Genomic DNA, 82,685 nt, shown 5'->3' on the forward strand with positions numbered 1-82,685 from the left:
AGAGTGAACATATTTTGTCTCCTTTCACCTGAGCCAACACGTCATTCCAGCCTTGTACATACGAAGTCAGAGCTTCTGGTTACCGTTCGGATTTTGAGTGACGTGAAAGGTGAAACGGAGGGCTTAAGCTACGAAGAAAGATCGGCGTCTTCAGGGCGGATACAAGCTTCCTCCGTTTCGTGTAACCGGTAGCTAACCAGCTACCGGTTCAAGATACAAGGGCGGATAAGCCTGCGTCATCCGCCTTCTGCTTCAAAACAACGGTGGATGGCGCTGCCGCTTATCCACCCTACCTGGCTCCGGCATCAAAGATTTTATGCTCGAAGTTATCGGTGATATCCCTGACCCGATAAATCTTCCATTCGTTTTTTTCCTCGCGCAGATAAGCTTTCAGATGAATATTATTTCCATCCTCAACGCCTAGCCAGACATCCACCGCTTCACCTCCCATAACAGGCTGAGCTTCACCGACTTTTAACGCTGATCTCCATTGCGGATCGTAGTCTTGCGTATAGGTGAAGTAATCAGAATTAACTATTTCCTGTTCAGGAATTTTCGAGATATCAGCTAGTCGTTTGAGCGTGTTCGCCGCTACGTAATGTTGCATCTCTGCTGAGTCTAAATTTTTATGAGGCCCTGAAAGATACCAGCGATAAAAATTCTCTGTTTGTTCAGATGCCTGATTGTGGGGATTGGCGTTGCAGGCTGTAAGAATAAAAGCAGCAATAAGAATGAGTACGCGCATCAATGCATCCTGTAAATTTTGTAGGGTGGATTGGTTCTTCTGTAACCAGGGCCTGGGTACATGGTGCGTTGTCTGAAGTCAGATATCCAGGTTGTTCCATCGAACATCGCCATATGCCCGCTCGGGTTGCCACCCGGATAAGGTTGAATAACTACTACATCCCCAGCCCATAATGTCGAACCCGGTGGTACTTCTCTAAAACCAGCGCTAATTAATGAAGAACCATAATCTTTTGCATGTGTCGTTCGTGCAAGCGTGACTCCTCCGGCTTCAATCGCTTCTCGCGTGTATTGTGCACAATGGCTACTTGAGGTGCCTCCGGCCCTGGTCCTTAAATGTTGAATGGCGACATCTTTATTCCAGCTCATCTAACCTCCTTGATTAACTTAACTTTTCCTTTTATTGAGTTAACCATACTTCCTTTTTATTTTTTGAAACGCAAATCACTATTATTGAAAATATAAGCAATGTGGATAGTTAGAAAAAAATCATTTATCTAAAGAATGAAAAATAAAAAACACGTTACGTTTAATCATTATTCGTTGTGATACCAAAGCCAATTAATCATTTAATTAATATCAATGCACGGACTTTATAGGTATTCATATAAAGGGATTGAGCCTTATAAATCCTATAGCGGAAAAATCTCTGCCCGCCTGTCACCGGAAGACCATGCAGCGCTGGAACGTATTGCGCAGGCAAGCGGGGAGAGTATCAACCAGCTGCTGAATCAGGGCGTGAAGATGCTCATTAACCGCGTGAGTCCTGATCTCAACTCGGCCCAGTGGGAGCGAAGCTGCAAAATGCGACATTTTACAAAATGAGCGAGTTCGGAGACCGAAAGTGTAAAAAGGACGTCAAGAAGATCCTTTTTTACTCGGTACATATTCCACCTATTTCATTGACAGCAACTTGTCGTAATTCGGGTAGATATTAGTTATATCTTCACTAATACCATTTGGATAAGTCGCCGTTAAATTTCCCGGTCGTATAGCAGGTGGAGTTAACACAACTACTTTATTGAGGTGTATTTGCGGCTCAATTTTAATGCTTTCCACATCTACTGTTTTATATCTCCTCCGCCACTGCTCATATCCTGTATTACCACCGAAAAGAGACAGATCTACTGCATTATCAATATGGTGAACTACCATAGGGAAAAAGTCTGTCTTAAGTTCCAGTCTCTCCCCGCTGAATGCTTTAGCCTGCCCAGTCCCGTAACCATCACTGAGTCCGTAGTCCCCGAAATCGAAGATATAACTGGTATCGATAACCTCTTTTCCCTTCACCAGAGGAATATCGTCCGCAATCCTGAAGCTCACCATCAGTGAGTTCAGCCTCCACTGGCACGGGCCGCCGCCATCTACTGCAACCCGTAAACGCCGGATATTGTCACCATCTGGCGCGCCAAATGGCCGCTCAGTATCGTTATACCCCGGTATATCATGCGGTTCGTTGCTTGAGTTATAGCGGACAGATTTGCACTGCGCCGAACGGTACAACAGCTCGGCAGGCTGCAGTGTAATCCCCTCAGGGACCCGGAAAGTGACGTCCACCCACTTTGCCCCCTCCGGGGGAGAAAGTGTCTTATCAGGACGGTTATCACACCCGAAGAGCAGCGTCACAGCGCATGCAATAAAGGCGGTTTTACTGAGAGAGTTCAACTTCTTCCTCCGTTACCGCCGCAAAACGCAGCAGGGCATTTTTTCCTGTTTCTTCCGCCTGTGTTCGCCTCAGCGCCACCGGCAGCATGTCCTGCAGCGCCAGAAACTCACGGTTACGCTCAACCTCATCCTGGTTGCTGTAGGCTGCGCCTTTCTCAACCTCTTCCCGGAACATGACCCGCATCTCTTTCCGGTTCATATCGCGGGCCGGATCGGCCAGTTCCAGCACCTGATTGTGAATATAGGGCAGGTAGCGGTGCGCCATCGAGTGGCTGCGGGGATCAGTTCCGATGCCGTTCAGCGCCGGGTTAGTATTCTGCGGAAAGGTCTTTGCCAGGCTGGCCGGGTTCAGGCACTGGATAAACGAGGCCTGATGTTCACTGGTGGATATCAGGCACTCCTCATTCAGGGACGGCACCACATACAGCTTAGTGGCCACAAAATGCCGGGTGTAGGCCTGCCCGTCGACCAGGCTTTTCTGGTACGGGCTGGCGGTACGCATCGCGCACTGCTGCGCCCGGAAAAATATCACCGTGCTGCCGTGATGCCAGTAAGGGTCTTTTTTCTCCGCAAGCCCGGTTGACTGGTACGTCAGGTCCCGCACTGCCACACTTAGCCCTGCAGCAGTGGTCAGTGACCAGTCAAATCCCAGCTTGTCGCCCAGAGGCCCCCACGTTCTGTAAAACTCATTATCGAGATCGGCATCCGGCGGCATCTGCGTGATCGTGTCATTGTCGTTGACATGCCGGTAGTGTGTGATGCCGGCCAGAGAGGCGATCGCCGAGCGGGTGAAGCTCCGCGGCATCCCGTAGGTGTACAGAACGGGCTGGTAATCCTTCATCTCTGCGGCATACAGCAGCGCCAGCGCCCCGCCCAGACTATGACCACAAATAAATAATGACTTTCCTTTGTCTAAGGATGTTCTGAGTGCCCGAAGATCAAACTTATCCCCAAACTTCCTCTTTGCCAGCTGATAGGCTTCCAGAAAACCGCCGTGAACGCTTCCAGCTCCGGCCAGCTCCGGCAGACACCGCTTCGGGGCAAAGGACAAATCAGTCAGGACATTCAGCAGACTGTCGGTTCCGCACCAGGCGACCAGCACGTGAGAGGCACATTCCACCGCAAACAGGCGGGTATCACCTTCTCCCGTGTCACCCTCCCCGGTGTTCATGTAGACAGGTAGCGGTCGCGGAACGGCACGTCCTCCGCCAGCGTGTGAAAATAATTCGGGTATTCCGCAAGTTGTGGGAGGCAGGACAGATCCTGACACTTCTGCCGGAAAAAATAATCGATGGTCGGATTATTCGCCTCGGCGGCATACACCAGATCGGCCATGATGCCGAGGTTTAGCGCGTTCGCCAGGTCATAGTCCTTGGTGTCGTGCAGGGGCAGCACCCACGCCCGGAACGGACAGATTTCGATAACGTGTCGCTGCTCCAGTGCATCCCGCGTGATTTCCGTCCCTTTCAACGCCTTTCCCGGCGGAAAATGAAACACCGGCGGTTCAGGCGAGTCCCATCCAGGCATATCAGGCAGCCGATCGCACAGCTCCCCGATGGTCACATAGTGATGCCGGTAACCGACGGCTTCCGCTTTCTCCTGCACGTCTGTGCGCCAGTTTTTGTCCCGCGTCTCCCGGCGAAAGGCGTTTCCACTCACCGGCTGGCTGTTCGGGTTACGCCGGATGCCCAACGGACGCTGTTCCATGATGTCGGCCAGCTTCTGTCCATCAGTTTTCACGTCTACCGCTATCCAGTACAGGTCATCGAACCGTACCAGTCCCTGACTGTCGGTGACGCCGGCGGGCAGATTCGGCGGCGGCGTGGGGTCAAACCGGGTGTGGCCGCCCTTGGCCCACAGCGCCAGCTCCGCCGCTGTGGCCAGCGGATGGTATTCCAGCTGAACCTTCAGGCCGGATACCGCATTGTTGTCCTCGTCTACAAACTGCAGCTCCAGCCAGTGTTTCAACTGTTTACCACAGGCGACTTCTTTGTATTTCATTTTGTGACTCAGACAGGTCACGGTGGTGTTGTCTGTTGTATCCCTCACGCACTTCAATCCCTGTTTTTTATCTGGTTAAATTCCTGTCAATCATACACCAGAAGGTATTTTATCGCCGTGCCCGGTGGGGCACATAAAAGTAAGATTTTGTAAGATGTGGCAATCTAACACCCTGAACTGGCAGCCTTTATCCTGTGACAACATCCCTACTCCCTGAATCATCAATGGGTAATTGTTAAGGTAACCATTTCACAGGTGAGTGATTTTTACTCAGATCCAGTTCAAAAAAATCAGATGTTACATTTTGCAGCTTCGCTCTCACTAGGCCAACTCGATACAGGTCCGTCGGGACTAGCTTCCATCTATTAGGTATTAGGCTCAATTATTCCAGCGCATACCCCTGCTTTGGGGAGTTAGGTTTATTTGGGAACGCCAGTTTCAACTGCTTTACATCCACCATCGGTTTTAAATAGTTCTGCCGAATACTCTGCGCCTTACGTCCCAACAAAATCTCCATCACCGACACCGATAGGTAATGACCATCGCATAATCTTAGAAGCAGTTCTTTCATCACCTCAGTGTCAAGCCGACGGTGTTCTTTGGAAGGAGCAGCCATGGCTTCAAGAAATGCACAGAATTCAACACCCAGAACATCAAGATCGTCAATAAAAGGCCGGTCTAATAACTCACTAATGAAGCTGACATTTTTATCTCTAATCTTGTTTTGTTCCACACCATCCGGATCGCTATACGTTAAGTTACCGTCACTATGCGTTAAGCTTTTTGCCGAACTTAACGCATTAGCAAATACATCTTCAGGAGTTAGTGGCTCCATACCAGGTAAGCTGAATGATTTATCTCGTTTTTCACCGCTAGTGACAAGAAACCCCTTATCCACTACCCTCGGAAGCGTTAAGTTTGCGTCTTTCGAGTGCTTGCTGGTCAATTGACAGGCCCGCTCATGATTAACCCAGCCTTCAATGGCGGCGATAACAACAATCATCGTTTCAAAATCATTAAGCTGATGAAAATGTTCTCCAAATAGCGATTCAAGGAGTTAAGTCATGTCAATGACTCCTGGTAAAATCAATTAAAACAAGAGTATTCGAAATAAACGAAATTGAGTACAACAGCCTCTTCCCTCACATAGGCGGCACCAGCCCATCCTTTCCGGCGGAAATCCCGCGGGCGATCGCGTTGCCTTTGTCGTCTTTCATTGCGAACAGCACGACTTTGGTGCCTGGTTTTAATATCGATTTATCGGCTGGGGTTATCAGGACCACCGGGACGTCGTCCGGGACGGCGATCGTTTTTTCTTTATCGTGATATTTCACCGTCATCGTGCGGCCATTGCTGTTGACCAGCTTGCCGACCGTGCCGTTGGTCATGGTGTTGACCTGGCCATTGGCGGATTCAAACGGATTGAAGCCTTCCCCGGAGCCGCGCAGGCCTGGGGCGAACACGTGTACTTCCAGCGCTTTTAACGTGCCATCGGCCTGGGGCACGGCGGCGGTGCCGATAAAACTGTCCGGCTTGATGTCGCTCATCTTCGCTTTGCTGACGCTGTTCACCTTCGTTTTGTCCGTCAGCCCCACGCTGAGCTTTTCGCCCTGCCGCGTGGTGAGCTGCAGGGTATTGTCGTTCACATTCTCAATCGTGCCGCGAACCGGGGTGATGACGTTATCCGGCGTGGCGGCCATCGCCCCAAAGCTCAGGGCCAGCGCACCCAGCAGCAGAGCGGGTAAACGGTGCTTTATCATGTTTCTCTCCAGCGTTTAGTCGGTTAATTAGCAGGCTTATTAAGCGTAGAAAGACTGGTAAAAAGCGGCGGGAAAGAGTGTGTTTAAACGTTTCGTTGAGGAGAGATCGAGCACAGCCTGAGGCCGTTTATTCATGGTACGCTGCGGACAGACTTTCACAGGTGATGATAAATGGCTTATAAACTCGCGCTCTTGTTACTGGTCCCACTGGTTCTGGCTGGCTGTTCGTCGCTGGATAGCTCCGCCGGTAGCGGCCAGCGTTCTTTGAACTCGCGTGCCGATGAGGGTTTAATCCGCTCGCCGTATCCTGATCCTTATTACAACAAAGAGTATCTGAGTGACGACCAGCGTCGCGAGATCAGCGAGCAGCTTCGTGCGCAAAGGCTTGAGGCGCGTGGCCGCCGGGATAACAGCACCGACAGCGGCGACGGGTTTGGGCAGGCGATCCCCAACGGCTATTTTGACTGAGTACGACAGGCTTCTTCAGCCGCAGCTGTACGCCCTTCATTTCTGATTTATCCCCTTCCTGCTGGCCTGAAAAACAAAAAACCCCGCTGGTGAGGCGGGGCCGTTTTAATAAACGCTGGCAACAAACATTGCCGCGCCGTCTTTACATCAGGCCAGTTTGTGCCGTCTGGGAAAACGCTACGTCATCTTGCCTCGCGCTTTATCTGTGGTAGATTCCTCTCGATTTTCATACTGCGTCAGTGACATTCACTGGCGACTATTCTTTGCCACCCATAACCATGCTGAGACGATGAGAAAGTTAGCCAATATTCACCTGCTGATGATGCTTATTCTGCTGGTCGCCGTCGGGCAGATGACCCAGACGATCTATATTCCGTCGATCCCCGATATGGCCCACGAGCTGGGCGTACGCGACGGGGCTATCCAGCGGGTGATGGCGGCGTATCTGCTGACGTACGGCATTTCCCAGCTGTTCTACGGGCCGATTTCAGACCGCATCGGGCGTCGACCCGTCATCCTGGCCGGGATGGGCATTTTTATCCTAGCGACGGTCTGGGCGCTGTTCACCACTAATTTATCCGCCCTGGTGTATGCCAGCGCGCTGCAGGGGATGGGCACCGGCGTGGCCGGGGTGATGGCCCGCACCATGCCGCGCGATCTCTATGAGGGGTCGTCGCTGCGCCAGGCGAACAGCCTGCTGAATATGGGCATCCTGGTCAGCCCGCTGATTGCGCCGGTGCTTGGCGGCATGCTCGATTCGGTGTGGGGCTGGCGCGCCTGCTATGGTTTCCTGCTGCTGCTGTGCGTGATTGTGGCGTTCTGCATGCTGCGCTGGCTGCCGGAAACGCGCCCGGTTCAGGCGCAGCCGCAGCGGCTCAGGGCCAGCTATAAGGCGCTGCTCGGCAGCGGTTCGTTCAACTGCTATCTGCTGATGCTGGTCGGCGGGCTGGCGGGCGTGGCGGTCTTCGAAGCCTGTTCGGGCGTGCTGATGGGCGGCGTGCTGGGGCTGAACGGCGTGGTGGTCAGCATTCTGTTTATTCTGCCTATTCCGGCGGCGTTCTTCGGCTCCTGGTACGCGGGCCGTCAGAACGGGCGGTTTTCGGCGCTGATGTGGCAGGCGGTGCTGAGCTGCCTGTTCGCGGGGATTTTAATGTGGCTGCCGGGCTGGTTCGGCGTGATGAACATCTGGACGCTGATTGTCCCCGCCGCGCTGTTCTTTTTCGGCGCGGGGATGCTGTTCCCGCTGGCAACCAGCGGCGCCATGGAGCCTTTCCCATTCCTGGCCGGTACCGCAGGGGCGCTGGTTGGCGGCCTGCAAAACATTGGTTCCGGGGCGATGGCGTGGTTCTCCGCGCTGCTGCCGCAAACCGGGCAGTTCAGCCTGGGGATGCTGATGACGGCGATGGGCGTGCTGATTTTGCTGTGCTGGCTGCCGCTGTCGCATAAGTTTCAGCAGCACGGTGAGGCAGTTTAAAGATTCTGGTGGATGACGCAGGCTTATCCACCCTACAACAGATCGGGCGGATGGCGCGAGCGTCACCCGCCTGTGTTCTTAAAGCACCTTACTCAAAAACTCTTTGGTACGCGGGTTGGTCGGCGCGCTGAACAGCTGCGACGGCGGCCCCTGCTCCTGAATCACGCCCTGGTCGATAAACACCACGCGGTCCGCCACTTCCCTGGCGAAGCCCATTTCGTGGGTCACGATCACCATCGTCATGCCCTCCAGCGCCAGCTGTTTCATCACCGCCAGTACTTCCCCTACCAGCTCCGGGTCGAGCGCCGAGGTTGGCTCATCGAATAAGATGATCGAGGGCTCCATTGCCAGCGCGCGGGCAATCGCCACGCGCTGCTGCTGGCCGCCGGACAGGCTTGAAGGCCAAGCGTCGATTTTGTCTATCAGCCCCACCTTTTGCAGCAGTTTTTCCGCGCGCGAGACGGCATCTGCCCTCGACAGCCCTTTAAGGGACATCGGTGCCATAATCAGGTTCTCCAGCACCGTCATGTGCGGGAACAGGTTAAAGCGCTGGAAGACCATACCGATAGTTTCGCGCAGCGTATTGAGGTTGGTTTTTGGGTCGTGGACCGCAAAACCGTTCACCATAACTTCGCCGCCGTCCGGCTTTTCCAGCGCGTTCAGGCAGCGCAGGAAGGTACTTTTACCGGAGCCGGACGGGCCGATGACGCAGACCACTTCCTGCGGCGCTATATCGCAGGAGATGCCGCGCAGCACGTGGGTTTTGCCAAACTGTTTCTGCAGGTCGTTAACGTGAATCACTTTTGCCAAACCTCTTTTCCATGTGTTGCACCATCAGCGACAGAATAAACGTCAGCACCCAGTAGACCAGCGAGATGGTCAGGTACGGCTCCCAGTAGGTCGCATAGGCGCCGGAAACGGTACGCGCGGCGTAGGCCAGGTCGGCCAGGCCGATTGCCGAAGCCAGCGAGGAGTCTTTGACAATGGCAATGGCATTGTTGCCCAGCGGCGGCAGGATGCGGCGGAACGCCTGCGGCAGGATCACCTTGCGCATTGTTTTGCCCCAGCCCATGCCCAGCGCGCGGGAGGCTTCCATCTGGCCCTTATCGATAGACTGGATGCCAGCACGGAAGATCTCAGAAACATAAGCCCCGGCGTTCAGGGTTATCGCCACCACGCACGACAGGAACGCGCCGTATTCAGAGCGCAGCTCGCGGGCGAAATCGACGGACATCAGGCCGCTGGTGACCAGCATGCCGTCGCGCGGGTTGATGAACAGCGGCACCAGCGCAAAGTGAACCACCATGATCTGCACAAACAGCGGCGTACCGCGGAAGGCGCTGACGTAAACGCGCACCGGCCACTGCACCGCATAGCGCAGCACGTGTTTCCACGGGCCGTCTTCGGCGTGCGCCATTCGGCCCAGGCCGAGCAATAGCCCCCAGGTGGTGCCTAAAATTACGCAGATGATGGTGCATTTGATGGTCATGATCGCGCCCTGCATAAATAGCGGCGCGTATTCTGAGATTATCTCCCAGCGAAATCCGGTCATACCTGTCCTTGTTGGGGCCGAAACGGCCCCGAGTCATGCAAATTTATTCAGCGGGGAGGGTGGGAACGTTGCTGTCAAACCACGTGGTGTAGATCTTCGCATAGGTGCCGTCAGCGACGATTTTCTTCAGCCCTGCGTTGATTTTTTCGCGCAGCTCGGCGTTATCCTTCGCCACGGCGATACCGAAATACTGGCGCTCGAACTTGGTGTCCGAAACGGTTTTCAGCTGCTTTTCCGGGTGGGATTTGATGTAGTACTTGATCACGCCCACGTCGCCCACGGCGGCGTCGATACCGTCCTCCGCCAGCTCCTGCAGCATCAGCGGCGTGTTATCAAAACGCTTGATGTCGGTGCTGTTTTTGCCCAGCGTATCGGAAACCACAATGTCGCCAGCGCTGGAGTTCACCACGCCAACTTTCTTACCTTTCAGCGAGTTAACTGAATCTACTTTAGAATCTGTTGGCACTACGATGGACTGTTCAGCGGGGAAATAAGGCGCAGAGAAATCGACCATGGCCTTACGCTTGTCGGTGATGGTGATGCCGGAAATGATGATGTCGCGGTCGCCGGAGTTCAGGGTGGCGAAGATACCTTCCCACGGGGTGTTAACCAGCTTGATATCAAACCCTTCGGCTTTGGCGATGGCCTTGATGATGTCGATGTCGAAGCCTTCCAGCTGCTTCTGGCTGTTTTCAAATTCAAACGGGCGGTAGGTGCCGCCGGAGCCGACAACGTAGGTCTGCTGGGCCGCGTATGCGCCGGTGGCGAGGGTGGCAACCATGCACCCGGCGAGAAGAACTGATTTTGCTAACATCCTGATCATGTGGCGCTCCGATATATTATGTATTTATGCAGTTTATTTGCATAAAACTACATAATCTGACGGAGCGCGGCAACCTAAAGTTAGCGAAACGACTCAGTTAGTGCACCGAGGCCTGAGGATCGCGTCCAGCAGCGGCTGCATTTCAGGGCGCCAGGCCCCCTCTTCGCCATCATAAAATTTGCCGTCGCCGTTTACCGCAAACGGCAGGTGGGCCTTTTGCAGCTCGCAGGCGGTAAAGGTGGCGAAGGCAATTTGCTGCTTTGTAGGGCCGCTTTTGACCACTTCACCCACCGACCACGCGCCAACCCAGCTGCTGTGCCCGGTTTTTTGCTGCCAGTGAAGCACATTGTTAATTCGCGTGCGGATCGCCGCTTTCTCAGCAGGCGTGCCCGTCGTCCAGCCGCGCTTCCCCTTCACTGCCACCGGCCCGTACGGGAAAAGGTGCCAGTTGGCCATCACGGGAGCCGTCGCGGAGTCCGGCCATTTCAGGCTGTCGGGCTGGGTATAGGCCTGAGGGGAGATCAGCACCATGCGCTGCGGGCTGATTTTGTGAATCGCTTTGCCGGCCTTTTCATACAGCGCGTTGAGCTGGGCGTGGCTTAGCTTATCCGACGGTTCGTAAAGGATATCGAAGCCGAGCTGCGGGAAGCGCTGGGCAAAGTAGCGGGCCGTCGTCGTCCACCACGCTACAACCTGCGCGTCGCTTTCGCTGCCAGCCTGATAGCTGACGATCGGCACAACGTTGTACTTCTGGCAGGCCTCAACGATTTTTTGCAGATGCACCAGCCGCTGGTGCGTAGCTTCCCCCGTCACGCGGATGCGCACGTGGCCGAAGCCGCGCTGCTGATAGTCCCTCACCGCCAGCGGATCGAATTCGCGAATGCCGCGCTCGGTGCGCGCCCAGTCGACAATTATTCCCGTCCCCAGCTGGCTGGCGTAGGTTTGCGGTGCGGGCGCGGGCGGCGTGGCGGCCATCGCGCTGGCGCTCAGGGACAGCAGAGCAGCAATCAGAATCGGCTTATGCATGGCCTGTAACTTTATGATGAGAGGGGAAAACCTAATATTTAGCACGCTTTACCCAAAGGGGGGAGCGCGGAGTGAAATAAAACGTAGCCGGTGAGAATGAAAAAACGGTGCCCGAAGGGGCACCGTTTTAGATTGCTGACAAAGAAGAAAAAAGCGTGGTTTTTCCTTCTTTGTGGTTAGCAGCCGAAAATCAATGAATTGATTTTCCTTGTTATTTATTCGGTGAGATCTTTTCGAATTCCTTTCGGTTTAGGTTTGTCATCAGTCTGAACGGTGCCCGAAGGGGCACCGTTACAGAGGATTTACTTCAGCTCGGGCCAGTATTCCCGGTTTGCCTCTACCAAATCATCCAGAATCGCTTTCGCGACGGACGCGCTCGGCACGGTTTTCGACAGGGTTATCGCCTGCCACAGCTTCTGATACGAACGATGCTCCCAGGCATCCACCACCAGTTTTTCTACCGCCACCTGCTGGCTCATCAGGCCTTTCTGGAACTGCGGAATATTGCCGACGACCAGCGGTTCCGGCCCGTTTTTGCCGACCAGGCATGGGATCTCGACCATCGCTTCCGGATCGAAGTTATTGATGGCCCCGTTGTTCGGCACAATCAGCAGCATGCGCTCCTGGGTGTTAAACGCGATGGCGGTGGCCAGGTCGACGATGTACGACGCGTGCTCGTCAATTTCCAGCTCGCCCGCGGAGGATTTCCCGGCCTGGATAATGGCGTTGCAGGAGCCGAAGACGTTTTTCTCACGGTGATCCATAACCTCGTTGGCGCGGGTGCGTTCGGGGTTGGAATGCTGCACCACGTAGTCCGGGAACAGATAGTATTTCAGGTAGGTGTTCGGGAACGTTTCAGGATCAAGCGCCCACACGTCTTTCGCTTTCGCAAAGGTGTCGTTCCAGCTCGCTTCCGTGCCGTGCTCGTCAGATGGCGGAACATAGCCAAATTTCGCCACGTGTTCGCGGATTTTTGGCATCAGATCGTTGCCCTGTAAATCCTCAATCGACGTCCACCAGCCGAAGTGGTTAAGGCCGTAGTAGCGCACGCGCATCTCTTTGCGGTCTTTCAGGCCGACAATCTGCGCCATGCGGCTTTCGATGCCGATAGGCATATCGCAGATGTTGAGGATTTTCGCCTGCGGACGCAGGCGGCGGGTCGCCTCCGCCACGATAGCCGCCGGGTTGGAGTAGTTGAGCATCCAGGCGTTCGGCGAATATTTTTCCATGTAGTCGACGATTTCCAGCACGCCGCCGATGGAGCGCATGCCGTAGGCGATCCCGCCCGGCCCGCAGGTTTCCTGGCCTACAACGCCGTGGCGCAGCGGGATTTTTTCATCTTTTTCACGCATCGGGTATTTGCCCACGCGGATATGCGCCATCACGAAATCTACGTCGGTAAACGCCGCCTTCGGGTCCGTGGTGTAGCTGAATTCAATGTCCGGCGCCTGCTCCCTGAGAATGACTTTGCACGCTTCGGCGATGGTCTCCTGACGCGAACCGTCGTTGTCATAGAACTTCAGGGCGCGCAGCGGGAAGCGGTCCTGGTTTGCCAGCAACATCAGTACGATACCAGGGGTAAAGGTGCTGCCGCCGCCGGCTACTACTACAGAGAATTTTTTCATGATACTGCCTCCGTCATGGATTTAAGTTCGGTCGAAGATGTGTCTTTCATCAGGCTTTCAATCTGGTCGCGGACCTGCGGGACGTTCAGCCCGACGATGACCTGGATACCGTTGCCGCGCCGCACCACGCCGTGGGCGCCCAGCGCTTTGAAAATGTCGTCGCCGTGGGTCAGCGCCATGTCCGCAAGGGTGATGCGCAGGCGGGTCGCGCAGTTGTTCACGCTAAGGATGTTGCCGGTGCCGCCGAGCGCTTCAAGGAAGCCTGCGGCCTGGCCCTGGCTGGTTTCTTTGCTGGCCGCAGCGGTGGTCAGCCCGCGTGAGGCCCTGTAGTCCGCCTTGCTGTAGAGCTTGATTTCACTCTCTTCACGGCCCGGCGTTTTCAGGTTGAAGCGCAGGATCAGCGTGCGGAATACCGCGAAGTAGATGCCGGTGAAGATGACGCCGATGCCAATCTGCGTGAACATCATCGACGCGTGGTTGTGGAACATGGGGATCCAGTTTTGCGGCAGGAACTGGTCGAGCAGGCCGCCGCCCATGTTGCCCACCACGCCGCACATGTACATTACCGTGGCCATGGTCGCGGCAAGAAAAGCGTGTACCGCAAAGAGTACGGGGGAGATGAACAGGAAGGTAAACTCGAGCGGCTCGGTGATCCCCACCAGCATCGCCGTGAGCGTTGCCGGGATCAGCAGCCCGGCCACTTTGACGCGGTTTTCCGGCGCGGCTGTAGCGTAGAGCGCAAGCGCAATGCCAAGGCAGCCGAAGACTTTTGAGTTGCCGTGCAGGGCAAAGCCACCTTCCGGGAACAGGGTTTTCAGCGGCAGCGTGCTCTGGCTGAACTCCTGCAAATGCTGCGCCCAGTAAACCTGGATGCCGCCTTCAACGACCGCCGGGCCGAAGATAAACGGACCGTAGATGAAGTGGTGCAGGCCGGTCGGGATCAGGATGCGTTCGAGGAAGGTATAAATCCACACGCCGAGCGCCCCGGCACCGCGCAGAAACTCCTGGAGCGATTCAATGCCCATCTGCACTTTTGGCCAGCCGAACAGCGTAAGCCAGGCGCAGGGGATCATCGCGAAGAAGGCGACAATCACCACGAACGAGCTGCCCTGGAAGATGCCGAGGAACACCGGCAGCGGCTTGTCGAAGTAGCGGTTATGAATGGCGGTGGCGAAGCCAGATATCACAATCGCGCCGATGATGCTGGTATCGAGCGTTTTGATACCGGCAATCATGGCCAGCCCCGTACCGGCTCCCGGCTCGACGCTGAAATCAACGCCGAAGTAGCTGCCCCAGGTCATCCCCATCGCGTTGATGAAGTAGTTCCAGGTCATAAAGCTCACCAGCACGGCGAGGCAGGCGCGGCCCTGGGCCTGCTTTGCCAGGCCAATCGGTAAGCCAACGGCAAAAATCAGCGGCATGTTGCGGAACACCGTCCAGCCGCCTTCTTCAATGATGTGGACGATTTGGGCAAAGAGATTATCAGGGGCGGTAAGCGCTTCGCCGACGAACATCGGGTTGCGCAGCATAATGGCGATGCCTACCACAATCCCGGCGAACGGAAACAGCAGTACCGGGGTAAACATTGCGCCACCAAAACGTTGTATTTGACTGAGCATTTTTAAATCCTCACGTAACAACCTGTAGGGTATGTGACCTTATTTTTTTAACGCTGGTCTGGGACTGAGAGTAGGGAGGCTACGCGGACATATCTTTGCCCGCTGCGCCGATTCGTGATCGCATTCATGGTTTTTGTTTGGCCTAAGTTGTCTACTTTTTGAGGTAAACGTAGACACGGTGATTTCCCGACGGGCATTCAGTCGGTGAATCAGATTTAAATACAATATTTATCAATTTATTAACTTATGAACCACGGGTTCATTAAGCGCAGCGGGAAACCGCTAAGAGGTCTGGCAGTGATCTACAAATCCATAGCCGACAGGCTGCGCATCCGGCTCAATTCTGCCGATTACAACATTGGTAGCCCGCTGCCTGCTGAAGTCCGCCTGGCGGAAGAGTTTGGCGTCTCACGCATGACGATCCGCAAAGCGGTGGATTTACTGGTGGGCTGGGGGCTGGTGCAGCGCCGCCACGGCAGCGGCACGTTTGTGGCAAAGAAAGACGTGCATCATGAAACCACCAACCTGACCGGGTTTATCGAGGTGATGCGCAACCAGGGAAAAGAGGTGGTCAGCGAGGTGCTGGAATTCAATATCATGCCCGCGCCGCCCGCCATCGCCAGCCAGCTGCGCATTAAAATTGATGAACGGATCTACTACTCGCGCCGGGTGCGCTCGGTGGACGGCAAGCCGCTGATGGTGGAGGACAGCTATATGCCGGTGAAGCTGTTTCGCAATCTTTCGGTGGCGCATCTGGAAGGGTCAAAGTTCAGCTACATCGAAGATGAGTGCCATATCGTGGTCTGCGGCAACTACGAAAGCCTGACGCCCGTGCTGGCGGACAGAAAAATGGCAAAGCTGATGAACATTGCCGAACAGACGCCCATCCTGCGAATTACCTCACTTTCCTACAGCGACAGCGGCGATTTTGTGAATTATTCGGTGATGTTCAGAAACGCCAGCGAATACCAGGTGGATTACCATTTACGGCGGGAGCACAGCAGCGATCACCACCCCGAGGGAAGATGAAGCAAAGCCCCCAAAACTAAGGAGCTGGCTCCGCAAGGTTGAAGCGGTTACGGCCCTGCTCTTTGGAGAGGTAAAGGGCTTTATCGGCACGGGTCAGCAGACTTTCCACCGACTCGTCCTTCTCCCACTGGGCAATACCCTGGCTTATCGTGACGTGATCCGCGATATCAGAATCTGCATGCGGGATGGCCAGCCTGTTAATTTCATTTTGAATGCGCACGGCGACGTCCTGCGCCACGCTAAGCGTCACGTCTGACAGTACCACCACAAACTCCTCGCCGCCGTAGCGCGCCACTAAATCGCCGCTGGCGTTACGCACCGCGTGCGTCAGGGCTTGAGCAACCTGGATAAGGCATTCGTCACCAACAAGGTGCCCGTAACGATCGTTGTATTTCTTGAAGTAATCGACGTCTATCAGGATAACCGTTGGCGGCGTGTTGGCGAGCGGGGCAAGGGCGATCAGTTTATTAATACGGTCGTCAAACTGGCGGCGGTTGGGGATTTGCGTCAACGGGTCACTGTGGGCTATCTGGTCCAGCGCAGCGGCGTAAGTCTGATTAGTGTATTCCTGCCGAATCGCCTGAATAAACCAGTGTTTAAGCATGCGCCGCCCCGTCTCCACCAGGAAGAGGGTCATCACCACGCCCATCATGACGAAGAGCTGAAAAGGCTCAAAAAAGAGGTACTTAATCAGCAGCGGCAGCACTGTGATAGGCACAATAAAGCTATAAAGGCACAGGGTTGAGACATACAACCCCGCCAATGAAGAAAAAATAAGCATTAAGAACAGCGACATACCGAAGAGAATTTGCTCATTGCCTTCGATCATCGTCAGTATCAGCGCCCAATAGCAGCCCAGCAGGAAAAAACCGAACGCCAGGGCTTTGATATGCAGCTTCGCGAGCATTTGATGCGGCCAGCTAAAGCGGGAGGCAAGCGCGCAGGCTATCAGAAAGCCCAGAAAAAGCCCGACGGTGTAGTCGATACTCGAACCAAACAGATCGCTCGACGGCTGGAAATGCTCCAGGTTAAGTACCTGGCGCTGGATGAGGATAAAAGAAGAGCAGCTGACGCCCACCAGCCACAACCATCTGATGGAGGAAGTGAGCGCGCTACGAGTGGCGGTATTTTTAAGCGTCTGGTATTCGTCTGTTTCTTTGAACAGAACGTGGGAAAGGTTAAGCACATAATCGTCAATAGCGACTTCTAAAAACCTTCGAATCTTCCCGAAATACATACGCCCCAACCCACCCGTTTGATTATCCAGCACGCAACAAAATGTTACGTATATGCAAATATAATGCATCAGGGGGGGTGAACAAAAGGAGAGCCTGAAAATGAAACGGGGCCGCAGCCCCGTTTATGGTTTAACTATTGAGCGCCGGACGTTCACTGATAGCGATACGCTGCGGAGCAACTTCTTCCGGTACCTCGCGCAGCAAATCTATATGCAACAGCCCGTTAGTGAAGGTAGCGCCAGATACTTTCATGTGTTCAGCGAGCGTAAAGCTCAGGCTAAACGGCTGGGTGACCAGTCCCTGATGCAGCCACGTCGGTTCTTTTTCGGCCTTTTCTGGCTCGCCTTTTACGGTAAGACGCGTGCCTTCCAGCTCAATGTTCAGATCTTCCTGGCGGAATCCTGCCAGCGCAAGGGTGATTCGGTAATGGTTATCGTCGCCTTTTTCGATGTTATAAGGCGGGAACCCCTGGGTTTCCGGTGAGGTTTGCAGGGCGTTGGCCATTTTGTCAAAGCCGATCCATTGACGCAGCAGCGGGGATAAATCGTAGTTACGCATAAGTTTTCTCCTTCTGAGAAGCGAGTGATTACCTGGCAATATGCGAATTGCCATTGGCTCCCTGACGGCAAGCCGGTTTTAGCGGGCCGCGAAGCGACCCGACAGAATTAATTAATTTCGATGCGGCGAGGCTTCATTGATTCCGGGATCACGCGCTCGAGATCGATATACAGCAGGCCATTCACGAGATTTGCGCCGCGAATGTGGATATTTTCTGCCAGCTGGAATTTACGCTCGAAATTGCGCTCGGCGATGCCCTGATAAAGATAAGTGCGCTCAGGCCCTGCATCAGCGTGCGCGCCTTTTACCACCAGTAAATTATCCTGGGCGGTGATCTCCAGCTCGCTTTCAGCAAAACCGGCGACGGCAATGGTGATGCGGTAGTTATTTTCATCCACCAGTTCAACGTTATACGGAGGGTAGCCGCCGTTGCTTTGGCTTTGATTGTTTTCCAGCAGGTTGAACAGGCGGTCGAATCCAATGGCGGAACGATAGAGTGGAGAAAGGTCGAAATTACGCATAGTTAAAAACTCCTGAAATCAGCGAGGTTCAATAATGGCCTTCCATCTTGGACAGGCCAGGGAAACCAGAGCACCCTTCCGGCGTACTCTCATACGGTCACATTCTTAAAATGGATCCGTAATCGCGCTTTTCAAGGCGATTGAAGGAAATTTTTTGCGGCTTTGGTGGTCAATACATAGACTGTCTGAAGAAGTAAACCAGACTTATCTGCGACAGCCGCCACAGAGCGGTGATTTTTGAGATATTTATTCTCCACATGAGTGCTATAACCGCTGTGTGGCCTGACCAGAACCGGTCGTTGATATGAATGTAACAGTGATGATGAAAATCTACTTTCCAAAAATAGTGCTGAGCAGCGGGATATTCGTCATGTGCGGATGTTCAAGCGTGATGACCCACACTGGCGGCCAGGAAGGGTACTACCCGGGTACAAAAGCCAGCTACGAAATGCTGACGGACAGCGACACCAGTTGGGGATATAAGCCTTTTGTGGCGCTGGATATGCCTTTAACGGCAGTCATGGATACCGTGCTGCTGCCGTGGGACATGTTCCGCGACGATAAATCGCTAAAATCCAGAGTGGAGGCCAGCGAGAGTAAGAATCTGGCGACCAACTCGGTTATTCCACCAGCCCAGTAGTTATCACGCCGTTTGGGTCGCAAATAACTGGCGATACCCATCCACATCCTGCATCCACGCGATATATTTTCCATCTGGAGAGAAGACTATCGCATCGGCAGAGGGCGGTTGGCTCCCCGCAGTGGTAAGCGGCGTGATATCCCCGCTTTGCGCATCGCAAAGTACAACGCAATTCTCCACCACAAATCCCAGCGCTTTGCCCGAAGGATGCCAGTTAAACGCCGACTGGATGTCTGACGCGCCGTGCGTGAGCTGCCGCGGCTCCCCGCCCTGCGGTGAAATCAGCCACATCTGCACCACGCCACCGTCATCCTTCATCAGAAAGGCCAGCTGGCTGCCGTCCGGGCTGCTGCGCACCCAGTGGCGCGGCTGCTGTGCAAGGCCCGGGAAGCGGCGCTGATGGGTAAAGGTCAGCCGGCGCTGCTTAACGCTGACCGGAGGCGCCGGGAGGGTGGTTTCGGTGCCTTCAAGCGGCTCCGCGCCCGCCTGCCGCCACTCAGCTTCGCTCTCCGGCAAATCAACGATAAACAGCTCCGGCACTTTCTCGCCGCTCTCTGCCCGCGTATCGCCGATAAACGCCAGCGCCCAGCGCTGCTGGCTGCCGTCGGCCTTGCGGTAGCCCTTCTCTCCCAGCCAACCCTCTTCATACGCGCGGTTTATCTCGTCCGTACCCGGACGGGGCGTGGAAGTCGTCCGGCTAACCAGCACACAGTAATGGCTGCCGTCGTACTCACGAGGATGCTGCTTAACGGGTGTTACCGGGCCAAACGGCAGCGCGACACCAACGTTGCGTAAATCCTCAGCCGGGTCAAATTCGTGCATTACATGGTCGTTATAGGTGAAGCTCAGGCGAGAGCCGTCTGGACTCCAGACGTGAACGTGGCTGCCGCCGCGCAGCGCGCCGGGGGTGAACGGTGCGGTAATGTCCATCGCATCGAGGTTGGTTGCCACGTTGTTTTCCGCCACCACGCCGCGGCGATGATGGAAATCGTACTGCCAGCTGTCGTCCGGGTTTTCCGGGCCGTGAATAAAGACGTAGCGCTCGGGGAGCTGCGGGTTTACCGTCACGACGCCAACATGTGCACCGGCAGGAGCCTTGTAAACCACTTCAACGTCACCCGTCCCGACGTTTACGCGCTCAATAGTCTGGCTGGTAAAGGACGCGCCAGAGGGGCGAACATCGAAGGCAAGCCACTGGCTGTCCGGCGTCCAGACGTTAGTGTTGGTGAGCTGATGGTTACGCGGTGCGAAGGTGAGTTGTTTAGTCACGATATTACCCTGAAGCGATAGACGCCTCAGGGTAAAACAAAGGAGTGTTTTAGAACAAACTTTATAAGATGAATAAGTTAGCAGGCATCTTCAGAAAGATAACAAGGAAAATCAATTCATTGATTATCGGCAGCTTAATCACAAAGAAGGAAAAACCACGTTTTTCCTTCTTTGTTAGCACTTTAGCCTACCCTTTCTACTTTTCCGACCAGCAGAATGTAGGAGAGCGCACCAATCAGCGTGACGACCGAGATATAAACCAGAGCAGGCGCAAAGCCGTGCGACTGGGCAAGATAACCAATCACAAGCGGTACGGTAATACCGCCCAGGCCACCGATGAAGTTAAATACCCCGCCGGTCAGGCCAATCAGGCGCATCGGTGCCAGCGACGAGACAAGCGACCAGGTAATAGACGCAAAACCATTGCCGAAGAAGGCCACAGCCATCAGCGTCATTATCCATACCGGATCGTTAGTGTAGTTAGCGCCCATGATGCAGGTCGAGAGCAGCAGACCAATGATGATTGGCGTTTTACGTGCTATCCCCAGAGAGTAACCTTTACGCACCAGACGGTCAGCTACCCAGCCTGACAGCAGCACGCCAACGAACGCGGCCAGGAACGGCACGGTCGTCATAAAGCCAGCCTTCAGCGCGGTAATGCCTTTTTCCTGAGTCAGGTAGTTAGGGAACCAGGTCAGGAAGAACCAGAGCGTTGAAGCGACGGCAAACTGACCAATATAAACGCCAACCAGCTTGCGGTTGAACACCAGCTTCCAGTCTGCGGCGGTCATGGGGACGCGTGTTTTTTTCTCAGAGGGTGCATCACCATCCACCAGACCACCGCCTTCACGAATGTAGTCCAGCTCCGCCTGGTTAATGCCTTTGCTGGCACGAGGCGCCTGATACACTTTGATCCAGATGAACGACCAGACAATCCCGATAGCACCCGTAATAATAAACACCCAGTGCCAGCTAAGTATCTCCTGGATCCAGATAAGCAGCGGGGTCAGAAACGCCAGGCCTACAAACTGGCCTGATGTGTAGAAACCTACCGCTGAAGCACGTTCTCGCTCCGGGAACCAGCTCGTCACCATACGGTTATTGGTCGGGAAAGCAGGCGCTTCAAAGATACCTGTGATAGCACGCAGGCCAATCAAAGACATCAGCCCGGTCGCAAAGCCCTGGAAAAGCGTCGCCACAGACCAGCCAAAAATCGCAATGAAATAGGTCATCCGTGACCCAACTCGATCGAGGAACCAGCCGCCGGGGATCTGGCACAGCGTATACAGCCAGGCAAAGGCCGAAAAGATATAGCCCATCTCGGTTTTAGATATACCGAACTCTTCCTGAATATGGGCGGAAGCCACGGCCAGGTTGGCGCGGTCAACGTAGCAAATCACCACCGTAATAAAGATCATTACGAGCGTTAAATAACGACGGCGTGTAGGTTTTGCAGCAGTTACAGAAATATCCATAACATCTGTCTCCTGATTTTTGGCATGGCGATACCTGTCACCATGCCCTGTTTATTACAGAGGGTGTTTTATCTTTACTATTTTTTAGTGCAGCTTCAGTAGGGGTAGAGCATTACCATTCGGCAACGGCACCGTCGGGATAGCGCCACAATGGGTTACGCCAGTCGGTGGCCTCTTTGCTACGGGCGATGACCTGCTCTTCGTCGATTTCCACGCCAAGACCCGGCTTCATTAGCGGCATAAAGTGGCCGCCATCCATCTGAAAATCTTCTTTGTTTTTCACAAAGTCGAGTAGCTCTGCGCCTTTGTTGTAGTGAATACCCATGCTCTGCTCCTGGAACACGGCGTTCCGGGAAACAAAGTCGATATGCAGGCAGGCGGCGAGCGCAATGGGCCCCAGCGGGCAGTGCGGCGCCAGCGCGACGTCGTAAGCCTCTGCCATGGCAGCAATTTTGTAGCACTCGGTGATGCCACCAGCATGGGAAAGATCGGGTTGCAGAATCGCCAGGCCACCTGCTTCCAGCACGCGTTTAAACTCAAAGCGCGAGAACATACGTTCGCCCGCAGCGATTGGGATATGGGTCTGCGCCGCCAGGCGCGGATAGTATTCAGCCTGCTCCGCCAGCACCGGTTCTTCAATAAATAGCGGGCGATATTGCTCAAGCTCTTTGATCAGCACTTTCGCCATCGGCGCGCTGACGCGACCATGGAAATCCAGACCAAATTCAATTTCGTTACCGAAGGCCTCGCGAATTTGTGCCACGGTGTTGACGGCGGCATCAACATGACGAGAATTTTCAATAATCCCCATCTCTTCACAGCCGTTTAATTTAAAGGTATCAAAGCCAATTTTGCGCAGTGATTTAATCCCGTCGATGACTTCTGCCGGACGGTCGCCGCCAACCCAGCTATAAGCTTTGATTTTATCGCGAACCAGGCCGCCCATTAATTGCCAGACCGGGGCGTTTAATACTTTGCCTTTAATATCCCAGAGCGCCTGGTCGATACCGGCAATCGCGCTCATTAATATCGGGCCGCCGCGATAAAATCCGCCGCGGTACATCACCTGCCATAAATCATTGATGCGCGCCGGATCCTGGCCAATTAATAATTCGCCCAGTTCGTGTACCGCCGCTTCGACGCTTTTTGCACGCCCTTCTATCACCGGTTCGCCCCAGCCGACCACGCCCTCATCGGTTTCTATTTTCAGGAACATCCAGCGCGGAGGTAAGCGGTAAGTCGTGAGTCTGGTAATTTTCATGATTGCACTGCCTCTTGATACGCTTTAACAAATGCTTTTGCTTTTTCGACGGTCCGCTCAACGGGCTGCCCTGCACGATAAAGGTCGCTGCCAAGCCCGGCACCGGCACAGCCGGCTTTTAACCAGCTAGCCAGATTTTCTGGCGTAACGCCCCCCACGGCAAAAACGGGAACGTCTGGCGGCAGTACGGCTTTCAGCGCTTTGATGTAGTCCGGGCCAAATGAGGAAGAGGGGAAAATTTTCAGCGCCTGCGCACCTGCATCCAGCGCGTTGAAGGCCTCGGTTGCCGTCGCACAGCCCGCACAAACGGTCATCCCGCTCGCGACGGCACGGCGAATCACTTCGGGCTGGGTGTTCGGCGTCACGACCAGTTTGCTGCCCATGGCAGCAAGTTCATCGACCTGTTCAGATTTAAGCACCGTTCCGGCACCGATCAGCGCCTGCTGGCCAAAAGCCTCGACCATCGCCGGGATGCTTTTTTGCCATTGCGGTGAGTTAAGGGGGATCTCTATCGCGTCGAACCCCGCGTCCAGCAAGGCCGCAACGTGAGCGTGTGCTTCGTCCGGGGTGATGCCGCGCAAAATCGCGATCAGCGGAAGATTAGTTTGCCACTGCATTTGCAATACTCCTTATTCCTGCCTGGAATGCCTCGTCGCCGTCCAGTACCGAAGCCTGGAAGCCCAGCAGCGCAAGCGCGCTAACGTAGCGCTGGCTCAGGGACGGGTTAGCCACGAGGGTGACGGGATGCTGCTGGCTCAATGCGTAATGGCGGGTCATCGCCGCCGCTTCGTTGCCAATCAGCAACCCGGAAAGAAACTCGCTCACCTCATCGCGGGGTAAATTACCCAGCACGTGGGCGGCGCGGACTTCAAAAAGGCGGGGGAGTAAATCGCGGTCGTTTACGCCCCGCTCCAGCCCGGCCCTGAAGGCGCTGAGGCTTGCCTGTTGCTCCGGCAGGCCAGCGCCGACCAGAGAGTGATTAAGCAGGAGATGGTGCAGCTCGCCGGTCATCACGGTGCGGAAGTCCTGCACCGTGTGCTCATCGGCATGGACCCACTTGCAGTGGGTGCCCGGCATCACGTAAAGCGGAGCCTGGCTCAACGCTTTCGCACCCAGCAGCTGGGTCTCTTCGCCGCGCATGACGTTGCGGTTGTCTTCACGCTGCACGCTCATGCCGGGGATAATCCAGACGTTGTCCAGAACGGGCGTGAGCTGCTGGCTGAGGTCAGAAAACTGCGCCGGGCAGGGAAGATAAGGGGCTGTTTTCCAGCCTGCATTGCTGCCAACCATGCCCGCCATCAGCACCGGCGTATTGTCTTCACGCCAGCCGTGGGTAACTTCATCGAACACCGCCTGCGGGGATTTGCCGTTCAGCCGGGTTACCCCAGCCGCGGTTTGCCGACTGTCAACGCAGGTGCCGTCCTGATAGTACCAGGCGCGCAGGTTGGTCGAACCCCAGTCAATAGCGATGTAGCGAGATGTCATGTAATGTCCTTTAGTCGTTTCGTGGAGCTGGCGATCATGGTCATTGCCGCCCGCTCCGCAGCCTCGCTGTCCTGATGGCGTATCGCATCAAACAGCGCTTTGTGTTCCGCCAGCGTTTTCGGCATGTTGGCCTCATCACCCATCCAGGTCCGTTCAAAAACGGCACGCTGCAATGAGCTGATAGCAATGCTGAGCTGCTGTAAAACCGGGTTGTGAACCGATTCCAGCACCGCCTCGTGATAGCGGATATCCGCTTCGTTAAAGGCATCACGATCCTGATTGTGGGCAACCATGTCGTTGAGCGCCGCTTCAATCTTTGCCAGATCGCTTGAGGTTGCCCGTTCCGCCGCCCAGCGGGCGATGGCCGGCTCAACCAGGTGGCGTACTTCGCTCATCGCGCTAATCAGTCGCGGGTCATAGTCGTTTTCCAGTACCCACTGCAGCACCTCGGTATCAAGGTAGTTCCACTGGTTACGCGGTAAAACAAATCCGCCACGGTAACGCTTCATCTCGATGAGCCGTTTTGCCATCAGCGAGCGGTACACTTCGCGGATGATATTGCGCGAGGTTTCAAACTCTTCACACAAATCCGCTTCCGAAGGTAAGGCTGCGCCGGGCGTGTACTTGCCATCAACGATTTGCTTACCCAGCGTCACGATGATGCGGTCGGTCTTGGTCATGATTAGTCCTGTTACTGAAAAGGAAATAATCACTACTTTATCGTGAGCGACGAAAAAAGCCTCATGTTTGCCGTACAAAATCACGGTGATATTCTCTTCCGACGCCATCAATGTAGTACAAATATCATATGTTGTACTACAATTTGAATCACAAAACAGACAATCCATAACAGGGATTGGCGATAAAAAGAGAGAGACAGCAAAAGGGGCGTGAGAAATTGAAGGCGGCTACCGATGAGGAAAGGTTCGGGATAGCTGGAGGGAACGGGCAATCCTCCAGGTCATAAAACGTGACCAGCAGGAAAGAACCCGTAACTTCATGCAGGTAAGGGCGTCAGGATAATTTGTCTACGCTATCCCGGCTGCGACGGATCATTTTCATCCCTTCGCTTTCGTTAAGCTGGAGCAAGCCCATAAACAGCAGGTCGGTGACGCACAGTTGCGCGGTACGCGATGAGATGGACGAGCTGCGCCAACGCTGTTCATCAGAAACCGTGTCGAGCGTGTAGTCCGCAATTTTTCGCAAATCGCTGTCCTGCAATGACGTTATCGCCACCACCGCCGCCCCTTTCGCTTTCGCTATTTCGGCTGCCAGCAGGACTTCTTTTCGCTGACCAGAGAAGGAGATTGCCAGCATGACGTCCCGGCTGGAAAGCGTCTGGGCTATCGTTAGCTGTACATGGCTGTCGTATTCCGTAATGACATGAAAACCAATTTTCATCAGTTTCCAGGCCAGATCTTTCCCCACCAGCGAAGAGCCACCGATAGCAGAAATATGGATGCGGCTGGCCGACTGCAACAGCCCAATGACTTGCCCAAGCTGCTGGGCATCCAGGTTATCCGTGGTTCTTCTGAGCGCATTAAGCTTTTCATTTAACAGCTTATTCGCCACGTCAGTGAGCGGATCCTGACTGCTGATATCGTTATGCAAATGGGAGGATTGCTGTTTGCGCTCCGAAGCCTGCTGCCCCCACTCTTCAACCAGCGCCATTTTGAATTTTGTGAACCCCTGCAGGCCGAGCTTTTGCGCGAACTTGACGATGGCCGACTGGCTGATGCCAAGGGTTTGTGCCAGCTGCTGTGAAGAAAGCTCTTTAAGCGCGTCAGGGCTGCTGATCACGAAATCAGCGATCCTGCGCTCACCGGGGGTGTAGCGATCCAGGTTCTCAATCATTTTTTGACGGTAAAGCACCTGTGTTTCTCCACAAAAAAAGGTCTGAAGATCATTACCTTCTCCAACGGGAAAGGCAACAGAGCATTGCCTCAATAGCGCTTTTTGACCGGTAGATAACCTTACAAAAAACATGAACAATGTCACATTTACCAACAAAAGAATAAATTATTCCTTTAAATACCAAAAGTAATAATAGATTATTCCGCTCGGCGCCAGACCAACTAATAATTTATTCGCTAATGGAATGATGATAATGAAAACAAAGATTTGTGCCCTTTCTCTTATTGCCATGATGGCAAGTTTTTCTACGCAAGCCGCTGAAATTTATAAAGGGAAGGATGGTTCAAACCTCGATCTGTATGGTCGCCTGGGGTTTAACATCTCTGACAAAAAAACCGGTGATACTCAGGGCGATTTCGATGGTCGTTTCGGCATCAGCGGTCGTCAGGTCGTCAATGACACCGTTTCCGTGATTGGTCTGGCCCAGTACCAGGTTAACTCCGCAGAGTACGCCAACAACGTTGAAGGTGATAATGACAGCCTGACTGCTCGTTATGTGTGGGCGGGTCTGGATATGTCCGAATACGGTAAAATCACCGGCGGACGTGTTTCTTCCGGGTTGATTATGTTCACCGATATTGGCGATGTGTTCGCCAGCTCCGATGTTTCTACTGGTCGCCAGGCTCGTCGTATCGACCCGACCGCCGTACAGGTATTCCGTCAGGACGGTACCGTTCAGTACCAGAACACCTTTGGTAATCTTGATTTCTCCACCGCCTATATTATTGGCAACAATACCTCTGATCTGGATTATGGCTACAACTCAGCGATGCGCTACACGCTGGATATGGGGGATGCAGGTAAACTCGCTCCGGTTATTGCCTTCCAGAAAACTCGCGCTAATCAGAGCGCCAACAGTCGTACCGATGGGGCTGATACCTTTACCTATGGCGGTATTGGTACACGTTACTATCTCAACTCTTTAATGCTTGGCCTGCTTTATTCCCAGGATACGGTCACCTACTCCAATGGCTATGAAGACAGCAAGGACAAGAACTGGGAGTTCACCGCGGCTTATGACATCAACAGTGACTGGACGGTTCGCGCCGGCTACCGTCATCTCGATAACGACGGTGGCGATAAGCTGGAACTGCGTGACACCACCTTCGAAGCACAGTATCGCCTGACCCCGCGCAGCTCACTGTACGCCGCTTACATTTTACGTAATGGTCACAACGGTACCAACGTGATGAACGGCGATGTCGTTTCATTTGGCGGCAGCTCGGCATCAGAAAGCTTCTACCACACAGGTCTGCGTTACGAATTCTAACTAGCTATGACGTCGGAACAGATTCACTGTTCCGACTTTTAAAGGAGCATCCGATGTACAGAACATTATTCACTCTTCTACTGCTTGCGGTGTCAGGCATCAGCATGGCCGGGACGCTTAAAATCGGGGACAACGTAAATGTTCTGGCGGTGCGTGACGCCAAAATTGACCTGCTATCCAAATCGATAACTTTCGGTGCCGGTGAGCAGGCAATGATTGTGCGTTTCGATGCGCCGACCAACCCTGGATCTGCCAATGAAAGCCAGGGGCGTGTCACTTCGGATGCATGGTTACTGACGTTTACCCCGCCGCTGACCGGCAATTTTTCTCTTTCGACGGCAGATCCGAGAACAGAAACAGATGCGCGAAAAGCAGCACAGCACCCGCAGTTTGCCCTGCAAAATGCTGATGGCTCCTCCATTACGCTTAAGAAGCAGCACTTAGATCTGCCACAAAGCTCATTGCTGACCAACTACGAAGATTACTTACCCGCATCAGCACTCGCAGCTCAGACACCAGTCATTGCATCACAAGCACCTGCGGCGGCAAAACAGACCACAGCGGCTGATAAGACAACGCAGACAGGGTCTTTGAGCTCGGTACAAAGCGAATTTTTGAAATTAGATGCCTCACAACGTAAGGCCTTCCTGCGCTGGGCGCTTGAACTGTAATGACCATTTTGCCAACAGGCATGAACGAAACGAGAAGCGAGACACTGATGAAAATCGATTTATCTGCCCTGACCACTGAAGGTCGTAACGCGCAAAGCGAAAATATCGACACGTTATCGACCGAGAATATGCTGCGGGTGATTAACAGCGAAGATCAAAAAGTGGCCCTGGCCGTTGAAAAGATTATTCCGGCAATTGCCACGACCGTGGACGCGATTGTTGCTGCGTTTCAAAAAGGTGGCCGTTTGATTTATTGCGGCGCAGGCACCTCTGGCCGTCTCGGCATTCTGGATGCCAGCGAATGCCCCCCAACTTATGGCACGCCACGCGAACAGGTTATTGCGCTGATTGCGGGCGGGCATCAGGCCATTTTACAGGCGGTAGAAAACGCCGAAGACAGCCCAACCATGGGTGTAGATGATCTGAAGAACATTGATTTCAACGGCAATGATGTGCTGGTCGGTATTGCCGCCAGCGGCCGCACGCCGTACGTCGTCGCAGCGCTAAATTATGCTAAAGGCCTGGGCGCCACTACCGTTGCTCTGACCTGTAACGCCGGCAGCGAAATCACACAAATTGCTGATATTGCTCTTACCCCTGTCGTAGGTGCAGAAGTGGTAACCGGTTCTTCCCGCATGAAAGCTGGCACGGCGCAAAAACTGGTGCTGAACATGCTGACCACCGGGGCGATGATCCGCATCGGCAAAGTCTACGGCAACCTGATGGTTGACGTTGAGGCGACCAACCAGAAGCTGATTCAGCGCCAAATCAATATCGTGATGCAGGCCACCGAGTGTGACCATCAGACAGCATCACAGAGCCTCGAAGCCTGTGGCGGGCACTGCAAAACGGCCATTGTCATGGTGCTGGGCAAGCTGAACGCCGAAGCGGCTAAGCAGCTACTGAAAGATAACAACGGCTTTATTCGCAAGGCTTTAGCCAGCACGGAGAGATAGCAATGGCGAAAATTACGGAACAATTGATTGCCACGATCCTGGAACTGGTCGGCAATAAAAATAATATTCAGACCTGCGGGCACTGTATGACCCGCCTGCGCCTGGCGCTGCATAATGACCAGCTGATCGAACAAGATAAGCTCAAGGCGCTTGACGGCGTATTGGGCGTCATCAATAGCGACGATCAGCTGCAAATCATCCTCGGGCCGGGCAAGGCACAAACCGCTGCCGAAATGATGAATAGCATGCTGACCAATGGCGAAGCTGCCGCATCAGCCCCCAAAGATACAGATGTTGGTTCCGTTGCCAGTGACACAAAGCAGAAGATGAAAGCGAAGCAGACCAGCGTGGTGCATCAGTTCCTCGCTAAGTTTGCCACCATCTTCACGCCTCTGATCCCAGGGTTTATCGCCGCCGGGATGCTGCTGGGCTTTGCCACGCTGATTGAACAAAGCCTGCTGGCTAACGCCGCCGAGAAAAATGCCACTATCGTGCATATTGTCGGTTACATGAAGATTTTCGGTAAGGGGCTGTTCACCTTCCTGCCGGTGCTGATTGGCTATAACGCCCAGAAAGCGTTCGGCGGCTCCGGGGTTAACGGCGCAATTATCGCCTCGCTGTTCCTGCTGGGCTATGACCCTGCGGCGACCACGGGCTACTTCTCAGGCATTGATAACTTCTTCGGCATGGGCATCGACCCGCGCGGTAGCATTATCGGCGTACTGATTGCCTCTATCCTGGGCGCGTGGATTGAACGCCAAATCCGTAAGGTCGTCCCTGATAACCTGGACATGATTGTGACTTCCCTGCTGACGCTGCTGATCACCGGCGCGCTGACCTTTACGCTGATCATGCCTTTTGGCGGCGAGATGTTTAAAGGCATGTCCTGGCTGTTTATGCACCTTAACGGCAATCCGTTTGGCTGCGCCATCCTGGCTGGTCTGTTCCTGATTGCCGTCGTGTTTGGCGTCCACCAGGGCTTTATTCCGGTCTACTTCGCGCTGATGGATGCCCAGGGCTTTAACTCCCTGTTCCCGATTCTGGCAATGGCCGGTGGCGGACAAGTGGGTGCGGCGCTGGCGCTTTATTACCGTTCGGCTAAAGGTTCCCTGACCCGCAATCAGGTTAAGGGTGCGATTATCCCTGGTCTGTTAGGCGTGGGCGAGCCGCTGATTTATGCCGTTACACTGCCGCGAGTGAAACCCTTCGTCACGGCCTGTATTGGCGGTGCCTGCGGCGGGTTCTTCATTGGTCTGGTTGCGTGGCTGGGTCTGCCGATTGGTCTGAACACCGTGTTCGGCCCGTCAGGCCTGGTGTCCCTGCCGCTGATGACGTCAAGTCAGGGCATTTATGCAGGTATGGGCGTCTACGCCGCCGGCGTGCTGATTTCTTATATTTGCGGTTTTATCCTCACCTGGTTCTTTGGCCACAAAGATGTTGATCTGACTTAAGATCGAGGGCAAGCGGTGCCCCCTGAGACTACATTACCGCTTGCCTTTTTTTCTTTACGACAGAATCAGTTAAGAACAAATTTCTCTATCGCGTAGGCAACGCCATCTTCCAGATTGGATTTGGTGACAAAGTCGCTGACTTCTTTAACTTTATCGATAGCGTTTTCCATTGCCACGCCCATCCCTGCATATTCCAGCATCGCAATATCATTTTCCTGATCGCCCAGCGTCATGACTTCTTCGCGTTTGATGCCCAACGCTTCCGCCAGTGCCTTCACGCCGGTGCCTTTGTTTACGCGCTTATCGAGGATTTCCAGGAAGTATGGGGAGCTTTTCAGCAGCGTATAACGCTCTCTGACTTCATCCGGGATTTTGGCAATCGCTTTGTCCAGAATCACCGGATCGTCGATCATCATCACCTTCAGGAACTCGCCGTTTTTATCCATGTTTTCCGCTTCGCAGAACACCAGCGGGATGTTGGCGATAAAGGATTCATGCACGGTGTAGTAGCTGATGTCGCGGTTGGCGGTGTAGAGCGTGTGGCGATCCAGCGCGTGGAAGTGTGACCCTACATCGCGGGAGAGTTGTTCCAGGTAGCGATAGTCGTCGTAGTTCAGTGCGGTTTGCGCCACGGTGCTGCCGTCGTTTGCTTTCTGAACCAGCGCACCGTTGTAGGTGATGCAGTAGTCGTTTGGCTGATCCATGTGCAATTCGCGCAGGTAGTTTTCAACGCCCGCAAAAGGACGTCCGGTGCAGAGCACCACGTTTACGCCGCGCGCGCGGGCTTTGGCAATGGCGTCTTTTACCGCCGGGGAGATAGTGTGGTCAGGCAACAGCAGCGTGCCATCCATATCAATCGCGATCAGTTTTATTGGCATGGTTTTTCCTGAGGTAAGGAGTTTATTTCATGCTAACGCGATTCCGCAGACAAAAATAGAGCTACATTCCTCGCTGATGCTGCCCCTTTTGCCATGAAAAACGCCACCCTCGGGTGGCGTTCAGACGGATGATAAACCTAAAGCGAACGAGTTTCGCAAAGATCTCACCGAATAAATAATAAGGAAAATCAATTTATTGATTTTCGCCTGCTTGCCACGAAGAAGGAAAAACCGCGCTTTATCCTTCTTCGTCAGCAATCTAAACGCCACCCTCGGGTGGCGCTGTCATTCAGCGAAAGAACTTATCACGCAGAAGATGAAAGCCCTTGGTGAGGAGATCTTCATCGTCGTGCTTAACTTCGCCGCCGGGCGAAAGCGCATCGACGATTTTTGGGAACTGCTCGGACAGCAGCTGCGAAGCGCTGGTCACGTCAATCCCCAGTTTTTCAGCCAGTCCGCTGATAGCGGGCGTACCCAGCACTTCCTGAACCTGCTCCGGGCTGACGCTCTGATTGCGCGCGCCGCTCAGCCACGAGCTGACGACTTCGCCAAAGCCTTTTTGCCGGAACTGCTCCAGTATCGCCTGAATCCCACCCTGCTGATTTATCCACTCAAGGACGACTTTGAATTTTCCTGACTCGCCGCCCCCCATCATGCCGGTCACCTGATCGAATAGACCCATGGTCGTGTCCTCTTACGATTACGACGTTTGCTTTAAAAGTGTACGACACAGGGAGAATTTAGCGCGGATATTTAGGCAAGACGGGAAAGGAAAGTGCTGGCGGGCAGGCGCCCACCAGCAGGTTACTGCTTAGATATCGATGTTCGCCGCTTTCAGGGCGTTTTCTTCGATGAACGCACGACGTGGTTCAACCGCATCACCCATCAGGGTGGTGAACAGCTGATCCGCGGCAATCGCGTCTTTTACGGTCACGCGCAGCATGCGGCGGCTTTCCGGGTCCATGGTGGTTTCCCAAAGCTGATCCGGGTTCATTTCGCCCAGACCTTTGTAGCGCTGAATAGACAGCCCGCGACGGGACTCTTTCACCAGCCATTCCAGAGCCTGTTCGAAGCTGGCAATCGGCTGACGACGCTCACCACGCTCGATGAACGCGTCTTCTTCGATAAGGCCACGCAGCTTCTCGCCGAGCGTACACAGACGACGGTATTCACCACCGACCACGAATTCGTGCTCCAGCGGGTAGTCGGTATCGACGCCGTGGGTACGAACGCGGATAACCGGCTCGAAGATGCTCAGCTCACGGTTTTCACGCACGATCGCGTTCCAGGTGCTGCCGTGCTGCTCTTTTTCGTTCAGCGTTTCCACCAGCACGTTAACCCAGTCGACCACTTTGTCTTCGTCAGTCAGATCGGCTTCGGCAAGCGTTGGGTGATAAACCAGATTGTTCAGCAGGTTGCGCGGATAGCGGCGCTCCATGCGGCCAATCATTTTCTGGGTGGCGTTAAACTCGGAAACCAGTTTCTCCAGCGCTTCACCTGCCAGAGCCGGTGCGCTGGCGTTGGCGTGCAGGGTCGCGCCGTCCAGGGCGATAGAGATCTGGTACTGATCCATCGCCTCATCGTCTTTGATGTACTGCTCCTGCTTGCCTTTCTTCACTTTGTAAAGCGGCGGCTGGGCGATATAGACATGGCCACGCTCAACGATTTCAGGCATCTGACGATAGAAGAAGGTCAGCAGCAGGGTACGGATGTGTGAACCATCGACGTCCGCATCCGTCATGATGATGATGCTGTGATAGCGCAGCTTGTCCGGGTTGTATTCGTCACGGCCAATGCCGCAGCCCAGCGCGGTAATCAGCGTTGCCACTTCCTGAGAGGCCAGCATCTTGTCGAAGCGCGCCTTCTCAACGTTGAGGATTTTACCCTTCAGCGGCAGGATCGCCTGGTTCTTACGGTTACGCCCCTGTTTTGCAGAGCCGCCCGCAGAGTCCCCTTCCACCAGGTACAGTTCGGAGTGGGCCGGGTCGCGTTCCTGACAGTCCGCCAGTTTGCCCGGCAGGCCTGCCAGGTCCAGCGCGCCTTTACGACGGGTCATCTCACGTGCGCGACGAGCTGCTTCACGGGCGCGAGCCGCATCGATAATTTTGCCAACAACGATTTTCGCGTCCGACGGGTTTTCCAGCAGGTATTCAGCCAGCAGTTCGTTCATCTGCTGCTCAACTGCGGATTTCACCTCGGAGGAAACCAGTTTGTCTTTGGTCTGCGAGGAGAATTTAGGATCCGGCACTTTTACAGAAACGACGGCAATCAGGCCTTCTCGGGCATCGTCACCGGTGGCGCTGACCTTCGCTTTCTTGCTGTAGCCTTCTTTATCCATGTACGCGTTCAGAGTACGCGTCATCGCCGCACGGAAACCTGCAAGGTGGGTACCACCGTCGCGCTGCGGGATGTTGTTGGTGAAGCAGTAGATGTTTTCCTGGAAACCGTCGTTCCACTGCAGCGCCACTTCCACGCCGATGCCGTCTTTTTCAGTGCTGAAATAGAAGACGGTCGGGTGAATTGGCGTTTTGTTCTTGTTGAGATACTCAACAAACGCGCGGATACCGCCTTCGTAATGGAAGTGGTCTTCACGGCCATCGCGCTTGTCGATCAGGCGAATAGACACGCCGGAGTTCAGGAACGACAGCTCGCGCAGGCGTTTAGCCAGAATGTCGTATTCAAACTCAATGACGTTGGTGAAGGTTTCGTGGCTCGGCCAGAAACGTACCTGAGTACCGGTTACGTCCGTGTCACCAGTGACGGCTAACGGTGCCTGAGGCACGCCGTGCACGTAGGTTTGCTGATGCGTTTTGCCTTCACGGCGAATCAGCAGTTCCAGCTTCTGGGACAGGGCGTTAACAACCGAGACGCCCACACCGTGCAGACCACCGGAGACTTTATAGGAGTTGTCATCGAATTTGCCGCCTGCGTGCAGGACGGTCATGATAACTTCCGCGGCGGACACGCCTTCTTCCGGGTGAATGCCCGTTGGAATGCCACGGCCATCATCCGTTACGGAGACGGAGTTATCGGCATGGATGGTGACAACGATGTCTTTACAGTGACCGGCGAGTGCTTCGTCGATTGCGTTATCCACGACCTCAAATACCATGTGGTGCAGACCGGTGCCGTCATCCGTATCGCCGATATACATGCCCGGGCGTTTACGTACCGCATCCAGCCCCTTAAGGACTTTGATACTGGAGGAGTCATAAGAATTCGACATCAACGTTTCTCGCTCAATTATTCTTGGGTTAATCCGCTATTTTACCCTGATCCACGGCGAACATCTTTGAATTTTTGTCCGTCATATCCATCACATGTTCTGCGCTTATCGCGCTGACAAAAACCTGTGATTCCGTTGCCTTTAACCGGCTGGCTAATAGACCACGACGTGCATCATCTAGTTCAGAGGCAAAATCATCAATCAGATACAGGCATCGTTGCCCGTTCTGCCGGGTGAGAAACTCACCCTGCGCCAGTCTCAGGGCGCACATCAGTAACTTAAGCTGACCGCGAGACAGGGTGTCCTCGACGGGCGCGCCATCGGCGCGAATCCGAAAATCAGCTTTGTGAGGGCCATGAGCGGTATAGGTCAGCATGCGATCGCGTTCGAAGCTGCGTTCCAGTACTTCACCGTAATCACTCTCTTTTTCCCAGCCGCGCTGGAAGGAGAAGTTCAGTGAAAACTCCGGCAAAAATTGCGCGCAGGTATCGGCCATATCTTCCGCGATGGCGGCGCTGTATTCGGCGCGCCAGCGGCTGATCTGCTCGGCCAGCGGGATAAGTTCCATGTCCCACGGACGCAGCTGCGCATAGCGTGTCACCTGGCGCAGCGCGGCGTTGCGCTGCTTGAGCAGACGTTTAAGGTTGCTCCAGGCGACAAAAAAACCGGGTTCGTTATGGAAACATCCCCAGTCGAGGAAGGCTCTACGGTATTTGGGGCCGCCGTTGAGTAAAGTAAACCCTTCGGGGGTGATGAGCTGCATCGGCATTAACAGCGCCAGCTCCGCCACTTTGTGACCGTCGCTGCCGTCAATGCGCACTTTGCTGTCGCCCGCCCGGTCCTTCGTCAGGCCGACGGAGGTTTCCCTTTCGCCGTCCTGCAACCTTCCGTGTAATACAAAAGCATCCTGTTCGTGGCGAATCACCCGCCCGGTTTGCAGACTGCGAAATGCGCGGCCGTGCCCAAGGGTATAAATCGCCTCAAGCACGCTGGTTTTACCGCTGCCGTTGGCACCAACCAGAAAGTTGAAGCCGGGGCCTAAAGCCAGATCCGCGTTTTCTATGTTGCGAAAATCTTTTATTAACAGCCTGGTGAGGGACATCTACAGTCTCATCGGCATCACAACATAGGCCGCCGCTTGTGAAGCAGCATCTTCAATCTGCACGCTGGAAACGGAGTCGGTCAGCAAAATGCGTACGTTTTCGCATTTCAGCGCGTTCAGCACGTCCAGTACGTAGCTGACGTTAAAACCAATTTCCAGATCGGTACCGTCGTAGGAGACATCCAGAATTTCTTCTGCTTCTTCCTGCTCCGGGTTGTTGGCGGTGATTTTGATCTGGTTCTGGCTGACATACAGGCGCACGCCGCGGAATTTCTCGTTAGAGAGAATCGCCGCGCGGGCAAAGGCCTGCTTCAGCAGGTCGCAACCTGCGTCCAGATGTTTATCCGGGTTCTTCGGCAATACGCGGCGATAATCCGGGAAACGGCCATCAACCAGCTTCGAAGTGAAGATAAAATCGCCGACGTGGGCGCGAATGTTATTGCTACCAATCTGCACGCGAAGCGGCGTGTCGCCACCGTCGAGCATACGCATCAGTTCAATCACACCTTTACGAGGCACGATCACCGAATGATTAGGCAAAGACTGGCCAATAGGCATGGAGCACACCGCCAGACGGTGTCCATCGGTGGCAACCGTACGCAGCTCTTCCCCTTCGGTTTCAAACAGCATGCCGTTGAGGTAGTAGCGGACGTCCTGATGGGCCATAGAAAACTGCGTGGCTTCAATCAGGCGCTTCATGGTCGCCTGTGGGAGCGTGAATTCCACTTCGCTCTGCCAGTCGTCCAGGTTCGGGAAATCTGCCGCCGGCAGGGTGGACAGCGAGAAGCGGCTGCGCCCGGAGCGAACCAGCATGCGGTCCCCTTCAAGCTGCACGGCTATCTCTGCGCCTTCCGGCAGGCCCCGGCAAATGTCAAAGAATTTGCGGGCCGGAACAGTTGTCGCACCGGGTTCATGAGGCTGAACCAGCGCCACGCGCGCGACCATCTCCATCTCCAGATCGGTTCCGGTTAAAGAGAGCGCGCCTTCCGCGACTTGCAACAGCAGGTTGCCGAGAATCGGTAACGTTGGACGGCCACCAAGCGGGCCACTCACCTGTTGCAGCGGTTTTAATAAAGTTTCACGTTCAACGGTAAATTTCATAGCGTCACGAAGATAATGTTCTGATTAGGTTAGAGAAATCTTCTTTGATGTCGTGGCTTTCTTCACGCAGCTGTTCAATCTTACGGCAGGCGTGCAGCACGGTAGTATGGTCGCGACCGCCAAAAGCATCACCGATTTCCGGCAGGCTGTGGTTCGTCAGCTCTTTCGCCAGCGCCATCGCCATCTGGCGCGGGCGGGCAACGGAGCGGGAACGACGTTTGGACAACAGGTCAGCAATCTTAATTTTATAGTACTCGGCCACCGTTTTCTGGATATTGTCGATGGTGACGAGTTTTTCCTGCAGCGCCAGCAGATCGCGCAGCGCTTCACGCACGAAATCGATAGTAATGGCACGGCCGGTAAAGTTGGCGTTGGCAATGACGCGGTTCAGCGCCCCTTCCAGCTCGCGCACGTTTGAACGCAGACGTTTGGCAATAAAGAAGGCGACTTCACCCGGCAGGCGTATGTCGTTCTCGTCCGCTTTTTTCATCAGGATCGCTACGCGAGTTTCTAACTCAGGCGGTTCGATCGCCACGGTCAGACCCCAGCCGAAGCGGGATTTGAGACGATCCTCTACGCCGTTGATCTCTTTTGGATAGCGATCCGAAGTCAGGATGATCTGTTGATTGCCTTCGAGCAGCGCGTTGAACGTATGGAAGAACTCTTCCTGCGAGCGCTCTTTATTGGCAAAGAATTGAATGTCATCGATAAGCAGCGCGTCAACGGAGCGGTAGTAGCGTTTAAACTCTTCAATCGCATTGTTTTGCAGGGCTTTTACCATGTCCTGAACAAAGCGCTCGGAGTGCATATACACTACTTTAGCGTTTGGCTTACGGGCGATGATGCCGTTACCCACCGCGTGCAGCAGGTGCGTTTTACCTAAGCCCGTTCCGCCATAGAGGAAGAGAGGGTTATAGGCGCCACCTGGGTTATCGGCGACCTGGCGTGCCGCTGCACGGGCCAGCTGGTTCGATTTACCTTCTACGAAGTTATCGAAAGTGTGTTTAACGTTGACGTTCGAGCGGTAAGACTGTTCGGCGGGCGCAGGGAGATTATCCCAGCTTGGGCGCATAGGCGCGGCGGCACGAGCAGCCTGAGCCGGAGCGGCTGTCGCCACAGCTTGTTGATTCAGGTTCTGGCTAATGGGTTTGCTGCCCACTTCGAAGCGCAGCAGTGGCGCATCGTTGCCGCAGAAATCATTCAACAGTCCATTGATATTATTCAGGTATTTATCCCTTACCCAATCAAGCACGAAACGGTTTGGCGCATAAAGGGCCAGCGTGTTATCGCTCAGTTCCGCCTGTAGGGGGCGTATCCACATACTGAATTCTGTGGCTGGTAACTCATCCTGCAATCGGGCAAGACACTGCTGCCAAAGCGAAAGTGACACGGCGGACTCCACTCGAACAAAGTCGATAAAAAGACGAAGACTGAAAGTTTTACATTCATGATTGTTGACGCACGCCGACTCTCCCCAATGGGATCCCGGTACGGGAAGCGTGCGAACCGCTATCTGCGGTTTACCCTGATGTGGTCGATCTCTGGATCACGATCGGGACCGCGGATCATAGCCTAAAGTGCGTCAGAGATCTTCTGTTTCTCACAGTTTCTTCCCGATTTATCCACAGGGTAGTTTTAAGCCGCTTAAGTGTAATCGATCCTGGCCCGCCTGCTGCGATTTACGCTCTCATATTGGAAAATTTAATGACGAATGCACAAAATTGACTGAAGAGATCTAACGAAGATCCCCTGGGATCCTTGCGCTTTAATGGGGAGGCCGTATAATTCCCCACCCGTCGCATTTCGTCACTGTGTTTGTCTTACAGATCCTGGTCGTTTTTAGGGTCGGAAGAGGGAGTCAGGCGCGGGAATTAAGGAAAGAGAATTGACTCCGGAGTGTACAATTATTACAATCCGGCCTCTTTAATCAGCCACACTGAGGCGTAAGTCACTGCAGTTATTGCGGGGCATTATGCTAACCCAGTGAAATTTATCCAAGTTTAGGTAGAAATCGCCATGAAACGCACTTTTCAACCGTCCGTACTGAAGCGCAACCGTTCACACGGCTTCCGTGCTCGTATGGCTACTAAAAATGGTCGTCAGGTTCTGGCACGTCGTCGTGCTAAAGGCCGTTCTCGTCTGACCGTTTCTAAGTAATAAAAGCTAACCCCTGAGTGGTTAAGCTAGCTTTTCCCAGGGAGTTACGCTTGTTAACTCCCAATCATTTCACGTTCGTCTTCCAGCAGCCGCAAAGAGCGGGCACGCCGCAAATCACCATCCTCGGCCGCCTGAATTCGCTGGGGCATCCCCGCATCGGTCTTACAGTCGCTAAAAAAAATGTCAAACGCGCGCATGAACGCAATCGGATTAAACGTCTGACGCGGGAAAGCTTTCGTTTGCGTCAGCACGAATTGCCAGCAATGGACTTCGTGGTAGTGGCTAAGAAAGGTGTGGGTGACCTGGATAACCGGGCTTTATCGGAAGCATTGGAAAAGTTATGGCGCCGTCACTGTCGCCAGTCTCAAGGCTCCTGATAACCCTGATTCGGGGTTATCAGCGCTTCATCAGCCCGCTCCTTGGGCCGCATTGCCGTTTCAATCCCACCTGTTCTCACTACGGAATTGAGGCATTGCGCAGGTTTGGGGTGCTAAAAGGCAGTTGGTTGACAGTGAAACGCGTATTAAAATGCCACCCTTTAAACCCCGGTGGAGACGATCCCGTCCCACCTGGACCAATTGATACCAGAGAACACTAACGATGGATTCGCAACGCAATCTCTTTCTCATCGCTTTGTTGTTCGTGTCTTTCATGATCTGGCAAGCCTGGGAGCAGGACCACGCTCCTCAACCTCAGGCACAACAGACCACGCAGACTACGACCACCGCAACGGGTAGTGCCGCCGCAAGCCAGGGTGTGCCGGCCAGTGGCCAGGGAAAAATCATCACCGTTAAGACTGATGTCCTGGAACTCTCCATCAACACCCGCGGTGGTGATGTTGAACAGGCACAGCTGTTAACTTACCCGAAAGAGCTCAAATCTACCGAGCCGTTCCAGCTGCTGGAAACCACGCCAGAGTTCATCTATCAGGCACAGAGCGGTCTGACTGGTCGTGATGGTCCGGATAACCCGGCTAACGGTGCTCGTCCGCTGTATAACACGGATAAAGACACCTTCGTGATGGCTGATGGCCAGAATGAACTGGTTATCCCGATGACCTGGACCGACGCAGCTGGCAACGTCTTCACCAAGTCCTTCACCCTTAAGCGCGGCGAGTTTGCGGTTGGTGTGAACTATAACGTGAAAAACGCCGGTGAGAAGCCGCTTGAGATTGCGACCTTCGGTCAGCTGAAGCAGTCCATCAATCTGCCGTCCCATCGCGATACCGGTAGCAGCAACTTTGCGCTGCATACCTTCCGCGGTGCTGCGTACTCCACCCCAGACGAGAAATACGAAAAGTATAAATTCGATAAAATCTCTGACGGTGAGAACCTGAACGTCAACGCCAGCAACGGCTGGGTGGCGATGCTGCAACAGTATTTTGCAACCGCATGGGTTCCGGGTAATCAGGGTACCAACAACTTCTATACCACCAAACTGAACAACGACGTGGCGGCGATTGGTTACAAATCCGCACCGCAGCTGGTTCAGCCAGGCACAACCGCACAGCTGGGTAGCACGCTGTGGGTCGGCCCGGAAATTCAGGACAAGATGGCTGCGGTTGCGCCTCACCTTGACCTGACGGTGGATTACGGCTGGCTGTGGTTCATCTCTCAGCCGCTGTTCAAACTGCTGAAGTTTATCCACAGCTTTATCGGTAACTGGGGCTTCTCCATTATCGTTATCACCTTTATCGTTCGTGGCATCATGTACCCGCTGACCAAAGCGCAGTACACCTCCATGGCGAAAATGCGCATGCTGCAGCCGAAGCTGGCCGCCATGCGTGAGCGTATTGGTGACGATAAGCAGCGCCAGAGTCAGGAAATGATGGCGCTGTACAAGGCAGAGAAGGTCAACCCGCTGGGTGGCTGTCTGCCGCTGGTTATCCAGATGCCAATCTTCCTGGCGTTGTACTACATGCTGATGGGCTCCGTTGAGCTGCGCCACGCGCCGTTTGCTCTGTGGATTCATGACCTGTCGGCGCAGGACCCGTACTACATCCTGCCGATCCTGATGGGCCTGACGATGTTCTTCATTCAGAAGATGTCGCCAACTACAGTGACCGACCCGATGCAGCAGAAGATCATGACCTTTATGCCGGTCATCTTCACGGTGTTCTTCCTGTGGTTCCCGTCCGGCCTGGTGCTGTACTATATCGTGAGTAACACGGTGACCATCATTCAGCAGCAGCTGATCTATCGCGGTCTGGAAAAACGTGGCTTACACAGCCGCGACAAGAAAAAGACCTGATAGCATTTAAGCTCAAGCACACGGAAGGCGGTCAATTGACCGCCTTTTTTATTTGCTACCTAAAGACAGAGAAACTATGAGCCATAACGAGACAATCGTTGCCCAGGCGACCCCGCCTGGACGTGGCGGAGTCGGGATCCTGCGCGTCTCAGGCCAGCTTGCTCGCGACGTTGCGCAGGCGCTGCTGGGCAAGCTGCCAAAGCCACGCTACGCCGATTACCTGCCGTTCCGCGATGCAGACAACAGCACGCTGGATCAGGGCATCGCGCTGTGGTTCCCGGGGCCAAATTCCTTTACCGGCGAAGACGTGCTGGAACTGCAGGGCCACGGCGGGCCGGTCATTCTCGATCTGCTGTTAAAGCGCATTCTGGCTATTCCCGGCGTGCGTATCGCAAAGCCGGGGGAATTCTCTGAGCGCGCTTTTCTTAACGACAAGCTCGACCTGGCGCAGGCGGAGGCTATCGCCGACCTGATCGATGCCAGCTCAGAGCAGGCGGCCCGTTCGGCGCTGAACTCGTTGCAGGGCGCGTTTTCTGCCCGCGTAAACCATCTGGTTGAAGCGCTGACCCATCTGCGGATCTACGTTGAAGCGGCGATTGATTTCCCGGATGAGGAAATTGATTTTCTCTCCGACGGGAAAATTGAAGCGCAGCTTAATCAGGTGATGAGCGATCTGGATGCCGTGCGTGCCGAAGCACGTCAGGGCAGCCTGCTGCGCGAAGGGATGAAGGTAGTGATTGCCGGTCGTCCAAATGCCGGTAAGTCGAGCCTGCTCAATGCGCTGGCGGGTCGTGAAGCGGCCATCGTTACGGACATCGCGGGCACCACGCGAGACGTGCTGCGCGAACATATCCACATCGACGGTATGCCGCTGCACATTATCGATACCGCGGGATTACGCGAAGCAAGCGACGAAGTAGAGCGTATCGGTATCGAACGTGCGTGGAATGAGATCGAACAGGCCGACCGCGTGCTGTTTATGGTTGATGGCACAACGACAGACGCAACGGACCCGGCGGCAATCTGGCCAGACTTTATCGCCCGTCTACCCGAACGCCTGCCGATCACCGTGGTGCGTAACAAAGCGGACGTCACTGGCGAGACGCTGGGCCTGAGCGATGTGAACGGTCACTCACTTGTTCGGCTTTCAGCGCGTACCGGTGAAGGCATTGAGGTACTGCGCGACCACCTGAAACAGAGCATGGGCTTTGAAACCAATATGGAAGGTGGCTTCCTGGCTCGCCGCCGCCATCTCCAGGCGCTGGAAGAGGCCGCTACGCACCTGCAGCAGGGAAAAGCCCAGCTGCTGGGCGCATGGGCCGGAGAGCTGCTGGCTGAAGAGCTGCGCCTGTCGCAGCAGTGCCTGAGCGAAATCACCGGTGAGTTCACCTCTGACGATCTGCTGGGCCGCATTTTCTCCAGCTTCTGCATCGGGAAGTAAGTACACGCTCACTTTCTAAACACCCTGCATGGCAAAAAACGTGCAGGGTGTTTTTATTTTATAAAAGATGATTTTAGCCGTACTAAATTCTATGTATTCATCGGTATAATTAATTGATCATCTCTTGACCAATATTTACTTATTCGAGGCCGTGCGTTTAGCCTGGAAAAACCCTACAATCAAAGGAGATGTCCCATTGACCATTATCAGGGAGTGAAAAATGGCAACGCACTATGCACGATGGACAATAGATCCCAGTTATCTTTCACCGCACCTGGATGAAGATAGCCTGAATACCGCAAAAGCCCTCCCGCAGCGACGCCGCATCCGATTTCTGGCTTCCCGATCGCTACTCGCCGAACTGATATTTATGCTCTATGGCACCAAAACGCTGCCAAAAATTGTCACGACAGTGACCGGTCGTCCGCATTTTGTCGATCGCACATTGACCGATTTCAGCATTGCCTATGCTGGTAATAGCGTCGGAGTTGCACTCACGACAGAAGGTCGGTGCGGGCTGGATATGGAGCTGCGTCCGTTTGGCCGGATCCCTTCCCCTGTTTCTACATTCAGCAGCAATGAAATGGCCTGGATCAACAATCAAAACGATCCCTCTGAGGCCCGTGCCCAGCTGCGCACCCTGCGCCAGAGCGCCTGTAAACTTACCGGCAGCGATGACGAGCTGCAGTTGATGCCCGGCGCCGGACGTTTACGGGTGAAACATCAGACGCAGATTGAAGCCATCAGCGATGTGGAAGATATCCTGGTTTGGGCCTGCGCGGTATCACCCGCCGTAGAGCGACTATCATTGTGGGAGTTTGATAATCTGCACGGCTGGCACAGCCTGAAAGATGTGCAAGCCCGCCGCAGCGATCCGGACGGACGGATTATTCGTTTCTCCAGCCAGCCTTATGAAAAGCATCATTACCAAACCGATATTTCCTGAACGTCCTGACAAAATGGAGTGTTTATGTCCGATACGTTAAAGATAGTTACGTTACTGGGGAGCCTGCGCACAGGTTCATTCAACGCCATGGTCGCCCGCACGCTGCCGAAAATCGCCCCGGCGGGAATGAGCGTTGAGGCGCTGCCGTCCATCAAAGATATTCCTCTTTACGACGCGGATATGCAGCAGGATGAAGGCTTCCCGCAGACGGTAGAAGCCATCGCAGAGCAGATCCGCCGTGCGGACGGCGTGGTTATCGTCACCCCGGAGTATAACTATTCGGTTCCCGGCGGCCTGAAGAACGCTATCGACTGGCTGTCGCGCCTGCCCGAGCAGCCGCTGGCGGGGAAACCGCTACTGATTCAGACCAGTTCAATGGGGGCCATTGGCGGGGCACGCTGCCAGTATCACCTGCGTCAGATCCTGGTGTTCCTGGATGCGATGGTGATGAACAAGCCTGAGTTTATGGGCGGGGTCATTCAGAACAAGGTAGATACGCAGACTGGTGAAGTGGTTGATCAAGGCACGTTAGACCATCTTACCGGTCAGTTAACGGCATTTGGCGACTATATCAGGCGCGTAAGAGCCTAAGAGTTCATTCAGTAGATGCTCAGTACGAGCACCTACTGAATTCAGGTTACTTCAATATTTTGATATCAATACGGCGATTTTTAGCACGATTTTCTTCAGTATTATTAGGCGCGACAGGAAACTCTGAACCGAAGCCATGAGCCTCCAGATTGTCACCGTTAGCGCCTAAGTTAATTAAGCCCTGACGGACAGAGTCCGCGCGTTTTTTCGATAACTCCAGATTGAAATCTTTATCACCTGTGTTATCCGTATAGCCACCAAGTTCCAGTCTGGTATTGGGGTAGGCTTTCATTATCTCAGCGATGTTTTTCATCTGCTCTTCGGATTCAGGCTGAAGATCCGCACTGTTGGTTTTAAATTTTAGTCGGTCAAAAGACAGCCAGACAGATTTGTTGCCCTGACTTTCGATAACGCCAATCAGCTTATTTTCCATGCCTGATTCAGGAAACTTAAGCGTATTGCCATTAGGCAATTGCTTACTGATAAATGCGCCTAAATTACCCCATGAACTGGTCGTTTCAGTCGTTTTCTGTTGGAAGTAACACCCACGTAATACAAAAATAAGCAGTGCGATGAGTAGGACCCACAGCAGCCACCACGGCCATTTTTTCTTACGCTTTTTTTTCTCTGGCTCGCGGGAAATTAAAGGATAATATTCAGCTAGCTCTTCTTTGCTGAGTAAATTAACTACACCTGCAGGCACGAGCGCATCAGAATGTTTTCTATGACTTATCAGCCACTCCTTCAAAGGTAGCGAATGCTCATCACTCTTAAGAAGATACTCTTTGATCGCATTAAAGAAGAAGGCCGAGCCGACAGTCATTATTTTTCTGACTGTTTCTGCAGGAAAACCCACATAGCGGGATATTTTCCTTTCCAGCTCGGCGGTAGACTCAGGGAAAAGCAATGCATTTAATTGTTCAATCATCGCACTCAGAACTGAACTGTCATGAGAAGCCGCCTCCCAGGAAAGATGTTGCATTGATTCATAAAAAGGAAGTTGCTCCAGCATTTTCACAAAATGATCATTTAAAGCAACGGTATTCAGGCAATCAATTGTTTTGTGCATTAATAGTGGGAAGATAGCCGCGAGCGTTTTTTTAACACCTAATTCATTTTCGCCAATAACTTCAGATATTGACGTTGTCATTTCAGATGAAATCCCTGCATCCAAGTTTTCAATAATGTTATTTTTCATTTTATACAATCCATAGTATTCAAAAACCAGTCTAAATCTAAGGAACTCTTAGATTCAAAGAGTGGGGGAGTAAACACCAACAAATAGACAAGCACAACTTCATTTTCACATTCAAAATAGCTATTTCATTTATTTAAATACTGAAGAGTATGCCTGGCATTATTTTTTCCATAATGACAAATTAAAAAATTAGCCATAAAAAAAGCCGGTCATAATGACCGGCTTCGTTTCACATTTTCGACAATCAGTCGATAAACGCAATCTTCAGAATGAATAACAGCGCCACTACGATCACGCACGGGCTGAGTTCACGCCAGCGCCCCGTCCCCAGCTTCATCACCAGGTAAGAGATAAAGCCCAGCGCGATGCCTTCGGTAATAGAGAAGCTGAACGGCATCATTACCGCCGTGATAAACGCCGGAACGGCTTCGGTCAGGTCGTCCCACTTCACGCGCGACAGGCTGGACGTCATCAGTACGCCAACGTAAATCAGCGCGCCCGCGGCGGCGTAGGCCGGAACCATTCCCGCCAGCGGCGACAGGAAGATAACCAGCAGGAACAGCAGACCTACGATTACTGCGGTAAGACCGGTGCGGCCGCCGACGGAGACGCCGGAGGAGCTTTCGATATAGGCGGTAACGGATGAGGTGCCGATGAAAGCACCGGCAACGGAAGAGATGCTGTCGACATACAGCGCCTGCTTCATGCGCGGGAACTTGCCTTTGTCGTCCGTCAGCCCGGCTTTATCCGTTACGCCAATCAGCGTGCCGGAGGAGTCAAACAGGTTAACCAGCATAAAGGAGAAAATAACCCCCGCGAGGCCAATGTTCAGCGAACCGGCTAAATCCACCTGGCCGACCACGGACAGCACGTCCGGCGGCGCAGAAACAATGCCGCCGTAATGCACATCGCCCAGCATCCAGCCCAGCAGCGTGGTGACCACAATGGAGACCAGCACGGCGGCGTGGATATTACGTGAAGCCAGAATCGCGATGATAAAGAAGCCCAGCGCGCCCAGCAGCACGCTGTGCGAAGTCAGGTTACCGATGCTCACCAGCGTATCTTTGTTGGCCACGATGATGCCGGCGTTTTTCAGCCCCATCATGCCGATAAACAGGCCAATCCCGCTGGTAATACCCACGCGCAGGCTGACCGGGATATTTGCAATCATCCAGTAGCGAACGCGGAAGATGGTCAGCAGCAGCAGACCGACGGCGCCCCAGAAGATGGCCCCCATGCCGACCTGCCAGGACAGCCCCATCGCGCCAACAACCACGAAAGCAAAGAAGGCGTTCAGGCCCATCGCAGGGGCAAGTGCCACCGGCAGATTGGCGAAAATCCCCATCAGGATGCTACCCAATGCGGCGATTAAACAGGTGGTGACGAATACGGCCTGGGTGTCCATACCGGCGGCGCCAAGGATCTGCGGGTTGACGAAAACGATATACACCATCGTCAGGAAGGTCGTAAGACCGGCGATCGCTTCGGTACGTACCGTGGTGCCGTGTTCGCGCAGTTTAAACACGCGCTCGAGCAGCCCCGGATTTGCAGCCGGAGTAGATTGTGGTTGGCTCATGAGTCTTGATTCCGAACTTGAGAGGGAAAAATCCGTCGTTATCCTATACCAAAAAGGCAAAATGTTGATGGTGGAAATGGACTTTTTTTCATTCAATTTGTTTATACGGCAACGATTGCGTACCGCATTAATTGCGCAAATTGGGTAAGATGGTTCTTCACTTTTTGAGAAGGAAGCGGCATGTCCCGGATAGATGCGGTGTTCTTTGACTGCGACGGCACCCTGGTCGACAGTGAAGTAATTTGCTCCAGAGCCTACGTACATATGTTTGCGCAATACGGCATCGAACTTGCGCTCGAAGAGGTCTTTAAGACGTTCAAGGGCGTGAAGCTCTACGAAATTATCGACAATATAAGTCAACGCTATGACGTGCGCCTCGATAAAACCGAGCTTGAGCCGGTTTACCGCGCTGAAGTCGCAAGGCTGTTCGACAGTGAGTTGCAGGAGATTCTGGGGGCGAAAGCGCTTATCGAGCGGGTAAAAGTGCCGATGTGTATCGTCTCCAACGGGCCGGTCAGCAAAATGCAGCACTCGCTGGGCAGAACCGGCATGCTCGACGCTTTCCCGGACAGGCTCTACAGCGGCTACGATATTCAGCGCTGGAAACCAGACCCGGCGCTAATGTTCCACGCAGCTGATGCAATGGGCGTTGAGGTCAAAAACTGCGTGCTGGTGGACGATTCTATGGCGGGTGCGCAATCGGGCGTTGCGGCAGGCATGGAGGTCTTCTATTTCTGCGCCGATCCGCATAACACGCCGATCGATCATCCAAAAGTCACGACGTTTACGGATTTGGCACAGCTGCCGGCACTCTGGCGCGCCCGGGGCTGGGATATTACGCAATAAAAAAAGCCGGATAGCGCTAACGCTTATCCGGCCTATGATTTTTCAGATGCCGGGAAAAATTACTCTTTCGGATCGCTGCCCGCCAGCAGCTTGTCCAGCTCGTCGCCGCCCACGTGACGGAAGTCCTGTCCCTTCACGAAGTAGAAGATGAACTCGCAGATGTTCTGGCAGCGGTCGCCGATACGCTCGATGGAGCGGGCGCAGAACAGCGCGGTGAGCACGCTTGGAATCGTGCGCGTGTCTTCCATCATGTAAGTCATCAGCTGGCGCACGATGCCTTCATATTCCTGGTCAACTTTCTTGTCTTCGCGGTAGATGCGCACCGCTTCGTCCAGATCCATACGCGCGAAGGCGTCCAGCACGTCGTGCAGCATCTGCACCGTGTGGCGGCCCAGAGATTCCAGGCTAACCAGCAGCGGCTGATGCTGCTGGGAGAACTTCTCCAGCGCCGTGCGGCAGATTTTGTCCGCCACGTCACCGATGCGTTCCAGCTCGGAGATAGTCTTGATGATCGCCATCACCAGGCGCAGATCGCTGGCGGTGGGCTGACGCTTGGCGATGATGCGCACGCAGGCTTCATCGATTGCCACCTCCATCATGTTGACCTTCTGGTCACCTTCGATGACCTGCTTCGCCAGTTCGCTGTCCTGATTGTGCATCGCGGTGATCGCATCGGAGAGCTGCTGTTCCACCAGCCCGCCCATGGTCATCACCTGAGTGCGAATGTATTCCAGCTCAGCGTTAAACTGACCGGAAATGTGTTTGTTGAGATTCAGATTGTCCATTGCGTGCTCCAAATCAACCGTAGCGGCCAGTGATGTAGTCTTCAGTCTGCTTTTTCGCAGGCGTGGTGAACAGCGTGTCGGTTTCGCTGAACTCAATCAGCTCGCCCAGGTACATAAACGCCGTGTGGTCGGAGCAACGCGCCGCCTGCTGCATGTTGTGGGTAACGATAACCACGGTGTAATCCTGCTTCAGCTCGGTGATCAGCTCTTCGATACGCCCGGTTGAGATCGGGTCCAGCGCTGAACACGGCTCATCAAGCAGCAGAACATCAGGGCGAATCGCGATACCACGGGCGATGCACAGACGCTGCTGCTGACCGCCGGAGAGGCTGTAGCCGCTCTGGTGCAGCTTATCTTTGGTTTCGTTCCACAGCGCGGCCTTGGTCAGCGCCCACTGTACGCGCTCGTCCATATCGCTGCGCGACAGCTTCTCGAACAGGCGCACGCCAAAGGCGATGTTGTCATAAATCGACATCGGGAACGGCGTTGGCTTCTGGAAGACCATGCCCACTTTGGCGCGCAGCAGGGCGATATCCTGGCTGTGGGTCAGAATGTTTTCCCCGTCCAGCAGGATTTCGCCTTCGGCACGCTGATCCGGGTAGAGGGAGTACATTTTGTTAAACGTACGCAGCAGGGTGGATTTACCACAGCCTGACGGCCCAATGAACGCGGTAACCTGGTTCTTTGCGATATCCAGATTGATGTTTTTCAGGGCGTGGAACTTTCCATAGAAGAAGTTCAAATCGCGAACCTGAATTTTGCCCGAGGCGGAATCAACCATACTCATCTGTTTCTTTATCTCCGTCCGGCGCCGCCTTTGCCGCGCCGTAAAATTTAACCGTGTTTACTCTTCGAGAAAATCACGCGTGCAAGAATGTTCAGCAACAGCACGCAGAGGGTAATAATCAGTACCCCGGCCCAGGCCAGCTGCTGCCATTCGGCAAACGGGCTCATGGCGAATTTGAATATTGTTACCGGCAGGTTGGCTATCGGCTGCATCATGTCGGTGCTCCAGAACTGGTTGGAGAGCGACGTGAACAGCAGCGGCGCGGTTTCACCTGCAATACGCGCAATGGCCAGCAGCACCCCGGTGATAATCCCGGAAACGGAGGCTTTGAGCGTGATAGCAGAAATCATTTTCCACTTTGGCGTGCCCAGCGCGTAGGCCGCTTCACGCAGGCTGTCCGGCACCAGCTTCATCATGTTTTCGGTGGTTCGAATCACAATCGGGATTTGCAGCAGCGCCAGCGCTATCACCCCGGCCCAGCCGGAGAAGTGCTGCATCTTCGCCACCACCACGGTGTAAACGAACAGGCCGACCACGATGGACGGTGCGGAAAGCAGAATATCGTTAATAAAACGGATAACTTCTGCCAGCCAGGATTTGCGGCCGTACTCCGCCAGATAAATCCCGGCCAGGATGCCGAGCGGCGTACCGAATACCGTCGCCCACAGAATTAACAGGCCGCTGCCCGCCAGGGCGTTTGCCAGACCGCCACCAGCCGTATTTGGCGGAGGCGTCATTTCGGTAAACAGGGCAATCGACATGCCGTCGATGCCGCGGGTCACCGTTGAGAACAGGATCCACACCAGCCAGAACAGACCGAACGCCATGGTGCCCATAGAGAGGGTCAGGGCGATGCGATTTTTCACGCGGCGGCGCGCCTGCATCTTGCGGCGGGATTCAGCAAGCTTTGCGTCAGATTGCATTTCCATGGTGGTCATGAACGCGTCCCCTCGTTCTTCGCCAGGCGCATGATCATGAACTTAGAGATCGCCAGCACGATAAAGGTAATAACAAACAGGATCAGGCCAAGCTCCATCAGGGCTGCGGTATGCAGGCCGGATTCCGCTTCGGCAAATTCGTTGGCCAGGGCAGAGGTAATGCTGTTGCCCGGCATGTACAGCGAAGCATTGTCGAGCTGGTAGGTGTTACCGATGATAAAGGTCACCGCCATGGTTTCACCGAGCGCGCGGCCAAGGCCGAGCATCACGCCGCCAATCACACCATTTTTGGTGAACGGCAGGACGATGCGCCAGATAACCTCCCAGGTGGTGCAGCCGATACCGTAGGCTGACTCTTTCATCATCACCGGGGTTTGTTCGAACACATCGCGCATCACGGAGGCAATGTACGGAATAATCATGATGGCCAGGATCACGCCCGCGGCAAGAATACCGATACCGAACGCCGGGCCGGAGAACAGCGCGCCAACAATCGGCACGGAAGAGAGGATATTGCCCACCGGCTCCTGGAAGTAGGTCGCAAACAGCGGAGCAAAGATAAACAGGCCCCACATGCCGTACACGATACTCGGGATGGCGGCTAACAGCTCAATGGCGATGCCTAACGGGCGACGCAGCCAGCCCGGGGCCAGCTCGGTCAGGAACAGGGCGATCCCGAAGCTCACCGGCACGGCAATCAGCAGCGCAATGAACGAGGTGACCAGCGTGCCGTAGATGGGCACCAGCGCACCATAGATATCGTTTGGAGCGTCCCACTCTTTGGTCCACAGGAACGAGAAGCCAAACTTCTGGATGCTCGGCCATGAGGAGATAATCAGGGAGATGATAATGCCGCCCAGCAGCAATAGCACAATCAGCGCAGCCAGTCTTACCAGCGCGCTGAATATCATATCGCCTTGCTTGCCCGGCGCTTTGAACGTCGGCTTACTTACCGCCATAAATTACTCTTTTAGTTAAACATGTTTACGAAATCGCCGGATGGCGTCTGCGTCTGTCCGGCCTACAGTCAGAGCCGTAGGGCGGGTAAGCCTGAGGGTCACCCGCCATTTTCGTCAGAAGGCTAAATTAATACAATGCCTTACCTGAACTGTCTTTTACGTTGGTCTTCCATGCAGCGCGAACCTGTTCAACCACGGCATCCGGCAGGGATGCGTAATCCAGGTCGTTAGCCTGTTTGGCACCGTCTTTGTATGCCCAGTCGAAGAACTTCAGCACTTCGGCACCCTGCTCTGGATTCTTCTGCTCTTTGTGGATCAGGATGAAGGTGGTGGAGGTGATTGGCCACGCCTCAGCACCTTTCTGGTTAGTCAGATCCTGAGCGAAAGATTTGCTCCAGTCCGCGCCTTTCGCCGCGTTAGCAAAGTTTTCTTCAGAAGGCGCTACCGGTTTGCCGTCCGCAGAAACCAGTTTGGTGTATGCAAGGTTGTTCTGCTTAGCATAAGCATACTCAACGTAGCCGATTGAGCCAGGCAGACGCTGCACGAACGCCGCGATGCCGTCGTTGCCTTTACCGCCAAGGCCGGTCGGCCAGTTTACGGTAGAGCCCGCGCCCACTTTAGATTTCCACTCTTCGTTCACTTTCGCCAGGTAGCTGGTGAAAACGAAGGAGGTGCCGGAACCGTCAGCACGGCGCACAACGGCGATGTTCTGCTGCGGCAGTTTCATGCCAGGGTTGAGCTTAGCGATTGCCGCGTCATCCCATTTTTTAATTTTGCCGAGGTAGATATCACCCAGCGTTTTACCGTCGAGCACCAGCTCGCCGGATTTCACGCCCGGCAGGTTAACCGCCAGAACAACACCGCCGATCACGGTCGGGAACTGGAACAGGCCTTCCTGCGCCAACTTGTCATCAGCCAGTGGGGCATCAGACGCGCCGAAATCCACGGTATTAGCAATAATTTGTTTAACGCCACCGGAGGAGCCAATACCCTGGTAATTCACTTTATTACCCGTTGCTTTATTGTAGGTATCTGCCCATTTGGCATACACCGGCGCAGGGAAGGTTGCACCGGCACCGGTCAGGCTTGCGGCAGCGTTAACGCCGAAAGCGCTCAGGGATAAGGTCGCGGCGACAACAGTTGCGACGGTGGTACGCATAACTTTCATAATGTCTCCTGCAGAGGTGATAAACGTAATTCGTTGTTAAGTCGTTGCAGGGTAGAAAATAGGACAGTTTGGTGACAGATAAATGTACGAATTATGACAGTTTTATGACAGTCCCTTTCGGACATGACGCTTAAGCGAGATGTGAATTAAAAAGTATTAAAAATCAGTGAGTTTCATAGAAATAAAAAAGCTGCCCGCAGGCAGCTTCTGAAACATCTTTATGACAGTAGATTACTCAACGGTAACCGATTTCGCCAGGTTACGCGGCTGATCCACGTCGGTGCCTTTGATAAGCGCAACGTGATAAGAGAGCAGCTGCAACGGCACGGTATAGAAGATTGGGGCAATAACCTCTTCGACGTGCGGCATTTCAATGATGTGCATGTTGTCGCTGCTGGTGAAACCTGCATCCCGATCGGCGAAGACGTACAGCTGGCCACCGCGGGCGCGCACTTCTTCGATGTTGGACTTCAGTTTTTCCAGCAGTTCGTTGTTAGGTGCCACAACGATGACCGGCATATCTGCATCGATTAACGCCAGCGGGCCGTGCTTCAGTTCGCCCGCCGCGTACGCTTCAGCGTGAATATAAGAGATCTCTTTGAGCTTCAGCGCACCTTCCATGGCGATCGGGTACTGGTCGCCACGGCCGAGGAACAGCGCGTGGTGCTTGTCGGAGAAATCTTCCGCCAGCGCTTCAATGCGTTTGTCCTGGGAGAGCATCTGCTCGATGCGGCTTGGCAGCGCCTGTAAGCCGTGCACAATGTCGTGCTCAACCTGAGCGTCAGCGCCTTTCAGGCGGCTCAGCTTAGCCACCAGCATCAGCAGAACGGTCAGCTGCGTGGTGAACGCCTTGGTGGACGCTACGCCAATTTCTGTACCCGCATTGGTCATCAGGGACAGATCGGATTCCCGCACCAGCGATGAGCCAGGTACGTTACAGACCGCCAGCGATCCCAGATAGCCCAGCTCTTTGGACAGGCGAAGCGCCGCCAGGGTATCCGCCGTTTCACCGGACTGAGAAAGAGTAATCATCAGGCTGTTGCGGCGTACCGCGGATTTGCGGTAGCGGAATTCGGAAGCGATCTCCACGTCGCAAGGCACACCGGCCAGGGCTTCAAACCAGTAGCGGGAAACCATGCCGGAGTTATAAGAGGTGCCGCAGGCTACAATCTGGATGTGCTCCACCTGTGCCAGCATCTCGTTCGCTTTCGGGCCAAGCTCGGTCAAATCCACTTCGCCGTGGCTGATACGACCGGCCAGGGTATTTTTGATGGCGTTCGGCTGCTCGTAGATCTCTTTTTGCATGTAGTGACGGTAGATGCCTTTGTCACCCGCGTCATACTGCAAATTAGATTCGATGTCCGGGCGTTTAACCGCCTCGCCTTTGGTGTTGAAAATGTTGACGGAACGACGGGTCACTTCCGCGATATCGCCTTCTTCCAGGAAGATGAAGCGGCGGGTCACCGGCAGCAGCGCCAGCTGATCGGAGGCGATAAAGTTCTCGCCCATGCCGAGGCCGATAACCATCGGGCTGCCGGAACGGGCAGCCAGCAGTACGCCCGGGTTGCGGGTATCCATGATAACCGTGCCGTAGGCACCGCGCAGCTGAGGGATCGCGCGTAATACGGCTTCACGCAGCGTGCCGCCCTGCTCCAGCTCCCAGTGTACTAAGTGAGCAATCACTTCGGTATCGGTCTGGGAAACGAAGGTATACCCGCGCTCCTGCAAAGAGACGCGCAGCGGCTCGTAGTTTTCGATGATGCCGTTGTGAACCACCGCAATATGTTCGGACACATGCGGGTGAGCGTTTACTTCGGAAGGTTCGCCATGTGTCGCCCAGCGGGTGTGTGCGATCCCGGTCCCGCCATGTAGCGCGGTTTCTTCTGCGGCTTCCGCCAGCTTTTGTACTTTACCCAGACGACGCAGACGGGTCATATGACCCTGCTCGTCGACAACTGCCAGACCCGCGGAGTCATAACCACGGTATTCCAGACGGCGTAGTCCTTCGAGAAGGATTTCAGCGATATCACGTTGCGCGACCGCGCCAACAATTCCACACATAGTCGTTATTTCCTGATAATGGCGATTTCGCCATGTGTTGTCGCTGACCTGTATTTCCCGATTTACGGGGCCCCGAGCCTTGTAGAGAGTGGGGTTATAGTTTTGGTACTGCTGCAGGGCGGGCTGTTTTCGAGAACAACCTTCACCCCAGTTTTACTCGGTCCTGCATGCAGGGTGGATAAGCGAAGCGCCATCCACCGCAGACTGGAAACTACTTCTTCTTCACCGGACGCTGCCAGCCCTGAATATGGGTCTGCTTAACGCGGCTGATGACCAGCTCGTTTTCAGCAACGTTGCGGGTAACCGTGGTGCCAGCACCGATAGTTACGCCGTTCCCCACGGTCACCGGGGCCACCAGCTGTGTGTCGGAACCGACAAACACGTCGTCGCCAATAATGGTTTTGTGCTTGTTCGCGCCGTCATAGTTACAGGTGATAGTGCCCGCGCCGATATTCACGTTGTCGCCAATATCTGCATCGCCTAAATAGCTCAGGTGCCCTGCTTTGGAGCCTTTACCCAGACGCGCTTTTTTCATTTCGACGAAGTTGCCAACGTGCGCACCTTCAGCCAGTTCGGCCCCTGGGCGCAGGCGTGTAAACGGACCAATAGTGCAGGCAGCGGCCAGGGTGGCATCTTCAACTACGGTATAAGCGCTGATTTCGCAGTCGTCGCCGATAACGCAGTTCTTCAGCACGCAGCCGGTGGCGATTTTTACTCGATGGCCCAGCGTGACGTTGCCTTCAATAATCACATTAGTATCGATTTCGACATCACGCCCGTGGCTCAGCGTGCCGCGCAGGTCGAAACGCTGCGGGTCACGCAGCATCACGCCCGCCAGCAGCAGCCTGTCAGCCTGCTCGGTCTGATAAACACGCTCCAGACGAGAGAGCTGCAGACGGTTGTTCACGCCTTCCACTTCGCTGAGCCTGTCCGGATGCACCGCATTGATTTCGCGGCCTTCCTGGTGCGCCAGAGCGATGATATCGGTGATATAGAACTCGCCCTGAGCATTGTTGTTATCCAGCTTGCCCAGCCAGCGTTTCAGATCCGCACCGTTGGCAATCAAAATACCGGTGTTAATCTCATTGATTTTGCGCTGCTCATCGGTAGCGTCTTTGTGTTCCACAATTCCGACAACGGTGCCGTTTTCGCGGGCGATACGGCCATAGCCGGTTGGATCGTCAAGCTTAACGGTCAACAGGCCAATGCCGCCCTGCGGTTTTGCTTCACGCAGGCGCTGTAGCGTCTCAACGGAAATCAGCGGCACGTCGCCGTACAGCATCAGGATATCTTCGTCGTCCGCGAAGAATGGCGCGGCCTGTTGCATAGCGTGGCCGGTACCCAGCTGCTCCGCCTGTAAAACCCAGTTCAGGGAACCATCGTTAAGGGTCTGCTTCAGCAGATCGCCGCCGTGGCCGTAAACCAGATGTACATGCTGCGCGCCTAAATTTTTAGCTGCATCAATAACATGCTGAACCATTGGTTTGCCGGCGAGGGTGTGCAGCACCTTCGGGAGGTCGGAATACATGCGGGTCCCTTTGCCAGCGGCAAGGATAACCACGCTCATCGCACTGTTTGACATACGCGTCCTGACTTAAAATTGTGAGAGAAGTAAAACGATTTCACGTTGAAATATCTACATATTTTGCAGCAAAAAACGCGTTGGTGGAAATTCAGTCTTAAACAAGCGTTTTCCCTGCGCGTTGGGCTCAAGTGTAGGCAGATTAAGGACAAAAATGTATACCCGATCAACCGAAAGCAGGGCATCTCTTTGGATTTATGCTTCTTTTCGCCTGAGAATAAAGACGGCCGGTATAGAAGAGGAGGGGAACTTCATGGAGGTAAAAAAATGCCAGTGAGGAGCACTCACTGGCATTTGTCTTTTCAAGCAGGTAGTTACATCGCTTTTCTGGTCAATTCGATAACGCGTAGTTTCGCGATCGCCTTCGCCAGTTCAGCAGAAGCCTGAGCGTAGTCCACATCACCGTGGGAGCTATGGATGTGCTCTTCCGCTTTACGTTTCGCTTCCAGGGCTCGCGCTTCGTCGAGATCCTGGCCGCGAATTGCGGTATCAGCCAGCACGGTAACCGTGCCTGGCTGCACTTCCAACACACCACCGGACAGGTAGATGAACTCTTCTTGTCCGTGCTGTTTAACGATGCGGATCATACCAGGCTTAATGGCGGTGAGCAGCGGCGCGTGACCCGGGAAAATACCCAGCTCGCCTTCGCTACCCGTTACCTGGATCTTCTCGACCAGACCGGAGAACATTTGGCTCTCCGCGCTGACGACGTCCAGGTGATATGTCATTGCCATGTCACCCTCCGATTAAGGCGTTAAAGTTTTTTAGCTTTCTCAACGGCTTCGTCGATAGTACCAACCATGTAGAACGCCTGCTCTGGCAGATGGTCATATTCGCCGTCCATGATGCCTTTAAAGCCACGGATAGTATCTTTCAGCGATACGAACTTGCCCGGAGAACCGGTAAAGACTTCTGCTACGAAGAACGGCTGAGACAGGAAGCGCTGGATCTTACGCGCACGTGCTACAACCAGTTTATCTTCTTCAGAAAGCTCATCCATACCAAGAATGGCGATGATGTCTTTCAGTTCCTGGTAACGTTGCAGAATAGACTGCACGCCACGCGCGGTGTCGTAGTGTTCCTGACCAACAACCAGCGGATCTAACTGACGGCTGGTGGAATCCAGTGGATCTACCGCAGGGTAGATACCCAGAGACGCGATGTTACGGCTCAGTACCACGGTTGCATCTAAGTGAGCAAAGGTGGTTGCTGGGGATGGGTCAGTCAAGTCATCCGCAGGTACGTATACCGCCTGAACAGAAGTGATGGAGCCCGTTTTGGTGGAGGTAATACGCTCCTGCAAAACACCCATCTCTTCAGCCAGAGTTGGCTGATAACCTACCGCAGATGGCATACGACCCAGCAGTGCAGATACTTCTGTACCGGCCAGGGTATAACGGTAAATGTTATCCACGAACAGCAGAACGTCACGACCTTCGTCACGGAACTTCTCAGCCATGGTCAGGCCGGTCAGTGCTACGCGCAGACGGTTACCTGGTGGCTCGTTCATCTGGCCATAAACCAGGGATACTTTGTCCAGAACGTTGGAGTCGGTCATTTCGTGGTAGAAGTCGTTACCCTCACGAGTACGCTCACCCACGCCTGCAAACACGGAGTAACCGGAGTGCTCGATCGCGATGTTACGAATAAGCTCCATCATGTTTACAGTTTTACCAACGCCCGCACCACCGAACAGACCAACTTTACCGCCCTTAGCGAACGGGCAAATCAGGTCCATTACTTTGATGCCGGTTTCCAGCAGATCCTGGGAGCTGGACAGCTCTTCGTAGCTTGGCGCAGGACGGTGAATCGCCCAACGCTCTTCTTCGCCGATATCGCCTTTCATGTCGATAGGCTGGCCCAGGACGTTCATGATACGGCCCAGGGTTGCTTTACCTACCGGCACTTCAATTGGGTGATCGAGGTTAGAAACTTCCAGACCACGACGCAAACCATCAGACGTACCCATGGCGATAGTACGCACTACGCCACCACCTAACTGCTGCTGAACTTCCAGCACCAGACGGTCATTACCATTTGTAACCTCAAGAGCGTCGTACACTTTTGGTACGGCATCCTGAGGGAACTCGACGTCCACCACGGCGCCGATTACCTGGATAATCTTTCCAGTAGCCATCTCGAATCCTCTAAATACGTAAACCTGGTTATACCGCGGACGCGCCACCGACGATTTCGGTGAGCTCCTGAGTAATGCTGGCCTGACGAGCTTTGTTGTATACCAACTGCAGCTCTTTAATCAGGCTGCCGCCATTGTCGGTAGCGGCTTTCATCGCCACCATTCGTGCGGCCTGCTCGCTGGCCAGGTTTTCTACGACGCCCTGATAAACCTGAGATTCCACATAACGACGCAGCAGGGTGTCCAGCAGTGCCTTTGGATCAGGTTCATACAGATAGTCCCAGGATTTCTTTTTCAATTCGCCGTCGTCTGCTGGCGGTAACGGCAGCAGCTGGGTGATTGTCGGAACCTGAGACATTGTGTTAATAAATTTGTTGCTGACAACGTACAGCTTGTCCAGACGGCCTTCATCGTAGGCCTGCAACATCACTTTCACCGGGCCAATCAACTCGGACAGGGAAGGGTTATCGCCCATACCGGTCACCTGAGCAACAACATTGCCGCCCACAGAGTTGAAGAAAGAGACGCCCTTAGAGCCGATCATCGCGATTTCGCTCTGAACGCCTTTATCGGACCATCCTTTCATGTCAGCCAGCAGCTTTTTGAACAGGTTAATGTTCAAGCCACCGCACAGACCACGGTCAGTGGACACCACCAGGTAGCCCACGCGTTTAACTTCGCGTTCATCCAGGTAGGGGTGTTTGTATTCAAGATTACCCAGAGCAAGGTGGCCAATCACTTTACGCATGGTGTCTGCGTAAGGACGGCTGGCTGCCATACGTTCCTGCGATTTACGCATTTTGGACGCGGCGACCATTTCCATTGCTTTGGTGATCTTCTGCGTGTTCTGGACGCTTGCGATCTTACTACGTATCTCTTTTGCGCCGGCCATGAGCTTCTCCTCAATGCCTTGCGGCTTGCCCTAAGACAAGCCGCCAGACTTTACCAGGACTGAGTTGCTTTGAAGGAATCGAGGATGCCTTTCAGCTTGCCTTCGATTTCGTCGTTATAGCCACCAGATTGGTTGATTTCTTGCATCAGCGGAGCATGGTCACGGTCAACGTAAGCCATCAGAGCGGCTTCGAAGCTACCGATTTTGGCCAGTTCCACATCTTCGAGGTAACCGCGTTCAGCAGCGAACAGAACCAGAGACTGATGCGCAACGGACATTGGCGCATACTGTTTCTGCTTCAGAAGCTCGGTCACTTTCTGACCGTGGTTCAGCTGCTTACGGGTCGCATCGTCAAGGTCGGATGCAAACTGAGAGAACGCTGCAAGTTCACGATACTGTGCCAGCGCGGTACGGATACCACCGGACAGTTTTTTCATGATCTTGGTCTGCGCTGCACCACCAACACGGGATACGGAGATACCCGGGTTAACCGCTGGACGAATACCGGCGTTAAACAGGTTGGATTCCAGGAAGATCTGACCATCGGTAATGGAAATTACGTTGGTCGGAACGAACGCGGAAACGTCACCAGCTTGCGTTTCGATAATTGGCAGCGCGGTCAGTGAACCGGTTTTCCCTTTCACTTCACCTTTAGTGAATGCTTCAACGTAATCGGCGTTAACACGCGCAGCACGTTCCAGCAGACGGGAGTGAAGATAGAAAACGTCGCCCGGATAAGCTTCACGACCTGGTGGACGACGAAGCAGCAGGGAAATCTGACGGTAAGCAACGGCCTGTTTAGACAGATCGTCATAAACGATCAGTGCGTCTTCACCGCGGTCACGGAAGTATTCACCCATTGCGCAGCCGGAGTACGGTGCCAGGTATTGCAGCGCAGCAGATTCTGATGCGGTTGCAACAACAACGATGGTGTTTGCCAGCGCGCCGTGCTCTTCCAGTTTACGAACCACGTTAGAGATAGTGGACGCTTTCTGGCCGATAGCAACATAGATACATTTGATGCCGGAATCGCGCTGGTTGATGATGGCATCAATGGCCAGTGCGGTTTTACCGGTCTGACGGTCACCGATGACCAGCTCACGCTGACCACGGCCGATTGGAATCATGGCATCAACAGATTTATAGCCAGTCTGTACAGGCTGGTCTACGGACTGACGCTCGATTACGCCCGGAGCGATGGCTTCAACGGCTGAGAAGCCGTCGTGGTCCAGTGGACCTTTACCGTCGATGGGTGCACCCAGGGTGTTCACCACGCGGCCCAGCAGGCCACGACCGACAGGAACTTCAAGAATACGGCCAGTACACTTAACTTTCATGCCTTCGGCAAGGTCAGCGTACGGACCCATTACTACAGCACCTACAGAGTCGCGCTCGAGGTTCAGTGCAATAGCGTAACGGTTACCCGGCAGGGAGATCATCTCACCCTGCATAACATCGGCCAGGCCGTGTACACGGATGATACCGTCACTGACGGATACGATAGTACCTTCGTTGTGAGCTTCGCTCACCACATTGAACTGAGCAATGCGCTGCTTGATCAGTTCGCTGATTTCGGTGGAATTCAGTTGCATGCTCCAGTCCCCTTAAGACTGCAAGACGTCTGCCAGGCGATCAAGACGGGCGCGTACGCTACCATCAATGACCATATCACCCGCTCGGATGATGACACCTGCCATTACAGACTTGTCAATTTTGCAATTCAGCTTCACTTTGCGTGACAGACGTTTTTCCATCGCGGCGCTGATTTTCGAAAGCTGGGTTTCATTCAGTGCGTTTGCGGAAGTCACTTCGACTTCAACGGTAGCCTCCTGGGCTGCGCGCAACTGAACAAACTGCTCAAGAACATCAGGAAGAACCTTCAGACGCCCGTTCTCAGCCATCACCTTAATCAGGTTCTGGCCGTTAGCGTCGAGTTGGTCACCACAGATGGCGATAAACGACTCAGAGAGAGTTTCCGGCGCCAGTGCACCAGAAAGAAGCTCTGCGATTTGTTCGTTTTCAGACACTTCGGCGGCAAAAGCCAGCATCTGCTGCCAGCTCTCTACGCTTTGGTGTTCAACGGCAAAGTCAAAAGCTGCTTTGGCGTAGGGGCGAGCTACAGTTACAAATTCAGACATCAGCCCCTCCCTCCTTACAGTTCAGCGACCAGTTTATCAACGATGTCGCTGTTAGCAGCTTCATCCACGGAACGTTCAATGATCTTCTCAGCGCCGGCAATTGCCAGCAGAGCGACTTGCTTACGCAGCTCTTCGCGAGCGCGCTTACGCTCCGCATCGATTTCTGCCTGGGCTTGAGCCACGATTTTGTTACGTTCCTGCTCTGCCTCGGTTTTCGCTTCTTCGACGATCTGAGCGCGGCGTTTGTTCGCCTGCTCGATGATCACCTGAGCTTCCGCTTTGGCTTTTTTCAGCTGGTCGGTCGCGTTGGCCTGTGCAAGGTCAAGGTCCTTTTTAGCACGTTCTGCAGAAGAGAGACCGTCAGCAATTTCTTTTTGACGCTTCTCGATGGCTGCCATTAATGGCGGCCATACATACTTCATGCAGAACAGAACAAACAGGACAAACGCGATGGCCTGGCCGAGGATTGTTGCGTTAAGATTCACAGCACAATGCCTCTTTGTTAGTTAACGTTCTGATATTGCTTGGTATCTTAAGCAACGCTCACTACGCGACGGCGAACATCACGTACAGACCCAGACCAACAGCGATCATTGGGATTGCATCCACCAGACCCATTACGATAAAGAACTGAGTACGCAGCAGAGGGATCAGATCCGGTTGACGCGCTGCGCCTTCCAGGAATTTACCTCCGAGGATGCCGATACCGATCGCAGCACCGATTGCCGCAAGACCCATCATAATAGCGGCAGCCATGTACAGCAGATCCATATTCAGGTTTTCCATGACAGTCTCCAGTTTGTTTCAGTTAAAACGCAGTAGTGGTAAGTAAAATCAATGCTCTTCAGACGCCATCGACAGATAGACGATCGTCAGAACCATGAAGATGAAGGCTTGCAGCGTAATGATCAGGATGTGGAAAATGGCCCAAGGCACATTCAGAATCCACTGTGACCACCACGGCAACAGTCCAGCAATCAGAATGAAAATCAGCTCACCGGCATACATGTTGCCGAACAGTCGTAGACCAAGAGAGATTGGTTTGGACAGCAGGCTTACCCCTTCAAGGATTAAGTTGACAGGAATAAATGCCCAGTGATTGAACGGCTGCAGCGTCAGCTCTTTCGTGAAGCCGCCAATGCCTTTCATTTTGATGCTGTAGAAAAGAATCAGGATAAATACGCCAAGCGCCATGGAGAGGGTGATGTTCACGTCAGCAGACGGTACCACACGCAGGGCTGGCAGGCCGAAGATGTGCTCGCCGATAAACGGCAGCAGATCGATTGGCAGTAAATCCATCAGGTTCATCAGGAACACCCAGACGAAGACCGTCAGGGCCAGTGGAGCAATGACCTTGCTTTTGCCATGATACATGTCTTTCACGCTGTCATGGACAAAACCAATAATCAGCTCAACAGCTGTCTGAAGTTTACCCGGCACGCCGCTGGTTGCATTTTTCGCAACTCGACGGAAGATAACCAGGAACAAGAGACCCAGAACCACTGAGAAGAACATGGAGTCAATATTGAGCGTCCAGAAGGTGGCCGGGGGGTTATGCGGATCCACCAGCGAGAAAGTACGCAGGTCCAACTGAAGGTTATTCAGGTGGTGGCCTATATACTCCTGCGGTGTAGAGATTTCTCCTGCAGACATGATGCCTCTTACCCTTTGTTGTTAATTACAGCTGGTGCGAGTATCTGCACAACCAGCACCGATAACCAGGTCACTATCAGCGGCAAGACTACCGCCTTATACCCTACCAGCGCCACCACCAGGATGCTAAAACTCGCAGCCACCTTTAGCACTTCGCCTATGGCAAATGTCCAGGCCATACGGCCTTTTGCGGGTGTATGCGCCTGATGACGCCAGGCAAAAATCATAAATACAACATTTGGCAACCAGGCTGCCAGGCCTCCGCCTATCGCAGAAGCGCCCCAGAAGGGGTCTTTCAGACAGAACAACAATCCCATTGTTATCACTGCCAAAAACTGGAGGAACAGTAGCTTGCGGGCTACGTTTCGACTCAAGAGCGACACTGACATAACGTAATCATCTCCTGCTCCTTAAGAGGTATGTCGCGTATCGTATAAAACTGCCTTTGCGACTTTGAGTCAAGCCACAAAAAGCGAGCAAATTATACGGTGCTACCCCGTGATTTCAAACATTAAGTAGCAAAAAGGTGAACAAATGTTTAAATAATTTTCTGTACACTTCTTTTTCAACTTTTGCAGAAAGCAGCCATTTTTAACGAAAACTGCAAATCAGCTGAAATAGCGCTCAACAAAGCGTGTTGAAGATCACAATTCAAACATCTCACATCCACGCTCAATTTGTCTGGGTCATAAAGTGCTAACCGCATCTGACTGATTAATAAGCTGAATAATGGACACTCTTTTGAAAACAACCCGCAACAGAGTAAAAACACTCCATTGACATTCTCAGTAAACAATTAACAACCACAGAAGAGGTTTTGCTCGGGTATTTTTAGCAGGGTTATATTTTCATGGTTTACTAACCCTCAGAAAACCCATTGCCCCACCGTTAAAAAATCCAGGTTAGATCGTTAACAGTTTGTTGAGTGTAACCAATCATGTCAGTGCATTCCCCCTCAGCTTTTAACCTTCGTGAAACACTGCTTTTTCCACTTTTTTTGATAAAAATTAATTTTTGTTTGGCTTAATAACGACCAGGTGGCGCTCACCATCCAGTTCAGGCACCTGCAAACGGACAATCTCTTCAACGCTAAAGGCTTCTGGCAGCTGAGCTATTTCATCATCCGGACGTAACCCTTTGAGTGCATAAAACTTGCCGCCCTGCCCCGGGAGATGGTGACACCAGCTAACCATATCCGTCAGTGAAGCAAATGCCCGGCTGATAACGCCATCAAATGGCGGTTCCGCAGGAAACTCTTCCACACGGCTTTGAACCGGAGTGATGTTATCCAGATGCAGCTCATGCTGAACCTGCCGCAGGAAGCGCACGCGCTTGCCTAAGCTGTCGAGTAGGGTGAAATGCGAGTCAGGACGAACAATGGCTAATGGAATGCCAGGCAGCCCTGGTCCTGTACCAACATCGATAAAACGCGATCCTTGCAGGTGCGGTTCAACGACAATGCTGTCGAGGATATGGCGCACCAGCATTTCGTCAGGATCGCGAACTGACGTCAGATTATAGGCCTTATTCCACTTATGCAGCAGTTCAACATAGCCCACCAGCTGCAGTTTCTGGTTTTCAGGAAGCGTGATGCCTGCGTTAGCCAGCAGACGATTCAGTTTGTTTAGCACGGTTATCAGTACCCATTAAAAAAAGAGGCCAGGATAACCTGGCCCGGATCAATACGTTATCAGGCGCTGCGGCGCAGTAGCCCCTGTTTTTTTAGCCAGATGAGCAAAATGGAGATCGCGGCCGGTGTGATCCCCGAAATACGCGATGCCTGCCCGATCGAGACAGGTTTGTGATCGTTAAGTTTGGCGATCACTTCGTTGGACAGCCCGTTGACCTGGCTGTAATCCAGCGTGGCCGGTAAAACGGTGTTCTCATTACGCAGCTGTTTGTCGATCTCATCCTGCTGGCGAGCGATATACCCTTCGTACTTAACCTGAATCTCGACCTGCTCGGCAGACTGCGGATCGGCAAGACCCGGTGCGAATGCGGACAGCTCCATCATGCTGGCATAGGTCATTTCCGGGCGACGCAGTAAATCTTCGCCGTTTGCCTCGCGGGAGAGCGGCGCGCTGAGCTTCGCGTTAACTTCTTCGACCTGCGCTGAGTGCGGGTGCAGCCAGATGTCTTTCAGACGCTGGCGCTCGAGCTCAATGCTCTCAAGCTTCTCGTTGAAGCGCGCCCAGCGTTCGTCGTCCACCAGCCCCATCTCACGACCCGCAGCGGTTAAGCGCAGATCTGCATTGTCTTCACGCAGCATCAGGCGGTATTCGGCACGGGAGGTGAACATGCGGTACGGTTCTTTGGTCCCCAGAGTGCAGAGATCGTCAACCAGAACGCCAAGGTAGGCCTGATCGCGACGCGGAGCCCAGCCTTCTTTTTCGGCGGAGTAGCGTCCAGCATTAAGGCCAGCCAGCAGCCCCTGTGCCGCAGCTTCTTCGTACCCGGTGGTGCCGTTGATTTGTCCGGCAAAGAACAGCCCCTGGATGTATTTGCTTTCCAGAGTAGGTTTCAGATCGCGAGGATCGAAGAAGTCGTACTCGATGGCATAGCCCGGGCGAACGATCTTCGCGTTTTCCATCCCCTGCATGGAGCGGACGATCTGCATCTGGACGTCAAACGGCAGGCTGGTGGAGATGCCGTTCGGGTAAACTTCGTTGCTGGTAAGCCCTTCCGGCTCAAGGAAGATTTGATGCTGGTTGCGGTCGGCAAAGCGCATCACTTTGTCTTCGATGGACGGACAGTAGCGTGGGCCAATCCCCTCGATCACGCCTGCATACATCGGGCTGCGGTCGAGGTTATTACGAATAACGTCGTGCGTTTTTTCGTTGGTGTACGTGATGTAGCACGGTACCTGCGCGGGATGCTGGCTCACGTTCCCCATGAACGAGAAGACTGGCATCGGGTTATCCCCGTGCTGCTGGGCAAGTACGCTGAAATCGATAGTCCGGGCATCAATGCGCGGTGGCGTACCTGTCTTCAGGCGGTTTACGCGCAGAGGGAGTTCACGCAGACGGCGTGAAAGCGAAATGGACGGCGGATCGCCTGCACGGCCACCGCTGTAGTTATCCAGTCCGATATGAATTTTTCCGTCAAGGAAAGTCCCGACGGTCAGCACGACGGATTTAGCGCGGAATTTAAGCCCCATCTGGGTTACCGCACCCACCACACGATCGTTCTCGACAATCAGATCTTCAACCGCCTGCTGGAAGATCATCAGGTTTGGCTGGTTCTCCAGGGCGGTTCGTACAGCCTGGCGATACAGCACGCGGTCAGCCTGAGCACGAGTGGCTCGTACGGCCGGGCCTTTGCTGGCGTTTAGTATTCTAAACTGTATGCCAGCATGATCGATCGCCTTCGCCATCAGTCCGCCCAGCGCGTCCACTTCTTTAACCAGATGTCCCTTGCCAATACCGCCGATCGCCGGGTTACAGGACATCTGTCCCAGCGTGTCGATATTGTGTGTCAGAAGTAGGGTCTGTTGACCCATTCGGGCTGCGGCCATAGCGGCCTCGGTGCCTGCATGACCCCCGCCAATGATGATGACGTCAAAAGGATCTGGATAAAACATGGTGACTGCCTCGTGGTTAAACGGGAGGGTGACTGATTCCCGGGATGGCGATTCTACTCAACTTTAGCCGATGGAGAAAGTGCCGGGATCCTCGGTAATTAAAAGAAGATCTTTTTTATTTAAAGATCTCTTTATTATGATCTCTTATTAGGATCGCCATGTTCTGTGGATAAGCGTTTTTTCACTAAAGAGATCAAGTGATTAAGATAGATCGTTTGCTGTGAATGATCGGTGATCCCACACCGTATAAGCTGGGATCAAAAGCGAGGGTTATGCACAACTCAAAAAGTGAACAGCAGTTGTTATTGGGATAACTACCGCTTACTACGAGCTTTTAAGCATAGTTATACACAGAAGAAAGGGCGATCTTTACAAATCCTGGAGTAAATTCTTCCAGGATCCGACCCAAACTTCAGCCGGATCTTCAGGAATATCGTGATCGAGGATGTTCACCTTCAGTAAAGATCCCACTTTTTTTGCTCCGCAGTCGGTCAGCAGGGCGTCGATTTTCTCTATAGCACCGCAAAACGTATCGTATTCGCGGCTGCCGATCCCTACCGCACCGTAGCGTACGTTGCTCAGATCCGGATTTTCTTCCTTTATTGCATCATAAAGAGGTTGCAGGTTATCCGGCAGATCGCCTGCGCCATGCGTAGAGGAAACAATCAGCCAGACGCCGCTGGTTTGCAGATCCTCAAGCAGCGGTCCATGGAGGGTTTTCGTAGAGAAACCTGCCTCTTCCAGCTTCTCAGCCAGATGTTCAGCTACGTATTCGGCACTGCCAAGAGTACTGCCACTGATCAGGGTAATGTCTGCCATTGCTATCCGCCTCTTTAAAACGTTTTGCATTGTACGCTGTGTAAGGCCTGCGATCTACCTGTGGATAATATGGGTATTACATTTAGCCATTAAGGCTTGATCGTCCGCATAATCGGGTTCTGCAGGGAGATCAGCGTTTCGGTGGACTGAATTTCATCGATTGTTTGGATCTTGTTGATAAGTACCTGCTGCAGGGCATCGATGGATCGGCACATCACCTTAATAAAGATGCTGTAGTGGCCGGTGGTGTAGTAGGCCTCGGTCACCTCTTCCAGGCTTTCGAGTCTTGCCAGGGCGGAAGGGTAATCTTTAGCGCTCTTCAGGATAATGCCAATAAAGCAGCAGACGTCGTAGCCGAGCTGTTTTGGGCTGATGTCGATACGAGCCCCGGTGATAATCCCGGCCTGTTTCATCTTCTCCACGCGGACGTGAATGGTGCCGGGGCTAACCCCGAACTGCTTGGCCAGTTCGGCATAGGCGGTACGCGCATTTGCCATTAACGCCTCGAGGATGCCGCGATCCAGATTGTCGATCTGATAATTATCCATCACTTTTTCCTATGATTAATGTCGATTGTTTATTTTAAACCGCCTTATTTTAATCAATTAAAATGGTTACCGCCTTTTTTATTGTTGATTATTGAATGTTGGGTGCTTTCTGTTGCTTAATCGCTGTTACTGAAACAACACAACAAAGAGAAAAACCATGAAAACGGCCTACATCGCTAAACAACGCCAGATTAGTTTTGTGAAATCCCATTTCTCTCGTCAGCTGGAGGAGAAGCTTGGTCTGATTGAAGTCCAGGCTCCGATTCTTAGCCGCGTGGGTGATGGTACACAGGACAATCTCTCTGGCTGCGAAAAAGCGGTACAGGTGAAGGTGAAGACCTTGCCTGAGGCGCAGTTTGAAGTGGTGCATTCGCTGGTCAAATGGAAAAGAAAAACGCTCGGCCAGCATGACTTCAGCGCGGGCGAAGGGCTTTACACGCACATGAAAGCCCTGCGCCCCGATGAAGACCGCCTCACGCCAATCCACTCGGTCTATGTCGATCAGTGGGACTGGGAGCGCGTGATGGGCGACGGTGAGCGTCATCTGGGTACGCTTAAGCAGACCGTAGAAAGCATCTGGGCCGCCATGAAGGCCACGGAAGCCGCGGTTAGCGAGCAGTACGGCCTGACGGCGTTTCTGCCGGAACAAATTCACTTCGTGCACAGCGAAGAGCTCCAGCAGCGCTTCCCGGAGCTGGATGCCAAAGGGCGTGAGCGCGCCATCGCTAAAGAAAAAGGCGCGGTGTTCCTGATCGGTATCGGCGGCAAGCTGGGAGACGGCAAACGTCACGACGTTCGCGCCCCGGATTATGATGACTGGTCAACCCGCAGCGACGCCGGTTTTGCCGGTCTGAACGGTGACATTCTGGTGTGGAACCCGGTGCTGGAAGACGCCTTTGAGCTCTCTTCTATGGGGATCCGTGTGGATGCCGAAGCGCTGAAGCGCCAGCTGGCGGTAACCGGAGATGAAGATCGTTTAGCGCTGGAGTGGCATCAGTCGCTGCTGAAGGGCGAAATGCCGCAGACCATCGGCGGCGGTATCGGGCAGTCCCGCCTGACCATGCTTTTATTACAGCAGCCGCATATCGGCCAGGTTCAGTGCGGCGTGTGGCCTGCCGAAGTGCAGAGCAAAGTAGACGCTCTGCTGTAGTCCTTAGCGCTGCCAGCGTCTCAGCAGGCGGCTTCGCATCCCGGTATCAAAGCGCCAGATATGATCGAATATGCGCATGATGCCGGGTTTGCCGTGTCCTGACATCGCCACCGCGTGAAACCTGTGCTGGTGGGCCTGCTGTAACCCCTTCACCTTAGTGACCAGATCGTCCGGCAGCCGCTGGGCGATAAAGTCAGAGATCACCACCGCGTCGGCGTCGAACCATTCGCTGCCCTGCATTTTCTCAACGATCGAGCGAAAGCAACTGGCCAGATCCGTGCCGCCGCGGAAGCGCTGGCTGAGAAAGCGGATTGCCTGCTCGATGCCGTCCGGGCCGCAGACTTCATAGCGCACCACCTCGCTTGAAAACAGCATGATGAAACAGCGGCGGTTGTCGGCCAGCGCCACGCGCATCAGCGCCAGGCAAAACGCTTTCGCACACTGCTCGTTAAAGCCGCCCATCGAGCCGGAAGTATCCACGCAGACGATAAACGGCCCGCGCGGCTGTTCGTCAAAATCCTGATGCACGACGGGACGTTCCACCAGCTTCTCGCGCCAGGAGTCGCCGTGCAGGCGATAGGTGAGAAGCTGCTTCTCTACCAGCCGCCGGTAAAACTCGAACTCCAGTTCGGTAATGCCGAGTGTGGCAAGCTCCGGGGGTAACAGGCGAAGAATGTCGTCACTGCGCTGCAGCCCGTCGACCTGCTCCGGCACCGTTGCGGGTTCCCGGACCATCATGCGCCACATTTCCGTCGGGGCATCTTTTCTCGGTACCGATTTGGCCTCTTTCGAACGGCCAAGCTGTTCCGCAAGCTTAAGCAGTTCGGGCTGGCCCGCCAGAAACTCCCCGTACTGCACGATGAGCTGATAGTCACCGTGCGTCAGCGTTCCGGCGCTCATATCCCACAGCCGCCCGGCGGCGTTGTCGTTCTCCGATAGCACCGGAGCCAGCTGCCCGCTCATCGCCAGCCGCGCCTGAACCTCCGCCAGCAATGCATCACGCTCTTCTTCCAGCAGCTGCTGGTTTAACGAAGTCGCCTGCACAACCAGGCTAAGCCGCCAGCGCTGCAGAAAGAGAGTGTGCTGGGCAGGAGTAAAATGAGGATGTTCCGCCACCAGCGCCTGCGCCTGGCCATAAAAAGGCGATTCAAGGCTCTTCAGCTGCGCCAGAAACTCCGTAAGCCTGGCATTGAGCTGGCTGGTGGTCAGCACCTGCGCTTGCTGAAAGCTGGCTACTTCATCGGCAAGCTCTGGCGGGACGTTAGCGTCATGGATCCTGGCCCTCAGCAGCTCCCGCCAGCGGGGGATATCCTTCGTCATGGCGTTTTTCAGCCGGGGGAATTTCTCAAAGAAGACGGCCAGCTGCGGCGCAGCCAGCAGGCCCAGGATGATCTCCTCAATAAGTTCGGCTTCGCTTATCGCCAGAATAATATCGAGGGTTTCAAGGCTGAGCATTACTGGCGAGCCTGCTTAATCTGTGCAGCGACGTCCTGCAGGCTCGCTTCGATCTTCGCCAGCCAGTCGCTGTGGATAAACAGGCATTTCTGCTGATCGTTAAAGCGTTCGTGCTGCTGATGGAGGGTGGCTTCCAGATCGTCAAACTGCTTTTTGATCTCATCCGGCACGCCCTGCTGCTGTTTGCCCGGCATCACCAGACGCGTGCCCTGAAGGCTGACGTCGCGGATAATCAGATGCTGCGTTCCGTCCACTTCCATATTCAGCGACTGAGCGAAACCGATGCCGTTAAGTTTGCCGCGAATTTCCCCGCCTTTATCCAGCCAGTGTTCGAGAGCCTCACGGGTAATCGCCACATGGATAACTTCGATTTCGTGCAGTTTCAAAGGCTGCTGAAGGAGCAAAGTCAGCGTGTCGCCGGTGAGCGACTCGGGAATTTCGTAATGTGGACGACGGCTGAACATCCCGCCCTGCTTGTTGACGGTTATCGCTTCGCGGTCGCTATGCTGCTGCTGTAGCTGGATGCGGCGCTGCACAATGGCACCCAGCCTGGCGATCATTGAGTGCTGCTGCCAGGCCTGCCCGGTCATCAATATTTCCAGCTGCTGCTGCATCAGGTTCATGGCGGCGGTATCGTGCCACAGACAGTCTTTTAACAGGATCAGGTCGATAGGGGCGACGGCGGAACGCCCGCTGAAAAAGGCGCTGGCCTGCAACAAACGGATAGCTTTTTTCCAGCGGCGGTCGGAAACGTAAGGCGCGCCTGAAATCTCATCCAGCTGCTGGCGCAGGCTGAAGATCAGCTCGAAGACATGCTCGGGCAGCTGAACGCCGCCAATCTCTTTCTGCCAGCTGAAGTACTCTTCGTCGGTAACCTGCAGGCTCTCGGCCACCGGATTATCGTTTTCATCGTGCTGGCTGGTGAGCATCGAGCGGAAATTGCCTTTGTCCTGCACTTTATCGAGCCACAGGCGGATCAGCATACGGTCGTACAGGGCTTCCAGGCTGCTGTCCGCTTCCGGAAGCTCGTTGGACGCCGCTACCAGCAGACGCATGGGGATTTTCTCTTCGCTGGCGCCGTTGCGGAACCGCCTTTCGTTTATCGCGGTCAGCAGGGTATTCAGAATCGCCGGGCCAGCCTTCCAGATTTCATCCAGAAAGACGATTTCGGCTTCCGGCAGGTAACCCGCGGTGAGACGTTCGTATCGTCCTTCATCTTTCAGCGCCTGAATGGACAGCGGCCCGAACACTTCCTCCGGCGTGGAGAAGCGGGTCATCAGGTACTCAAACGCGCGTGCATGCTTAAAAGCAAATTTCAGACGGCGGGCAATCAGGCTTTTTGCGATGCCCGGAGGCCCCAGCAGAAAAACACTTTCGCCGCTCAACGCCGCAAGCAGGCAAAGCCGAATGGCGTGTTGACGTTCAAAAAGCCCTTTTTCCAGCGCCTGGCTTAGTCTTGAAATTCTTTCAGCCAATAAATGTGATTGAGCCATAATTACCTTTGCATTCTTACGCGGTCATCGCTGTGCGGGAAGGCGAGTATATCGTTTCTGGGTAATCTCGTTAATGGACAGATGTGCGGGCCATTTTTCGCTGACCTGAGATAAGCCAGTTGCATTTAGGGCTACGATTTCCTTGATTATCGTGCATACTGTGCGCCTTTTTGTGGGCCAAGGGACTAAGCACACGTTTTCGGGATTCCAACAAAAGATTAGTCTATGAGCGCTGATAATAAACAATCATTGCCCGCGATTACGCTGGCGGCAATTGGGGTAGTGTACGGCGATATCGGTACCAGCCCGCTTTATACCCTTCGTGAATGTCTCTCCGGACAGTTTGGTTTTGGCGTAGAACGTGACGCCGTGTTCGGCTTTTTATCCTTAATTTTTTGGCTGTTAGTCTTAGTCGTCTCCGTGAAATATCTGACCTTCGTCATGCGTGCGGACAACGCGGGCGAGGGCGGTATCCTGACGTTGATGTCGCTGGCGGGGCGAAACACCTCGGCAAAAATGACCTCGGTACTGGTGATCATGGGATTGATCGGCGGTAGCTTCTTCTATGGCGAGGTGGTGATAACCCCGGCGATATCCGTGATGTCAGCGATAGAGGGGTTAGAGATAGCCGCGCCGTCGCTTGATGCCTATATCGTCCCGCTGTCGATAGTCGTCCTGACGCTGCTGTTTATGATCCAGAAGCACGGCACCGGCATGGTAGGCAAACTCTTTGCCCCGGTCATGCTGCTGTGGTTCCTGGTGCTGGCGGTGCTTGGCGCGCGCAGTATTATCGCCAACCCGGAAGTGCTGCAGGCGCTGAACCCGGCCTGGGCCGTCCATTTCTTCCTGGAATATAAAACCGTTTCCTTCTTTGCGCTCGGTGCCGTCGTGCTCTCTATTACCGGCGTGGAAGCGCTGTACGCGGATATGGGCCACTTCGGTAAATTACCGATTCGTATCGCCTGGTTCATCGTCGTGCTGCCGTCGCTGGTGCTGAATTACTTCGGCCAGGGAGCGCTGCTGCTGAAAACCCCGGAGGCGATCAAGAACCCGTTCTTCCTGCTGGCCCCGGACTGGGCGCTGATCCCGCTGATGATTCTGGCGACGCTCGCCACGGTCATCGCCTCCCAGGCGGTTATCTCCGGCGTCTTCTCGCTGACTCGCCAGGCGGTGCGTCTGGGCTACCTGTCGCCGATGCGCATTATCCATACCTCTGAAATGGAATCAGGGCAGATTTACGTTCCGGCGATTAACTGGATCCTCTATATCTCCGTGGTCATCGTGATTGTCAGCTTTGAGCACTCCAGCAACCTGGCCGCGGCTTACGGGATTGCGGTCACCGGCACGATGGTGCTGACCTCGATTCTTTTGTGTACCGTGGCGCGCAAAAACTGGAGCTGGAGCCGGATTGGCGTACTACTGATGGGCGTTGGCTTCCTGTGCATCGACATCCCGCTCTTCTCTGCCAACGCGGTGAAAATATTCTCCGGCGGCTGGCTGCCGCTAACCCTGGCGCTGGTGATGTTTGTCATCATGACGACCTGGAAAAGCGAACGCTTCCGCCTGCTGCGTCGCATGCATGAACACGGTAATTCTCTGGAAGCGATGATTGCCTCGCTGGAAAAATCTCCGCCGGTACGCGTGCCGGGGACGGCGGTCTATATGTCCCGCGCGCTGAACGTGATTCCGTTTGCGATGCTGCATAACCTCAAGCACAACAAAGTGCTGCACGAGAGGGTGGTGCTGCTGACGCTACGGACGGAAGATGCGCCTTACGTACATAACGTGAAGCGAGTCTCCATCGAACAGCTGTCGCCAACGTTCTGGCGAGTGGTGGCGAGCTACGGCTGGCGCGAAACGCCAAACGTGGAAGAGGTGTTCCGCCGCTGCGGTCTGGAAGGCCTGAGCTGCCGGATGATGGAAACCTCGTTCTTCATGTCCCACGAGTCGCTGATCATCGGTAAACGCCCATGGTATCTGCGTCTGCGCGGCAAGCTGTTCCTGGCCCTGCAACGAAATGCGCTGCGGGCACCGGACCAGTTTGAAATCCCGCCGAACAGGGTCATCGAACTGGGCACCCAGGTAGAGATTTAACGATATGCCTCTTCAATCGAAGGGGCGTTTTTTTGGATTGAGATACCCGGGGCGACTTCCGGGTTTGGCGTCCCTCCGGGAACCAAATCCCGGAATTTCCCCAATAACAGGCAACCATGACTGAAAGCGCGCTCATTTAACTTCTGTTTTAACTGATGCGCGAAACGTTTCGATAGCGATCACATTTTCATAACCTCGCGGTTGTTTTCTCACCAGCTTCTTTCTTACACTCCCGATCAGCGAAACGTTTCGCTAGTGGGGTATAAAAATGAAGAAAGGCACTGTTCTTAACGCTGATATCTCGTCCGTGATTTCCCGCCTTGGCCACACCGACACGCTGGTGGTTGCCGATGCCGGGTTGCCGATTCCGCGCAGCACAACGCGTATCGATTTGGCACTGACGCACGGCGTACCGGGCTTTATGCAGGTGGTCGACGTCGTCACGCGGGAGATGCAGGTTGAAGCAGCGATCCTTGCTCAGGAAATTCAACAGCATAATCCGCAGCTCCACGAAACGTTGCTCAGACACATCGAGCAACTGCAGCAACACCAGGGAAATACCATTTCAATTCGCTACATCAGTCATGAGCAGTTCAAGCAGCACACCGCCGACGCACATGCGGTCATTCGCAGCGGGGAGTGTTCCCCGTATGCGAATATCATTCTCTGTGCTGGCGTAACCTTCTGAGGCCGGCATGGAAACGTTACTGCAGTTAAAAGGGATCGATAAATCTTTCCCCGGCGTTAAAGCCCTCTCTGGCGCTGCGCTAAACGTTTACCCGGGGCGCGTGATGGCGCTGGTGGGGGAAAACGGCGCGGGCAAATCCACCATGATGAAGGTCCTGACCGGGATTTATCAGCGCGACGCTGGTTCACTGGTCTGGCTGGGGCAGGAGACCACCTTCAGCGGACCGAAAGCTTCCCAGGAGGCGGGTATCGGCATCATCCACCAGGAACTGAACCTGATCCCGCAGCTCAGCATCGCGGAGAACATCTTCCTCGGGCGCGAATTTGTTGGCCGCTTCGGCAAAATCGACTGGAAAAAGATGTACGCCGAGGCGGATAAGCTGCTGGCGAAGCTCAACCTGCGTTTTAACAGCCAGAAGCTGGTGGGTGACCTCTCTATTGGCGATCAGCAAATGGTGGAAATTGCCAAAGTGCTGAGCTTCGAATCAAAAGTCATCGTCATGGATGAGCCAACGGATGCTTTAACCGATACCGAAACCGACTCGTTGTTTCGCGTTATCCGCGAACTCAAATCCCAGGGGCGCGGCATCGTTTACATCTCCCACCGTATGAAAGAAATCTTTGAGATCTGCGACGACGTTACCGTCTTCCGCGACGGGCAGTTTATCGCCGAACGCGAAGTGGCGACGCTCACCGAAGATTCGCTTATCGAAATGATGGTCGGCCGCAAGCTGGAAGACCAGTATCCGCGCCTGAAAAAAGAGCCGGGCGAGGTTCGTCTGCGCGTTGATAACCTTTCCGGGCCGGGCGTGCATGACGTCAGCTTCACGCTGCGCAAAGGGGAAATTCTCGGCGTGGCGGGGTTGATGGGGGCCGGGCGCACAGAATTAATGAAGGTACTCTACGGCGCGCTGCCGCGTACCGGTGGCTATGTGGCGCTGGACGGCCGGGAAGTGGTTGCCCGTTCGCCGCAGGATGGTCTCGCAAACGGCATCGTTTATATCTCGGAAGACCGCAAGCGCGACGGGCTGGTGCTCGGCATGTCGGTCAAAGAGAACATGTCGCTGACCGCGCTGCGCTACTTCAGCCATAACGTCGGTAGCCTGAAGCATAAAGATGAGGTGCAGGCGGTGCAGGACTTTGTGCGCCTGTTCAACGTTAAAACGCCTTCCATCGAACAGCCGATTGGCCTGCTCTCCGGCGGTAATCAGCAAAAGGTTGCTATTGCCCGCGGGCTGATGACGCGTCCGAAAGTGCTGATCCTCGATGAGCCAACGCGCGGCGTGGACGTGGGGGCAAAAAAAGAGATCTACCAGTTAATTAACCAGTTCAAGGCCGATGGGCTAAGCATCATCCTTGTGTCGTCGGAAATGCCGGAAGTGCTGGGCATGAGCGACCGTATCATAGTGATGCATGAAGGGCATCTGGGCGGGGAGTTCACCCGTGAAGAGGCCACCCAGGAGGCGCTGATGGCCGCGGCCGTCGGTAAGCTAAATCGTGTGAATCAGGAGTCTGCTAAATGAGTACCCAGTCTGTAACGTCCCGTCGCTGGTTCACAAAAGAGTGGCTGCTGGATCAAAAGTCGCTGATCGCCCTGCTGGTGCTGATCGCGATCGTCTCAAGCCTCAGCCCGAACTTCTTTACCGTCAATAACCTGTTTAACATCCTGCAGCAAACCTCCGTGAACGCCATTATGGCGGTGGGAATGACGCTGGTCATTCTTACCTCCGGGATTGACCTGTCCGTCGGTTCACTGCTGGCGATGACCGGGGCGGTGGCCGCCTCGATTGTTGGTTTAGAGGTGAATGCGCTGGTGGCGGTTGCCGCGGCACTGGCATTGGGTGCCGCAATCGGGGCCGTGACTGGCGTTATTGTTGCCAAAGGGCGTGTTCAGGCGTTTATCGCCACGCTGGTGATGATGCTGCTGCTGCGCGGGGTGACCATGGTATACACCAACGGCAGCCCGGTAAGCACGGGCTTCTCGGATAACGCCGACGTCTTCGGCTGGTTTGGTATCGGCCGCCCGCTGGGTATCCCGACGCCGGTGTGGATCATGGGTATCGTCTTCCTCGCGGCCTGGTACATGCTGCACCACACGCGCCTGGGCCGTTATATCTATGCGCTTGGCGGTAACGAAGCGGCGACGCGCCTGTCCGGCATCAGCGTCAACAAAGTCAAAATCATTGTTTATTCACTCTGCGGCCTGCTGGCTTCACTGGCGGGCATCATCGAGGTGGCACGTCTCTCTTCCGCACAGCCAACGGCGGGTACAGGTTACGAGCTGGACGCTATTGCGGCGGTGGTGCTGGGCGGAACCAGTCTGGCCGGCGGTAAAGGGCGTATCGTCGGAACGCTGATCGGTGCGCTGATCCTCGGCTTCCTGAACAATGGTTTGAATTTATTAGGTGTTTCTTCTTATTACCAGATGATCGTCAAAGCAGTGGTGATACTACTGGCGGTGCTGGTGGACAATAAAAAACAGTAACAATCATAACCCTACAGGACATCTGACTATGAATATGAAAAAACTGGCTACCCTGGTTTCCGCTGTAGCGCTGAGCGCCACCGTGAGTGCAAACGCGATGGCGAAAGACACCATCGCGCTGGTTGTTTCCACGCTGAACAACCCGTTCTTCGTTTCCCTGAAAGACGGCGCGCAGAAAGAAGCCGATAAGCTGGGCTACAACCTGGTGGTGCTGGATTCACAGAACAACCCGGCTAAAGAGCTGGCGAACGTGCAGGATCTGACCGTGCGCGGCACCAAACTGATGCTGATCAACCCAACCGACTCTGATGCGGTAGGCAACGCGGTTAAAATGGCTAACCAGGCTAAAATTCCGGTCATCACCCTGGACCGCATGGCGAACCAGGGCACCGTGGTCAGCCACATCGCTTCTGACAACGTCGCCGGTGGCAAAATGGCGGGTGACTTCATCGCTAAGAAAGTGGGTGACGGCGCGAAAGTTATTGAGCTGCAGGGTATCGCCGGGGCATCTGCCGCCCGCGAACGCGGCGAAGGCTTTAAACAGGCTACCGCCGCGCACAAATTCACCGTGCTGGCGAGCCAGCCCGCAGATTTCGACCGTACTAAAGGCCTGAACGTTATGCAGAACCTGCTGACCGCGCATCCTGATGTGCAGGCGGTGTTTGCACAAAACGACGAAATGGCGCTGGGTGCGCTGCGTGCGCTGCAAACCGCAGGTAAAACCGACGTGCTGGTTGTCGGCTTCGACGGTACGGCAGACGGCGTTAAGGCCGTTGAAGGGGGCAAACTCGGCGCGACCGTGGCGCAGATGGCCGACCAGATTGGCGTGATCGGCGTGCAAACCGCTGATAAAGTGCTGAAGGGCGAAAAAGTCGAGTCTAAAATCCCGGTTGACCTGAAGCTGGTCACCAAATAAGACAAAAAAGATAAGCAGGGCATCGCGCCACCCCTCAGCAGCGTTGGGGTGGCGCCTTAAACCGGACATCAAACATGAAAAGCAAAGGCAGTCTTGTCGTGCTGGGCAGCATCAACGCTGACCATATCCTCAACCTCGAACATTTCCCGACGCCGGGTGAAACCGTTACCGGGCAGGAGTATCAGGTCGCGTTTGGAGGCAAAGGGGCTAATCAGGCCGTCGCCGCCGGGCGCAGCGGTGCCGATATTGCCTTTATTGCCTGCGTTGGTGATGACGATACCGGCAGCCGGGTATGCAAACAGCTGGCAAGCGACAAAATCGATATCTCGCCAATCAGCACGATTAAAGAAGCCTCAACCGGCGTTGCGTTAATCTTCGTGAACGGTGCCGGGGAAAACGTCATCGGTATCCACGCGGGTGCGAATGGCGCGTTAACGCCTGAGCTGGTTGCCAAAGAGCAGCAGAAAATAGCTGATGCCGCCGCGCTGTTGATGCAGCTAGAGTCACCGCTGGAAAGCGTGCTGGCCGCGGCTAAAATTGCGAAACAGCATCAGACCAAAGTTATTCTTAACCCGGCGCCCGCCTGCGCATTATCAGACGAGCTGCTGGGGCTGGTGGATATGATCACCCCGAACGAAACCGAGGCCGAAAAGCTCACCGGGATTCGGGTCGAAAACGATGACGATGCCGTCAGGGCGGCTCGGGCGCTGCACGATAAAGGTATCGAAACCGTCATTATTACGTTAGGCAGTCGGGGCGTCTGGCTCAGCGAAAACGGTAAGGGGCAGCGCGTGCCGGGCTTCAGAGTGAAAGCCGTGGACACCATCGCCGCCGGGGATACTTTTAACGGCGCGCTGGTTACCGCGCTGCTGGAAGAAAACCCTATGGCGCAGGCGATCCGCTTTGCACATGCCGCCGCCGCTATTGCCGTGACCCGTAAAGGTGCACAGCCTTCCGTGCCGTGGCGTCATGAAATCGACGAGTTCTTGCAGCGGCAGGGGTAATCGTGGCCACAATGAAAGATGTCGCCCGCGTCGCGGGCGTTTCAACCTCTACTGTTTCGCACGTCATCAATAACGACAGGTTCGTGAGCGAGGCTATTCGCGAAAAGGTCGATGCCGCGATTAAAACGCTTAACTACGCGCCCTCCGCTATTGCCCGTAGCCTGAAGCTCAACCAGACCCACACCATCGGCATGCTAATCACCGCCAGCAGCAACCCGTTCTACTCTGAACTCGTTCGCGGCGTTGAGCGCAGCTGCTTCGAGCGGGGATACAGCCTGGTGCTTTGCAATACCGAAGGCGACGAGCAGCGCATGAACCGCAATCTGGAAACGCTGCTGCAAAAGCGAGTCGATGGCCTGCTGCTGCTATGCACCGAAACGCATCTTCCTTCCGCTGAGATAATCAATCGCTATCCTTCTATACCGACGGTGATGATGGACTGGGCGCCGTTTGACGGCAAAAGCGACGTGATTCAGGACAACTCGCTGCTGGGCGGCGACATGGCGACCCAACATCTGATCGACAATGGCTACACCCGCATCGCCTGTATCGCCGGGCCACAGGATAAAACCCCGGCACGGCTGCGCCTCGAGGGATACCGCAACGCGATGAACCGGGCGGGGTTTATTGTCCATCCAGGCTATGAAATCATTGGTGACTTTGAGTTTCAGGGCGGCTTCTCGGCTATGAACTCCCTGCTGGCGCTGGAGAACCCGCCTCACGCGGTCTTCACCGGCAACGATGCCATGGCGGTCGGGGCTTATCATGCGTTGTATCAGGCGGGGCTGAGCGTACCGAAAGATATGGCGGTGGTGGGCTACGATGACATCGAACTGGCGCGCTACATGACCCCGCCGCTGACCACCATTCACCAGCCGAAAGATGAGCTGGGCGAGCTGGCCGTGGACGTATTGATCCATCGCATGGCGCAGCCCACCCTCGAGCAGCAACGTTTGTTACTGACGCCAGAGCTGGTGGAGCGCGGCTCCGCCTAGCGCTTATGGCGTTCCTTTATCATGTTGTGGCCATCTTTCGGGCGCAGCAGCAGGAAGACCAGCGCCGACACTAACGTCACGGCTCCCATGGTCAGAAATGTATAATGGAACTGCTCGACCGTATTAAAGTTATCAATCCCTTCATACATACGCAGCACCGCCGCACTAACCGCAACGCCCAGACTGATTGAAAGCTGCTGGGTGACCGCCAGCACGCTGTTTCCGCTGCTGGCGTTTTCATCCGTCAGATCGGCGAGGGTAATCGTATTCATGGCGGTGAACTGCGTGGACATCGCCATGCCGAGGATAAACAGCGGCAGGATCAGCATCCAGACTTCCATTCCCGGCGACTGCAACGAGAACTGCGCTATCAGCAGACCGATAACCATGGTCACGCCGACCAGCGTTTTCCTGTAGCCAAACCAGCGCAGCACCTGAGTCACGGTCGATTTCGCCAGCAGGGAGCCGATTGCGGTCGGGGCCATCATGCAGCCCGCGATTAATGCCGTGTAGCCGAAGCCGACCTGAAGCATTAACGGCATAAGGAAAGGAACGCAGCCGGTGCCCAGCCGCGAAGCAAGGTTGCCAATGATGCCGACAGAGAAGGTTCGCGTTTTAAACATGGGGAGGGCGATAAGCGGCGTTGGGTGGCGACGGGCGTGCCATATATAGGTCATCAGCAGGAGCAGCCCGCCGAGGATAATCAGAATACCTATATAGCTTGCGACAATGCGCTCGCCAAACAGCTCCATGCCACTGGAAATGAGTACCAGGCTCAAGCCAAACAGCAGAAAGCCGGTCATATCGAAACTGCGACGCGGCGTGGTGAAGTTCGGCATGTACTTGCGGGCGTAGAGCAAACCGAGCAGGCCGATGGGAATGTTTATAAGGAAGATCCAGTGCCAGCTTGCCCAGGTTACCAGTACACCGCCGAGCAGCGGGCCTAATATCGGCCCCACCAGGCCGGGCATGGTGACGAAGTTCAGCACCGGCAAAAGCTCGCTGCGGGGATAGGCGCGAATTAATGCAAGCCTCGCCACGGGCATCATCATCGCTCCGCCAATCCCCTGAATCACGCGGAAGACAACCAGCTGGGATAACGACCCCGACATCGCGCAGGCAAAAGAGCCGAGCGTAAAGAGGCTTACCGCAATCATAAATACCCGGCGGGTCCCGAAGCGATCGGCAAGCCAGCCGCTGACGGGGATAAGCATAGCGACGGTCAGGGTGTAACTGATGATGGCCGACTGCATAGCCAGCGGCGACCGGCCCAGACTATGGGCGATGGCGGGTAGCGCGGTGTTGAGGATAGTGGCATCCAGTGCCTGCATAAAGAAGGCCATTGCCGCAATCCACGGCAGCCCGGCCATACTGCGAGCTGTTTTGGTCATTAGGATCCTGATTTTTACCGGGTCAGGTTGTTAACCTTGAGTGAAAGGTTCTTTTAATAGCATCTGCCCTGCGATTAACGCAGCAGCACTGTCGCCCTGACAAATGGCATCAACGATTGCCTGATGTAAATCTAACTTAACGACCTGATTATCGGTGATGGCGGTGAAGTAATTGTAATAAATAGAACGGAACAAGTTAGCGAAAGAACAAAGGAAAGGATTTGCACTCATTTCGTAGATCTTCTCGTGATACGCCATATCTACTTCTATCCAGCTTTCGCGGTCAAAGGAACTCTTCAGATTGACCATCTTTGCCATCATCTCTTGCAGCTGTGCTTTTTGCTCATCAGAACCATTGATTGCGGCAAGAGAGCAGGCCTGGGGTTCCAGGCTGTTGCGCATAACAAGGAAGTAGTCCACTACCTCATTGAAGTTCTCTTCAGTCATCCACCAGGTCAGCAGCTCCTTATCAAGGAAGTTCCAGTGGCTGCGAGGCATGACACGAGTCCCGATGCGGGGTCTGGGTAAAACCATTCCTTTCGCGGTTAATGTCTTTACGGCCTCTCTCACTGCGGTGCGGCTAACGCCGAACAGTTCACCCAGTTCAATCTCGCCTGGTAGGATACTGCCCGCCTGATACTCTCCTTTAAGGATTTGTCGCCCCAGCTTTTCGGCCAGGACATAAGAAAGGTTCTTTTGTGCCGCGATTTGTTGTGCGGATAAAGACATTGAGGCAATTCCTTCAGCTAATTTTCTCTTTGTAGTATGCCACCAGGTATTCAGTTCTGATGCTAAAAACAGCAAATATGGCGTGCTAAGAGTTATTTCTCGCCATATTGTTGAAAAAAGAGCCGCTTGGTAATTAATTTGCAATAAAGCCTTGTCACATTCCTAAAAATCCCTATACTGCGCCTCCACTGACACGGCACAACGGCTTACAAACCGGCCCGTCAGTCAGACGAAAGCGAAAATAAACGCTTGACTCTGAAAGAGGAAAGCGTAGTATACGCCACCTCGAGTTAGCAAGCGAAAGCGCGTAACTCACTGCTCTTTAACAATTTATCAGACAATCTGTGTGGGCACTCGCAGGATTGATATCTCAAGCATCTTCGGATGCAAAAAAATATCAAGTCTTGAAGAGTGACCAGGCAGTAATTCATT

Annotated in this window: 79 protein-coding genes, 1 pseudogene and 1 other annotated feature; of the genes and pseudogenes, 25 read left to right on the top strand and 55 right to left on the bottom strand. The window is 54.3% G+C overall.

What is annotated here, in order from left to right; all coding sequences use genetic code 11:
* Window positions 1-289 precede the first annotated feature (289 nt).
* Window positions 290-745, bottom strand: a complete 456-nt coding sequence (locus HYQ67_RS19080; RefSeq protein WP_202306216.1) for a YqhG/Tai3 family protein — start codon at window positions 743-745, stop codon at window positions 290-292.
* Window positions 745-1,113: a hypothetical protein gene (locus HYQ67_RS19085; protein WP_202306218.1), complete on the bottom strand. Its 369-nt coding sequence runs from the start codon at window positions 1,111-1,113 to the stop codon at window positions 745-747. Before HYQ67_RS19085 ends, HYQ67_RS19080 begins: the two co-directional genes overlap by 1 nt.
* Window positions 1,114-1,326: 213 nt before the next feature.
* Here HYQ67_RS19085 and HYQ67_RS19090 point away from each other — a divergent pair, with 213 nt between their 5' ends.
* Window positions 1,327-1,569 (top strand): toxin-antitoxin system HicB family antitoxin, encoded by a 243-nt coding sequence (locus HYQ67_RS19090; RefSeq protein ID WP_202306220.1) that lies wholly within the window; start codon window positions 1,327-1,329, stop codon window positions 1,567-1,569.
* Between the two features lie 69 nt (window positions 1,570-1,638).
* On the opposite strand, the gene HYQ67_RS19095 is transcribed toward HYQ67_RS19090, so the two are convergent.
* The 5 genes from HYQ67_RS19095 to HYQ67_RS19110 form a co-directional block, all read right to left on the bottom strand.
* Window positions 1,639-2,409, bottom strand: coding sequence for a hypothetical protein (locus HYQ67_RS19095; protein ID WP_237391334.1), 771 nt, complete (start codon window positions 2,407-2,409; stop codon window positions 1,639-1,641).
* On the bottom strand, window positions 2,393-3,580 hold the full coding sequence (locus HYQ67_RS24045) for a lipase family protein (protein WP_237391335.1): 1,188 nt from the start codon (window positions 3,578-3,580) through the stop codon (window positions 2,393-2,395). The genes HYQ67_RS19095 and HYQ67_RS24045 overlap by 17 nt, the downstream gene beginning before the upstream one ends.
* A complete protein-coding gene (locus HYQ67_RS24050) occupies window positions 3,577-4,410 on the bottom strand; it encodes a hypothetical protein (protein ID WP_237391336.1) in 834 nt (277 codons plus the stop codon). The genes HYQ67_RS24045 and HYQ67_RS24050 overlap by 4 nt, the downstream gene beginning before the upstream one ends.
* A 382-nt stretch (window positions 4,411-4,792) precedes the next feature.
* Complete coding sequence (locus HYQ67_RS19105; protein WP_237391337.1) at window positions 4,793-5,413, bottom strand: Fic family protein; 621 nt, start codon at window positions 5,411-5,413, stop codon at window positions 4,793-4,795.
* Between the two features lie 139 nt (window positions 5,414-5,552).
* Window positions 5,553-6,170 carry a hypothetical protein gene (locus tag HYQ67_RS19110; protein WP_202306222.1) on the bottom strand — a complete coding sequence of 206 codons (618 nt, stop codon included), beginning with the start codon at window positions 6,168-6,170 and terminating at the stop codon, window positions 5,553-5,555.
* 171 nt (window positions 6,171-6,341) lie between these two features.
* On the opposite strand from HYQ67_RS19110, the gene HYQ67_RS19115 reads away from it, so the two are divergent.
* Both HYQ67_RS19115 and emrD read left to right on the top strand, forming a co-directional pair.
* Window positions 6,342-6,638, top strand: coding sequence for a hypothetical protein (locus HYQ67_RS19115; RefSeq protein ID WP_202306224.1), 297 nt, complete (start codon window positions 6,342-6,344; stop codon window positions 6,636-6,638).
* A gap of 289 nt (window positions 6,639-6,927) precedes the next feature.
* Window positions 6,928-8,112: a multidrug efflux MFS transporter EmrD gene (gene emrD / locus HYQ67_RS19120; protein WP_202306226.1), complete on the top strand. Its 1,185-nt coding sequence runs from the start codon at window positions 6,928-6,930 to the stop codon at window positions 8,110-8,112.
* A 78-nt stretch (window positions 8,113-8,190) separates the two neighbouring features.
* Here the strand turns inward: emrD and HYQ67_RS19125 are convergent, their stop codons facing one another.
* The 6 genes from HYQ67_RS19125 to HYQ67_RS19150 all read right to left on the bottom strand — a co-directional run bounded on the left by HYQ67_RS19125 (window position 8,191) and on the right by HYQ67_RS19150 (window position 14,757).
* Window positions 8,191-8,913: an amino acid ABC transporter ATP-binding protein gene (locus tag HYQ67_RS19125; protein ID WP_202306455.1), complete on the bottom strand. Its 723-nt coding sequence runs from the start codon at window positions 8,911-8,913 to the stop codon at window positions 8,191-8,193.
* Entirely contained in the window at window positions 8,900-9,664 is a 765-nt protein-coding gene (locus tag HYQ67_RS19130) for an amino acid ABC transporter permease (RefSeq protein ID WP_202306228.1), read from the bottom strand. Before HYQ67_RS19130 ends, HYQ67_RS19125 begins: the two co-directional genes overlap by 14 nt.
* A gap of 43 nt (window positions 9,665-9,707) precedes the next feature.
* On the bottom strand, window positions 9,708-10,478 hold the full coding sequence (locus tag HYQ67_RS19135) for a basic amino acid ABC transporter substrate-binding protein (protein WP_202306230.1): 771 nt from the start codon (window positions 10,476-10,478) through the stop codon (window positions 9,708-9,710).
* A gap of 102 nt (window positions 10,479-10,580) precedes the next feature.
* Window positions 10,581-11,513 (bottom strand): glycoside hydrolase family 5 protein, encoded by a 933-nt coding sequence (locus HYQ67_RS19140; RefSeq protein ID WP_202306232.1) that lies wholly within the window; start codon window positions 11,511-11,513, stop codon window positions 10,581-10,583.
* Between the two features lie 302 nt (window positions 11,514-11,815).
* The gene (locus tag HYQ67_RS19145; RefSeq protein ID WP_202306234.1) at window positions 11,816-13,138 is read right to left on the bottom strand and encodes a 6-phospho-alpha-glucosidase; all 1,323 of its coding nucleotides are present in this window, start codon (window positions 13,136-13,138) and stop codon (window positions 11,816-11,818) included.
* A complete protein-coding gene (locus tag HYQ67_RS19150) occupies window positions 13,135-14,757 on the bottom strand; it encodes an alpha-glucoside-specific PTS transporter subunit IIBC (RefSeq protein WP_202306236.1) in 1,623 nt (540 codons plus the stop codon). Before HYQ67_RS19150 ends, HYQ67_RS19145 begins: the two co-directional genes overlap by 4 nt.
* 297 nt (window positions 14,758-15,054) lie before the next feature.
* Between HYQ67_RS19150 and HYQ67_RS19155 the strand changes: the two genes are divergently transcribed.
* Window positions 15,055-15,786, top strand: a complete 732-nt coding sequence (locus tag HYQ67_RS19155) for a UTRA domain-containing protein (protein ID WP_202306238.1) — start codon at window positions 15,055-15,057, stop codon at window positions 15,784-15,786.
* Window positions 15,787-15,802: 16 nt separating this feature from the next.
* Here the strand turns inward: HYQ67_RS19155 and HYQ67_RS19160 are convergent, their stop codons facing one another.
* The 3 genes from HYQ67_RS19160 to ibpA all read right to left on the bottom strand — a co-directional run bounded on the left by HYQ67_RS19160 (window position 15,803) and on the right by ibpA (window position 18,103).
* A complete protein-coding gene (locus HYQ67_RS19160; protein ID WP_202306239.1) occupies window positions 15,803-17,023 on the bottom strand; it encodes a GGDEF domain-containing protein in 1,221 nt (406 codons plus the stop codon).
* Window positions 17,024-17,153: 130 nt separating this feature from the next.
* Entirely contained in the window at window positions 17,154-17,582 is a 429-nt protein-coding gene (gene ibpB, locus HYQ67_RS19165; RefSeq protein WP_202306240.1) for a small heat shock chaperone IbpB, read from the bottom strand.
* Between the two features lie 107 nt (window positions 17,583-17,689).
* Window positions 17,690-18,103: a small heat shock chaperone IbpA gene (gene ibpA, locus HYQ67_RS19170; RefSeq protein ID WP_202306241.1), complete on the bottom strand. Its 414-nt coding sequence runs from the start codon at window positions 18,101-18,103 to the stop codon at window positions 17,690-17,692.
* Window positions 18,097-18,173, bottom strand: a sequence feature (ROSE (Repression Of Heat Shock gene Expression) occurs in the 5'-region of heat shock genes and acts as an RNA thermometer to modulate expression.). Its footprint overlaps the gene before it by 7 nt.
* 249 nt (window positions 18,174-18,422) lie before the next feature.
* Between ibpA and HYQ67_RS19175 the strand changes: the two genes are divergently transcribed.
* Window positions 18,423-18,743, top strand: a complete 321-nt coding sequence (locus HYQ67_RS19175) for a YceK/YidQ family lipoprotein (protein ID WP_202306457.1) — start codon at window positions 18,423-18,425, stop codon at window positions 18,741-18,743.
* 3 nt (window positions 18,744-18,746) lie between these two features.
* Here HYQ67_RS19175 and HYQ67_RS19180 read toward each other — a convergent pair whose 3' ends face one another.
* The 7 genes and pseudogenes from HYQ67_RS19180 to HYQ67_RS19210 form a co-directional block, all read right to left on the bottom strand.
* Window positions 18,747-20,012, bottom strand: a complete 1,266-nt coding sequence (locus tag HYQ67_RS19180) for a DUF3748 domain-containing protein (RefSeq protein WP_202306242.1) — start codon at window positions 20,010-20,012, stop codon at window positions 18,747-18,749.
* 182 nt (window positions 20,013-20,194) lie between these two features.
* Window positions 20,195-21,531, bottom strand: a pseudogene (locus HYQ67_RS19185) (MFS transporter).
* A 68-nt stretch (window positions 21,532-21,599) separates the two neighbouring features.
* Window positions 21,600-22,748 (bottom strand): galactonate dehydratase, encoded by a 1,149-nt coding sequence (dgoD, locus tag HYQ67_RS19190; RefSeq protein ID WP_202306244.1) that lies wholly within the window; start codon window positions 22,746-22,748, stop codon window positions 21,600-21,602.
* Entirely contained in the window at window positions 22,745-23,365 is a 621-nt protein-coding gene (locus HYQ67_RS19195; RefSeq protein WP_202306245.1) for a 2-dehydro-3-deoxy-6-phosphogalactonate aldolase, read from the bottom strand. Before HYQ67_RS19195 ends, dgoD begins: the two co-directional genes overlap by 4 nt.
* Window positions 23,349-24,233: a 2-dehydro-3-deoxygalactonokinase gene (locus tag HYQ67_RS19200; protein WP_202306246.1), complete on the bottom strand. Its 885-nt coding sequence runs from the start codon at window positions 24,231-24,233 to the stop codon at window positions 23,349-23,351. Before HYQ67_RS19200 ends, HYQ67_RS19195 begins: the two co-directional genes overlap by 17 nt.
* Entirely contained in the window at window positions 24,230-24,913 is a 684-nt protein-coding gene (dgoR, locus tag HYQ67_RS19205) for a D-galactonate utilization transcriptional regulator DgoR (protein WP_202306257.1), read from the bottom strand. The genes HYQ67_RS19200 and dgoR overlap by 4 nt, the downstream gene beginning before the upstream one ends.
* A 334-nt stretch (window positions 24,914-25,247) precedes the next feature.
* Window positions 25,248-26,105 carry an SIS domain-containing protein gene (locus HYQ67_RS19210; RefSeq protein ID WP_431355454.1) on the bottom strand — a complete coding sequence of 286 codons (858 nt, stop codon included), beginning with the start codon at window positions 26,103-26,105 and terminating at the stop codon, window positions 25,248-25,250.
* A 235-nt stretch (window positions 26,106-26,340) separates the two neighbouring features.
* On the opposite strand from HYQ67_RS19210, the gene HYQ67_RS19215 reads away from it, so the two are divergent.
* The 4 genes from HYQ67_RS19215 to murP are packed head-to-tail and all read left to right on the top strand — an operon-like array spanning window position 26,341 to window position 30,495.
* Window positions 26,341-27,417: a porin gene (locus HYQ67_RS19215; protein ID WP_202306259.1), complete on the top strand. Its 1,077-nt coding sequence runs from the start codon at window positions 26,341-26,343 to the stop codon at window positions 27,415-27,417.
* 53 nt (window positions 27,418-27,470) lie between these two features.
* Complete coding sequence (locus tag HYQ67_RS19220) at window positions 27,471-28,088, top strand: DUF2057 family protein (RefSeq protein ID WP_202306260.1); 618 nt, start codon at window positions 27,471-27,473, stop codon at window positions 28,086-28,088.
* A gap of 47 nt (window positions 28,089-28,135) precedes the next feature.
* Window positions 28,136-29,044: an N-acetylmuramic acid 6-phosphate etherase gene (gene murQ, locus HYQ67_RS19225; RefSeq protein ID WP_202306271.1), complete on the top strand. Its 909-nt coding sequence runs from the start codon at window positions 28,136-28,138 to the stop codon at window positions 29,042-29,044.
* Window positions 29,045-29,046: 2 nt separating this feature from the next.
* Entirely contained in the window at window positions 29,047-30,495 is a 1,449-nt protein-coding gene (gene murP, locus HYQ67_RS19230) for a PTS N-acetylmuramic acid transporter subunit IIBC (protein WP_202306287.1), read from the top strand.
* 65 nt (window positions 30,496-30,560) lie between these two features.
* Here murP and yidA read toward each other — a convergent pair whose 3' ends face one another.
* From yidA to dnaA, 6 genes are all read right to left on the bottom strand, one after another.
* Window positions 30,561-31,373 (bottom strand): sugar-phosphatase, encoded by an 813-nt coding sequence (gene yidA / locus HYQ67_RS19235; RefSeq protein ID WP_202306290.1) that lies wholly within the window; start codon window positions 31,371-31,373, stop codon window positions 30,561-30,563.
* 289 nt (window positions 31,374-31,662) lie between these two features.
* On the bottom strand, window positions 31,663-32,055 hold the full coding sequence (locus HYQ67_RS19240) for a YidB family protein (protein WP_202306293.1): 393 nt from the start codon (window positions 32,053-32,055) through the stop codon (window positions 31,663-31,665).
* A gap of 129 nt (window positions 32,056-32,184) precedes the next feature.
* Window positions 32,185-34,599, bottom strand: coding sequence for a DNA topoisomerase (ATP-hydrolyzing) subunit B (gene gyrB, locus HYQ67_RS19245; protein ID WP_202306296.1), 2,415 nt, complete (start codon window positions 34,597-34,599; stop codon window positions 32,185-32,187).
* A 28-nt stretch (window positions 34,600-34,627) separates the two neighbouring features.
* Window positions 34,628-35,701, bottom strand: a complete 1,074-nt coding sequence (gene recF, locus HYQ67_RS19250) for a DNA replication/repair protein RecF (RefSeq protein WP_202306299.1) — start codon at window positions 35,699-35,701, stop codon at window positions 34,628-34,630.
* Complete coding sequence (gene dnaN / locus HYQ67_RS19255; protein ID WP_202306301.1) at window positions 35,702-36,802, bottom strand: DNA polymerase III subunit beta; 1,101 nt, start codon at window positions 36,800-36,802, stop codon at window positions 35,702-35,704.
* 4 nt (window positions 36,803-36,806) lie between these two features.
* Window positions 36,807-38,192, bottom strand: a complete 1,386-nt coding sequence (gene dnaA / locus HYQ67_RS19260; RefSeq protein ID WP_202306304.1) for a chromosomal replication initiator protein DnaA — start codon at window positions 38,190-38,192, stop codon at window positions 36,807-36,809.
* Between the two features lie 626 nt (window positions 38,193-38,818).
* Here dnaA and rpmH point away from each other — a divergent pair.
* From rpmH to HYQ67_RS19295, 7 genes are all read left to right on the top strand, one after another.
* The gene (gene rpmH, locus HYQ67_RS19265; protein ID WP_003849659.1) at window positions 38,819-38,959 is read left to right on the top strand and encodes a 50S ribosomal protein L34; all 141 of its coding nucleotides are present in this window, start codon (window positions 38,819-38,821) and stop codon (window positions 38,957-38,959) included.
* Window positions 38,960-38,976: 17 nt separating this feature from the next.
* A complete protein-coding gene (rnpA, locus tag HYQ67_RS19270; protein WP_202306306.1) occupies window positions 38,977-39,336 on the top strand; it encodes a ribonuclease P protein component in 360 nt (119 codons plus the stop codon).
* Window positions 39,300-39,557, top strand: a complete 258-nt coding sequence (gene yidD / locus HYQ67_RS19275) for a membrane protein insertion efficiency factor YidD (RefSeq protein WP_202306309.1) — start codon at window positions 39,300-39,302, stop codon at window positions 39,555-39,557. The genes rnpA and yidD overlap by 37 nt, the downstream gene beginning before the upstream one ends.
* A gap of 2 nt (window positions 39,558-39,559) precedes the next feature.
* A complete protein-coding gene (gene yidC / locus HYQ67_RS19280; protein ID WP_202306312.1) occupies window positions 39,560-41,209 on the top strand; it encodes a membrane protein insertase YidC in 1,650 nt (549 codons plus the stop codon).
* Window positions 41,210-41,285: 76 nt separating this feature from the next.
* Window positions 41,286-42,650 carry a tRNA uridine-5-carboxymethylaminomethyl(34) synthesis GTPase MnmE gene (gene mnmE / locus HYQ67_RS19285; protein ID WP_202306313.1) on the top strand — a complete coding sequence of 455 codons (1,365 nt, stop codon included), beginning with the start codon at window positions 41,286-41,288 and terminating at the stop codon, window positions 42,648-42,650.
* 220 nt (window positions 42,651-42,870) lie between these two features.
* Window positions 42,871-43,596: a 4'-phosphopantetheinyl transferase family protein gene (locus HYQ67_RS19290; protein WP_202306316.1), complete on the top strand. Its 726-nt coding sequence runs from the start codon at window positions 42,871-42,873 to the stop codon at window positions 43,594-43,596.
* Window positions 43,597-43,620: 24 nt separating this feature from the next.
* Window positions 43,621-44,187: an NADPH-dependent FMN reductase gene (locus HYQ67_RS19295; RefSeq protein ID WP_202306318.1), complete on the top strand. Its 567-nt coding sequence runs from the start codon at window positions 43,621-43,623 to the stop codon at window positions 44,185-44,187.
* A 46-nt stretch (window positions 44,188-44,233) separates the two neighbouring features.
* Here the strand turns inward: HYQ67_RS19295 and HYQ67_RS19300 are convergent, their stop codons facing one another.
* Complete coding sequence (locus HYQ67_RS19300) at window positions 44,234-45,385, bottom strand: OmpA family protein (protein WP_202306321.1); 1,152 nt, start codon at window positions 45,383-45,385, stop codon at window positions 44,234-44,236.
* A gap of 244 nt (window positions 45,386-45,629) precedes the next feature.
* A complete protein-coding gene (locus HYQ67_RS19305; protein ID WP_202306324.1) occupies window positions 45,630-46,961 on the bottom strand; it encodes an NCS2 family permease in 1,332 nt (443 codons plus the stop codon).
* Window positions 46,962-47,141: 180 nt separating this feature from the next.
* Between HYQ67_RS19305 and yieH the strand changes: the two genes are divergently transcribed.
* The gene (gene yieH / locus HYQ67_RS19310) at window positions 47,142-47,807 is read left to right on the top strand and encodes a 6-phosphogluconate phosphatase (RefSeq protein ID WP_202306334.1); all 666 of its coding nucleotides are present in this window, start codon (window positions 47,142-47,144) and stop codon (window positions 47,805-47,807) included.
* Window positions 47,808-47,866: 59 nt separating this feature from the next.
* Here the strand turns inward: yieH and phoU are convergent, their stop codons facing one another.
* From phoU to asnC, 20 genes are all read right to left on the bottom strand, one after another.
* Window positions 47,867-48,592 (bottom strand): phosphate signaling complex protein PhoU, encoded by a 726-nt coding sequence (gene phoU, locus HYQ67_RS19315; protein ID WP_202306336.1) that lies wholly within the window; start codon window positions 48,590-48,592, stop codon window positions 47,867-47,869.
* 13 nt (window positions 48,593-48,605) lie between these two features.
* Window positions 48,606-49,379 carry a phosphate ABC transporter ATP-binding protein PstB gene (gene pstB / locus HYQ67_RS19320; protein WP_202306338.1) on the bottom strand — a complete coding sequence of 258 codons (774 nt, stop codon included), beginning with the start codon at window positions 49,377-49,379 and terminating at the stop codon, window positions 48,606-48,608.
* 47 nt (window positions 49,380-49,426) lie between these two features.
* The gene (gene pstA, locus HYQ67_RS19325) at window positions 49,427-50,317 is read right to left on the bottom strand and encodes a phosphate ABC transporter permease PstA (RefSeq protein ID WP_202306340.1); all 891 of its coding nucleotides are present in this window, start codon (window positions 50,315-50,317) and stop codon (window positions 49,427-49,429) included.
* Window positions 50,314-51,276: a phosphate ABC transporter permease PstC gene (pstC, locus tag HYQ67_RS19330; protein ID WP_202306343.1), complete on the bottom strand. Its 963-nt coding sequence runs from the start codon at window positions 51,274-51,276 to the stop codon at window positions 50,314-50,316. Before pstC ends, pstA begins: the two co-directional genes overlap by 4 nt.
* A 127-nt stretch (window positions 51,277-51,403) precedes the next feature.
* Window positions 51,404-52,444 carry a phosphate ABC transporter substrate-binding protein PstS gene (gene pstS / locus HYQ67_RS19335; protein WP_202306346.1) on the bottom strand — a complete coding sequence of 347 codons (1,041 nt, stop codon included), beginning with the start codon at window positions 52,442-52,444 and terminating at the stop codon, window positions 51,404-51,406.
* Between the two features lie 231 nt (window positions 52,445-52,675).
* Window positions 52,676-54,505 carry a glutamine--fructose-6-phosphate transaminase (isomerizing) gene (glmS, locus tag HYQ67_RS19340; RefSeq protein WP_202306350.1) on the bottom strand — a complete coding sequence of 610 codons (1,830 nt, stop codon included), beginning with the start codon at window positions 54,503-54,505 and terminating at the stop codon, window positions 52,676-52,678.
* Between the two features lie 211 nt (window positions 54,506-54,716).
* A complete protein-coding gene (gene glmU / locus HYQ67_RS19345) occupies window positions 54,717-56,087 on the bottom strand; it encodes a bifunctional UDP-N-acetylglucosamine diphosphorylase/glucosamine-1-phosphate N-acetyltransferase GlmU (protein WP_202306369.1) in 1,371 nt (456 codons plus the stop codon).
* A 314-nt stretch (window positions 56,088-56,401) separates the two neighbouring features.
* Window positions 56,402-56,821, bottom strand: coding sequence for a F0F1 ATP synthase subunit epsilon (locus HYQ67_RS19350; protein WP_202306372.1), 420 nt, complete (start codon window positions 56,819-56,821; stop codon window positions 56,402-56,404).
* A gap of 20 nt (window positions 56,822-56,841) precedes the next feature.
* Window positions 56,842-58,224 carry a F0F1 ATP synthase subunit beta gene (gene atpD / locus HYQ67_RS19355; protein WP_202306375.1) on the bottom strand — a complete coding sequence of 461 codons (1,383 nt, stop codon included), beginning with the start codon at window positions 58,222-58,224 and terminating at the stop codon, window positions 56,842-56,844.
* 28 nt (window positions 58,225-58,252) lie between these two features.
* A complete protein-coding gene (atpG, locus tag HYQ67_RS19360; protein ID WP_167612918.1) occupies window positions 58,253-59,116 on the bottom strand; it encodes a F0F1 ATP synthase subunit gamma in 864 nt (287 codons plus the stop codon).
* 50 nt (window positions 59,117-59,166) lie between these two features.
* Window positions 59,167-60,708 carry a F0F1 ATP synthase subunit alpha gene (gene atpA, locus HYQ67_RS19365; protein ID WP_202306378.1) on the bottom strand — a complete coding sequence of 514 codons (1,542 nt, stop codon included), beginning with the start codon at window positions 60,706-60,708 and terminating at the stop codon, window positions 59,167-59,169.
* Window positions 60,709-60,720: 12 nt separating this feature from the next.
* On the bottom strand, window positions 60,721-61,254 hold the full coding sequence (gene atpH, locus HYQ67_RS19370) for a F0F1 ATP synthase subunit delta (protein ID WP_202306381.1): 534 nt from the start codon (window positions 61,252-61,254) through the stop codon (window positions 60,721-60,723).
* Between the two features lie 14 nt (window positions 61,255-61,268).
* Window positions 61,269-61,739 carry a F0F1 ATP synthase subunit B gene (gene atpF / locus HYQ67_RS19375; RefSeq protein ID WP_202306384.1) on the bottom strand — a complete coding sequence of 157 codons (471 nt, stop codon included), beginning with the start codon at window positions 61,737-61,739 and terminating at the stop codon, window positions 61,269-61,271.
* Between the two features lie 61 nt (window positions 61,740-61,800).
* A complete protein-coding gene (atpE, locus tag HYQ67_RS19380) occupies window positions 61,801-62,040 on the bottom strand; it encodes a F0F1 ATP synthase subunit C (protein WP_004393045.1) in 240 nt (79 codons plus the stop codon).
* Window positions 62,041-62,088: 48 nt separating this feature from the next.
* On the bottom strand, window positions 62,089-62,907 hold the full coding sequence (gene atpB / locus HYQ67_RS19385) for a F0F1 ATP synthase subunit A (protein WP_202306387.1): 819 nt from the start codon (window positions 62,905-62,907) through the stop codon (window positions 62,089-62,091).
* 8 nt (window positions 62,908-62,915) lie between these two features.
* Window positions 62,916-63,296 carry a F0F1 ATP synthase subunit I gene (atpI, locus tag HYQ67_RS19390; RefSeq protein WP_202306390.1) on the bottom strand — a complete coding sequence of 127 codons (381 nt, stop codon included), beginning with the start codon at window positions 63,294-63,296 and terminating at the stop codon, window positions 62,916-62,918.
* A gap of 618 nt (window positions 63,297-63,914) precedes the next feature.
* Window positions 63,915-64,538, bottom strand: a complete 624-nt coding sequence (gene rsmG / locus HYQ67_RS19395) for a 16S rRNA (guanine(527)-N(7))-methyltransferase RsmG (protein ID WP_202306393.1) — start codon at window positions 64,536-64,538, stop codon at window positions 63,915-63,917.
* A gap of 59 nt (window positions 64,539-64,597) precedes the next feature.
* Window positions 64,598-66,487 carry a tRNA uridine-5-carboxymethylaminomethyl(34) synthesis enzyme MnmG gene (mnmG, locus tag HYQ67_RS19400; protein WP_202306396.1) on the bottom strand — a complete coding sequence of 630 codons (1,890 nt, stop codon included), beginning with the start codon at window positions 66,485-66,487 and terminating at the stop codon, window positions 64,598-64,600.
* 369 nt (window positions 66,488-66,856) lie between these two features.
* Entirely contained in the window at window positions 66,857-67,306 is a 450-nt protein-coding gene (gene mioC, locus HYQ67_RS19405) for an FMN-binding protein MioC (RefSeq protein WP_202306399.1), read from the bottom strand.
* An 89-nt stretch (window positions 67,307-67,395) separates the two neighbouring features.
* Window positions 67,396-67,854: a transcriptional regulator AsnC gene (gene asnC, locus HYQ67_RS19410; protein WP_202306402.1), complete on the bottom strand. Its 459-nt coding sequence runs from the start codon at window positions 67,852-67,854 to the stop codon at window positions 67,396-67,398.
* A 157-nt stretch (window positions 67,855-68,011) separates the two neighbouring features.
* On the opposite strand from asnC, the gene asnA reads away from it, so the two are divergent.
* Window positions 68,012-69,004, top strand: a complete 993-nt coding sequence (asnA, locus tag HYQ67_RS19415; RefSeq protein ID WP_202306405.1) for an aspartate--ammonia ligase — start codon at window positions 68,012-68,014, stop codon at window positions 69,002-69,004.
* Window positions 69,005-69,007: 3 nt separating this feature from the next.
* Here asnA and viaA read toward each other — a convergent pair whose 3' ends face one another.
* Complete coding sequence (viaA, locus tag HYQ67_RS19420) at window positions 69,008-70,459, bottom strand: ATPase RavA stimulator ViaA (protein ID WP_202306407.1); 1,452 nt, start codon at window positions 70,457-70,459, stop codon at window positions 69,008-69,010.
* Window positions 70,459-71,952 carry an ATPase RavA gene (gene ravA, locus HYQ67_RS19425; protein WP_202306409.1) on the bottom strand — a complete coding sequence of 498 codons (1,494 nt, stop codon included), beginning with the start codon at window positions 71,950-71,952 and terminating at the stop codon, window positions 70,459-70,461. The genes viaA and ravA overlap by 1 nt, the downstream gene beginning before the upstream one ends.
* A 225-nt stretch (window positions 71,953-72,177) precedes the next feature.
* On the opposite strand from ravA, the gene kup reads away from it, so the two are divergent.
* From kup to rbsR, 7 genes are all read left to right on the top strand, one after another.
* A complete protein-coding gene (gene kup, locus HYQ67_RS19430) occupies window positions 72,178-74,046 on the top strand; it encodes a low affinity potassium transporter Kup (protein ID WP_202306411.1) in 1,869 nt (622 codons plus the stop codon).
* Between the two features lie 268 nt (window positions 74,047-74,314).
* Entirely contained in the window at window positions 74,315-74,734 is a 420-nt protein-coding gene (rbsD, locus tag HYQ67_RS19435; RefSeq protein ID WP_202306422.1) for a D-ribose pyranase, read from the top strand.
* Between the two features lie 7 nt (window positions 74,735-74,741).
* Entirely contained in the window at window positions 74,742-76,256 is a 1,515-nt protein-coding gene (rbsA, locus tag HYQ67_RS19440; RefSeq protein WP_202306424.1) for a ribose ABC transporter ATP-binding protein RbsA, read from the top strand.
* Window positions 76,253-77,218 (top strand): ribose ABC transporter permease, encoded by a 966-nt coding sequence (gene rbsC, locus HYQ67_RS19445; protein ID WP_202306441.1) that lies wholly within the window; start codon window positions 76,253-76,255, stop codon window positions 77,216-77,218. Before rbsA ends, rbsC begins: the two co-directional genes overlap by 4 nt.
* Window positions 77,219-77,246: 28 nt before the next feature.
* Window positions 77,247-78,134, top strand: coding sequence for a ribose ABC transporter substrate-binding protein RbsB (rbsB, locus tag HYQ67_RS19450; protein ID WP_202306443.1), 888 nt, complete (start codon window positions 77,247-77,249; stop codon window positions 78,132-78,134).
* Window positions 78,135-78,208: 74 nt separating this feature from the next.
* Window positions 78,209-79,138, top strand: coding sequence for a ribokinase (gene rbsK / locus HYQ67_RS19455; protein WP_202306445.1), 930 nt, complete (start codon window positions 78,209-78,211; stop codon window positions 79,136-79,138).
* Between the two features lie 2 nt (window positions 79,139-79,140).
* A complete protein-coding gene (gene rbsR / locus HYQ67_RS19460; RefSeq protein ID WP_202306447.1) occupies window positions 79,141-80,133 on the top strand; it encodes a ribose operon transcriptional repressor RbsR in 993 nt (330 codons plus the stop codon).
* Here rbsR and mdtD read toward each other — a convergent pair.
* Both mdtD and HYQ67_RS19470 read right to left on the bottom strand, forming a co-directional pair.
* Complete coding sequence (mdtD, locus tag HYQ67_RS19465) at window positions 80,130-81,524, bottom strand: multidrug transporter subunit MdtD (protein ID WP_202306449.1); 1,395 nt, start codon at window positions 81,522-81,524, stop codon at window positions 80,130-80,132. The two genes, rbsR and mdtD, sit on opposite strands and share 4 nt — an antisense overlap.
* 30 nt (window positions 81,525-81,554) lie before the next feature.
* Complete coding sequence (locus HYQ67_RS19470; RefSeq protein ID WP_202306451.1) at window positions 81,555-82,253, bottom strand: FadR/GntR family transcriptional regulator; 699 nt, start codon at window positions 82,251-82,253, stop codon at window positions 81,555-81,557.
* Window positions 82,254-82,685: the final 432 nt, after the last annotated feature.

It is taken from the genome of Dryocola clanedunensis subsp. sulfonylureivorans, assembly GCF_016756775.1.
In the GTDB taxonomy this organism is placed as follows: domain Bacteria; phylum Pseudomonadota; class Gammaproteobacteria; order Enterobacterales; family Enterobacteriaceae; genus Dryocola; species Dryocola clanedunensis.

What these genes read in the sequence shown, in the direction of transcription:
- HYQ67_RS19080 (WP_202306216.1), bottom strand. Translation starts at nt 745, where the DNA reads ATGCGCGTACTCATTCTTATTGCTGCTTTTATTCTTACAGCCTGCAAC.
- HYQ67_RS19085 (WP_202306218.1), bottom strand. Translation starts at nt 1,113, where the DNA reads ATGAGCTGGAATAAAGATGTCGCCATTCAACATTTAAGGACCAGGGCC.
- HYQ67_RS19090 (WP_202306220.1), top strand. Translation starts at nt 1,327, where the DNA reads ATGCACGGACTTTATAGGTATTCATATAAAGGGATTGAGCCTTATAAA.
- HYQ67_RS24045 (WP_237391335.1), bottom strand. Translation starts at nt 3,580, where the DNA reads ATGAACACCGGGGAGGGTGACACGGGAGAAGGTGATACCCGCCTGTTT.
- HYQ67_RS24050 (WP_237391336.1), bottom strand. Translation starts at nt 4,410, where the DNA reads ATGAAATACAAAGAAGTCGCCTGTGGTAAACAGTTGAAACACTGGCTG.
- HYQ67_RS19105 (WP_237391337.1), bottom strand. Translation starts at nt 5,413, where the DNA reads ATGATTGTTGTTATCGCCGCCATTGAAGGCTGGGTTAATCATGAGCGG.
- HYQ67_RS19110 (WP_202306222.1), bottom strand. Translation starts at nt 6,170, where the DNA reads ATGATAAAGCACCGTTTACCCGCTCTGCTGCTGGGTGCGCTGGCCCTG.
- HYQ67_RS19115 (WP_202306224.1), top strand. Translation starts at nt 6,342, where the DNA reads ATGGCTTATAAACTCGCGCTCTTGTTACTGGTCCCACTGGTTCTGGCT.
- emrD (WP_202306226.1), top strand. Translation starts at nt 6,928, where the DNA reads ATGAGAAAGTTAGCCAATATTCACCTGCTGATGATGCTTATTCTGCTG.
- HYQ67_RS19130 (WP_202306228.1), bottom strand. Translation starts at nt 9,664, where the DNA reads ATGACCGGATTTCGCTGGGAGATAATCTCAGAATACGCGCCGCTATTT.
- HYQ67_RS19135 (WP_202306230.1), bottom strand. Translation starts at nt 10,478, where the DNA reads ATGTTAGCAAAATCAGTTCTTCTCGCCGGGTGCATGGTTGCCACCCTC.
- HYQ67_RS19140 (WP_202306232.1), bottom strand. Translation starts at nt 11,513, where the DNA reads ATGCATAAGCCGATTCTGATTGCTGCTCTGCTGTCCCTGAGCGCCAGC.
- HYQ67_RS19145 (WP_202306234.1), bottom strand. Translation starts at nt 13,138, where the DNA reads ATGAAAAAATTCTCTGTAGTAGTAGCCGGCGGCGGCAGCACCTTTACC.
- HYQ67_RS19150 (WP_202306236.1), bottom strand. Translation starts at nt 14,757, where the DNA reads ATGCTCAGTCAAATACAACGTTTTGGTGGCGCAATGTTTACCCCGGTA.
- HYQ67_RS19160 (WP_202306239.1), bottom strand. Translation starts at nt 17,023, where the DNA reads ATGTATTTCGGGAAGATTCGAAGGTTTTTAGAAGTCGCTATTGACGAT.
- ibpB (WP_202306240.1), bottom strand. Translation starts at nt 17,582, where the DNA reads ATGCGTAACTACGATTTATCCCCGCTGCTGCGTCAATGGATCGGCTTT.
- ibpA (WP_202306241.1), bottom strand. Translation starts at nt 18,103, where the DNA reads ATGCGTAATTTCGACCTTTCTCCACTCTATCGTTCCGCCATTGGATTC.
- HYQ67_RS19175 (WP_202306457.1), top strand. Translation starts at nt 18,423, where the DNA reads ATGATGAAAATCTACTTTCCAAAAATAGTGCTGAGCAGCGGGATATTC.
- dgoD (WP_202306244.1), bottom strand. Translation starts at nt 22,748, where the DNA reads ATGAAAATTACCAGACTCACGACTTACCGCTTACCTCCGCGCTGGATG.
- HYQ67_RS19195 (WP_202306245.1), bottom strand. Translation starts at nt 23,365, where the DNA reads ATGCAGTGGCAAACTAATCTTCCGCTGATCGCGATTTTGCGCGGCATC.
- HYQ67_RS19200 (WP_202306246.1), bottom strand. Translation starts at nt 24,233, where the DNA reads ATGACATCTCGCTACATCGCTATTGACTGGGGTTCGACCAACCTGCGC.
- dgoR (WP_202306257.1), bottom strand. Translation starts at nt 24,913, where the DNA reads ATGACCAAGACCGACCGCATCATCGTGACGCTGGGTAAGCAAATCGTT.
- HYQ67_RS19215 (WP_202306259.1), top strand. Translation starts at nt 26,341, where the DNA reads ATGAAAACAAAGATTTGTGCCCTTTCTCTTATTGCCATGATGGCAAGT.
- HYQ67_RS19220 (WP_202306260.1), top strand. Translation starts at nt 27,471, where the DNA reads ATGTACAGAACATTATTCACTCTTCTACTGCTTGCGGTGTCAGGCATC.
- murQ (WP_202306271.1), top strand. Translation starts at nt 28,136, where the DNA reads ATGAAAATCGATTTATCTGCCCTGACCACTGAAGGTCGTAACGCGCAA.
- murP (WP_202306287.1), top strand. Translation starts at nt 29,047, where the DNA reads ATGGCGAAAATTACGGAACAATTGATTGCCACGATCCTGGAACTGGTC.
- yidA (WP_202306290.1), bottom strand. Translation starts at nt 31,373, where the DNA reads ATGCCAATAAAACTGATCGCGATTGATATGGATGGCACGCTGCTGTTG.
- HYQ67_RS19240 (WP_202306293.1), bottom strand. Translation starts at nt 32,055, where the DNA reads ATGGGTCTATTCGATCAGGTGACCGGCATGATGGGGGGCGGCGAGTCA.
- gyrB (WP_202306296.1), bottom strand. Translation starts at nt 34,599, where the DNA reads ATGTCGAATTCTTATGACTCCTCCAGTATCAAAGTCCTTAAGGGGCTG.
- recF (WP_202306299.1), bottom strand. Translation starts at nt 35,701, where the DNA reads ATGTCCCTCACCAGGCTGTTAATAAAAGATTTTCGCAACATAGAAAAC.
- dnaN (WP_202306301.1), bottom strand. Translation starts at nt 36,802, where the DNA reads ATGAAATTTACCGTTGAACGTGAAACTTTATTAAAACCGCTGCAACAG.
- rpmH (WP_003849659.1), top strand. Translation starts at nt 38,819, where the DNA reads ATGAAACGCACTTTTCAACCGTCCGTACTGAAGCGCAACCGTTCACAC.
- yidD (WP_202306309.1), top strand. Translation starts at nt 39,300, where the DNA reads ATGGCGCCGTCACTGTCGCCAGTCTCAAGGCTCCTGATAACCCTGATT.
- yidC (WP_202306312.1), top strand. Translation starts at nt 39,560, where the DNA reads ATGGATTCGCAACGCAATCTCTTTCTCATCGCTTTGTTGTTCGTGTCT.
- mnmE (WP_202306313.1), top strand. Translation starts at nt 41,286, where the DNA reads ATGAGCCATAACGAGACAATCGTTGCCCAGGCGACCCCGCCTGGACGT.
- HYQ67_RS19290 (WP_202306316.1), top strand. Translation starts at nt 42,871, where the DNA reads ATGGCAACGCACTATGCACGATGGACAATAGATCCCAGTTATCTTTCA.
- HYQ67_RS19295 (WP_202306318.1), top strand. Translation starts at nt 43,621, where the DNA reads ATGTCCGATACGTTAAAGATAGTTACGTTACTGGGGAGCCTGCGCACA.
- HYQ67_RS19300 (WP_202306321.1), bottom strand. Translation starts at nt 45,385, where the DNA reads ATGAAAAATAACATTATTGAAAACTTGGATGCAGGGATTTCATCTGAA.
- HYQ67_RS19305 (WP_202306324.1), bottom strand. Translation starts at nt 46,961, where the DNA reads ATGAGCCAACCACAATCTACTCCGGCTGCAAATCCGGGGCTGCTCGAG.
- yieH (WP_202306334.1), top strand. Translation starts at nt 47,142, where the DNA reads ATGTCCCGGATAGATGCGGTGTTCTTTGACTGCGACGGCACCCTGGTC.
- phoU (WP_202306336.1), bottom strand. Translation starts at nt 48,592, where the DNA reads ATGGACAATCTGAATCTCAACAAACACATTTCCGGTCAGTTTAACGCT.
- pstB (WP_202306338.1), bottom strand. Translation starts at nt 49,379, where the DNA reads ATGAGTATGGTTGATTCCGCCTCGGGCAAAATTCAGGTTCGCGATTTG.
- pstA (WP_202306340.1), bottom strand. Translation starts at nt 50,317, where the DNA reads ATGACCACCATGGAAATGCAATCTGACGCAAAGCTTGCTGAATCCCGC.
- pstC (WP_202306343.1), bottom strand. Translation starts at nt 51,276, where the DNA reads ATGGCGGTAAGTAAGCCGACGTTCAAAGCGCCGGGCAAGCAAGGCGAT.
- pstS (WP_202306346.1), bottom strand. Translation starts at nt 52,444, where the DNA reads ATGAAAGTTATGCGTACCACCGTCGCAACTGTTGTCGCCGCGACCTTA.
- glmS (WP_202306350.1), bottom strand. Translation starts at nt 54,505, where the DNA reads ATGTGTGGAATTGTTGGCGCGGTCGCGCAACGTGATATCGCTGAAATC.
- glmU (WP_202306369.1), bottom strand. Translation starts at nt 56,087, where the DNA reads ATGTCAAACAGTGCGATGAGCGTGGTTATCCTTGCCGCTGGCAAAGGG.
- HYQ67_RS19350 (WP_202306372.1), bottom strand. Translation starts at nt 56,821, where the DNA reads ATGGCAATGACATATCACCTGGACGTCGTCAGCGCGGAGAGCCAAATG.
- atpD (WP_202306375.1), bottom strand. Translation starts at nt 58,224, where the DNA reads ATGGCTACTGGAAAGATTATCCAGGTAATCGGCGCCGTGGTGGACGTC.
- atpG (WP_167612918.1), bottom strand. Translation starts at nt 59,116, where the DNA reads ATGGCCGGCGCAAAAGAGATACGTAGTAAGATCGCAAGCGTCCAGAAC.
- atpA (WP_202306378.1), bottom strand. Translation starts at nt 60,708, where the DNA reads ATGCAACTGAATTCCACCGAAATCAGCGAACTGATCAAGCAGCGCATT.
- atpH (WP_202306381.1), bottom strand. Translation starts at nt 61,254, where the DNA reads ATGTCTGAATTTGTAACTGTAGCTCGCCCCTACGCCAAAGCAGCTTTT.
- atpE (WP_004393045.1), bottom strand. Translation starts at nt 62,040, where the DNA reads ATGGAAAACCTGAATATGGATCTGCTGTACATGGCTGCCGCTATTATG.
- atpB (WP_202306387.1), bottom strand. Translation starts at nt 62,907, where the DNA reads ATGTCTGCAGGAGAAATCTCTACACCGCAGGAGTATATAGGCCACCAC.
- atpI (WP_202306390.1), bottom strand. Translation starts at nt 63,296, where the DNA reads ATGTCAGTGTCGCTCTTGAGTCGAAACGTAGCCCGCAAGCTACTGTTC.
- mnmG (WP_202306396.1), bottom strand. Translation starts at nt 66,487, where the DNA reads ATGTTTTATCCAGATCCTTTTGACGTCATCATCATTGGCGGGGGTCAT.
- mioC (WP_202306399.1), bottom strand. Translation starts at nt 67,306, where the DNA reads ATGGCAGACATTACCCTGATCAGTGGCAGTACTCTTGGCAGTGCCGAA.
- asnC (WP_202306402.1), bottom strand. Translation starts at nt 67,854, where the DNA reads ATGGATAATTATCAGATCGACAATCTGGATCGCGGCATCCTCGAGGCG.
- asnA (WP_202306405.1), top strand. Translation starts at nt 68,012, where the DNA reads ATGAAAACGGCCTACATCGCTAAACAACGCCAGATTAGTTTTGTGAAA.
- viaA (WP_202306407.1), bottom strand. Translation starts at nt 70,459, where the DNA reads ATGCTCAGCCTTGAAACCCTCGATATTATTCTGGCGATAAGCGAAGCC.
- ravA (WP_202306409.1), bottom strand. Translation starts at nt 71,952, where the DNA reads ATGGCTCAATCACATTTATTGGCTGAAAGAATTTCAAGACTAAGCCAG.
- kup (WP_202306411.1), top strand. Translation starts at nt 72,178, where the DNA reads ATGAGCGCTGATAATAAACAATCATTGCCCGCGATTACGCTGGCGGCA.
- rbsD (WP_202306422.1), top strand. Translation starts at nt 74,315, where the DNA reads ATGAAGAAAGGCACTGTTCTTAACGCTGATATCTCGTCCGTGATTTCC.
- rbsA (WP_202306424.1), top strand. Translation starts at nt 74,742, where the DNA reads ATGGAAACGTTACTGCAGTTAAAAGGGATCGATAAATCTTTCCCCGGC.
- rbsC (WP_202306441.1), top strand. Translation starts at nt 76,253, where the DNA reads ATGAGTACCCAGTCTGTAACGTCCCGTCGCTGGTTCACAAAAGAGTGG.
- rbsB (WP_202306443.1), top strand. Translation starts at nt 77,247, where the DNA reads ATGAATATGAAAAAACTGGCTACCCTGGTTTCCGCTGTAGCGCTGAGC.
- rbsK (WP_202306445.1), top strand. Translation starts at nt 78,209, where the DNA reads ATGAAAAGCAAAGGCAGTCTTGTCGTGCTGGGCAGCATCAACGCTGAC.
- mdtD (WP_202306449.1), bottom strand. Translation starts at nt 81,524, where the DNA reads ATGACCAAAACAGCTCGCAGTATGGCCGGGCTGCCGTGGATTGCGGCA.
- HYQ67_RS19470 (WP_202306451.1), bottom strand. Translation starts at nt 82,253, where the DNA reads ATGTCTTTATCCGCACAACAAATCGCGGCACAAAAGAACCTTTCTTAT.